Source organism: Undibacterium sp. Tian12W, assembly GCF_049339405.1.
Lineage (GTDB): Bacteria > Pseudomonadota > Gammaproteobacteria > Burkholderiales > Burkholderiaceae_D > Undibacterium.
This window is the reverse complement of the sequence record NZ_JBMPPK010000014.1, coordinates 115,344-196,917: the sequence shown is the minus strand read 5'-3', so window position 1 is coordinate 196,917 and position 81,574 is coordinate 115,344. Positions and strand designations below refer to the sequence as shown.

The following is an 81,574-nucleotide window of genomic DNA, read 5'->3' as shown; positions in this document are numbered from 1 at the left end:
CGAATATCGCCAGCAAGGTCACCGTCATCCACCGTCGCGACAAGTTCCGTGCAGAGGCAATCTTGATTGACCGTCTGATGGCCAAGGTGGCTGAAGGCAAGATCGAAGTCAAATGGAACCATACGCTAGATGAAGTCATCGGTGATGACTCTGGCGTGACAGGCATCAATGTCAAAGCTGCGGATGGCACAGTTACCCCCATCACCCTGCATGGCGTGTTCATCGCGATTGGCCACAAACCGAATACCAGTATCTTTGATGGCCAGCTTGATATGAAGAATGGCTACATCAAGACGCGTACCGGTACTGAAGGCATGGCAACAGCCACTAACGTACCGGGTGTGTTTGCAGCTGGTGACGTGCAAGACCATATCTATCGCCAGGCGATTACCAGTGCTGGTACAGGCTGCATGGCAGCCCTGGATGCGCAACGCTTCCTGGAAGAATAAGTCAAACGCCAAGGATGTAAAGCATGTCGTCTTTTAAAAACCTTGCTGACCTGAAGTCACTCAGTCAGCAATTAAAGCAACAAGAAGAAAGCCGACAACGTGCCGAAGCAGAACGTCTGGAACGGGAAAAGAAAGCCAGAGAAGAGGCGAATATTTTTCGTTCCAGCGTAGGCAAGGTAGAGGTTTTAAAAACCGCGGTGAAGCATAACCCTGCCCCAGCTCGCCTTGAGCCTCTGCCATTTCAACACATTGCGGATGAACAGGCAGCCCTACAAGAATCTTTGTCGGATGAATTCGATGCTGATTCCCTACTGGAAACTGATGAAAACCTCAGCTATACCAGATCAGGCGTAGGCCAGGATGTCGTCAGGAAGCTGCGTAAGGGCCACTGGGTCATACAGGCGCAACTTGACCTGCATGGCTTGCGTCGCGATGAAGCCAGGGACAGTCTGGGAGAATTTTTGCGTAAATGCATGCGCAATGGCACACGTTGTGTGCGCATCATCCATGGCAAAGGCCTGGGCTCTGTCAACAAGGAACCTGTACTGAAGCAAAAAGTCAGGAACTGGCTGATACAGAAAGATGAAGTATTGGCATTCAGCCAGGCGACTGCGGCTGATGGTGGCTCTGGTGCCTTAATCGTGCTATTGAAATCTTGAATATGGCTGATGGCTATGCAGCCCGAGCCCCCGACGAACCGGGGCTCAGGCATAGCAAACTTAATTGCGGAACTTCTTCTCCTTCGAAATAACGGTCATATCAACATATTTTGAACCGTTATGATTCGAAGGCGAAAAACTCACATCAAAACCACCCGCGTCATAACTGCTGCGGTTGATACTTTCCAGTGCAGACACCAGTTTTTCTCTGGTGAGGCCTGAGCCAGCGCGCTTCAAGCCTTCCACAAATACTTTGGCAGCCAGATAACCTTCGAAGCTGGAAAAGTTCAGATTTTTATTTCCGGCTTTCTCCATACTTTTCGTGTATTCGGCAACCACAGGTATTGACGGTGACCATGGAAATGGAACCACCTGTGAAATCACAACACCAACGCCATCTTTATCCAGCGCATCTGCCAGAGCCTGGCTACCAACAAAAGAAACATTGTAGAACATGCCAGTATAGGCAGCCTTGTGCATTTCTTTGACCAGCGCACTACTGGCTGCATAGGTGCTGATCTGTATGATGGCATCAGGCCGTTTTGGCAAGAGTTTGGCAACGGCAGCTGAGACATCAGTGCTGTTCCTTTCCACTGTTGCCATCTCGGCTATACGCAAATTCCTTTTTTTCATCGCCAGTTCCACACCCGCCAGACCCGCCTTGCCATAGGCATCGTTCTGGTAAAAAATGGCGATATTTTTTGTCCCCAGATTGGCCAGACGATCGACCAGATATTCAGTCTCGTCGTTATAACTTGCCCGGATATTGAAAATCTGACGGTTGAGAGGTTCTCTCAGGGATTGCGCACCGGTATAAGGTGCGAAAAAAGGGACTTTTGCTTGTGTGAAAATGGGTAAGGCTGCATTACTGGTGGCTGTACCTACATAGCCAAATAAAGCAAATACGCCATCATTTTCAATCAGGGCCTTGGTATTGGTAGCCGCCAGATCTGCCTCATACTTATCATCTTTTTGTATGATTTCAATCTTGCGGCCATATACACCACCAGCAGCATTGACCTGATCAAAATAAGTCTTGGCACCTGAATTGAGCTGCAAGCCAAGTTGTGCTGCCGGGCCGGAAAATGCAGCTGACTGGCCCAATAAAATTTTTCTATCTGTGACACCGGTTTCGGCTTGGACATTTGCCATCGCCATCAACACCAGTGCCACCCCTATTTTTGTTTTTGCTCTTGCTTTTGAAACACCAACAAATTCATTTACTGCAAACTTCTTAAACATCGTCATATTTAAACCGCATCAGGACCCGTCTCGCCAGTGCGAATACGTATTACCTGCTCCACATTTTGTACAAAAATCTTCCCATCACCAATCTTGCCGGTATGGGCTGCCTTAATAATTGCATCGACTACATTGTCGGCAATCTTGTCATCTACTACGACTTCCACCTTGATCTTGGGCAAGAAATCGACCACGTACTCAGCGCCACGATACAGCTCCGTGTGCCCTTTTTGACGGCCAAAACCTTTTACCTCGACCACAGTCAATCCTGTCACACCAACGTCAGCCAGTGCCTCACGCACTTCGTCGAGTTTGAATGGTTTGATGATAGCGGTAATCTGTTTCATTTCCCTCTCCTTAAATTGTTACGGTTAATACGATTAATATAATTAATACGGATCAAACTAGTCTCTGAACTTCGAAGTAATAGGATAACGCCAGTCACGCCCGAAAGCGCGATGGGTAATCCTGATACCTATGGGCGCTTGACGCCGCTTGTACTCATTAATTTTGATCAGGCGCGTGATACGTTCAACATCCTCTGCCGCATAGCCTGCCGCGACTATCTCGGCACGCGCCTTGTTTTCTTCCATATACATGGCCATGATGCCGTCCAGAATGTCATAGGACGGCAAAGAATCCTGGTCTTTTTGATCAGGTCGCAATTCAGCCGATGGCGCCCTCGTCAGTATCCGCTCGGGTATTACGGCTGACAGGGTATTGCGATAGGCACACAGGCGATATACCAGGGTTTTGGCAATATCCTTGATGACGGCAAAGCCACCCGCCATGTCACCGTACAAAGTACAGTAACCAACTGCCATTTCACTCTTGTTACCCGTCGTCAAAACGATGGAACCATATTTGTTCGACAAGGCCATCAACAGTGTGCCACGTATCCTGGCCTGTATATTTTCTTCGGTGGTATCTTCCTTCAAGCCAGCAAATTCCTGGCTCAGGGTAGAACGGAATGCGCTGAAGCAATCGCTGATGGCGATTTCATCGTAGCGCACACCTATGCGTGCCACCATATCACGCGAATCCAGCCATGAAATATCGGCAGTATAAGGCGAAGGCATCATGATCGCCCTGACCTTGTCTGCACCCAGCGCATCGACTGCAATTGCCAGCACCAGGGCAGAATCAACTCCGCCAGACAAACCCAGCAATACACTGGGGAAGCCGTTTTTGCCTACATAATCACGCACGCCCATGACCAGTGCCTGATAAACCTCGGCTTCCAGCGATAAGGCCGCTTCCACGCGAGCAGTCAGAGGCTGTTCACCATCAAATTCGACTACTTGCAAATCAGCTTCGCAATGCTTCATTTGAGCGCAAATCTGACCCTGGACATCCATGACAAATGAATTGCCATCAAAAATCAATTCATCCTGGCCACCGACCAGATTGGCATACACCAGGGACAAACCCTGAGAGATCACATTGGCGCGCATGACGTCGTAGCGCTGATGCTGCTTACCCATGTGATAGGGTGAACCGTTTGACACCAGCAGCACTTCTGCGCCGGCCTGCCTGGCTTGTGCTGGCGCATCTGGCAGCCAGGTATCTTCGCAGATATTGATGCCGAAATTCACGCCCTTGATAGCAAATACACAAGCCTGATTACCTGATGAAAAATAGCGTTTTTCATCAAACACCATATCATTTGGCAAATCACGCTTAAAATAACTTGCTAATACCACACCATCTTGCAGCACAGAAACAGCATTATACCGTTTACCATCGACCTCACCCGGATGACCAACCAAAACCGCAAGGCCGGGAAATAGCGTAAGCTGTTTCTTTAAGGTATCGAGTGCGGCAGCAGTATCATGATAAAACGCCTGGCGCAGCAATAAATCTTCTGGTGGATAGCCTACCAGGGACAATTCCGGTGTGACGAGTATGTCTGCTCCCTGCTCTGCGGCACGGCGGGCATATTCTGCGATCTGGGCAGCATTGCCGGCAAGATCACCGACAACGCTATTCATCTGGGCAATGGCAACTTTTACGGTCATATTTGCAAATCTGTATTAAATCGAAAATGAAATCTGAATCTCCAGCCCCACATTATCGCATGCGTATCGTCACTTCACTGAGCGAGATAGCGCAATCATCATGGGACAGCCTGATTGCAGATCAGACGCTTGCCAATCCATTTCTATCGTATGCATTTTTAAGCGCCATGGAAGAGTCAGGTTCTGCCACTGAAAAAACTGGCTGGCAAAGCTGCTTTATTACCATCTGGGATGGAGAACAACTTGAAGCTGCGATGCCGCTGTATGAAAAAAGCCATTCCTATGGCGAGTATGTGTTTGACTGGGCCTGGGCCAGAGCGTTTGAGCGGCATGGCCACGATTATTATCCCAAGCTGTTGTCCGCCATCCCTTTCTCTCCCATCACGGGAAGCCGCCTGCTGGCACGCAATACTGCCGCACAAGGGGCATTGATCGCTGCTCTGCAGGAGCTACAAGAGGCCGGTGAATATTCTTCCAGCCATTTGCTGTTCTTGCCAGAAGATCAGGCGCGCATGCTCAGTGAAGAAGGCTATCTTTTGCGCAAAGGCGTGCAATTTCACTGGGAAAACAAGGGCTACCAATGTTTTGATGATTTTCTGGATACGCTGGACAAGAAAAAACGCAAGAATATTCGTGCCGAGCGCAGGAAAGTGCAGGATGCCGGCATACAGTTCCAGCAGGTGCGCGGCAAAGACATGCAAGAAGACGATTGGCGCTTTTTCAAAAGCTGTTATGACCAGACTTATGAAGAGCATCATTCAACGCCATACCTGAATCTGGATTTTTTCTTGCGCATAGGTCGTGCCATGCCAGAAAACATCCATCTTATTATTGCATTGCGAGACGGCAACAAGATCGCAGCATCCCTGCTCATTCATGATCAGCAGCGCGTGTATGGGCGTTATTGGGGTTGCCTGGAAACACATCCCTGCCTGCATTTTGAAACCGCTTACTACCAATCCATCGATTTCTGCATACAGGAAAAAATTGCGATTTTCGAAGGCGGAGCACAAGGCGAGCACAAAATGGCACGCGGCTTTCTGCCAACCACAACCTGGTCGGCACATTACTTGAGTCATCCAGAATTTTTTGACGCAGTATCAAATTTCCTTGTACGTGAAACACAAGATATTGAGCTATATTTAGATGAATTACATCAACACACACCATATAAAGCGCTGAAACACAATGAAGTAAGCGCTACTTGAAATTTTGCTTCGTTCAAGGCATCCTGTCGCCATGCAAAATAACTTTCTCTCGACACCGAATGCACCACCTGCTGCATTGCCAAGCAAACGCGTCGGACGCTTTTACCTCAGCGAGCGTCTGGGCATGGGATCAAATGGTGCCGTGTATCTGGGCCACGATCCTGTCATAGACCGCGATGTCGCCATTAAAATATTTAGTGCGGGCAATAATGCTGCCGACAAGAAGCAACGCGAACAGCAATTTATCAATGAGGCACGCGCAGCTGGCAGGTTATCCCACCCCAATATCGTGACCATATTTGATGCGTCCAGTGAAGGTGGCACGACATTTATCGCGATGGAATTTCTGCAGGGCAAGGATTTGCGACATATCCTGGCAGACGGCAAGCAATTCGACATCATAGAGACCGCGAATATCATACAAAAGATTGCCGAGGCACTTGCTTACGCCCATGCCAATGGCGTGATACATCGCGACATCAAGCCTGCGAATATCTTTGTCTTACCCAACCAGCAACCCAAGGTGGTGGATTTTGGTATCGCCCGTGCACCAAATCGTGTGCTCGATGAAACCAGGGAACAGGCCCACACCCTGTTCAATAATAATATTCTGGGCACACCCAACTACATGTCGCCAGAGCAGGCTAATGGCAAACCTGTCAATGCCTTGACGGATGTGTATTCGCTGGGCACAGTCATGTATGAAATGCTGACTGGCCAAAAGCCATTTCAGTCGCAAGATGTTGACAAATTATTGCAACAGATTGTAAATAAAGTAGCGAAATATCCCTCTGAAATTCGCACTAGCATACCGGATTCACTATCCAAAATTGTCATGAAGGCGATGCAGAAAGACCCTGCAGCACGATATGAAAGTGCCGCTGAAATGTCTTTGGCATTAGAGAAATTCCTTGAGCGCGACAGAAAACTGAAGCGCAAGCGTCAGAAACAAGGTAGTGATACCAGCGACTATGCCAATGACGATAGTCCGCACGTTGGTTCCTGGCTGAGTTGGGCCGCGTTGATCGCTGCCGTCGTCGGTGTGGCAGCTTATCTGATACACAGAATATGAGTCTGCTAGCGATGCACGTTGAATGAGTCAGCAAAAAAACAAAAAAGGTGCGATCAAATCGCACCTTTTTTTAATTCTAAAGCTCTTAGTTACTAACTTTTAATTGCTAGCTCTTAAGTCTTAAGCTTCGGCTTCAGCTTTTTGGAAACTTTCTACGCCTGCCAAAATTTCTGCTTTGGCATCGTCAGGACCGCCCCAACCTTCAACTTTAACCCATTTGCCTTTTTCCAGATCTTTGTAGTGTTCAAAGAAATGCTGGATCTGGCGCAGACGCAATTCGTTCAGGTCTTCAGGTTTTTGCCAGTGTGTGTAGATAGGCAGGATTTTATCTACTGGTACAGCCAATACTTTGGCATCGTTACCGGCTTCATCTGTCATTTTCAGGATGCCGATAGGACGGCAACGCACTACCACACCAGGGATCAGCGGGAAAGGCGTGATGACCAATACGTCAACCGGGTCGCCGTCGCCAGCCAGAGTTTGTGGCACATAGCCATAGTTGCAAGGATAATGCATGGCAGTACCCATGAAACGATCGACAAAAAGGGCGCCAGTGTCTTTATCGACTTCATACTTGATTGGATCGCCATTCATAGGGATTTCGATAATAACGTTGAAGTCATTTGGCAGATCACGACCTGCTGGTACTTTATTCAAGCTCATCTTGCACTTTCTGTATAAGTATCAATAGAAGAAATGGTTTGAACGGGATTATATAGTTTTTCAAGGCAGAATTGTGCGCCGCAACAGGGCGGTATGACAATTTAACTTTCAGCCAGTTAATACAATCCGCATCCTCATAACATGGTTGCCATCGCACATTGGCGATAATGGCTGGCAGCTTCTTCTGCCTGGCCCAGCGCCTCATGCAACTGCGCCAGCTTCAGGTTGCCTTCGCGCACAGTGCGCGGGTCAACTGCATCGGACAATGCCTGCTCCATATGTCTTTGTGCCTTACCCCATAATTTCTGACGAAGACATAGTGTACCAAGCGTCAGTGCCAGTTCCGGGTCAGTTGGGTGTTGCTCTGACCATTTTTCACAATGTTCAATTTGTGATAACAAGGCAGCAGATCCCTCTGATGCAGCGGCATCACGGTAAGCGCGCATGAGGCGTTCATCCCATTCCTCTGTCAGTGCTTTTTCCACTATGCCACGGGCATCATCAAACAAGCCGTGCGAGTTGAATGCGGTCGCGGCTGTGGCAGCGATAAAAGCAGATTTGCGCTCTGCCTGAGGGATTTCATACCAGACCCGGCGCAGGGACTCGGCATCATGCCCCTGATTCTTCAGCAAATCTTCATAAGCCAGCTCACGCAAACGTTGCGACAACGCCGGATGCAGGGCGCGGTGCTTGTCCAGTGTGCGTACCAGCTTCAATACTTCCTGCCACTTCTGTGCCTGCTGATTCGCTTTCAAGGCCCAACGCAAGACCTGAATGTGGCGTGTACCATTGGCATTCAGTTCACGCACTGCTTCCAGCGCCTTGCCAGGCTGATGCTGATCGACCAGCAATTCTGTCATGCTCACCAAGCGGGCAACCTTGTAAGTGCCATCCTGCTCAAGACCGGCAAACCATGAATCACGCCGCTCATACTGGCTCATGTGATGGGCTGCACGCGCGCCGATCAGTGAAGCAACGCCAGCATTGTCTGGCAAATCAGTAGCCCGCATGGCAGCTTTTTCGGCATGGCCAAAGCGGCCTTCAAACAAGGCTTTCAAGGCTTCACGCAAAGCTTTGTTGCTGTCTTTTTCACGTTTGTTCTGGCGATACAGGGCCACTTTGCGTGGCATTTTTCTGGTGGTGACGATGGCACGTATGACCAGATAAATGACGATAAAAGTAAGCAGCAACAGGAACAGGAAGAAGTTCAATGACAAGTCTATCCGATAAGGCGGAAAGAACAGGACCACATTCCCAGGGTTATAACGTGCGCCCACGGCCAGGCCAACAGCGAGCGCAAAAAGAATCAGAAGCCGGATGAAGATACGCATACTCTTATGGCTTCACTTTATAGTTACGTACCGCGTTCAGACTTTCGCCCAGGGTCGGCATTTCTATTGACAGATTGCTGCCCTGCACCTGACGCAACAAGGCTTGCACAGTCTGTGTCTGCTTGGCACGGGTATCAAAATACTTGCCGATGGCATCCTGTGCAGCGATCATGTCGCTCCTGAAGATACTTTCATTTCTGGACAACAGTGCCAGCCTCGCATTCAACAGGCGCAGCTTCAGGTTTTCGCGGGCGAAATAAGATTGAGATGGTGTCAGCAACAATACATCCGGCGTTTCTACATTACGCACCCGTATTAACTGTTTGACTTCATTCCACATTTCGCTGGAAAAACTCTGCCAGCCATCTTGCAGGCGCATGCTCCAGGTAATTTCTTCAACATCATCGACAGTCTTCTTTTCTGCTTTTGCAGTGACTGAAGATTTTGGCAAAACGCGCAATGGCGCTTTTGGCGGTGTTGCTGATACCACTGATTTCTCATCCGACCATAATGGAATATGGTCAATCTGGGCAATCACACTATCCAGGCGCAGTGCGACGCCAGGCAAATCCAGGGCAGGTAAAGACTTCAGTCTCTCAATATCCTTGGCAATCGCGCGGCGTATGGAAATAAATTGCGGCTTATCGGATTTGGCGAGGCGGCCATCGGCATTTTGCAGAGCAATCAACGCACCTTGCACATTACCTGCCAATTGCAATTGCTGGCTAGCCGTCGCCAATACCTGCTCAATCTCGGCCAGTGCCCAGTCATCGCGATTCTTGGACAAATCCTGATACAGCTGTTCAAGGGCCAGTTGCTGGCTTTGCGCTTCAGACTGTTTGCCTTCCAGCAGAATGACCTTGGACTGGATTTCCTTGGCAGTCTCTTGCACATTGCGTGCCAACACTTTGGTTTCACTGCTATTGGTATCGGCAGTTTGCAGTCTCTTGGCGACCTCTTCACGCAAACCACTGATCTGGTTTTGCGATGACCACCAGTTAGCTGCCAGTAAAACTGCGAGCACACCGGATACCAGATAGGCCGGACTGGCCCAGCTTGGTTCCCTGGCAGCTTCTGCAGGTAAAGTTGGGGCGGGCTGTCGTGCCTGGGCATCGACAGGATTTGCCGTCACGACGGCGTCGGGATTTGATTGCTGTTCACTCATAGACGAGATTGTAACGCGACAAGCAGTTGTTCGTCGCCAGAAGCTGTTAAGGTTATGTGCAGAAACCCCAGAGATTGTGCGGTTTCTTCGATACGGCTGTGTGGTACCAGCAAATGTTGTCGTTGCATTTTTGCCACGCCACTATTTAATTTCAACGCCTCTACATAGTCACACAAATTGCGCAAAGCCTCGGAACTGGTGATGACCCAGTCGTTCCCGGTTTCAAGCAATTGTGTTAAATGCTTTTCTTTTTCATCATTCAGTATTGGTTTGACCCTGCGATAGGCAGCTACCTGCACCACTTCCACACCATGCGCACGCAAGGCGTCGGCCAATAATTCCCGGCCTGATTCACCGCGGATGATCAATACTTTCTGGCCACGCAGCGCCTCAAGATCCAACTCTGCTAGCAGAGTTTCAGAATCTGTCTTCAATTGATTACGTGGGCGCAAAATGGTCGCGGTCTGGTCGTTCACGCCATATTCTGCCAGTTTTGCCCGACTGCCTTCACCCATGACCGCAAAAGCCAGCTTCTCTGGCAAGTTAGTCAAATGCCGGAAAAAAGCTTCTATCGCATTCGGGCTGACAAAGGCGATCAGGGCATAGTCTTGCAACTGCCCCAGTTGCGTGATTAAAGCGGTATTGTCTTCCAATGCTGCTATCTCCAGCAAAGGAAAATACTCTACCTCACGCCCCATGGCTTTTACCTGCCGGGCAAAATCCTGAGCCTGTGCAAGTGGGCGCGTCAGTATGACCTTGTGATTCTGCATGCCTTGGCTATATCACTCAGTAATCTCAGCTTTGCACACTGCCAATATGGCTTCTGCATCTTGCGCAGATAGCGCTTGTGCCAGCTTCAAGCCCAGTGCATGCGGCTGATCAGCGGCACCAGCAGCTTCTGCCCTGGCGATGCGGGTACCGTCCGGCGTGGCAACCATGGCTCGAATCTGCATCTGGCCCTGGCTGACTGTCGCAAAAGCTGCCAGCGGTATTTGGCAACTACCGCCAAAAGCCTTTGACACTGTGCGCTCCGCCGTCACTGCCTGTGCAGTCTCGGTATGATTCAATGCAGCCAGCATGGCTTGCAGTTCTGGCCGGTTATCGGGTATTTCTATTGCCATCGCACCCTGCCCTGCTGCTGGTAAGCTTTCTTCAGGGTCCAGGCAGGCGCGTATGCGTTCAGGTACACCCAGGCGTTTGAGACCAGCTGCAGCCAGGATGATGGCAGCGTATTCACCATTATCTAGTTTGCGCAAGCGGGTGTCCAGATTACCGCGCAGCGGGCGTATCACCAGATGCGGGTAACGGGCGGAAATCAGGGCCTGACGGCGCAAGCTGCTGGTACCGACGATGGCACCGACAGGCAAGCTATCCAGACCAGCATAGTCATTCGAAACAAAGGCATCGCGTGGATCGTCACGCTCAAGTATTGCCGCCAGGGTAAAGCCCTCGGGCAAATCCATGGGTACGTCCTTGAGAGAATGCACAGCCAGGTCAGCGCGGCCTTCTGCCATCGCGACTTCCAGCTCCTTGACGAACAGGCCTTTACCGCCCACTTTGGACAGCGCTCTGTCCAGTATCTGGTCACCACGGGTCGTCATGCCCAAAATTTCTATCTGCCAATCAGGGTACAGTGCAGCCAGACGATCACGCACATGTTCGGCCTGCCACATCGCCAAACGGCTTTCGCGTGAGGCAATAATCAATTTTTTAGAACTTGAAGATGTCAAAATAAGGCTACTTTCAACTGTAAAAGCTGGATACAAAAACCAAGCACGATTTTATCATTGCAGGAAATGACTTTATAAGTAATTCAGATGACAAGATGATAGTTTTGCGTGAATTAAATTAAATGCAGCGGCAGAATGGAGATAGAAGCACATCAAATCTGGTCAAACTTGACATAGTCAGCCTGAAAACGGCATCATAGCCTTAGAACACGCTTGATATACTTCATGCCGCTCATGATTCAGCGGCTTTTTTACGTATACTAGCTATTTTTCACCGCATCACCCAACTGGATTTAGCATGCTCCCTGGTACCGAAGATAAAAAACACCTGATACTGACAGGCGACCGCCCTACCGGCCCCCTGCACCTAGGCCATTTTGTAGGCAGCCTGCGCAACCGCGTCAAATTCCAGAACCAGTATGAACAGTACATCATGCTGGCTGATGCCCAGGCATTGACTGACAATATGGAAAACCCGGCCAAAGTCCATGACAATGTCATGGAAGTGGCGCTTGATTACCTGGCCGTTGGTATCGACCCGGCCAAATCAACGATCCTGATCCAGTCGCAAATTCCTGAATTGACGGAATTGACTTTCTACTACCTCAATCTGGTCACGGTAGCGCGGCTGGAACGCAATCCGACGATCAAACAAGAGATCACCCTGCGCAATTTTGAGCGCGATATCCCTGCTGGCTTCCTGACTTACCCTGTCAGCCAGGCAGCAGATATCAGCGCCTTCAAGGCCAGCCTGGTACCGGTCGGTGAAGACCAGATACCGATGATAGAACAGACCAATGAAATCGTCCGTCGCTTCAACCGTCTGGCAAATAAAGAGATACTGGTGGAATGCCAGGCCCTGGTGCCTGAAATTGGCCGCCTGCCTGGTGTCGATGGCAAGGCCAAGATGAGCAAGTCACTGGGCAATGTCATCAATCTTGGCTTCACACCTGCTGAAATCAAGGCAGCTGTGCGTAATGTTTACACTGATCCATTACATCTGCGTGTGGCTGATCCCGGTCATCTGGAAGGCAATGTCGCCTTTATCTACCTTGATGCCTTCGATGAAGACAAAGCTGGTCTGCAAGAAATGAAAGACCATTATGTCCGCGGAGGTCTGGGCGACAGCATCGTCAAGGCCCGTCTGGAAGGTATCTTGCAGGATATGCTGAAACCGATACGTGAACGCCGTGAAGAATTTGCCAAAGACCGTGGTCAGGTTTTGCAAATACTCAAGGAAGGCACACGCAAGGCTCGTGAAATCGCTGCACAAACGACTGATGAAGTCAGGGCAGCAATCGGCTTGAAACACTTCTGATCTGCGGGGGGATTCGAACCCCCGGTTCTCTCTGTTATCTTGGGCGAAAATTTTATGAGCGCAACTGATTTCCATCTGACACTCAGTTCCGCTCGCGCCCTGCATCTGGCCGCACAAGGCTTGTTGAATCCTTCGCCGCGCAAAGCTGGCAAACAGGATGTGCTGGCCTGCATACGCAATATGTCGGCACTGCAGATTGACACCATCAGCGTAGTTGCGCGCAGCCCTTATCTGGTACTGTGGAGCCGTCTGGGCAATTATCCGCATGCATGGCTGCATGAATTGCTGGAAGAAGGTCATCTGTTTGAATACTGGTCGCATGAAGCCTGCTTCTTGCCGATAGAAGACTACGGCCTGTACCGGCATCAGATGGTGTCGCCACAGGGGATGGGCTGGAAATACAATCACAAGTGGCTCAAAGAAAACGCTGCGCAGGTAGAAACCGTGCGCCAGCATATCCATGCAAATGGTGCCAGCCGATCGGCAGACTTTGAACGCACTGATGGCAAAAGTGGTGGCTGGTGGGAATGGAAGCCAGAAAAACGTTCACTGGAAGTCTTGTTCACGACTGGCGAAGTGATGGTTGCAAAACGCCATAACTTCCAGCGTATTTATGACTTGCGCGAACGTGTGCATCCCAAATGGAATGACAAAAAACATCTGCAACCTATCCTGCATTGCGAGCGCACACAGATATTGCAATCGGTCCGTGCGCTTGGTATTTGCAAGGCAAGCTGGATCAGTGATTATTTCCGCATGGGCAAACCAGATGTCAGTAACCAGAAAGCACAACTGGTCAAAGAAGGCTTGCTGATACCCGTCACGGTTGATCAACACGATGCCCTGTTTTATGTGCATCCCGATCGCCGCGATTTACTGGAGCAGGCAAGCGAGAACAAGCTGAAAGCTACTGCAACCCGCATCCTCTCGCCTTTTGACCCGGTGGTATGGGATAGAAAACGTGCGATAGACCTGTTTGATTTTGACTATAAACTTGAGTGCTATACGCCAGCGCCGAAACGGCGTTATGGCTATTTCACCCTGCCTATCTTGCGCAAGGGTGCCCTGATTGGACGCATGGATGCCAAAGCCCATCGCAAGGAAGGCATACTGGAAATCAAGGCCCTGCATCTGGAACCGCGCGTACGCGTTTCTCAAGCCCTGGCGGCTGATTTAGCAAAGACTTTGCGCGAATTCGCCGCATGGCACGAATGCCATGATCTCCAATTGACATGGTGTAGCTCAGCGGAGCTGACACCTCTATTAGAGGCACTGATTTAAATGTCTTCACGATACGCATTATTAATCAGCCTGCTGCTGGCCAGCTCCATGGCAATGGCTGGTGAAGCTCCTGAAAAAGTCAGCTTCCCCAGCCTGGACTTGCAAGATGGCCAGACTGTCCAGCTTGACGCTTTCTGGTTCCCTGCCAGCGGCAATGCAGGCAGTGCACCGACTGTCATAGCCCTGCATGGTTGCGGTGGCTTGTATAGCACCCGCAAGGGACATGAACAGGAACTGAATGCCAGGCATCATAATATGGCCAGGCTATTGCAGGAGAATGGCTATAACGTGCTGATGCCTGACAGTTTTCGCCCGCGTGGCACAAATAGTATTTGCACCAGCACCTACAAAAACCGCGATATCAGCACCAACAACCGCCGTCTGGATGTGCAAGCCGCCTTACAATGGCTAGGCAAGCAAACTACCGTTGATACAAAAAACATTGCCCTTCTCGGTTGGTCGAATGGTGGTTCTACCACGCTGAATTCCCTGAATACTGCCCATAAGGCAGCAGGCAAGGATGATCTTTACCCTAAGGCAGCCGTGGCTTTTTATCCAGGTTGCCAGGGCTACCTGAAAGCACGTCCTGCTTATCGTCTGGCGTCACCCTTGTTGATACTGATAGGCGCAGAAGATGACTGGACACCTGCTGCCCCTTGCGTGAGCTTTGAAAAAATGCTCGCAACGTCGCCTGTCAAGGTCAGCGTATTTGCCGATAGTTATCATGATTTTGATGCACCAGACCTGCCAGTGCGCAAACGCATGGACGTGCCGAATGGCGTGCATCCAGGACAAGGTGTGACGACAGGCAGCAACCCGGCAGCTAAAGAACTTGCCTACAAAGAAATGCTGTTGTTTCTCAAGCAGCACTTGGGTGCGCAATGAGTGCGCAATAAGTATGCAACAGGGAGTGCAAAAGGTGTGCAATGATTGCTGAATAATTCATCAAATAGCTTGTTTGAAATCAAAGCTGGTGCAACAATCAAGAAGCATACTGGTTTCAAGCTCAACGATGAAAGGCACAGGATATGTATTCCAGAATCTTGTTACCCACTGACGGCTCTGAATTGTCACATGCCTGTGTTGCAGCAGGACTGGAATTTGCCCAGCAATTACAGGCAGAAGTGGTTGCTGTTTTTGTTGCGGGCAATTATCAGTATCCGCTGTATGTAGATATACTGCCGCCTAATGGACCGACCGAGGAAGAGTATCAGGCCGCCATGCAGACCTTGGCAGAAAGTTATCTGCAGCCGGTAAGAGATGCCGCTGCTGCCGCTGGTCTGGCTTATCAGGAGATCATACAATTCAACGATTCCACCGCCAAGGAAATCGTCCACACTGCACAAGAATATGCCTGCGACCTGATCTTCATGGGTTCACATGGCCGCAGCGGCCTGGGCCAATTCATACTCGGCAGTGTCACCACCAAAGTCTTGTCATTGTGTCTGATACCTGTACTGGTACACAGAATCAAGCATCACTAAATCGTCAATAAGCCAGTACCGGAACACATACGGCATCAGCGTACAGTACAATAGTGGCTATCTTTGCACTGGCACAAGTGCCGTGCACCACCGAACATGTACTGTTGCTATTGTCCCTATGATCCGTATCCTGATTGCTGACGACCACACCATCATGCGCGAAGGACTGAAACGCATACTTGATGGCATAGAAGACATACAGGTAGTTGCCGAGGCAGTAGATGGTTTCGATACCCTGGAAAAAGTACGCACTAGCGAATTTGATGTCTTGCTGATGGACTTGTCCATGCCTGGCCGTAGCGGCGTTGATCTGATACGGCAGATCAAGGATGAATTCCCCAAACTGCCCATACTGATATTGACCATGCATGAAGAAGAACAGTATGCGGTGCGCGCCATACGCGCTGGTGCACGCGGTTATCTGACCAAGGAAAGCGCAGGTACACAACTGGTCACCGCCTTGCGCAAAGTTGCGTCTGGCCGCCCGTATATCAGCATAGAAGTGGCAGAGCAACTGGCCATGAGCGCCATGCCTGCGGACGACAGCCAGCCACACACCAGCCTGTCTGACCGTGAATTTGAGGTATTCACCCACCTGGTCAAAGGCAAGTCGATTACCGAAATTGGCGAACTCCTGCATCTGAGCGTGAAGACTGTCAGCACGCACAAGACCCGTATCATGCAAAAGATGAACATGAGTAATTTGTCCGACCTCGTGCAGTACGCCGTTGCCCACCATCTCTTGCAGCCACAGGCGTAAGCAGCCTCTCCTCAGCCTTCTACCGCAGTACATCGAACTACCTCTGATACAGCGCAGCCATCCTTAGCGGGATGGCTGCGCTGTATCACGTCATGCAAATTGCCCTCTAGGAATATTCCTACCCCGGCAGCGCCAAATCTGACAGTTCAAATCAGCATCTCCTGATTTAAATCAAAGTCCATGCTAACGATAATAGAGTCTGAGCAAACAAGCACAGCAAGTCATAGCATGAACCTGTACATCCTTGAAGATTCAGTCCTGATTCAGAACCGTTTGATACGGTTCGTGGAAGAAGTACCCGGCATGCATGTACTCGGCGTAGCAAGCGATATGAGCAGCGCCTATCAGGCCCTGCTGGGCAATGATGCCGACGCCTTGATACTCGATATACAACTCGCTGATGGCAATGGTTTGCAGTTTTTAAAGAACATCAAGCAAAGCAAGCCAGGGATCAAAGTGGTGGTACTGACAAATCACGCAACCGAAAACAACCGCCTGCATGCCATGCGGGCTGGTGCAGATGGTTTCCTCGATAAATCGACGGACTTTGGCCTGCTACAAGATTATCTGCTGCGCTGGCAGCAACCGGATTCAAATCATCAAATCAATTAATCAGTATCCTTACCTTACAAGGGAAATATCATGACCACAGCAGTCTTCAACACAAGCGCAAACAGCCTGCCTTCCGCTGCCAGCAAAACTGCCTTTCCAGCCATCTCCAATGAGGCTGGCTGGCGCTGTCATGGCAATCTCTGGTCGAATCTGCGCGAAGTCTGCGAACTCTTGCGCATCCCTACTCCAGCCGCGTCAGCAGATGAAGAAGTATTGTTCCAGCATGTACGCTTCAAGGCTGGTCAGAGAATTCATACCATAGGCCAGGATTTTGACACCCTGTACATCGTCAATTCAGGTTTTCTAAAAACTGTACTGCTTGATGAATACGGCAATGAACAAGTCCTGAGCTTTCCCATGAAAGGCGATTTGCTGGGCATAGATGGCATACATAACCAGCATCATGCATCTGAAGCTGTTGCACTCTCGGATTGCGACATCATCCTGCTGCCTTATAAAACTTTCTCTGCATTGGGCCGCATTTATGCAGAACTCGAGCAAGCCATGTTCAGCGTCATGAGCCGCGAACTGGTACGTGAACAGATCATGATAGGCATGCTCAGCGCTCTGAGTGCAGAAGCCAAGGTTGCCCGCTTCCTGACGACACTCGGTGAACGTTTCAGCCAACTGGGTTATTCTGGCAAAACCTTCAATCTGCGCATGACCCGTCATGAGATAGGCAGCTACCTGGGCCTGACACTGGAAACCGTCAGCCGCACCCTGTCGGCCTTCAATGAAATGGGCCTGATCAGTGTCGATCAGCGCCAGATCGCCCTGAATGATGTAACTGCGCTGAAAACCCTGCGCCGTCTGCCACCTGCCAAGGCACGCATCAAGGTCAGCGAGAAAGTCTCGGCTTTAGTTGGCAAGAATTTATTGCCGCAATGGGGCAAAGAAGTTGCTGTTGCCTTAAACTAGTGTAAGCTTTAACAAGTAGCTTCATCTTTTTGCCATGTTTGCCATGGCAAAAAGATGGCTGAACTTGTATTTGTTTTCTTTCCCGGATTTCACATCAAGGAGTAAAACATGCCATACAAAACCATCTTGGTTCATGTCGATGAATCTGAACGTTCCAACTTCCGTGTCCGTGTTGCAGCAGAAATTGCCAGGGCTGACGAAGCCCATCTGACAGGAACCGCCGTCACCGGTGTCTCCCGCTTTATCTATCAGGATGGCAATATCAGTGCCAATGATCCCAATCTGAGCATACACCTCAGTTATTTGCGCGAACGCGCAGAAAAAGCTGTTGCCAACTTTAGCCAGCAGGCCCAGGCTTTAGGCGTCAATTCTTATGAAAGCGTGATCGCCAATGATGAAGCCGGTGGTGGCGTTGGCCTGCAAGCCAGGTATAGCGACCTGGTGGTCATAGGCCAGACCAACCGTGATGAACCCTCACCTTCGGTTTTGCCCGATTTTCCTGAATACCTGATCATGAATTCAGGGCGCCCTATCCTGATCATCCCCTATGTTGGCGATGTCACGACAGTTGCAAAACGCCCCTTGATTGCATGGGATGCCAGCCGCGAATCCACCCGTGCCATCACCGATGCAATTCCATTGCTGCGCCGCGCAGAGCTGGTGCATGTGGCGATTTTCAATCCCAAAGCCGTACCCGACAGCCATGGTGAACAACCAGGTGCCGATATTGCCCTGTACCTGGCAAGACATGGCATCAAGGTAGAAGTTGGCGTGCATAAAACTTCGACTGACATAGGCAATGCACTGCTGTCACTGTCACACGATCAGGACAACGATTTGCTGGTCATGGGCGGTTATGGTCATTCGCGCTTCCGTGAAATGATCATGGGCGGCGTCACCAGAACCATCTTGCAAAGCATGACGCTGCCAGTGCTGATGTCGCATTAAGCAGCTCATCAGCATCTGAGACCTGGCAAATGACACTCCTTGCAAAAGGAGTGTCATTTTCTTTTTTGTAGCAAGTCGCCCAAGCTTTAACCGGGCATTTACGAATTAGAATACTGGTCTACATTAAATAAAACTAAACCACATGGCACATGATAACCCTGGCATGGTAAAAGCACGATGGACAGCAGGTTTGCTGGCCCTGCTATCAATCGTTTTATGGTTGAACCACGCAACCCTGTCCACCATACAGATGCCAGCACCTCTGCCGGTACATACCGTGCTGGAAACCATCACCATCGTGATTTTCACATCGGTATTCATCGTATGCTGGAATGCCTTTGGCGGCGCCAGGAAAAAGAGCAGTGTCATTCTCGCCGTCGCATTCTTGTGCACTGCCATTCTCGGCTTCATGCATGCGATCAGTTTCCAGGGCATGCCTGGCTTTCCTGATGCGGCAGACATGCATAAATCCCTGCTGTTCTGGCTGCTGTCACGCTCATTCATCGCCACCACGCTGCTGGGCCTGGCATTAGCACCTGAGGATTCAGAAGTCAGCCCGACCCAGGCTTATTTCGTCCTGATTGCAGGATTGATAGCCACAGCCGGGTGGATGATGATGGTGTTCGCACTACCACATCTGCTGCCGCTAACCTATATCCAAGGTGAAGGGCAAACTTCTTTCAAAATAGCGTGTGAAGCAGGTCTGATCGCCATCAATCTGTTCACCGCCTATCAATTGAACAAACCGGGCAAGGCCATTTCAGCAGGGTCTGCTGGACCTGGCAAGCAAGGTGAGCGCCTGCAAATAGAACGTGCGCCCCTGTTTCTTGCGGCCACCCTGCTGGCCATTTCAGAGGGGTATTTTGCTATCTATGCGGACGGCAATGATGTCTTCGTCGCCATCGGCCATGTGTTTCAGTTGCTGGCTGCCATTGCCATTTATCGCGGCATGGTCTCGGTGAACATCCATACCCCGTATGCCAGTCTGGCAGAAACCAGCCAGAACCTGGCCCGCTCTGCAGCCGAGCTCAGCATGGAGCGTGAGCGCCTGAGCCGCATGATAGATACTGCCATAGATGGCATTATCACCATCAACGAGTCACAATCCATCATCCTCGTCAATCCCGCTGCTGCTGCCACTTTCGGTTACGAAGTCGATGATCTGATGGGGGCTTCACTTGATCTTGTGTTACCAGAACGCCATCGCAAAGTACATGGCAAACATGTACAGCAATTCGGCGAAACTGGTGAAACCCGCAGGAAGATGGGAGGTAATTTTGAAGATTTTTATGTCACCGGCGTAAAAGCCAATGGCGATGAGTTTCCTATCGAAGCTTCCATTTCCAGTCAGATAGAAAATGGTAAACGTTTTTATACCGTTATCTTCCGCGACATCACTGAGCGCAAGGTCGCCAAAGAAAAAATGGCGCTTTATCACGATGAATTGACACAGTTATCAGCAGCCCTGCAAAGCATACGTGAAGAAGAACGCAAGCATATCGCCCGTGAGCTGCATGATGACCTGGGTCAGTTGCTGGCCGCGCTGCGCATGGATTTATCACTACTGCAACGAGACATTGTCCTGACAGGCAAGACTCAGCAAACCATCAACAGCATGGATCAGTTATTGCTGACTTCAATTACCACGCTGAGACGCATCGCCACCGACCTAAGGCCCCGCGCACTGGATGAAGGTGGGCTTTATTTTGCGCTGCAGACTTTGCAAAAAGATTTTTCCCAGCGCAATGGCATAGCCTGCGACTTGCAGGCAAACGAAGAGCAACTGGCACTTGACGATGCACGCAGCACTGCGATCTTCCGTATCGTCCAGGAATCACTGACCAATGTAGTCAGGCATGCAGATGCCACAGAGGTGCAAATTTCTTTCGAGCGCACCCCTGACACGTTGAGCTTCAGTATTACCGACAATGGCAAAGGTATAGAAGCAGATGAGATGCGCAAATCACGTTCTTTTGGCTTGGTTGGCATGCGTGAGCGCGTCAAAGCCATGCATGGCGAATTCCTGGTTGATAGCCAGCCCGGGGAAGGAACCGAGCTGAAGATTAATTTACCATTAAGCTAAAGGAATAATTCATATAAATAAGCCATGTAAATAAGCCATGCCAATGAATTATGCAAATAAATTAAGCAAATTGAAGAAGCGTGCAGACTTGGCAAATCCAGTATAAGCTTACGGAAAATCGTATCGCTGCAGGAGCATTTCAATGTCAGTTTCAGCACTCAATAGCGGCCTTTCAGGACTCCAGGCTTACGCTCGTGCGCTCGACAGTTCAGGGCACAATGTAGCGAATGCGAGTACGGCAGGCTTTGTTCCGCAACAAGTCAGCTTTCAAGAGCAGCCTGCTGGTGGTGTGATTGCCAATATCAGCAAAGAAGGCAGCAGCCTTGCTGCACAAGAGCAGAGCGGCACTGACCTGAGCAGTGAAATTGTGCAATCGATACAATTCAAGGCAGGCTTTGACCTGTCTGCGAAAATTATCAAAACGCAAGATGAGATACTCGGCACGCTGATCGACATCAAAGCCTGAGCAGGACCTGCCAGCTAAGCCGCTGGTACCAGACACAGGATGGATGGCATATCCTTCATATCAAAATACCAAAGCCCAAATCCTCCTATTCCCAACAGAATTGCTGCACCCAGGTAGCGCAAGCCACGCATGATAGTTTTATTTTGCGCCTGTTGCATGACTGCCTGGGTCAGCAATAAATGTGGCAAGGCAAACAGGCCAAACACCAGCATCAGCACAGCACCAGACCATGCATCACCGGACAATAAGGCGAATGGTGCAACACCGTACAAAAGACCGCAAGGCAGACATCCCCAACCCATGCCCACCAAAAATGGATGTCGCGCCACCTGGCGCAATGATGGCAGTCTGCCAGTCAATTTCGCATGTAACTCTGCCAGCAGGTTTTGCACAATAGCCAGGCGTGGCAGCAATCCCAATACACGCAAACCAAGTAATATCAACATCAGGTTACCAATGACAAACATGATTTGCTGCACTGGCAGGTAAGGTTTGAACAATATGCCGGCGGCACCAAGGCCGCCGAGTACAGTACCGGCAATCATGTAAGTAAAAATGCGCCCGCCCTGCAGCATGATCTGATACTGCACGCTGGCAGGCAAACCAAATGAAGTCTGCCTGATTTCCGCCTGCTCTGCCAGGCCAATAGGAATAATTTTGCCAGCAGTTCCGTAAGCGCCTTTTCCAGATTTCGTCAGCAGCGCGGAAATACCACCGCACATGCCAGCACAGTGCACCCCGCCTATGGCACCAGCTGTCATTGCAGCAAAGACCAAAGGAAGGGTCAGCATCTCAGATCAGTTTGGAATATCTGGCGCCTGATTGCTGCGACAGATAGCGGTCAAAAACCATCGCCAGTGCGCGCACGAACAAGCGGCCCTTGGGCGGAATACTGATACTACTGTCATTGACCAACACTATGCCTTCTTGTGCATAGTCTTGCAGCCTTTGCAGTTCATCAGCAAAATAGTCAGGGAAAGAAATACCATATTGCATTTCAAGGTATTTGAAATTCAGGGTATTGCTGCACATCAGGCTCATGATGACCTGGCGACGCAAGATATCATCGACGTCAAGGTGATAACCTTTTTCTACAGGTAATCTGCCTTGGTCCAGACTGGCATAGTATTCATCCAGAGTGCGCAGATTCTGACCATAAGATGCCCCGACCTTGCCTATTGCCGACAAACCCAGGGCGATGAGATCGCAATCTGCCCGCGTCGTGTAGCCTTGGAAGTTCCGGTGCAGGCTACCATCCAGAGTCGCCTGTGCCAGACTGTCGTCCGGTTTGGCAAAGTGATCGAGGCCAATATACACATAACCCTCAGCCAGCAAGCGCCGTATCGACATCAGGAAAATTTGCAGGCGCTGCTCCGCAGACGGCAGATCTGCTTCGGCGATCCGGCGCTGAGGTTTAAAGCGTGTCGGCAGGTGTGCATAGTTGTAAAGCGCAATGCGGGCAGGCGACAGTGCGATGACTTGGTCCAGTGTCTCGGAAAAACTTTCCAGATTCTGTTTCGGCAGACCATAGATCAAATCAAAATTGATAGACTGAAAACCGCAGGCCCGGCTATCTGCCACCGTAGCAGCCACCATTTCGTAAGGCTGTATGCGGTGCACTGCCTTTTGTACTTCCTCATTGAAATCCTGTACACCGAGACTGGTCCGGTTAAAGCCCAGTTCTGCCAGTATTTGCAGGGTTTCGGTAGTAACGGTACGTGGATCTATCTCTATAGAGATTTCGGCATCATCAGTGAAGTCAAAATGCTCGTGCAGCAGGCTCATCAACTGGCGCAATTCGGCATGGCTGAGAAAGGTCGGCGTACCACCACCAAGATGCAACTGGCTCAGGATTTCACGCGCATGCAAATGGGCAGTCACCAGCTTCAATTCCTTGGTCAGGTATTCCAGATACTTGGCCGAACGCCCGTGGTCTTTGGTGATGACTTTATTGCAGGCGCAGTAATAACACAGCGAGGCGCAGAACGGGATGTGTATGTATAGCGATAATGGTGGTTTGCTCAGCAAATGGCTGCGTTCTTCCAGATAGCGTATGTAAGACTCTGCCGTGAAAGTTTCTGCAAACCTGTCTGCCGTGGGGTAAGACGTGTATCTGGGCCCCAGGCTGTCGAAACGGCGTATCAGTGCTTCTGGAATTTCTATTGCTGGAAATACAGCCGCTTCGTTCATTATCATGATGGGTCTCAATGTGCTTTTTGCACTAGCAAGGCCGTCAGACCACTAGACAGAATTCCCAGTAACCAGAAGGCGAAAAAGCCTATGGTATAAACACCTGTTTCATGCATTTGCAGGCGCCTGTCCAGCACAATCAATTCCATGGGATCAACCAGGCTAAAGAACAAGCCCGTTGCCGCACAGGCCATCAAAAAAGCTGGCCACAAAACGATCATCAACATAGAACGCAATTGTGGTTTACGTGATGTGATAGTGCTATTTTCCAAATCCTGTCCCCTTCTAGTGATAGTCCAGCCTCAGGTCAACAAATTTCAGGGATTGAACTCATTTTGCCGCATTCAGCTGCACTGGTTTTTGTCCTGGATCAAACCAGTCACCGGTCAGGCGCCAGTCTGTGGTCTCCAGTTTGATATGAAACAGTTTTACAGCTTGTTCTCCGGCATTTGGCATCAGTTTGAGGTCGCCTTCATATTGACCAGCGGCCGTACGCTTCATCGGTAAGCGACGTATGAGCTCACTGACTGAATTGCCGCCAGCTGCGGCATTGGCCAGGCTCAATTGTATGGTCTCGGGTAAATTACCCTTTCCACTGACTTGCAGAACGATCTTGCCTTTGGCAAAGTCGGCATTGATGTAGGCATTCAGTTGCAACTCCCTGGCCTTGGCGTCGCGCTGTATATCCTTGTTGATCATCAGGCCCTGTTTGTAATAATCTTCGGCCACGACCTTGTCGGCACCATGCATGGCAATGTAGCCGGTATACAGACTGGCACAAACCACAAAGGCCGGACCGCCAGCCACCAGCAGTAACCAGGGTTCTTTGTACCAGGTATCGCGCCTGGATTTTGGGGGCATCAGACTGGCTTCCATTTTCTTCTCCTAACGTGGAACAGTGAACACGGCTTTTTCAATCACCGTTACTTCTGGTGTTTCAATATCCTTGACGACAAAACGTATGCGGTTAGAACCGCTTGCCAATACATTGGCTGGCACCCTGACCCTGACCGGAAACGCTTTTGTGCTCGCAGAGCCAACTTCCAGATTCGCAGGGTTGACGATAACCGCACCTGCGGCACCTTCTACTGCCACACTGTAATGTCGCGCCGATTCCTGGGTGTTCATGACTTGCAGACGATAGACATTTTCTATTGCGCCCGCTTCAGTTATTTTAGGCATGCCACGGTCTTTGATGACATCGACTTTCAAGGGGGTATGCATGGCCAGAGAAACTGCCGCCACCAAAATGATACAGCCCAGCAAGCCACCATAAATCAGGGTGCGCATACGGAATACCCGTTTCCACATGGCTTTGTCATCCAGTTTTCTGGTCAGGGCATGTTCAGTGGTATAGCGTATCAAGCCACGCTCATAACCCATCTTGTCCATGACCTGATCACAGCCATCAATACAGGCACCGCAGGCAATACATTCATATTGCAAGCCCTGGCGGATATCAATGCCCGTGGGGCACACCTGCACACAGATGCCGCAATCCACACAATCCCCCATGCCCTGAGATTTGTGATCAATCTTCTTATTCCTTGCGCCACGTGGATCTCCACGTGCGGTATCGTAAGTAACAATCAAAGTATCTTTATCAAACATGGCACTCTGGAAGCGCGCATAAGGACACATGTATTTGCAGACTTGCTCACGCATCCAGCCTGCATTGCCATAGGTGGCAAAACCGTAGAACAGAAACCAGAAAGTCTCCCATGGACCCAGCGTAAAATTACCTACCTCTATCGCCAGCTCACGTATGGGAGTGAAATAACCGACAAAGGTAAAACCTGTCCACAATGCCAGCACTATCCAGATGAAATGCTTGATGAACTTGAGCGAGAATTTACGCGCTGTCATAGGTAAAGCATCGAGCTTCATTCTTGCGTTGCGCTCACCTTCTATCTTGTGTTCTATCCACAGGAAAATTTCGGTATATACGGTTTGTGGGCAGGCATAACCGCAAAATACCCTGCCGGCAATGGCAGTAAACAAGAACAGGCTCAAGGCTGAAATGACCAGCAATACCGCCAGATAAATAAAATCCTGGGGCCACAAAACCAGGCCAAAAATATAAAATTTACGGGCAACCAGGTCAAATAAAACTGCCTGCCTGTCATTCCAGTTCAGCCAGGCTGTGCCATAAAACAAAGCCTGGGTAAATAACACCAGCACCCAGCGCCACGAAGAAAACCAGCCAGTTTGTGAACGCGGATAAATTTTCCGGCGCTCTTCAAAAAGCGCCAGTTCAGCCTCTTCTATAGGCACCGGGATTATGGGTATGTGCTTCATCTTGATTCTGTTTTTCTTAGTAAGACAAAATGACAGTGCCAATCAGTACAGGCGGAGCGTGCTGGATAATCATTTTCTCTCCCTGTTCATAATTGGCACATTCATGGTTTTCAAGCAGTTAATAAGCTAATTATTTAGCTGACTATTTAGCTAATGCGGCTTCAGCAGCACTGGCGGCAATTTGCTTGACGGCGCTGACATCCGCATCGCTTACCTGCGCAGTCGCAGAATTATTGGATAAGCTCCAGACATAGGCTGCCAGCAAATGTATCTTGCCTTCGGTCAAAATTGCCTTGTGAGCTGGCATCTGGTTATTGCGGCCTTTGTTGATGGTTTCCATGACGTTTTCAATACCACCGCCATACAGCCAGACTTTGTCTGTCAGGTTTGGTGCACCCAGGGCCTGGTTGCCCTTGCCATCACCACCATGACAGGCAGCACAGGCGGCAAATTTGGATTTACCCAGGGCTGCCTTGATAGGGTCATGTGCAGAACTGGACAGGCTCAGCACATAGTTGGCGACATTTCTGACATCGTCATCGGTGCCCAGCGCTGCCCCCATGGGAGGCATCTGGCCATGGCGACCTTCACGTATCGTGGTCAGGATAGTTTGTGGATCACCACCATACAGCCAGTCAGTATCAGTCAGGTTGGGATAACCTTTGCCGCCCTGCGCATCAGAACCATGGCATTGCGCGCAAGTGTTCAGGAACAGGCGCTGACCAATTTCATGTGCTTGCGCATCTTTGGCCACCGCCTTGATGTCCATGGCCAGGTATTTATTGAAGATGGGGCCATATTGCGCTTCACCATCTCTCATTTCTTTTTCATACGCACCCTTTTGACTCCAGCCAAATGTGCCCTGCCATTTGCCAAAGCCCGGGTATACCACCAGATAACCCACGCTATACACCACGGTCAGATAAAACAACCACATCCACCATTTTGGCAGCGGATTGTTTTGCTCCATCAAGTCACCATCCCAGACATGGCCAGTGGTTTCTGCGGGCAGAGGCTTACCGTCGCTACCGACCTTAACCTTGACTTTGGATTGCGACCACAACAGTAAAACACAGGCCAGCATGGATAAGGCCGTGACGATGGCGATACCGGTACTCCACCATTCATTAAAAAAGTCTGCCATGGCTATTTCCCATTCTCATTATCAATTGGCAAGCGCGCCATTTTTTCAAATTTTTCTTTATTACCGGCACTGAAAGCCCAGTAAATAATGCCAAGAAATACGATGAGGCTGATGACCGTCACGACGCTGCTCAGTATTGTGAAATTCATTTTTTTCTCCCCAAAAGGCCAGCAGATAAAAAACTGGCTTTTTCTGCTATCAATTCTTGTTTTTGACCGCAGTGCCCAGCACTTGCAAATAAGCGATCACCGCATCAAGCTCAGTTTTGTTAGCCAGCTCGACAGGCCCTGCCTTGATTTGCTCATCGCTGTAGGGCACGCCCAGGGTCTTCATCGCCTTGAGCTTGGGCGTGATATCGTCAGGCACGAGCTGGGTCTTCGCCAGCCATGGATAGGCAGGCATATTCGACTCAACGACAACAGAGCGCGGGTCATTCAGATGATCTCTGTGCCAGGTATCGCTGTAACGCCCACCCACCCTTGCGAGATCAGGGCCGGTGCGCTTGCTACCCCACTGGAAAGGATGGTCATACACAGACTCACCCGCAACAGAATAATGGCCATAACGTTCAGTCTCGGCACGGAAGGGGCGTATCATTTGCGAGTGGCAGCCGTAGCACCCCTCTCTCAGATAAATATCACGGCCAGCCAGTTGCAGCGCCGAATACGGCAGCATGCCTTGCACTGGTTGCGTGGTCGATTTTTGAAAGAACAGAGGAACAATCTCAACCAAACCACCGACACTAATTGTCAGGATCACTAGCACTAGCAACAGACCGACATTGCGCTCAATCAGATCATGAGTAAAATTACGCATCAAATTTCTCCTATGATTCAAGCATGTGCTGCAGCAGCAGGCAAAGCCGGGATTGTGTTATTCACGGGTTTGGCAGCCATGATGGTTTTTGTGACGTTGTAGGCCATAACCAGCATGCCACTGAGATACAGAAGGCCGCCCAGCATGCGTATCACATAGTAGGGATAGGTCGCCTTGACACTCTCGACAAATGAGTAAGTCAGCGTGCCATCTTCATTGACTGCACGCCACATCAGACCTTGCATGACACCGGCTACCCACATCGAAGCGATGTACAACACAACGCCAATTGTCGCTACCCAGAAATGCACTTCTATGAGGCTCTTGCTATGCATTTGTGTCTGGCCAAACAGACGCGGGATCAGATAGTAAAGACTGCCGATCGTAATGAAACCCACCCAGCCCAAAGCACCGGAGTGCACGTGACCGACAGTCCAGTCTGTGTAGTGCGACAAGGCATTCACAGTCTTGATCGCCATCATCGGACCTTCAAAGGTTGACATACCGTAGAACGACAGAGACACGATCAGGAAACGCAAGATAGGATCAGAGCGCAACTTGCTCCAGGCACCAGACAAGGTCATGATGCCGTTGACCATGCCACCCCATGATGGAGCCAGCAGAATCAGTGAGAACACCATGCCTATGGATTGTGCCCAGTCAGGCAAGGCGGTGTAATGCAAATGATGCGGACCCGCCCACATGTAAGTGAAAATCAGAGCCCAGAAGTGGACGATGGACAAACGATAAGAATAAACCGGGCGCTCAATTTGTTTGGGGATGAAGTAATACATCATGCCCAGGAAACCAGCCGTCAGGAAAAAGCCGACCGCATTGTGACCATACCACCACTGCACCATCGCATCCTGCACACCGGCATAAGCAGAATATGACTTCATAAAGGACACGGGAATGGCCGCACTATTCACGATATGCAAAACTGCTACTGCGATGATGAAGGCACCATAAAACCAGTTGGCAACATAAATATGCTCAACCTTGCGTTTCATCAGTGTGCCAAAAAATACGATGGCATATGACACCCACACGACAGCGATGAGCAAGTCTATAGGCCATTCAAGTTCTGCATATTCTTTGCCTTGGGTAAAACCCAATGGCAAACTGATGACTGCTGCGACGATAACCAGTTGCCAGCCCCAGAAAGTGAATTCAGCCAGACCTTCTGCAAACAAGCGCACATTGGATGTGCGCTGGACGACATAGTAGGAAGTTGCAAACAAGGCGCAACCACCAAAGGCAAAGATCACGGCATTGGTATGCAAGGGGCGCAAACGGCCATAGCTGAGCCACGGTATCCCCCCAAGAAATTCTGGCCAGGCAAGCTGGGATGCAATCACCACGCCCACGAGCATGCCGATGACACCCCAAACCACTGCCATGACAGAAAATTGCCGTACAACCCGGTAGTTGTATGTGTTTTCTTTAGTTATTGTCATGATCTCACTCTGTTGTAAAAATACACCGCCAGAATAACAATCACCTTGCCCAGCTACATTGATGCACATCAAATGCAGCCAGTTTCAAATTCAATTGCCTGAGAAAGACAACATGACCAGGAATCAGCAAAACTAATTTTCAAAAAAAAAAAGACATCCCTGAGGATGTCTTTTTGAATTACGCAACTTAGTGCGTACTTAGTGCGTAATTAGCTGGATTACGGCGCGGCTGATACCGGTGCGGTTACTGCTGCTTTATTGACAGTCACTTTCGACTTTTGCTTCAACAATTCAATATAAGAATACAGATTTTGAGCAGACTGCATGCTTGTCAGTTGCTGCGCTTCTGAAGCACGACGCGCTGCATCCGGCGTACCAGCAGTTACCTTGCCTATACGGAAAATAACATAGCCAGCATTGCCCAGATGCGTGCCGACAAAAGCTGGCAACTTCTGGACATCAGCGCGCATCAGATCTACCAGGGCCACAGCAGGGATGTCCTGATTTTTCAAACGCGATACCACTTTGGCTTCGGCAAATCCAGCGGTAGAATCAGCCGTTTTCAGTGCTGCCAGCTTGGCTATACCTTCTTTTTCAGCCAGGGCTGCGGCTTCCGTCGCAGTGACCTGCGCCTGGATGACTGCTTTCACTTCTTCAAACGGACGTTTGGATGCAGGCTTGTATTCAACGATGCGGCCAGCAATCAAGGTATTTGGAGCAACCTCTACCGCCTCAGTGTTGTGTTTTTTCTTGACCACATCATCAGAGAAGATCGCCTTCAGGAATTTAGGATTATTGGTTTCTACTGTTGCAGGTACCCCAGGCTTGCTGTTACGCGTCAAGCCATTCACCGTCTGAATCTTCAACTTCAGCTTTTCTGCTGCAGGCTTGAGACTATCACCCTGCTCATACAAGACATTGCCAAAAGTCTCTGCCGCCTCTTTGTACGCCTTGGCTGCTTTTTGCTTTTTGATGTCTGCTGCAATTTGAGCCTTGACTTCATCCAGGGTTTTTACGCCAGCAGGCCTGATAGCAGTCAACGTGATGATGTGAAAACCATAGTCGGACTGCACCAGGTCACTGATTTCACCTTGCTTAAGCTTGAATACACTTTCATCAAACTGCGGCACCATCATGCCCTTGCCAAAGAAATCCAGGTCACCACCTTTTTCTTTAGAACCCGGATCCTCAGAATTTTCCTTTGCCAGCTTGGCGAAGTCTTCAGGCTTCTTGCGCAATTGTGCCAGTATGTCTGCAGCCTTGGCCTTTGCCTTGGCTTTGTCAGCATCACTACTGTCTTTGCCTGCAGTAATCAGGATATGGCTGGCACGACGCTGTTCTTCAGTCGTATAGGATTTCTCATTGGCCTTATAGTAAGCCTGGACATCCGCATCTGCTACTGTGATCTGCTCTGCCAGTGCGTCACTATTCAACACGACATATTCAGCATTGATTTGCTCGGGGATTTCAAACTGAGCCGCATTTTTTTCATAATAGGCCTTCAGCATTTCATCCGTCACTTTGACGCGCGCCGCAAAGTCTTCTGGCTTGAGCATCAACATCTGCACTTCGCGCTCTTGTTCATTAATGGCTGACAGACGCGCTGCAACTGTTTTTGGCACAAATGCCGCCGAAGCTACAGGCCCAATTACTTGCCGAATTTCCTCGCGCAACTTCAAACGCCTTTCATACTCATCCGTACTCAAACCTTGAGAAGCTGCATACCTGGCATATGCGGCACTATCAAAACGATTATCAGCTGTAACCACACCTGGAATTTGTGCAATCAAGCTTTGCAGGGAGACTTTGGAAACAGTGAGATCCTTTTGCGAAAAATCATAAGCAATAAGCTTGCGCTCAATCAGTTCATCCAGAACGCTTTGCCTTTGCTCAACGGTATTGAGCAATTTTGTATCAAAATCCGGGCCATACATCTGGCGCATGTTATCAAGCCGGTCACGCAATGCCTGATCAAACTCAGCTTGCAAGACTGGAACCTTACCAATTTTTGCAATACCTTCCTCTTTACTGAAGTAGGAGCGCAAAGCGTCAGGATTACCGAACAGAACAAATGACGGCAAGATAAGAACAGCTAGCAAAATTTGCATTAAGCGCTGATGGGTACGAATAAATTCAAACATGTTCAACCAATCACGTGGCTAAGTATCACAATAACAATTTGACGAATACAAAAAAAGGCGAACTTTCGTTCGCCTTCTCGATTTTCTGGCGGAGCGGACGGGGCTCGAACCCGCGACCCCCGGCGTGACAGGCCGGTATTCTAACCAACTGAACTACCACTCCTTTTGTTTCTTTTGTACTTCCTGGCACTACAGCTTGCTTGCTACTGGTGGGCGCTGAGAGGCTCGAACTCCCGACCTAAGCCTTGTAAGGGCTCCGCTCTACCAACTGAGCTAAGCGCCCCACGCATACAAACAAACTCCGCGACCCATATCCTGAGCCACGAAAGTGCGTTAGTTTACCGCATCTTTCAACGCTTTGCCAGGTTTAAATTTAGGAACCTTGGCAGATTTGATCTTGATAGGCTCGCCAGTCTTAGGATTACGACCTGCCCTGGCAGCACGTTTGGCAACGGAGAAGGTACCAAAACCAACCAGCGTTACCGTGCCATTTTTTTTCAATGTGGTTTTTACGGCACCGATCACAGCATCCAGCGCACGCGACGAAGCCGCTTTGGAAATATCCGCTGTTTTCGCAATATGATCGATCAACTCAGTCTTATTCACTTATAGCCCCCTCACAAAAATTTGAATTTCGCGATGATGTATTCGATTATTTTATTGGTCGTGCATCTATCACGGCAAGCAGGAAATCTGCATCCGGTATTAGAGCAAGCCGCAAAGCCTTATGTCAAGCGGTTTGCAAGCTTTAAGGCCAAGTTTGCTGATTTGTGATTTGCTTATTCGTTTTTTCCACCTTTCAAGCTAACAGCTACTGTGCAAAAAATCAGGTAGCTGCGCATTTTTGCTATATGGAAAAGCCACCCTCTTTTGCATCCTGAATTAGAATGTGACAAGCCCACATCAAAAAGCGAGGCATCATAAGATGTCTGCGACAGCCCAACGCACACGGCAAGACCATTCCAGATTCACCATCTGGTATGGCTTTAAGTTATAGCAAGCAGTGCGGGATCAAGCACAAAGATGACAAGCTACCTGAAGCGGAATCAACCGAAAACAAATAAAGACACACACGGAAGACAATGAAGAATTTTGACGTAGCAATCGTAGGTAGTGGACTGGCTGGCTTATCTGTCGCCCTGCATCTGGCGCAAACACGCAAAGTCGCCATCATTTCCAAGCGTGAATTACTTGACGGTGCCAGCAACTGGGCACAAGGCGGCATCGCTGCCGTACTGGATTCCCATGACAGTCATGAACAACATATTTCAGACACCCTGATCGCAGGCGGCGGCCTGTGTGATGAAGGTGCCACCCGCTACATCATAGAACATGGCCGCGAAGCTATAGACTGGCTGATAGAACAAGGCGTTCCCTTCACCCGCGATGAAGATGCAGAGCTGGGTTTTCACCTGACGCGCGAAGGTGGTCATAGCCAGCGCCGCATTATCCATGCGGCAGATGCCACCGGCCATGCAGTGCAAGTCACGCTGGAACAGAAAGTACGTAATCATCCCAACATCACGCTGTTTGAGCATCACTATGCAATCGATGTCATTACCTCCGCCAAGATCGGTGACACCTCACCGACTCCACGCTGCCTGGGGCTGTATGTGCAGGACGTAAAAACTGGCAAGGTAGATACCTTTGCCGCGCAACACACAGTGATGGCAACTGGTGGCGCTGGCAAAGTTTATCTGTACACCACCAATCCCGACACTGCTACTGGTGATGGCATCGCCATGGCCTGGCGTGCTGGTTGCCGCATCGGTAATATGGAATTCATACAGTTCCACCCTACCTGCCTTTACCATCCCTTTGCCAAATCATTTTTGATCACAGAAGCAGTACGTGGCGAAGGCGGTATCCTGAAGTTACCAGCCGAGGCCGGTGCCGCTGCTGGCAAGCGCTTCATGACCAGCCATGATGATCGCATGGAACTGGCTCCACGCGATGTGGTTGCCCGTGCGATTGACTTTGAAATGAAAAAACGTGGCCTGGATTTTGTTGAACTTGATATCAGCCACCAGCCGCCAGAATTTTTGAAAGAACATTTCCCCACTATTTATGCGCGCTGCCTTGAACTCGGTATAGACATCACCAAACAGGCCATACCCGTGGTACCGGCGGTGCATTTCACTTGTGGTGGCATCGTTACCGACACCGATGGTCGCACCGACTTGCCCGGCCTGTATGCCGTAGGTGAAACCGCCTATACCGGCTTGCACGGTGCCAATCGTCTCGCCAGTAATTCACTGCTGGAATGCCTGGTCGTAGGCCGCGCCACCGCCAAACATATAGAAGCCCAGGAACGTGTCAGCGTCATTGCCCTACCAGACTGGGATGAAAGCCGTGTTTCAGATGCAGATGAAGAAGTCGTCATCGCCAACAACTGGGATGAGTTGCGGCGCTTCATGTGGAATTATGTTGGCATAGTGCGCACCACCAAACGCCTGGAGCGCGCCAAACATCGCATACGTCTGTTGAAGGAAGAGATAGACGAATACTACGCCAACTTCCGCATCTCGAATAATTTGCTGGAACTGCGCAACCTCGTGGAAGTCGCCTCACTGATCGTCAACAGTGCATTGTCGCGCCGCGAAAGCCGTGGCCTGCACTTCAGCCGCGATTATCCTGACACTCTGCCAAAAGCCTTGCCTACCGTCTTGTCACCCAAGCGTAAAAAATAAGTACTGCTTGCCAGCATCGTTTGCGATGCTGGCAGCTTGATTAGTTTATTCAAATTGGTCAGGAAGATGAGCAGCAAAAAGAATCGAATTTTTCATCTATTTTTGCATAGCCATTTGACAAATTAAATTATCACAGTGATACTGCCCAGCTTGCTTGCCGGGCAATATCATCAGCAATTTTTTCCGGTGCAGCCTTACTGAACCCAGAAAAAAATTGGCATGATAAAACTCAGTCAGATACGCAAGACCTACAAGCAAGGCGGCAATGAAATCCGGGCGCTTGATGGTATCGATTTACACATTGCCAGTGGTGAGTTCGTCGCCATCATGGGTCCCTCAGGTTCTGGCAAATCTACTCTGTTGAATGTACTCGGCGCGCTTGACCGCCCCGACCATGGCCGCTATCTCCTGAACCAGGAAGAAATCAGCGCCATGAATGACGATACAGCCTCAGATATACGCAATCGCAGCATAGGTTTTGTTTTTCAGTCTTTTCATCTGTTACCGCGCCTTAGCGTGCTGGAAAATGTACTGCTCCCGCAACGCTATAGCAATTCGCCGGATGCACAGGCCGAAACACGCGCCCGCCAGTTGCTCGAGCGTATAGGTCTGGCACAACGTATCGATCACAAGCCAGGTGAATTGTCTGGTGGCCAGTTGCAACGCGCCGCCATCGCCCGCGCTCTGCTGAATCAGCCCGCCTTGTTGCTGGCCGATGAACCTACCGGCAATCTCGATTCCAAAAGCGCTGCCGACGTGCTTGGCTTGCTGGGTGAATTGCATGCAGGTGGACAAACCCTGGTGCTGGTCACGCATGACCCTGCAGTTGCTGCCAGGGCGCAAAGAACCATACACCTGGCTGACGGCAAGGTCGCGGAGATAACAGCGTGAAACACAATTTGCGAAAACACCTGAGCTTATCAAAACTCGGCATCTGCGTACTCTCTGCATGTGCCAGCATACCTGCACTTGCGCCAGCCTCATCGGTAGCACCAGCCAACACAGACAAAACCGTCACACCTGCACAGAGTCGCCCGGTATTATTGACTGGTGAAGTCATTGCAAAAGATTCTCAAGCCATCCTGGTGCCGCCATCCAATTCTTCACCAGTAGTTTTACGCAACTTCGTTGCTGAGGGTAGCCAGGTCAAAAAAGGCGACCTGGTGTTGCGCATAGAAACGCCAAATGCGTCCAACCTGGAGCAACTGGAAATCAGCATGCAACAAACCCGGGCAAAAGCCGATGCCGAACTAGCCAAACTTGAGGTCACTGCGCTGGATGCGGAAAAAAATCTGCTCACAGCCAAAGCTGCATTAGCCAAGTCCCTGGTTGATGCTGCTCTACCCAAAACCCAGATTGCTGCGTTGGAATTTGATAAATATCAGGCAGAAAAAGAAAGATCAGAACGTGATCTACAAGTCAAACAACTGGCATTTGATGACGCTTATACCTCCATCAACAGAAAAAAATCGGATGCTGACCTCGAGTTAAAAAAACAAGAGATCAACATCAATTACCTCAAAACGCAATTGACACGCTCTGAGGTCAGAGCCAGCCAGGATGGCTATGTCGTCCACGGCTATAGCAACTGGCGTAGTGAGCGCCTGGAAGAAGGCTCAAGCGCTTTTCCTGGCAATACTGCGGGACAGGTCATAGGTTCAGGTCAAATGGAAGTCAGGGCATGGGCCCTGGAAGCAGACAGGACTTATTTGAAGGAAGGGCAAACTGTAGGCCTGAAATTTGATGCCCTGCCCGACACTGAAGTAACGGCCAGTATAGCCAGTATTTCCAACGCACCTGAAGAACACAACGTCTGGGGTTATGGCCGATATTTTCGTGTCGATATCAAGTTACCGGCGCAATCAAATCTCAAACTGATACCTGGCATGAGCGTCCTGATAGAACCTGCTCAGGCCAGTAAGAAAATCAGCGAAAAATCTACCTCCCAAAACAAGGAGCTGACACTGGAAGGTGAAATACAGTCACGCAATATCACGTCCATAGGGCCACCGTCGATCCCCTATATCTGGCAATATACCCTGGCACAGATTGCCCCCGAGGGCAGCGCCGTCAAGGCAGGTGATATGCTTGCCATGTTCCAGGCGGCTGAAGTACCCAACCAGCTTGCCAGTCAAAAAAGTCAGCTCAATGAGAAGCTGAGGGCACTGGAAAAACTGAAGCTGGAACAGACAGAAGCAGAAAAAGCTGCGGATCTGGCTGTAGCAGAAGCGCAAAGCAATGCGGAAAAAGCTGCACGCAAAGCCACCATGCCCAAAGAATTAATCCGGCGTGTCGATTATGACAAGCTGGTCATAGAAAAATCACTGAATAGCGACCTGGCTGCGATGTCCCTGCGTATGCGCACTACCCAGGCACGTGCCCGTAAGGCAGAAAAAAAGGGATTGGAAACAGAGATCGCCATGCTGCAAGGGAAAATCGACGTACTGAACAAAGGGCAAAAAGCCCTGACTGTGACAGCAAGCAAACCAGGCATGATGATCTACAAAAGCAATTTCGAAGGCGAAAAATTTGCTGCTGGCAGCCAGGTCTGGATGGGATTATCCATTGCCAGTGTGGCAGACCCAGACAAATTATTTGTCTCTGCCAAAGTGCCCGAAGCCCAATCAACTACGATCAAAGTTGGCCAAAGCGCCCGCATCACCATAGCTGGCGCCAACATGACGGTGCCTGCGCGCGTTACCGGGCTGGGCAACGTATTCCATAGCAAATCAAGCTCACAACCCATCATCGTGCGGGATATAGAGCTGGAATTTGATCAGATGCCCAAAGGGCTCAAGCCCGGTGCGGCAGTGCAGGCAATTTTAGTCTCATCGGGAATAGAGACGGCGACGACAGGAGCAGTAAAAAAATGAAATCAAGGCTACTCCTCATCTGCATAACACTGGCGTTTAGCAGCACAGGCTGCAGCAACAAGACTGAACAAACCCAGCATGCAACTGAAACCTTCTCGCCCAGAAACTGGCAAGAAAATATTGTCGTCGATGGCGAAATCATTGCCGCCAACAAAACTCCGCTGACTGTGCCTGGCCAGGGCTGGGATTCGCGCACCCTGATAAAGATGCTGCCAGAAGGCAGCCTGGTGAAAAAAGACCAGGTCATAGCTCTCTTTGATGCTCCAAAATCACGCATGGAATTATCGCAGGCAGAAATGGAATTATTGCGCAAGGAACTGGCCGCAGAAACCATACAAGCCAGTGATGCCAGCAGCCGCTCTGCCCTGTCTGCAGACAGCGCTAAAGTACAGACAGATTTGCGACTCAGCGAACGCTATGCCAACGCCGATCTGGCGATTTTCTCACGCAATAAAATACTGGATGAATTGCAGGATAGCGGATTTCTGAAGAACAAACGCGGCTACCTGAACTGGAAAACCGGGCAGGTACAGGCACGCAGTGCAGCAGAGCAGGCAGTATTAAGCTCGCAGAAAGAAAGTGTCAGCCTGAATGCCAGCCAGCACAAAAAGAACCTGGATGCACTGGAATTGCTGGCCCCGCATGACGGCGTATTCTTGTTGCAGGCAAACTGGGATGGAGCCAAACCTCTGGTTGGCTCAAGCTTCCGGCCCAGGGAAGAATTTGGCTCACTGCCAGACCTTGATCAACTGGTGGCCAATTTCAATATAGAAGAAGGCCGTACCTTTGGTTTGAAAGTGGGCCTGCCAGTCAAGGTACGTCTGGCTGGTAATGGCCAGGAAATTGAATTGAGCATTACCAAGGTTGGCAATAGCGCTAGCGTCACTTCACGGGAGTCACCAGTCAAATTCATCACCTTCGAAGCCGCTTTCAATAAGGCGCAGGCACAAAGCCTGGCACTCAAACCTGGCCAGGCATTGATAGGCACGGTCAGTCTCATCAACCAGGCCAAAGCCATGACGGTACCGAATATCGCCCTGATACAGGACGGGAGTAATTTCGCTGCATATATCAAGGATGGCGACCAGCTCAAGCGCCAGTCAGTAGTACTGGGGCAGCGTGGCCCGGTGCGCAGTGAAATCAAATCAGGTATCAGCCAGGGCAATCAGGTAGTCCTGTTGCCTGAAGTAAAAGACAAAGAAAAAAGCAAGGATACACATTCATGAACCGCGCCCTGATACTGGAAGCAGTCAATGAACTGCAAAGGCGCAAGCTGCGTACCGGCCTGACCCTGTTAGGCATGATCTTTGGTGTGGCAGCCATCGTTGCCATGCTGGCGGTGGGTGAAGGCAGCCGCCGCGAAGCCTTGCGCCTGGTCGCCGAACTGGGTCTGGACAATGTCATCATAGACAGCAAGAATATTGACGACAAACGTCTCAAAGAAATACGCACACGCTCACTGGGCTTGTCGGCGGCTGACGCAGATGCTGCACTGTCCGTCGTACCTGGCGCCAAGGCAGTGGCACTCAAAAAAGAGATCAAGGTAGATCAACTGGTCAGCGGCAGCAATGTCGTCCCTGCACGCGCCTTTGCCGTATCTGATTCGTATGCCGAACTCGGTGGCCTGCAAATCGGCCAGGGGCGCTGGTTAAGCCAGCAGGATGATGCCACCCTCGCCCCTGTCTGCGTGATAGGCCCGCGCCTTGCTCATCAACTCTTTGGTGACAAAAATCCAGTTGGCGAGCGCATCAAGCTCAATCACGCCTGGCTTGAAGTAGTTGGCGTGCTGGCTGACCGCGCCCTCTCCAAATCCGAATTCGAAGGTGTCAAACTTGGCCTGGATGACGAGCGCCTGTTCGTCCCCTGGCTGACCGGCCGCGCCCGTTTCCGTTTCACTGCGCTGGAAAACGAAGTCGACAGCCTGAGTTTGCGCCTGGATGGCCAGACAGCACCTGATATCGCAGCCCGCGTGCTGCAGAACCTGATAGAGCAAAGGCATGGCGGTACTGATGACACCAACCTCATCGTACCCATGGGTCTGTACAGGCAGAACCAGCAAACCCAGCGCATCTTTACCATCGTCATGAGTTCTATCGCTGCGGTATCCCTGTTGGTGGGCGGCATAGGCATCATGAACATCATGCTGGCCAATGTACTGGAACGCCGTCGTGAAATCGGCCTCAAGCGCGCCCTGGGCGCACGCAGGCGTGACGTCATAGAACAATTCCTGGCAGAAGCCCTGGTGATTGCCTTCAGCGGCGCACTGCTCGGTGTATTGCTGGGCGCGATAGCTGCGTACAGCATTGCCGCGCTGGCGGGCTGGTCTGTTGCCTGGTCACCGCTGAGCCTGTTGATTGCGGTCAGCTCCTGCATAGCAGTTGGCCTGGGTTTTGGTGTATTCCCGGCACGACAGGCCGCAGCACTGGACCCAATTGCGGCTTTACGTACTGATGGTTGATGCGGGATAATCGGGCGCTGGCTGATACCTTAATAGCTTGCCAGCTTAGCTGCGTGGCCTGATTACTTCTATTTTCCAATCACTTTTCATCTACAACATCATGGCAAGAACCATCAACGGCATAGGCACTACTTTTTACGGCAAATGCAAATTTCAGCCAGATCAATCCTTTATCACGACCAAGTGGGTGGTATTGGTCTATATTCCCATTGTTCCATTGGCCAGCTATCGCTTCATTGAAGAAAGCAGTTCCAGTTTTGAAGTAGTCGAAGCAGATATTCCTTTGGAGATCATGCAAGTGCTACGAATCTGGCTGTTTGTCGCACTTCTGGCCTTCGGACTTAGCCTGAGTGACAAGCTGAAATTGGGTGGCGCCGGCCTGTTTATGCTATTCGGCATGATTTGCGCTATTCCCTTTCTGATGCGCTGGTTTGCAAAACGGAATGCCGGATTACTCTAGCAAGCAAAAAATTTATCCGCCATTTTGGACACGCAGAAAATGAGATTTGAGCCCTTATCAGATACACAGTTTGAGTATTTGTGCGAAGTCTATGTAGCGGATAAATTTGCAAATCAGGAAGAATTAATCCAGGACTGGAAAGAATTAAGCAGCAAATTTCCTGACTCACATTTGCTGCTGACACTGGATGACCTCGGTCAGGCACAATATACATCCATGCATAGCTCAGGTTCTCACGATCTCGACGAGACAGAAGGCTATGACTTGAGTACGCTTGATGCGGCATGCTTTGAAGATGGCGAGCATGTCGGCTACCTGAGCACGGCATCTGAGTTTTTTATTCGGTACGCAAATTTTTTAAAACTTTGCAGAGAAACCTCACTGGAACAGATTTTTCAAGAAAAAAACCTGCTACTGAATGATGAATCTCTGGCAGAACTGCTGCTGGCTCAAGAAAACTGGCTGTCCATCATTGACGATAGCATTTATGCGTTCAGGGCCATCGTCAATCAACCCGAAGATAGTCTGGCTGCCTTTCCTAACGGCTATTTTGATTCAGACCTGAATCCCTTTGAGAATCGTGCTTTATGCAAGCATCTCAGAGAAAATTACAACTACAGTCTGATGGGTATAGGCGCATCTTATCTGGCACTCATCCGGGAAGCAGCCTTGAATGCAGTTCAGATGAGCAGCCTGGCAGAATTACTGTTTAAACTATATGGTGAAAAAGCGGGTAGCTGGGTAGAAATGCTCAGTGAGCAGAGCAATCAATCTCTGCATATCCTGGTTTTGAGATATGCGGAATAAACAGGTAATCAGACTTTATTAATATTTCCCAATCTGTCTCTATATTCGTTGATCAGCTCATTGGATTTCAATTCAGCTTTTTGCATGGACATCGATTCATGCAACCGCTTGATCGCATCATTACATGCGCTATTAAGCCCCAGCGCAAAACATACCTTTTCGCTGAACACTGCCTTTGTTGAATGCATCAATTCAGAAACCAGATGCGGTTCTTGTCTGGCAAATATTTTAATCATACGCTGCGCCAACTCACGAAGATTCTGGGCTAGCATACCGCAATTCTCTGGCAAGGCATCCGCCAGCGTGCGAACAGCTTGTACCAGACCTCGCTCAGCCTCTGTCATCATTTCAAAATTACGCTTCTTTACATTACGGAGGTAAATGAAGAATGCGCCCCAGCAAGCGATGAACAGCGAAGCAAGTATGACATTCACCACGGTCGCAGGCGCAATAGTGATATGTATCCAGGCCAGGGCAGAACTAATTAGCGACGACAAGCCCTTGATTTGCCAGAAAACAATGGCCAGTACGACAAGTGGCCCCAGGAGAAATATACTGGTGTAGGCAGAAATATGCCGAATGTCGCGGCTAGCCGACTCCACCAGAAGGCTCCCGCTAACACCCGGCATCTGATCAAATTCATACATAGTCCCGTTAAGAATTTGGCTAATTTCAACGTTAACATCAGAAAAAGATTGCTTCATGTTGTAATAGAGTGAGAATTCCAGCAAACAAATAACAGGTATAGCTTCAAACTATCCGCAAAGAATAATCCGTCGCCTTGATATCCTTGGTCAGGCTACCTATGGATATCCTGTCCACACCTGTCTCGGCTATGGCTCGCACTGATGAATGATCTATGCCGCCAGAGGCTTCCAGCAAGGCACGGCCTGCAGTGATAGCCACGGCTTCACGCATCATGCCGGTATTAAAATTATCGAGCAGGATGGAAGTGGCGCCGGCATCCAGTGCTATCTTTAATTGTTCCAGGGTTTCGACTTCTATTTGTATGCTCACACCAGCATTCAGGTTCAGCGCATTTTGCATGGCTTCAGCCACGCCACCTGCGGCTGCGATATGATTTTCCTTGATAAGGATACCGTCATACAGGGCCAGGCGCTGGTTCTCGCCACCGCCTACGCGCACCGCATATTTTTGCGCCAGACGCAGGCCAGGCAAAGTTTTGCGGGTGTCGAGTATGGCTGCTTTTGTGCCAGCGATGATGGCGACATATTTGCTGGTGGCGGTTGCGACAGCAGACAGCAATTGCAGGAAGTTCAGCGCAGCACGTTCGGCTGTCAGCAAGGCCCGGGCTGGGGCCTTGATTTTGCAGACGATGGTGTTTGCCTTCATCTGTTCGCCTTCAGCATATTGCCAATCCACGATGATAGTTGCATCCAGTGCCGTCATAACGGCGTCGAACCATGGCGCGCCACACAGAACAGCATCTTCACGCACGATGACTTGTGCATTCACGATTTCATCAGCAGGCACCAGCAGACCTGTCAGATCAGCAGCGCCGACATCTTCAGCCAGTGCATCGCTGATATTGCGTTCAAAAGCTTTTTGTAAATCTGCATCAAAAGGGAAATGTGTATTCTTTAAATTACCAGACATGTCCAGATAACCTCAGTGTAATTGGATGGGGCTTGCGCTTAAGATCGTAACAAGTTCTCAGGCCGGTCCTATGCCGGAGAACAGTTTGGCTTCTTTCGCCAGATCACTGGATGGACGCACATTGGTTTTTTTGGCCGCAGCAAAATCCAGCATGCGGTCTATGCAAACCTTGGCTTTTTGCCCAACTGCAGGATCGACCTGGATTTCATTATTGCCGTTTTCCAGTACCTGCAGCAGATTGCGCAAGCCATTCATTGCCATCCATGGGCAATGTGCGCAGCTCTTGCATGTCGCGCTATTGCCAGCGGTTGGGGCAACGATGAAGCGCTTGGTCGGCGCTGCCATCTGCATTTTGTGCAGGATGCCATTGTCAGTGGCGACGATGAATTCATCTGCATCCAGGGTCTTTGCAGCATGGATCATTTGCGAAGTCGAGCCGACCACGTCAGCCAGTGCTACTACAGCCGCCGGTGATTCAGGATGAACCAGGACCTTGGCATTGGGATGCTCAGCCTTGAGTACATCCAGCTCTATGCCCTTGAATTCATCATGTACCAGGCAGGAGCCCTGCCATAGCAACATGTCTGCACCTGTCTGCTTCTGGATGTAGCCACCCAGATGTTTATCGGGTGCCCAGAGTATTTTTTTGCCTTGTGCATGCAAGTGAGCAACGATGTCCAAACCTATGCTGGATGTCACCATCCAGTCAGCTCTTGCTTTGACTGCGGCGCTGGTATTGGCATACACGACGACGGTACGGTCAGGATGGGCATCGCAAAACGCTGCAAACTCATCTGCCGGGCAACCCAGGTCCAGCGAGCAAGTCGCATCCAGGTCAGGCATTAAAATGGTTTTTTCTGGGCTGAGTATTTTGGCGGTTTCGCCCATGAACTTGACACCGGCGACAACCAGGGTTTTGGCGGGGTGGTCACGGCCAAAGCGCGCCATTTCCAGCGAGTCAGAAACACAGCCACCGGTTTCTTCTGCCAGGTCTTGCAGTTCTGCATCGACATAATAATGCGCGACCAGTACGGCCTGCTTTTCTTTCAAGAGCTGGCGTATTCTGGCTTTGAGTTCCAGTTTTTCTATTGCTGAAGGCGCATCGGGGATGCGCGCCCAGGCATTGGCGGTACAGCTACTGCCCACATCCATCTGTGGGAGTTCAAATTCGACAACTTTGGTTTCCATATAGCCCTACATATCTGGAGTGCATAGAGCACATGCGGGCATGCACTCTGATGACAAGAAATATTGGCAGGCTTGGGATTGCCAGATTGATATCCAGCGCCCCTTTAGCCTGCATCCACTACTGCATTTCAGGCCATAGTATACGCTGTTACCAGATATTTACCCGCGTCGCTGTCGGGCGCAGGGGCGAACGATCTCCCTTGCACTGAAAAGCATCAGAAAATTCCGACATATTTGCCAACGGCGCAATGACACGATATTTGTCTGGTGAGTGAGGATCAGTTGCCAGTTTCATACGCAACATTTCATCACGGATAAGGCTGCGGAAGCTTTGCGCATTGGCGACAAAGAAGCGTTGATCAACCGTCAAGCCATCAATTTCCCTGGCCTGGGGCTTGCGCTCCAGCGATTTGTGCAAAGCCTGCAGGGCAATCTTCATACCGCCAAGATCGGCAATATTTTCACCGGCAGTCAACTTGCCATTAATGTGCAATTTGTCGATAGGATTAAACTCATCAAATTGCTTTTCAATGGCTTTGACACGAACCAGGAATTTTTTCTCATCGTCCTTGGTCCACCAGCTTTTCAGGTTACCCTGAGCATCATATTGGCGTCCTTCATCATCAAAGGCATGCGTCAGTTCATGGCCTATCGTTGCACCGGTATTGCCATAGTTGGCGGCAGGGTCAGCATTCACATGGTACAGCGGTGGTTGCAATATGCCTGCGGGGAAGACCATTTCATTCATGGTGGGGTTGTAATAGGCATTCACGGTTTGTGGCGTCATACCCCATTCATTCCTGTCTATCGGCTTACCCAGCTTGGCGAGATTGCGTTTGAATTCAAATTCAGCGGCGCGTGCCATGTTTGCTGCGTACGGACCAGTATCGATTTGCAAGCTGCTGTAATCACGCCACACATCGGGGTAACCTATTTTCACCAGGATCGTGTCGAGCTTTTTATAAGCTTGTTGCTTGGTCGTGTCCGACATCCATTCCAGCTTGCCGATACTTTCACGCATGGCCGCCTTGATGTTATCGACCATTTCCAGTACGCCCGCCTTGGCTTCAGGACCAAAGAATTTGGCGACATACAGCTCCCCCATGGCTTCACCTGCCATGTTATCGATAGAGCCCAGCACGCGCTTCCAGCGTGGTTGCAATTCCTTGGTGCCTGCCAGCGTCTTGCCATAAAAGTCAAAACTGGCATTGACAAAGGCTGAACTCAAATCCCTGGCACGCGCATTCGCCAATTGCCAGCGTAAATAAGTCTTCCATTGATCAAGACTGATGGAATTAACCATGCGCCCTGCTTCCGCAATGAATTTGGGATGGGCAAGATTGAATTGTCCTGGCTGCGCCAGGCCCAGTTCATTGAAATAGGTGGACCAGGCAGTTTTTTTATCTGTTTTTTGCAAGGCATTCAAGTCAGACAAATGGTAGCTGGCTTGCGGGTCGCGCAATTCGACCTTGGTCAAGGATGCCTTGGCCAAGCGGGTTTCCAGTGTCAGCACAACAGCAGCGTTTTTCTTTGCCTGCTCTGGAGCATCACCGAGCAAGGTAAAAATCTGGGTCACATAGGCGACATACTTGTCACGGATATCCTTGGTCTTGGCATCAGTCTTCAGGTAATAATCGCGGTCAGGCAAACCCAGGCCACCCTGCATGATTTGCGGGATATAACGCGTAGTATTTTTAGCGTCCTGATCGACTGCAAAACCAAACAAGGGAGAAACACCTTGTTTATGCAATCCGGCAATCACAGCCAATAATTGCTGGCTATCCTTGATGTTATTGATTTGTGCAAACTGTGGTTCTAGCGGTTTGATACCTTCTTTTTCTATCTGAGTTTCGTTCATGCCACTGGCATAAAAAGCGCCGACAAGTTGCGCTGCCTTGCTCTTGCCCTCGCCTTTTGCGGCTGTTTCTGCAATGAGCTTCAGTGCTGTCAGATTTCGCTCTGTCACTTCATCATAGGCGCTGTAACGCGCACGGTCGGAAGGAATGGGGTTAGCCTTCAGCCATTCGCCATTTGAATATTGGAAGAAATCTGTGCAGGGATCAGCCTTTTTATCCATGGTCATGGATTCCAAGACCAATTGGTTTGAAGTCGCTGTCTGAGCAAATACTGCATTACCCATGCAAGCCACGCCAACCAGGCTAGCCAGCAAACTGCGTTTGAAGATATTTTTTGTTTTCATTTTTTTGTCCCTGTCTCTTGATTTTTACGGCATTACTTGCACGGCTATACCTGAATATTGTCCGGGTGAACGATATACTCTTTGTGTCGCTTTCTGGAAATCTTCTGGATTGGCCTTGGGAATATCCATGAATTTTTGCGGATTCAAATCTACCAGTGGGAACCAGCTACTCTGCACCTGCACCATGATGCGGTGACCACGGCGGAAGGTGTGCTGGATATCCGGCATGTTATAGCTGATGGCCGCCACTTTGCCAGGTACAAAAGGCTCAGGTTTTTCAAAGCTGTTGCGGAACTTGCCGCGCAAAGGCTCTCCCCTGACCAGTTGCTGATAACCGGCCATGGCGACGGATGGTGGCGGCACGTCATTCGCACGTTCGCGCACTACCTGCTTATCCGGATAAGCCGATGGATAGACATCAATCAGTTTGACGACCCAATCTACATCCGTGCCAGAGGTTGAGATAAACAATTTGGGATTGACTGGCCCGACGACGGTCACGTCTTCTTCCAGAGGTTCAGTCTGATAGACCAGCACATCTGGCCGTGTGGAAGCAAAGCGCTGGTCAGAGACCACATATTCACGCGGCGCACCAGTGGCGACGTAAGAGATAAACGGCACGGGCTTATTGGGGTCGCTGACATATTCGTCAAAGGTATTGAATTCTGTCTGCGGCTCCTTCCAGCTCAGGCTACCATCCTTGCCAAAATACAGGGTACGTTTTTGCGCCTGTTGCGGTGGCCAACTGGGGTATTCGCGCCAGACATTGGTGCCGGTTTCAAACACGGTCACTTCCGGCAAAGCCTTGCCAGTGGCGCCCTTCAAATGCTGTTCAAAGAAAGGGAAAACGATATTCTTGCGGTAATAGTCGCCCGTTTTGACATCGAAACTCACATTTCCCAATGACTTACCCTCGGCACCGGCCCAGCCGCCATGCGACCATGGCCCCATGACCAGGCCATTGTAATAACCCTTGTTATTATTTTTGATGCTGTGATATGTCGTGAATGGACCTTGCGGATCTTCTGCGTCATACCAGCCACCAACAGTCAGCACGGCTGCCTTGATGTTTTTCAGGTGAGCAGCGATATTGCGGCTTTTCCAGAAATCATCATAGGTAGTGTGTTCTATTGTCGGCATCAGTAATTCACGCTGCTTGTCTGACAGTTGGGCAGTAATGTTTTTCAGGGTTTTATACTTGAGAAAATATTGATAGCCATCCGGGGTACCAAAATCAAACTCTTCCCAGCGTTTGGGCAAGGTCGTGGGATTTTTTTCTACCGTAAAATTGGAAAAGAACCCAAAGTTAGCCGCCAGCATGAAGGCACCGCCATGATAGGAATCGTCCCCCATGAACAAATCAGTGACTGGCGCCTGTGGTGAAGCGGCCTTGATCGCCGGATGTGAGTCTATGATACTGGCCGAGGCATAAAAACCAGGATAGGAAATACCCCAGATACCGACCTTGCCGTTATTGCCCTTGACGTTTTTCAACAGCCACTCAACGGTGTCATGCATGTCCTGGCTCTCGACACCCTCGCCGGCCCGCCTGCCAGCCTTGATATGCGGCGTCATTTCTTGCCAGACGCCTTCAGACATATAACGGCCACGCACGTCTTGCTTGACGAAGATATAGCCACTTTGGTCAAATTCTTTGGAGGGTCCCAGGGACTGCGGGTAGAAATCCACGCCATAGTGCGATTGCCCGCCTTCATAGACACCGCTACCGTAGGGTGAACGTGTCATCAGGAAAGGATAAGACTTGCTGCTATCCTTGGGAACATACACCACGGTAAAAAGCCGTGTACCGTCACGCATGGGAACCTGGTATTCATATTTGGTGTATTGTTCGCGTATGCCCGGTTTAGCAGCCTCAGGTGCATCGGCCATAACGGCTTCGGCAGCATATACTGGCAGATTGGCCATCAAGGCAAGAGCGCACAAGGCTGCACATTTTTTAATCACGAATTTCATAATTCCCCTTAAGATAACACGCTATTGTTTTATTTATTCTGGTCAACATGCTTGCAAACCAGTTCTGGCGTAGTGAATCGGCGCGAATCATAAAGAGTAAATTTTTCTCAATAAGTTTCCAGATTTCGACCTAAACTGACAAATAGGCATCAAACAGGCATCAAACAAATATTTTATTGCGGAAATACCATGAAATCACTCAGAATATTTGCTGTCACCCTGGCTCTGCTGGCACTCTCAGGCTCAGTATGGGCTCGCCCTGGCGGCCATCATTTTCATCCCAGGGTAAGCATAGGCGTTTCCATTCCGCCGCTATATTTCAATTATGGCAACCGGCATAGTTATGTGTCTGCCTATTATCCTTACGATTATTCCTGGCGTTATTACCCCAGCGTGGTCGTTGCCCCTGCTGTCACCTATGTGACACCTGTCGTCAGCACCGGCAATGTGGTTTATACGGACAATTACCCTACATACACGACCTATACTCAAAGTTATGTTGATGACAGCAATATCATCAGCCAGCCCAATCCTGCCCCGCAATCTACGGCAGGCAAGGATTGGCTGTATTGCCATCAGCCTGACGGTTTTTACCCGGCGATCAAGTCTTGTCCCGGTGGCTGGGAACGTGTCCCGGCACAAGCCAGATAAGCGCGGCCAGGCCAGACACAAAAAGGGTGCAATTAATGAAATAATTGCACCCTTTTTTGCAAGCTTCAGTTTTCAGTTTCTACGGCAGTCTTTTATTTTGCCAATACAGACCGTATTGTAGCCGCCAGTTCTTCAGCCACGAATTTCGCAACATAGGCGTCGGCACCTACTGTCTTGATATGATCTTCATTGGTTGCGCCTGACAAGGATGAATGGATCACCACCGGCAAGAACTTGAAACGGTCATCGTTCTTGATTTTACGTGTCAGTGTGAAGCCATCCATTTCCGGCATTTCCAGGTCCGTCAGCACCATGGATACCTTGTCGCGCACGCCCTTGCCTTCGGCCTGGGCTGCGGTGGCAAGGGATTGTAATTTCTCCCAGGCTTCCTTGCCAGTCTTGGTCATGATGAACTGGGCACCCATGGCTGTCAGTGCCTGCTCGATCAAACCGCGGGCAACGGCTGAATCATCGGCTGCCAGAATGGCAGAGCCAGGTATCATCTGTAGCTTGGCGCCTATGGTATCTGGGTCTACATCCTTGGTATCAGATGGCGTAATCTGGCGCAAGATTTGCTCCACGTCCAGCACCTGGGCCAGGCGGGTGTCCTCTGTGTCACCATCGAGGCGGGCAATACTGGTGACCATGCCACCTGCCGCACTGTTTTCAGCCGACAAAACCTGATTCCAGTCCAGCCGTACGATCTCTTCGACCGATTCAACCGCAAAACCCTGAGTGGTGCGCGCATACTCAGTGACCAGCATGATGTTCAGGCCAGTTTTAGGCTTGAGCCCGACCACCGAAGGCAGGTCGATGACAGGAATAATCTGACCACGCAAATTGACCACACCCAGCATGTGGGGCATCGCGCCCGCCATACCAGTAATCGTCGGCATGGCGACTATCTCTCGTACCTTGAAAACATTAATGCCAAACAATTCTGACCTGTCACTATTGCCATCTGTCCCCAGACGGAACAGCAGCAATTCAAACTTGTTGGACGCTGTCAGATTGGTACGTTCATCGACTTCTTGCTGTACGGAACTCATGTCTGTTTTCCTCATCGTGATGGAACAGGGGATGCACCATTATCCTACTGTTTTACTGCAACGCAATTACTTTATAACACGGTAGCAAGGGGTATAAGCCTTACCAGGCAATTTCATGCGGTTTTGTGCAACAAAAGATGCCAGCAAGGTATCCATTGATGCCATTATTTCACTATCGCCGCGAATTTCAAAATGCCCATGTTTTTCTATCGCACGGATGCCCTGGTTTTTGACGTTGCCAGCCACCACACCTGAAAAAGCACGACGCAGATTTGCCGCGAGCAGATGCGTATCCTGATTCTTGTGCAAAGCCAAGTTGCGCATGTTTTCATGCGTGGGTTCAAACGGCTTCTGGAACTCTGCATCTATCTTCAGCAACCAGTTGAAATAATAGGCGTCGCCCTTGGCCTTGCGGAACTCACGCACTTCCTTGATACCAGCCTGCACTTCCTGTGCTACGCGCACAGGGTCATTGACGATGATCTTGTAGTTCTGCTGAGCCTCAGGGCCCAGCGTTGCAGCAATGAACTGATCTATCTGACGGAAATAATCTGCTGCACTTTCGGGCCCGGTAAAAATCAGGGGGAAAGGCAACTCGGCATTATCAGGATGCAGCAAGATACCCAGCAAGTACAAAATTTCTTCTGCCGTACCTGCACCACCAGGGAACACGATGACGGCATGGCCCATGCGCACAAAAGCCTCAAGGCGTTTTTCTATATCTGGCAAGATTACCAGGTCGTTGACGATAGGATTCGGCGCTTCGGCAGCGATAATACCCGGTTCGGTAATGCCTAAATAGCGGCCTGTGGTAATCCTTTGTTTGGCATGACCTATAGTGGCCCCCTTCATCGGGCCCTTCATGGCACCTGGACCACAGCCTGTACAGATATCCATGCCACGCAAACCCAGCTGATACCCTACATGCTTGGTGTAGTCGTATTCTTCGCTGGAAATCGAATGCCCGCCCCAGCACACCACCATATTAGGATTGACCTGAGGCTTGAGCAAATTGGCATTGCGCATGACGTGAAAAACCGCATCACTGATACCCTCAGTGGTCGCCAGATCAAACTTGCGGTCATCTTCGATCGCGGCCTTGATGAACAGAATGTCGCGCAAGACGGCAAACAAGTGTTCTTGTATACCTTTGATCATGACGCCATCCACAAAGGCACTGGCTGGTGCGCCCTTGACATCTAGCTTGATGCCGCGTTCGCGCTGGATGATGCTGATGTCAAAGCTCTTGTAACGCTCCAGCAATTCCTTGCCATCGTCGAGACCACTGCCGCAATTCAAGACCGCCAGTGCGCAACTGCGAAACACCTGGTACAAACCGCCATGACTATTGTCGAGCAATTGCACGACCTCGGCCTTGGACAAAACTTCCATACGGCCGCCTGGCGAAATTTGCGTGTCGATAACTTCGAATTCCATAACTGCTTTTTCACTCCTGAAAATAATTTGCGGCTGATGCCGGCAAGGCCAGCATCAGCGTGCTTCTCTATGCTTCCATTATGCATGCAATTTATTGCGCGGGTTCTATCAGCAGCACTATTTGCCACATTTGTATTGTGAAGAATGGCAAATTGCACTGTCGCCGGGCCGTCAATTTAAGACCGATATAAAAATATTTCTATAAATGATTGTATATAGCGCCTTCGCCATGTACAATTCGCCTCCTTCAGACGCGGGGTGGAGCAGTCTGGCAGCTCGTCGGGCTCATAACCCGAAGGTCGTAGGTTCAAATCCTGCCCCCGCAACCAAGTTTCTTTGTTCTGGTGCATTCGCACAAATTTACCGGGCACTATATTTCTTCTGGCAAGCAATTGCCAGGGGCGGTTTATTTTGCTTTTTCGCTTAAGCTTTACCAGGCATCGCCACACATCAACATTGATCAAGCTCAACTGATGAAAGACAATAAAGATCACGCTACCCTGGAATTACCCGGCTTTGGCGAACCAGCATTTTTATTGCCAGAAACCAGAAAACCAGTACCTGCCCCTCGTCAACGCGGCAAAAAACAAGAACAGCTTGAACTTTTGGAAGTGCTGGGCCCAACTGACCGCACCGGTCTGCCAGCCTGGGTGCATGATGACAACACAGACCTGACTGGCTTACCGGTCTGGCGCTGAGCGCAAATGAACGCAACTGGGCGCAACTGAGCACACAAAAACACAAATCAAACCCGCACCAGAGCTTTAATAACCGGCCACTGCCTGCGTGAAATTGGCAAACGTTCAGCGCATCCACTGACAATGATTTGCCAGGATTCAGATACTTTTTCCTGATTATTGTCAGCATCCACCACTTGCACTGCACGCTCTACGCCATTAATGGCGCTACGTGCGACCAGCGCATTCCTGTGCACCCTGACCAGCAAGTCCCCCAACTCCACCTCTATCGAAGTCAGCGACTCTTCCAGCAGATATTCACGTTGCGCTGTATGCAGGGTCACGTATTTTTGTTCTGCCTTCAAGAATAGCACCTCGGCTACCGGCACCAATAATATCCGCCCTCTTTCCAATACTGAAAAATGCTTGCGCCTGGGGCCGCTGGTATCCGTTGCCATGGTTTCAGGCAGGCGGCGTGCACCCTTCATTTTTTCACTGGCACGCACCAGCGCATCCACCAAACGACTGGCCCGCACCGGCTTCATCAGGTAATCAAGTGCATGCACCTCAAAAGCCTTGACGGCAAACTCATCATAGGCAGTCACAAAAATAATCGCTGGCGAACGCAGACTGGCCTGATGTTGTGCCAGATGCTGTGCGAGTTCTATGCCATTCATGCCCGGCATCTGGACGTCCAGCAAAACAATATCAGGTTGCAGATTGCTGATTTTTTCCAGCGCCAACATGGCATTCTCAGCTTCTCCAACCACCGTCACCGGGCATTCTGTCTCTATGTCTGACAATAGCGTCAACAGCCTTTGTCTTGCGGGTGCCTCATCATCAACAATCAGTATTCTTGGTGTCATCATCTCTTAGCCGGGAATTGCAACTTAACTTCAAAGTACGCATCTACTACGCCATATTGAATTTGCGCTTCGATATCATAAAGCAAACTTAGTCGCTGCCGTATGTTTTCCAGTGCCATCTGATTACCGGAAACCATATTTGCCTCTGCGTGATAGGGATTGCGAATGCGAATTTCCACCTTGTCCAACAGACGTCTTATCTCTACCGTGACAGTCGCTTGCTGCACCGATGGCTCAACGCCGTAATGAACTGCATTTTCAAGCAGGGGCTGCAATAGCAATGAAGGAATTTCTATCTCGGCCAACTCCTGGGGGGAAATTTTTTCTTTATCCCAGGTCACCTGCATACGTTCACCCAGGCGTATTTTTTCTATCGCCAGATATTGCTCGCACAAGCGTATTTCATCCTGCAAACTGGTGACATCGCGGGTATCGCGCATTAATACCCGGAACAGGTCTGAGAGATCTTCCAGCACCATTTCTGCGCGACGCGGCTCGGTGCGTATCAGCGACAAGGCGGTATTCAAGCTGTTGAACAAGAAATGTGGACGTATCCTCGCTTGCAATGCCTGCAGTTTGGCCTCACCCAACGCAGGTGAAAAAGCCCGGGTACGCAATTCAAAATACTGCTGATATGCCAGTGCCAGCAAACCAGTTGCGACCACAACAAACAGGGGATTTAGCTTGGGAAAGCTGGCCATTATCCAGTCTTGCATACGCAAATAAATCATCAGCAAGGCAGCGATTGCCGTTGGCAACATGCAACACAATACGCGCTGGAACCAGCCAGACATGTAATAACGCACAGAAAATCTGCGTAAATTACACAGGATCAGCAAGGAAAGCAGGCATATTGTCTCAATCAATGCCGCGCTTTCCAGAAAATTTTGCAACACGACACGCCACTCATCCCCTCTCGACCATAAAGCCAATAAGGTGATCAGATTCACACTGATCAGGATGCGCGAAAACACACCCAAATTACAACAATCCGGAATGAGCTGCTCACTTGCGCTGTTTTTCTTATCATTGGTCATTTTTAATTATCTTTAAACTCTTGGGGCAATTTCACTCCCGGTTTACAAGTAGTCATCAGCATTTTTGCCAGTAAATTAAGTGCTTAATTAGTCCAGTCCGGCTAGTCCTTTGGTATTTCCAAGGGTAATCAGGCGCAAAATCTGGGATAATCAAGGGAAATTCTCTCGCAAATGCAGCCAATATGGCAATAATTCACTATGACATCACAATTCAATAAAAAAAGCGAGGCATGGTCTGCCCGTTTCTCTGAACCTGTTTCCGATCTGGTCAAACGCTACACTGCCTCCGTCTTCTTTGACAACCGCATGGCTGCCTTTGATATTGAAGGTTCGCTGGCACATGCTGAAATGCTGCAAGCTCAAAATATCATCACAGCCCAGGACTATGCGGATATTCAACGCGGCATGGCACAGATCAAGTCCGAAATCGATAGCGGCAAGTTTGAATGGCTGCTGGACCTGGAAGATGTGCACCTGAATATAGAAAAACGCCTGACTGAACTGGTAGGCGATGCTGGCAAACGCCTGCACACTGGCCGTTCACGCAATGACCAGGTTGCCACCGATATCCGTCTGTACATGCGCAGCGCCATAGACAATATCCTCGGACTCTTGCAAGATTTCCGTCTGGCTCTGCTCGATCTGGCAGAAAAGAATGCGGATACGATACTGCCAGGCTTTACCCACATGCAAGTGGCCCAGCCCATCACTTTTGGTCATCACATACTTGCTTATGTAGAAATGTTTGGCCGCGATGCAGAACGTATGCAGGATTGCCGCAGGCGTGTGAATCGCCTACCGCTGGGTGCTGCTGCCCTGGCTGGCACAACCTTCCCTATCGACCGTGAACGCGTTGCCAAAACCCTGGGCTTTGATGAAGTTTGCTATAACTCGCTGGATGCCGTGTCTGACCGCGATTTCGCCATCGAATTCTGTGCTGCTGCTGCGCTGGTGATGACACATATCTCGCGTATGTCAGAAGAACTGGTAATCTGGATGAGCCCGCGCATAGGCTTCATCGATATCGCTGACCGTTTTTGCACAGGTTCTTCCATCATGCCGCAAAAGAAAAACCCTGACGTACCAGAACTGGCACGTGGCAAGACTGGCCGTGTGAATGGTCACCTGATCGCCCTGCTGACCCTGATGAAAGGCCAGCCACTGGCTTACAACAAGGATAATCAGGAAGATAAAGAACCCTTGTTTGATACGGTAGATACCGTTATCGATACCCTGCGTATTTTTGCCGACATGGCCGGTGGCATCACCGTCAAGCCAGAAGCCATGCGCGCCGCCGCCTTGCAGGGTTATGCGACAGCAACCGATCTGGCTGATTACCTGGTCAAGAAAGGCCTGCCTTTCCGTGATGCCCACGAAGCAGTGGCGCTGGCGGTACGCACTTGTGTAGAAAAAGGCTGCGACCTCAGCGATATGTCACTGGAAGAATTGCGCGCTTTTTCCAGCCTCATCAATGAAGACGTATTCCATGTGCTGACACTGGAAGGCTCAGTTGCCGCCCGCGACCACATAGGCGGCACCGCACCAAACCAGGTTAAAGCAGCGATTGCCCGTTTGCGCCTGAAACTGCAATAACAACAGTCTTTAACTGCATCTTCACAACTTGCCAGCCCACCTGCAAATGCAGGTGCTGGCATGTTTTCCATTGGTCAGCACTATATTTCCAGACCTGAAAATCACAGACTTCAGTAGTACTACTTAAGTAATCAATATTGCATCGCAGCATGGCGTTTTATTGCTGCTGAGGTTGTGAGCCCATACAATCCTCCGTGACAATCAATATCTAATAAATTTTGTTGGCCGCTTTGATAGCAATGCGCATGGATCAGATATATTTAATTCATGTTGCGGACCACAAAAACCAAAATGTACTTTTCAGGAGAACACAATGTCATACCGTCTTAAATTGTTAGCTGCTGCCACCTTCCTGGCCTATTCCACACTGAGCCAGGCTGCCGATATAAAAATCGGTGTTGCCGAAGCACTGACCGGCCCAGCCGCAAAATATGGCGTAGCGATCAAAAACGGCTTCACGCTGGCTGCCGATCAGATCAATGCCAAGGGTGGTGTGAACGGCAACAAAATACAATTGGTTGCTGAAGATGAGCAAGGTAAAAAAGAAGAAGCCATCAATGTCTTCAAGAAATTGTTGTTCCAGGAAAAAGTATTGATGATTTTTGGCCCTACCCTGTCGAACTCCGCCTTTGCCGCTGATCCGATTGCCAATGCCACCAAGACGGTCGTATTTGGCACCAGCAATACCGCTGATGGCATCACCAATATGGGGCCATTCACCTTCCGCAATTCCGTCATGGAAGCCGACGTATTGCCTGTGACTACGCGCGCAGCGGTTAAGCAATTCAATATCAAGAAAGTCGCCATCCTGTACGGCAACGATGATGCGTTTACCAAGAGCGGCTACGATGTTTTCAAAAGCGCACTGGCTGAACAAAAAATCCCCGTCACCGATACAGAAACCTACGCCAAAGGCGACGTGGATTTCAAGGCACAGCTGACCAAGATCAAGGCATCCAATCCTGATGCTATCGTTTGCTCCTGCCTGGCTGAAGAAGCGGCAAATATCATCCTGCAAACCCGCTCACTTGGTATGAAGCAGCCATTCGTCGGCGGTAATGGTTTCAATTCACCAAAACTGTTTGAAATCGCCAAAGACGCTGCTGACAATACCCTCATGGGCAGCCCATGGTCTGCTGAAAACCCTTCTGCTGCCAACAAGAGCTTCATGGCTGACTACAAGGCAAAATTTGGTTCCGATCCTGACCAGTTTGCAGCACAGGCATTTGACGCCATGCACATCGTTGCAGAAGCTTTGAAAAAAGTCAGCCTGAGCGGAAACCTTGAAAAAGACCGCCTGGCATTGCGCGATGCACTGCCAGCCGTAAAAATTGAGGGTGCCACTGGCAAATTCGCATTCCGCCGCGCAGCTGCCAAGGATGGCAAGGAAGCTGGCTATGATGCTCAGCAAGATGCCATCGTCAATATAGCCAAAGGCGGCAAATTTGTATTGCTGAAATAAATGTATAGCTGCCTCACGCCCCCGCTAAACTGGGGGCTGGGGCACTTGTTTTACGACTTCTCTTGCTGGGATAATTTTCATCCCATCTACATATGCTGATGGCCGGCCTGCATCTGCAAATGAAACGAAGCAATCCTCATCATCTGGATACCCATGCTGGCACAACAACTCATTAACGCCCTGACCCTGGGCAGCGTGTATGCGCTTTTCGCCCTGGGGTTCACGCTGGTGTTCGGCGTCCTTGGCGTCATCAATTTATCGCACGGCGCCATCTTCATGCTGGGCAGTTACATGGCCTTGCTGCTGGTCAGCTCATTCCAGATGTCTTTATGGATGGCGATGTTGCTGTCCATGCTGGCTTGCGGATTGCTGGGCGTGGTCGTCGATTTCCTGGTCTTGCGCCCTTTGCGTCAGCGCAATGCACCGCATCTGGCACCGATGATCGCCACCATAGGCGTAGCCATCATGATCACCAATATATCCCAGGGGATTTTTGGGGCAGAAAACAAACGCTTCCCGTTTGGCACCATCCCGGAAGAAAGCTTCAGCCTAGGCAATTTGCATCTGACGGCGGTGCAACTGGCGATTGTCGTGATTGCCTTTGTCCTCATGCTGGTGCTGCTGCAAGTCATGCGCCGCACGCAAATTGGCCGTGCCTTGCGGGCGATTGCAGAATCTCCTAAAGCCGCATACCTGCTCGGCATCAATGTCGAGGGTCTGTTCTTCCTGACTTCGTTTGCCGCAGCAGCACTGGGCGGCGCTGCTGGTGTGCTGGTCGGCCTGTCATTCAATGCGATCTCCCCTTTCATGGGACAACCCATGCTGCATAAGGGCATAGCTGTGATTATCCTGGGTGGCATGGGCGATATACGCGGTGCCATGATAGGTGGCTTGTTCCTGGGTTTTGCTGAAGTGATGAGTGTCGCTTATATATCCAGCGACTTCCGCGATGCGGTGGCTTTTGGCTTGCTGTTTATTATCTTGCTGGTACGCCCTTCCGGCATGTTCGGCAGAGTACTGGAAAGAAAGGCGTAAGAATATGCTTGAATGGTGGGATGGTTTTTGGGCTATTTATAGCACAGTCATATTTGGCATAGGTATCAATGCCATGCTGGCTCTTTCGATTTACCTGACCTTGTCTTGCGGCTTGCTGTCACTGGCCAATGCGGCATTCATGGGCATCGGTGCCTATACCGCTTCCATGATCAGCATGCAAACGGCATTACCCTTCCCGCTGGCATTGCTGGCAGGGGCGATCATGCCAGCAATTGTTGCGCTGATCATAGGCATACCTACGCTGCGTCTGTCTGGTGTTTACCTGGCCATGGCAACACTGGGCTTTGGTGAAGTGGTGCGTGTCATCGTCCTGAACATGGAAATTACCGGCGGCCCCATGGGCCTGAATGGCATCCCGCAAAAAACCGAATGGTGGCATATCGTGCTCTTGCTGGCAGCAATACTGTTCATCCTTGCCAGGATGCGACGCTCCAAGACAGGCCGTGCCTTTGAAGCGATCAAGGAAGATGAGATCGCCGCCCGGCTCATGGGTGTCAATGTCGGTGGCTACAAGCTGCTGGCCTTTGTCATGGGTGCATCCATCGCAGGCATTGCCGGTGGTTTGAATGCGCACTATACCTTCACGATAGGGCCAGGTAACTATGCATTTGAAAATGCAGTGGATATATTGACGATGGCAGTCTTTGGTGGCACCAGCAATCTGATAGGCCCGTTGATAGGCAGCAGCAGCCTGAGCCTGTTACCAGAATTCATGCACTCCCTCAAAGACTTCCGTCTGGCAGCCAATGGCCTGATCTTGATACTGGTCATCCTGTATTTACCCAAAGGTATCTGGGACCCGGCAAGAATCAGAAACTTTCGCAAAAAGTTAACATCGTCACGCTCCGGAAAGGTTAGCTAAATGCTGGAATTACGTTCTGTCAGTAAAAATTTTGGCGGCCTGCGGGTATTGCAGGATGTCAGCTTCACTATGCCACAAGGCAGTATCTACGGTTTGATTGGCCCCAATGGTGCCGGCAAAACCACCATCGTCAATCTGATTACCGGCCTGTTGCGCCCCAGCAGTGGCGAGTTGCGCTTCAATAACCATGACCTGACTACGGTCGCCAGCCACAAAATCACGCAACTGGGCGTTGCCCGCACATTTCAGAACATCCGTATTTTCAAGGAAATGAGCCTGCTGGAAAACGTTGTGGTAGGCATGCATGATCATCTCGACTATGGCGTAGCGAGCATGCTGTTCAATCTGAGTGCTTACAAAGACGCAGAAAGAAAAGCCAAAGAACGCGCGCATGAATTACTGTCATGGGTGAGACTGGACCATAAAGCACATATGCTGGCAGACAACCTGTCGTATGGTGAACAACGCAAACTGGAATTTGCCCGCGCCCTTGCCACCCAGCCAAAATTGCTGTTACTGGATGAACCGGTAGCTGGCATGAATCCGGCAGAAAAAACTGAACTGATGGCAGAAATCGTCAATATACGTAACCGCGGTTTTTCGATTTTCATGATAGAACACGACATGCGCTTTGTGATGGAGTTATGTGACCGCATAGCCGTACTCAATTTTGGCAAGATCATTGCAGAAGGCACACCCGAAGAAGTGCGCAACAACCCGGATGTCATTGAAGCTTACCTCGGCAAGGAGGACGCAGAATGACTCAAATCTTGCGCGTCCAGGACCTGCATGTCATGTATGGTCATATCGCAGCCGTCAAGGGTATCAGCCTGGCCATCAATACTGGGGAAATCACTGCCCTTGTTGGCGCCAACGGTGCGGGGAAAAGCACAACCCTGCTGGCGATTTCTGGCTTGCTGAAATCAGCATCTGGCAAAATTTTTCTGGAAGATGAAGAAATCAGCCAGACATCGCCCCACCATATCGTGCAAAAAGGTGTGGTACAGGTCGCAGAAGGTCGCGCCATACTGACCACGCTCACCGTCAGGGAAAATCTGGAGCTCGGTGCCTATACCCGCAAGGACAAGACACAGATAGGACAGGACATGGAATGGGTATACACCCTCTTCCCTGTATTAAAAAACCGTGCAACTGGCCTGGCGGGTAATTTGTCAGGTGGTGAACAGCAAATGCTGGCCATAGGCCGTGCTTTGATGGCAAAGCCCAAAGTGCTGCTGCTGGATGAACCTTCCATGGGGCTTGCCCCACTGGTAGTGCAAGAGATTTTCCGCATCCTCAAAGAAATCAATGCAACCGGCCTCAGTATCCTGCTGGTAGAACAAAACGTCAGGCAGGCGTTGAAAATCGCCAAGCATGGCTACGTGCTGGAAAATGGCAATATCGTTCTCAGCGACACAGGGGCCAACCTGCTCAGCAATCCCAAGGTCATAGAAGCTTACCTGGGCGCATAAGAAAAAAGACCATCGTACTGATGGTCTTTTTCTATACTGTTCATTACTAGCGCAACAATCTCAGTACCGATTAGCTACCGGCAATCGTCATGCTTTCTATGAGGATGGAACCCGTTTCTTTGGTACCGCGTACGAGGCTGTCATTACCAATAGCCACAATTTGCTGGAACATTTCACGCATATTGCCAGCAATGGTGATTTCTTCCACAGCATACTGAATGACGCCATTCTCTACCCAGTAGCCAGATGCACCGCGTGAATAATCACCTGTCACATAATTGACGCCCTGCCCCATCAACTCAGTCACCAGCAAGCCAGTGCCCATTTTTTTAAGCATGCCCACAAAATTGTCTGCGCGCTTGGTCGAACTGGATGTCAATGACAGATTGTGCGAACCACCGGCATTACCTGTCGTCTTCATGCCCAGTTTGCGGGCAGAATAAGTGGAGAGGAAATAGCCTTGCAAAACGCCGTCAGTGACGACATTGCGCTTTTGGGTCTTTACACCCTCATCATCAAATGGTGAAGAACCGACAGCGCCGATGACATGGGGGTCTTCTACCACCTGTATATGGGATGGGAAAATCTGCGTGCCCAACGAATCAAGCAAGAAAGTCGATTTACGGTACAAGGCACCACCAGAGGTAGCCTGCACCAGCGCACCCAGCAAACCGGCAGCTAGCGGTGCTTCAAACAAGACTGGGCATTTACGTGTGTCCAGCTGGCGCGCATTCAACTTGGCCAAGGCACGCTCGGCGGCGTAACGGCCTATCGCCTCTGGATTTGCCAGTTTTTTGGCACTACGCTGGGAAGAATACCAGTCATCCCTTTGCATTTTCGATCCGCGGCCCGCAATCGGTGCAACAGAAATGGTATGGCGGGAAATTGGGTAACCACCGATGAAACCACGCGAATTGGCAGCCACGAAATGCGATTGCTGGGCATGCACACTGGCACCCTCGCTATTGGTAATGCGCTTATCTACCGCAAAAGCAGCCGCCTCAGTGCGTTTTGCCAGCTCTATGGCTTCTTCAGCAGTGACCAGCCATGGATAGCACAGCTTAAGATCACGTGGTGCCATTTCCAGCAAATCTGCCTCTGGCAAGCCGGCGCAGTCATCTTCTGCTGTAAAACGGGCAATATTGTAGGCCGCATCGACGGAATCACGCAGGGCTTGCTCGGAAAAATCTGAAGTACTGGCATTGCCACGGCGTTGACCGATATACACCGTAATGCCTATGCCCTTGTCACGGTTTTGCTCTATGGTCTCAACTTTGCCCTTGCGCACGCTGATCGACAGGCCGCCACCTTCACTGATCTCCACTGCAGCATCCGATGCCCCTTTTTCACGGGCGAAACGCAACATATCCTGCGCGATTTGCTTTAACTGGTCTTGGGTATGGGTAAAAACTGGTTTGCTCATGGATGGGATTCTATGTTTGTCAATGCTAAATGACCAAATGGCCAAAGGGAAATATCCTAATTATTTACCTTGATTCACACCACATATGGGTCACTTATGGGTCAATCGCAGCTTGATTTTAGGTAATTCCAAGCTAAAAAGGGTATCATAGCAGCCGTTTCATTAAGTTAATAGTAAAGGCGCAGAATTATGCCAAATCCAAATCGCGGCTCATGTGGCTATCAGTCCAGTGAGTTCGAACCAGAATACGACCGTCCATCAAAATCCCAGTTGAAGCGCGAAATGACCGCCCTGCAAAAAATGGGACAAGAATTGGTCGAACAGGCGCGCGAACGCGTCAAACGCGTACCCATGCCAGAAGACGTGCGCGAAGCCATCCTGATTTGCCAGCAAATCAAGGATCATGAAGGCCGCCGCCGTCAGATGCAGTATGTAGGCAAAAAAATGCGTACCCTGGATGAGGAAGAAATTGCCCTGATCCAGAAAACCATCGACAGCTGGAAAGGTGCATCCAAGGCCGAGACTGCCGCCATGCACGCGCTGGAGCGTCGCCGCGATAAATTGCTGGCAGACGATAATGCGCTGACAGAGTTGATGGCAGAACACCCTCACCTCGACGTACAGCAATTGCGCACGATGATACGCAATGCCCGTAAAGAGCAGGCTGAAAACAAGCCACCGAAAGCTTACCGTGAAATCTTCCAGATTTTGAAAGATTTGCAAAAATCCAAAGCTGCAGCCAATGCGGACGAAGCGGATGATGCAAACCTCGATGAAGAAGACGATGAGTTTGATGACAAGTGAGTCTGGACAAATGACCGTAGCGGATGGCGAAAAACTCAAAATAGGCCTGGTATCAATCTCAGACCGCGCCTCTGCCGGCATTTATCAGGACCAGGGCTTGCCCGCATTGCAGGAATGGTTTGGCAAGGCACTGAGCAGCCCATGGGAGATGGTGACACGCCTGATCCCGGATGAACGCGCGGCCATCGAACAGGCCTTGATTGCTCTGGTAGATGAAGAGCAATGTCATCTCGTCATTACCACGGGTGGTACTGGCCCCTCCAGGCGCGATGTGACACCAGAAGCGACACTCGTAGTCGCCACCAAGGAAATGCCAGGTTTTGGTGAGCAAATGCGCCAGATCAGTCTGCAATTTGTGCCGACCGCCATCCTGTCACGGCAGGTAGCCGTAATACGCGAAACACCTGACCACGCAGCCTTGATACTGAACCTGCCAGGCCAGCCCAAATCCATCAAGGAAACCCTGGAAGGCTTGAAGGATGCTGAAGGCAAGCAAGTCGTTGCCGGTATTTTTGCGGCAGTACCCTATTGCATAGACTTGATAGGCGGCCCGTACATAGAGACAGATGACAGTATCTGCAAGGCTTTCCGCCCTAAAAACGCGATACACGCCAAGACTCCATCTGCCTCTGCCTGAACAGCAAACATCGACAACGATGGCAACCATACTGACGCATCCTGTTGTGCCGCTGACTTTGGGCCTAATCTTGGGGCAAAAACGCCTGCCCTGGCCTCTTGTGCTAACGGGTATGCTTGCCGCGATCTTGCCTGACCTTGATGTCATTGCCTTCAAACTTGGCATTGCTTACGATTCAGCCTTTGGTCACCGCGGCTTTAGCCACTCCATTGTATTTGCCATGCTGGTCGCCAGCCTGACCAGTATATTTCATACACGCTTGCGTAGTTCTATTCTGGTTTGCTGGCTGTTCATTGCCTTCGCCACCATTTCACATGGCCTGCTGGATGCATTGACTACAGGTGGACAAGGTGTGGAATTTTTCTGGCCGCTGACTGAACAACGTTATTTCTTCCCCGTGCAATTCATTGAGGTATCACCGATAGGCGTAAATCGCTTTCTGACAGCGCGTGGCTGGCGTGTAATACAATCTGAACTACTGACCGTCTGGCTACCCTGCGGCCTGCTTTTACTGTCGGTCAAACTGGCGGCTTATTTTTCATCTTCCCGAAAATCATCATGACACAAGATATTTTAGAAACCGTAGAACTGGAAAGCGCACCCAACCCGACTGTTGCCATCATCTGGATGCATGGTCTGGGTGCGGATGCGAATGATTTTGTCCCCATCGTCAGGGAACTGGATTTACGTGGCAACCCTGGCATACGCTTCGTCTTCCCGAATGCGCCGACCATGCCAGTCACTATCAATGGCGGCTATGTCATGCGTTCCTGGTACGATATTTTGGGCACAGACATCGCCAAGCGTGAAGATGAAGCTGGCTTGCGTCTGTCACAAAAACGCATAGAGCAACTGATCGCCCGCGAAAATGCGCGCGGCATACCGTCTGAGCGCATCATCCTGGCAGGCTTCTCACAAGGTTGCGCCATGACTTTGCAAACTGGCCTGCGTTATCACGAAAAACTGGCTGGCTTGCTATGCCTGTCTGGCTATGTGCCCTTGCGTGATGTGATTACAGAAGAGCGCCATGCGGCGAACCAAAATACCCCCATCTTCCAGGCTCATGGCCGTGGCGATAACGTCATCCAGATACAGCGTGCCGAGCAGTCGCGCGATCTGCTGAAAGAACTGGGCTATCAGGTGGAATGGCATGAATATATGATGCCGCATTCCGTCTGCCCTGAAGAAGTGGATGACATCAGCCTGTGGCTGAAAAAAGTCTTGCAGGCTTAATGCATCACATAGCTCCAGGCATCGCAAAAACCCTGGCCAGCCAGGGTTTTGCCATCTTGCCGGCCTTTCTGGATGAGTCTGAATTGCAGCGATTGCGGCAAGCATGCCAGCCCATTTCTGATCAATATGGTGTGCGTCAGGTACTGCAAAATTATCCGTCCATAGATCGCGCATTAAACTGGGACAAGCTGCATGTGCTGTTAGACGCTGCAGATATCGCAGCTGCCCAGGCAGTGCGCAGCATCTTTTTCAATAAAAATGCTGATCATAATTGGCTAGTGTCCTGGCATCAGGATATGACGATTTGTGTTAACCAAAAAACTGAACTGGCTGGCTACAGCAAATGGACTTACAAGAAAGATGTGCATTACGTTGAACCTCCAGCGGCAGTGCTGGAAGCAATGCTGACATGCCGCATTGCCCTCGATGATGCTGGTACTGAGAACGCTGCACTGAAAGTCATCGCTGGCAGCCATCAATCTGGCAAACTCAGTGAGAGCCAGATTCTGGAAATTAGCCAGACTGCCATGCACGAGATCTGCGCCATGCGCGCGGGCGATATGTTATTGATGAAGCCCTTGTTACTCCATGCATCCGACAAGGCAAGATTCGCTACTCAACGTCGGGTATTGCATCTGGAGTTCAGTGCCAGCAGACTTCCACCACCACTACACTGGGCAGAAGCTGCTTGTCAGTCCGCACATGTATCTCAGTCAGCTGATTGAATTTGTGAGGCTGATTTTCCCGTCTTAAACGGTAAAAAATTACGCAGCCGTGAAACTGCTACTGGCTTAAATGCCATGGCTGGTTTTTCTATCTTGTGCCATGAAATTACCGCCAGCAAGATAGTCACAAAACCTGAAGCCATCACCATGCCCCACACTGCGATACTGGGAAACAAGGCGGCAACTGTCTGCTGCACGGGAAAGGCATAAATATACACGCCGTATGAATAATCCCCCACGCTGTTATAACGTCGCAGCCATCCTGCAGGCAGGTAAGCAATGCAGATTACCAAGTAGGCAATGGACAGGTGATACAAACTAAAGAATACCGGCTTGTTGATGAAGGCTGCTGCCAGCACCAATAACAGCAAGGGATAAAAGACGCGCCGGGTCAGCAGCAGTTTTTCTTTCAGCATGAACAGGCTGGCACCAGAGAAAAACATGAATAACAAACGGGTGAACTGGCTATCATCTTGCAAATAAAAATGGCGCGCAAAGACCAGTACGGCAGCCAGTAAAGTAATGGCAATGATCAGATACTTCAATATCTGCGGGCGCTTTTTCTTCAGCAGCACCAGCCCACACCAGAACACCAGCAACAACAGATACATCTTGATTTCATAAGGCATGGTCCAGAGCGAACCATTGACTGCACTTGGATAGGGATTCTGTGCAAAGACACCAGGCAAGACATAACTCACCCCAGACAAGAGACTTGCGCACTTGAACAGGTATTGCCATGTCGCATCAGCAGATAGATACACAGTCAGTGGCAAGCTGGTGAAGTAAGGCCCAAGTACAAATACCGTCAGTAGCAACATGCATATCAGCGCTGGAAAAATGCGCAATGCCCGTGCACACCCATAGTCAATCACACTTTGCTTGTTTATCAGACTGCCTGTCACCAGCATGCCACTAACGATGAAAAATACATCTACCGCGATAGAGCCTGGCGTCATGCCCGCCAGTGCTCCCCAGGGTTCTGGCTGTGCCAGCAAGGCAAAACTATGCCCTGCCAGCACGGCCAGTGCGGCAACTATGCGCAACAAGTTCAGGTTATTGTCGCGGCTGACTATGCATTCAGACAAACGCATTCAGGCAAACTCTTTAAGAACTTCCAGGTCAATTTGTACCGAGGCATCTCCGGCTGACATCCAGATTTGACCATCCTGTATCGTGCATTGCAATTGCATATTGCGTTGCGCGAGTTTTTCCAGTGCCTGGCTTTGCGCTGAAGGCACATTCATGACGCGCAAGTTTTTGGCGCGGTCAAGACGGCTATTCATTGCCTTCCACCAGATGTCACTGGCGCTGGCAAAACTATAGACGATGACTTGCTCTGAACGGCCGCAAGCCTTTAACAAACGTCGGTCATCTGGCTGGCCGACTTCTATCCATAGCTGTATGGCGTCGGTGTAATCCTTGAGCCAGATATCGGGTTCTTCTGTGTCGGATATGCCTTTACCAAATTCCAGACGCTCGGCCGCATGAATAGCAAAAGCCAGTACGCGTATCATCATGCGTTCATCGGTTTCAGATGGATGACGGGCAATCGTCAGGCTATGGTCGGCGTAATAGCCACGGTCCATGTCCGAGATATTCAGGTCGGCTTTATAAATGATGGATTTGAGTGCCATTATTTGAACACCACCGTTTTATGACCATTCAACAAAATGCGATGTTCAACAAAGCATTTGACGGCACGCGCCAGCACCACGCATTCCACATCGCGGCCTATGGCTGTCAGAGTTTCAGGCTCCATGGAATGATCGACACGCTCCACATCCTGCTCAATAATAGGGCCTTCATCCAGATCACCAGTCACAAAGTGAGCCGTCGCACCTATCAGTTTAACGCCACGTTCATGCGCCTGATAATAAGGCTTGGCTCCCTTGAAGCTGGGCAGGAAAGAATGATGGATATTGATCGCCTTGCCTTTCAAGGCATCGCACAATTTCGGCGACAATATCTGCATGTAGCGCGCCAGTACCACCAGTTCAATATCATTGCTGGCAACGATATCCAATATCTTTTGTTCCTGCGCCTGCTTGGCTTCTACCGGCGCTCCAGCTGCCAAAGGCAGATGGTGAAAAGGAATGTTATAACTAGCTGCCAACTGATAAAAGTCGGTGTGATTCGAGACGATGGCCTTGATTTCTACAGGCAGTAGACCGCTCTTGTAGCGGAACAGCAAATCATTCAGGCAATGGCCTATCTTGGATACCATCAGCATCACGCGTGGCTTGTGATGGGCATCATGCAATTGCCAGTTCATTTGCATATTCGTGCCCAAGGCTGCAAATTCTTCACGCAAGGCACTGTCGCTGACACTGGAATCTTCCACCGCAAAATGCACGCGCATAAAGAAAGTCGCTGATTGCGCATCGCCAAACTGGGCAGAATCGATAATATTACAGCCATGGTTGGCTAAAAATCCCGATACGCTATGCACAATGCCGCGTTGATCGGGACAGGATAAGGTCAGGATATATTCTGGTCGTATGCTCATGATGTCGGTGTAAAGGCCAGGATTTGCTGCTCCCCATGGCCATGAACAAATTAAATTCGTTAAATTGATTGCAAAGCTTAAAGATTAACCGTCTATTGTCGCATGATCAGTCGCATAATTCATAGAATCCATCTTCAATTAAATAATCACAACAAAAAGCACGATCGTTCTAATTAGTGTATAGTCGTTCTTCTGGCAGCCCCAGCCCAAAAATTTGGTTCAGACAGCAGCAACCTAAGTACAACATTCTGGAGACAACATGAGCACACTCAGCAATCAGCAATACCGCCTTGCCGCCCGCCCTGTCGGCAATCCCAAGCATAGCGACTGGAACTTCACGACAGAAGAAGTACGCGATATCACAGATGGTGAAATCGTCGTACAAACCATCTATATCTCGCTGGACCCTGCCATGCGCGGCTGGATGAATGAAGGAAAATCCTATATCCGCCCGGTTGCCATCAATGAAGTCATGCGCGCTGGCGGCATAGGCAAGGTGATTGCTTCCAATTCCCCCAAATTTGCGGTGGGTGATTATGTTTCTGGCGGCACGGGTGTGCAGCAATACTGGGTAGGTGCAGCCGATGATAAAACAGCGGGCTTTTACAAGGTCAGCCCAAAGCTCGCCCCACTTCCGAAATTCATGAATGCGCTGGGCATGCCTGGCATGACAGCTTATTTTGGTTTGCTCGATGTTGGCCAGCCCAAAGCAGGTGAAACAGTCGTGGTGTCTGGCGCAGCCGGTGCCGTTGGCCAGACTGTAGGCCAGGTTGCCAAACAAAAAGGTTGCCGCGTTGTTGGTATTGCCGGTGGCAAGGACAAATGCGATTTTGTCGTCAATGAACTGGGCTTTGATGCCTGCATCGATTACAAGTCAGGCTCAGTCAAAGATGGCCTGAAAGAACACTGCCCGAATGGCGTAGATATTTATTTTGACAACGTTGGTGGAGATATTCTTGATGCCGTGCTGACCCGCATCAATCTGAAGGCACGCATCATCATTTGCGGCGCGATCTCCCAGTACAACAACACGACACCAGTCAAAGGTCCGGCCAATTACCTGTCGCTGCTGGTAAACCGCGCCCGCATGGAAGGCATAGTCGTATTTGATTACGCTGCCCGCTATGGCGAAGCTGTCGCTGAAATGGGCAAATGGATGGCCGAAGGTAAATTCCAGACGCGGGAAGACATCGTCAAGGGCCTGGAAACTTTCCCTGATACGCTGATGATGCTGTTTGAAGGCAAAAACTTTGGCAAACTGATTTTGCAGGTCGGCGAAGAATAAGCATCAGGCTTGACCAGACGAACAATAAAAAAGCAGTCATCGCGACTGCTTTTTTTCATGGTGCTATCGATTATTTTAACCAGGGCTTTACCCAGGATAAACCTTCTGAAGTTCCCGCACGTGGCCGGTACTCACAGCCTATCCAGCCTTGATAGCCAAGCTCATCAATCAAATCAAACAGATAAGGGTAATTCACTTCACCGATATCCGGTTCATGCCGGTCTGGTACACCAGCTATCTGTATATGACCTATGCCTGCATGTTTGCGTGACATGTCACGGCGCAGCTTGGTGGCGACATCGCCTTCGACGATCTGGCAATGGTAGATATCAAATTGCACGCGGATATTCTCTACGCCTATCTCCTGGCAAATCTCTTGTGCCTCATCTTGCCGGTTCAGGAAAAACCCTGGTATGTCGCGGGTATTGATGGGTTCAATAAGGATAGTGATACCTTCCCGCGAGGCCAACAAGGCAGCATAAGCAAGATTGCGCAAATAGACAGCGCGATGCCTTTCTCTGTCCTGTTCAGGCTGTATTAAACCAGCCATAACATGCAAATGCCGGTTACCCAGCACACGCGCATAATCCAGCGCAGTATCAAAGGCTTGCTTGAACTCTTCTTCCCGGCCAGGCAGGGATGCTATTCCACGCTCACCCAGCGCCCAGTTGCCTGGCGACGTATTGAACAAGACTTGCTCCAGCCCGTTAGCAGCAAGCAGATCTTTCAGTTCAGTAGCAGCATAATCGTAAGGGAACAGGTATTCGACGCCCTTGAAACCATCTTTTGCCGCAGCGGTGAAACGTTCATTAAAAGGCAACTCTGTATACATCATGCTGAGGTTGGCAGCAAAACGTGGCATGACTGACTCCTTATCTTTTAGCGTAATGTTGCGCCATGAAGGCGCATACCATCAACTGTAGCTGATGAAACAGCATCAGTGGTAATAAGACCATACCAAGGGCATGGCTGGCAAATAAAACTTTGGCAATCGGCACGCCACTGGCCAGACTTTTCTTGGAGCCGCAAAACACAATAGTGATTTCATCTTCCTTATTGAACCCCAGGCGGCGGCTGATGACGGTAGTCAAAGTCATGATAATCGCCAGCATCAATGCGCTGATACCCAGCAGGCTCGCCAGCATCAACGGCGGTAATTGCTGCCACAAACCTTGTACAACCGCTTCACTGAAGGCCACATATACCACCAGCAAAATCGAGCTTTGATCCACCATGGTCAGCGTACTCGCATATTTTTCCATCCAGGACTGCAACCAGGGTCGCGCCAGCTGTCCGGCTACGAAGGGCAATAAGAGCTGGCAAACTATCTTCAGCATCGCGTCGAGTGAAGAATGGCTTTCACCATGGGCGACCACAACCAGGCTGACCAGCAAGGGCGTCAGGAATATGCCCAGCATATTACTCAGCGACGCGCTGCAAATGGCAGCAGGGACATTGCCACGCGCAACAGAGGTAAACGCAATCGAAGACTGCACAGTCGAGGGCAATACACAGAGAAACAGTATGCCTATATATAACTCTGGTGTAATCAGGGTGAGCAGCAAAGGCTTCAATGCCAGCCCTATCAAGGGGAAAATTGCGAAAGTACATGCCATCACCAGCAAATGCAGCCGCCAATGAGTCAGGCCGGCTATCACGGCCTGGCGCGACAATTTGGCACCATGCATGAAAAACAGCAAGGCAATCATGCCAACAGACAAATGATCAAAGCCTGACGCGACTACGCCACGTGCAGGAAACAGACTGGCCAGAGTGACCACGCCCAATAGCAGCAAGGTCATGTTATCGGGTAAAAAACGCGGGCGTTTCATGTGCAGGAAGCAAGAAATATAGATAATTGATTGTACTTGAATAATGCGCCCAACCTGGCAGCGATCTGGCAGCATATAGATGCTGCCAGGCAAAGCGTAGTTTGAGTCCAACAACTACCTGCACGGTATTTGCATATCTATTAGATTGCAGTTGATGTCGATGGAACCACGGCCGGTAAATAGATATCGCAAAACTCTGCCGGCATGCGGCGCGCGCGGCCGCTGCTGAGTTCTATACAGACCAGATCCCAGCGGCCCCTGAGCACGGTGGCACCATCACTATCGCGTATCAATTGAAAACGCCTGTCCATGGTGAGTTTACCGTCGCTGGCAAACAGCCATGTCGCCAGTGTCAGCGATTCACCCAGCAAGGTTGGCAAGACATAATCATATTCGCCACGCCTGATTGCCATCGCGCGATCCAGGCGATGATAGTCTGCCAGATTCAAACCCAACGCTTCAGAATGCCCCCATGCGACTTCTTCACACCAGCGTACATACACTGCATTATTGGTGTGATTCAAACCATCGATATCACTTTCTTGCGGTTTCACTGCCCGCGTGAACGGTTGCGGATAATCCCAAACCATGGAAGCACCAGAAGTCCCTAAATCAACTGAAACACTCATATATATATATATATACGCAAAAATTTAATCGCTAAAACACCGGAGTTACAAGCCACTTAACAACCACTCACAAGCCCAGTTCTTGCCAGATCTGATCTACTTTGGCTTTTACTTCTGGCGTCATCTCTATCGTCGTGCCCCACTCACGGCTGGTCTCGCCCGGCCATTTATTGGTCGCATCTATACCCATCTTGCTACCGAGGCCGCTGACGGGTGAAGCAAAGTCCAGGTAATCAATCGGCGTATTATCGACCAGCGTGGTATCACGCAAGGGATCAACACGGGTAGTGATCGCCCAGATCACTTCTTTCCAGTCGCGGATATTGACATCTTCGTCAACAACGATGATGAACTTGGTATACATGAACTGGCGCAAAAAACTCCAGACGCCAAACATGACGCGTTTGGCATGACCGGCATAAGCCTTTTTCATTTGCACCACGGCCATGCGGTAACTACAACCTTCTGGCGGCAAATAAAAGTCCGTGATTTCACTGAACTGCTTTTGCAATAGAGGTATGAAAACTTCGTTCAGCGCCACCCCAAGTACCGCAGGTTCATCTGGCGGCTTACCTGTATACGTAGAGTGATAAATAGGATCACGGCGCATGGTGATGCGGTCTATGGTGAAGACGGGGAACCAGTCTTTCTCATTGTAATAACCGGTGTGGTCACCATACGGCCCTTCGAGCGCATGCTCATAGCCGCTGGGGTGATTTTCGTCAGGATAGATATGCCCTTCCAGCACGATTTCTGCTGACGCGGGCACGCGCAATTCACTGCCTATGGCCTTCACCAGTTCAGTACGGCTGCCACGCAAAAGCCCGGCGAACTGGTATTCAGACAAACTGTCTGGCACGGGTGTCACTGCACCTAATATAGTGGCCGGGTCGGCACCCAAAGCAACGGCGATGGGGTAAGGCTTGCCCTTATTGACGATGCCATGCTCACGAAAATCCAGCGCACCGCCGCGATGTGCCAGCCAGCGCATGATGACTTTATTGCGGCCCAACACCTGCTGTCTATATATACCCAGATTCTGGCGTTTTTTATTGGGGCCTTTGGTAATCACCAAACCCCAAGTGATCAATGGTGCAACGTCGCCAGGCCAGCAATGCTGTATAGGCAGACGGGCGAGATCAACGTCATTGCCTTCCCAGACTATCTCCTGACATTTGGCACCACGCAGTTCTTTTGGTGACATATCCCATACCGCTTTTACCAATGCTCCCATACCCAGAATTTCTTTAAAACCCTTGGGTGGTTCTGGTTCTTTGAGCGCTGATAAAACATGGCCGATCTGGCGCAATTCGCTCAGGTTTTCTGCGCCCATGCCGAGTGCTACACGGCGTGTCGTGCCAAATAAATTACCCAGCACTGGTATGGTATGACCAACAGGTTTGGTGAATAAAAGAGCCGGACCTTCGGCACGTAAAGTGCGGTCGCAAATCTCGGTCATTTCCAAATGTGGTGAAACAGGCAAGTCCACCTGTTTTAGTTCACCTTTTTCTTGCAGTTGAGAAATAAAATCTCTTAAATCAGAATATTTCATCATTTTTCGCTTTTTCGTATCTCTGCACTAGTCGCACTAGCAACTTCTGCCAAGTGCTTGATTTTATTGAACTTTGCTGCATTGCAGCACAATTCATTATACATAAAAGTAATCAACTTCTCGTTTGATAGTGTTGACTTGATATAAAACCGCCCCTACAATTCGCCCAACTTGATGAAGAGGTTAATGACTTCCGCCACTTTCGACACAAAGAGAGTTTCGCCACACGGTAACATCATTCACGGGGATCGGGCCCCAACATAACATTGTAAGGATTGTTTTCAAAAGGCGTCTGCCTTATCCCGAAAAAAGTTGTTTGTCACTGGACACACCATGAACAGGTTCGACGGACCTGATTTGACAAACGGCTCCGGCGTCTCGCGATCACACTTGTGATGGGGGACGATGTTTCTGATTCGCGGAAGTATGCACAGTGTTTAACTTTTTAATAAGTTGAATGACGCATCGCGAAGATTCAGGAGGTAACATGATTCAACGTTTTATTTTGGCTGTACAACAAAGTAGTTTTTCTTCAACTGATAAGCGTAAAGCGCTTTTCATGGTAGCGCGTGATACAACCAGTGGTTTTTTCACCACCGTGCGCAACCTGCTGACACTCACTGGCATTATTGCCATGGTCGTTTTGGTCATGATGTATGTCAAACCAGAACTGACAGACAAATTCAAGGGATTATCACCCTATGCTGAAGTTGGCGAAGAGCCTGCAGAAGCCGTAGCTGCCGTTCCAGCACCAAATCTTGCGCATCTGATGCAAGCGCCAGGCCAGGCGAATTCTGATGCGGGCTTGCAAAAAGTAAACGCATCTGAAGAAGAAGCAAAAATGCTCGGCAATCAACGTCAGCAACAATGGGTAACCAACTGGCTGGCCAAGCGCTACCGCGTTGCCAATGATGCGACCAATATGCTGGTATCTGCCGCTTATCTGACCGCCAAAGAAATCAAGATAGACCCTCTGCTGATACTGTCAGTCATGGCGATAGAATCCGGCCTGAACCCATTTGCTGAAAGCCCGGTAGGTGCACAAGGCTTGATGCAAGTCATGTCCAAGGTACATCATGACAAGTTCCAGGATCTTGGTGGTGTTAAAGCTGCCCTGAACCCGGTTGCCAATATCCGTGTTGGTGCATTGATACTGAAAGACTACGTCACCCGTGGTGGTTCTGTTGAAGCTGGCCTGAAGATGTATGTAGGCGCAGCCGATTCCGACAATGATTCTGGCTATGGTGCACGTGTATTGAATGAATACAAGCGTCTGAAAGATGTCTCGGCAGGTAAAAATGTGCCGACTTTCTTTAGCACCCCTGCCCCAGCTCCAGCACCTGTGCAAGCACGTCCGATTGAGGCCGCTCCTGTACACAAGCCTGAGGCAACAGAAGCCAAGGCAACGATAGAAGCCAAAAAAGACCAGGTTGCAGCACTGTAAGCCTGACCTTTGATAAAAAAGCCGTCTGATTTTATGATCAGACGGCTTTTTTACTTGTTGGCCTTAGCAAGTGATCTTGGCGACCTTCCTTAATTATCTGCCAGCCAAAAACTTCTTTAGCCTGGCAACAGCTTCCTGCAGATTCCCCAATGAATTGGCATACGACAGACGCACATACGATGTTGCCGTCGCTGGACCAAAATCCAGGCCGGGCACGATCACCACACCGGCTTCATTCAATACCTGTTTAGCAAAGGCATCTGCATCGTCGGTAAATTTAGAGCAATCGGCATACACATAAAACGCACCATCTGGCATGACTGGAATGCCAAAACCCAGTTCACGCAATGCAGGTACGATATAGTCGCGGCGGCGCTTGAATTCTGCCTTGCGCTCTTCATAAATGGCGATAGTCGCTGGCGCAAAGCAAGCCAGCGCCGCATACTGGGCTATCGAAGACGGGCAGATGAACAGGTTTTGCGCCAATTTTTCAAATGCAGGCACGATGCGCTCAGGCACCACCAGCCAACCAAGGCGCCAGCCTGTCATATTGAAATATTTGCTGAAGCTATTGATGACAACCACATCTTCATCCAGCGACAGGGCAGAAAATGGTGCGCCATCATAAGTCAGGCCCTGATAAATCTCATCGACGATGCTAAAACCACCCAGCTCTTTTACTGCAGCGACGATCTTTCCCAACTCTTCATGTTCTATCGAAGTACCGGTAGGATTCGATGGCGATGCCAGCAAAACGCCACTACTGCGTTCATCCCATTGCTGTCTGACGATTTCTTCAGTCAATTGAAAACGGTGATCTGGCCCGCTGGCGATAAGTTTTGCCCTGCCCTCGAATGCTGCTACAAAATGGCGGTTGCAGGGATAGCAAGGATCAGGCATCAGCACCTCCCTGCCCGGTTCCACCAAAGCTGCACATGCCAGCAGCAAGGCAGCCGATGCACCGGCAGTCACAATAATGCGGGAAGCGGGCACATCAAGATCAAACACGTCACGGTAATGCAGCGATATCGCCGTGCGCAAGGCTGGCAAACCCAGGGCTGAGGTATATTGCAAACGCCCGGCTGCCATGGCTTTGGTGGCAGCATCAATCACTGCTTGCGGCGCAGTAAAGTCTGGCTCGCCTATACCCATATGTATCAGATGACGGCCCTGTTTTTCCAGTTCTGCCGCCATCTTCATGAGTTCCATCACATGGAAAGGGGCGATATTGTCCAGTCTTGTTGCGAGATTTTGATGCATGGCACGTCCTAAAAACTCAGGCTGAAAAAAACCGCCTTATTTATCTTTCAAAATAAGGCGGTAGATACTTTTACAAATATGCTCAGTAACTTGGTCACTAACTTGGTCAGTAACTTACTTACCCGCTGCAACCTCAGTCGCGCGTAGCTTTGCTGCCAGTTTGTCGAGTACACCATTGACATACTTGTGACCATCCAGACCACCAAAGGACTTGGTCAACTCTACCGCTTCATTGATGACGACGCGGTAAGGGATTTCTATGTGATTCTTCAATTCATAGGCACCAATCAGCAGTGCTGCGTGCTCGATAGGCGACAATTCAGCAATAGTGCGATCAATCAAGGGAGCAATTTGTTCACGCAACTCTATGGATTGTTTGATAGCACCGTGTAACAGGGAGTCAAAATGTTCTCTGTCAGCCTTTTCAAAACCGTGGGCTTCACGGATATGGGCTTCAATCGCGCCGGAATCTTCATTGTTCAGCAACCATTGGTACATGCCCTGCAAGGCAAATTCGCGCGCACGGTGGCGTGGCGAACGGTTCTTGCTGGGATTGGCGTGTAGTGTTTTATTATTCATATCTTCTCTTACGTATCTTGCTTAACTTACTTATCTTACCTAATTTAAAGCTGGATGCTCGCAGTTCAGGCTTGAACTTAAATCTAAACTCAAGCCTGAGCGAAACGATCAGGCATCATAGTGCACGTCTTCTGTGGCTTCTGCCAATTCTTCAAGGGCCAAGGTCAGGTTGGCCATTTCTACTGCAACGCGGGCAGCATCACGGCCTTTTTCCTGCATGCGTACTTCAGCTTGTTCATCATTTTCCGTGGTCAGGATGGCATTGGCGATAGGGATGCCAGCATCCAGGCCAACGCGGGTGATACCTGCGCCGGATTCATTCGATACCAGCTCAAAATGGTAGGTTTCACCACGGATAACTGCACCCAGGGCGATCAGGGCATCGAATTGATTGGTTTCTGCCAGTTTTTGCAATGCCAGCGGCACTTCCAGTGCGCCTGGCACAGTTACGTGCAGTATGTCTTCATTGAGTACACCCAGCAATGACAATTCTGCCAGGCAGGCATCCAGCAAGCCCTTGCCTATATTGTCGTTAAAGCGTGCCTGTACGATACCTACACGTACGCCTGCACCATCCAGATTTGCTTCGTAATGTCCAACTGTCATAATATTCTTTCTTGCGCTTTTCGCGCCTGATGTGATGTGAGTGATGAAAGTGCACTAAAAAGACCGCTGGCGACACTGCTGCGGCCCGGCACACTCATCCTTATTTGTCTGCGCACGGCTTATCGAGATACCCAACAACTTCGAGATTAAATCCTGTCATGGACGGCATCTTACGTGGATTGGCCAGCAATTTCATCTTGCCCACGCCCACATCCTTCAAAATCTGCGCACCTATACCGTAATTGCGCAAGTCCATGCGTGCGGCACGGCCTGCTGGCTTGGTTTCTGGCGTATCAAGTGCTTTGAACTGGTCAAACATCTGCTCGGCAGTTTCTTCGCAATTGAGCAGGACGATAACGCCAGAATCTGCTTTCTTGATGGCCGCCATGGCCGCAGCGACATTCCACGAATGCGTGGTAGCCTGGCTTTCCAGCAAATCGATGATGGATACTGGCTGATGCACACGCACCAGTGCTTCTTTTTCGCGGGTGATATCGCCATGTACCAGTGCCAGATGGGCAGAGCCACTGGGCTTGTCGCGATATACCAGGGCCTTGAAGCTGCCATGCACGGTATGCATTTCACGCTCAGCCACACGATCTACTATGCTCTCGGTCTGGCTGCGATAATGAATCAGGTCAGCAATCGTCCCTATCTTCATATCGTGTTCTTTGGCGAATTCGAACAAATCAGGCAGACGGGCCATGGTGCCGTCATCTTTCATGATTTCGCAAATCACCGATGCCGGTGTCAGGCCAGCCAGCTCAGCCAGGTCGCAACCGGCCTCAGTATGGCCAGCACGCATGAGGACACCGCCTCTTTGCGCCTTCAGCGGGAAAATATGGCCGGGCTGGACGATGTCAGCCGCAGTAGATTTCTTGTCAACAGCAACCTGTACCGTGCGGGCACGGTCAGCAGCAGAGATACCAGTGGTCACGCCTTCAGCCGCTTCTATCGACACCGTGAAGTTGGTACCAAAGGATGTGCCGTTGCGGCTGGTCATCATGGCCAGGTTCAATTGATCACAACGCTCTTCTGTCAAAGTCAGGCAAATCAGGCCACGGCCAAACTTGGCCATGAAATTGATGGCTTCTGGTGTGACAAACTCGGCGGCCATGATCAGGTCGCCTTCGTTTTCTCGATCTTCTTCATCAACCAGTATCACCATGCGGCCAGCGCGCAATTCGGCAACGATTTCCTGGGTAGTAGACATGCTCATAAGGGAATATCCTGAACCGCGCCACAGACACATGTTCGTCGGGCCGCTGGTTTTTCAGTGCAAATGAATGAAGTCGCTATTTTAAAGGATTTACGCCTGGTCTTCCCGTGCTTTATGTCTATTTATATGCTGCCCAGCCCGATTTAAGCCCGATTCAGAAGAATTTGCCTAGATTTGCAGCTGGCCTTGTGCAATTTCTATCACCTTGCCACCTACCCGTATGCTTTTGTCTGTCGCCACATCCAGATAAAGCTGGCATGGCCGCCTGACTTGTGCCCCCTGGGCTATGCGAATACTGACTGGCAAATCACGCCCCTGATGCTGCCACCAGCCACCCAGGTTGGCACAGGCAGAACCTGTACCCGGGTCTTCTGCAAAGCCGCCGCCTTGCTTGGCAAAGAAATAACGTGACGTTACGGACAGACGTTCGTCACCCGTTTCTTGCTCATCAAAGGCAAATACATAGACAGACTTACGTCCCAAACTATTGGCAGGCCAGACAGGCAACTTGCTGACGTCTGGCGTGGCACGTAAAACCGCATCGCGTGAATTCAGGGGTAACAGCATTTGTTCGCTACCAGTGTTGATCCACAGCGGCGCAGAATGAACATCGCTTTCATCCAGGCCCAGCAGGGAAGCCGCTTCGGCGACAGATAGACCACCGGCATTGACCACAGGTTCGCCTTTATGTGGCGTGGTCAGCGTCCAAATTCCATTCTCAAGACGCAAATCGACCAGGCCTGCTTTGCACTCAAGCGTAATCTGGCTGGAATTGCTGAGGTTGCCAACCACCTGCGCCGTACCCAGGCTGGGATGCCCGGCAAAGGGCATTTCTGTTTCTGGCGTGAAGATACGCATCCTGGCGGTAGCGACATCTGAGGGTAATACAAACACTGTCTCAGACAAATTGAATTGCAGGGCCAGTGCCTGCATTTGTTCATCTGACATGTCCGTGGCATTTTCAAAAACACATAGCGGGTTACCACCGAGAGTTTCTTCGGCAAACACATTCAAGAGACGAAAAGCGTAGTTAGTCATTATTCTTTTTCAAAAAAAATCAGGCCAGCGTCGATTTGGCATGGGCAACATTGACTTCGGCAGGCAGCAGGATGCGATTTTTTACCGCCGTCAATTCAGCCAGTATGGAAATCGCAATCTCGGCTGGCGTCTTGCTGCCTATATACAAGCCTATGGGGCCGTGGAGTTTTGCCAGTTGTTCGTCATTGACGTCAAACTCTTTTAATCTCTCACGTCGTTTGGCATTGTTAATACGCGAACCGATAGCACCAACATAAAAAGCATCAGACTTCAAGGCCTCCATGAGGGCCAGATCGTCAAGCTTGGGGTCATGCGTCAGTGCGACGACGGCACTACGGCTATCCAGTTGCATTTCCAGTACCAGGTCGTCTGGCATCGCATGTATCAATTGCACACCTTCGACTTGCCAGCCACTGCGGTATTCTTCACGCGGGTCGCAGACCGTGACCTGATAATCCATACCGACCGCAATACTTGCCAAAAAGCGTGACAACTGCCCCGCCCCTATGATGAGCAAGCGCCAGCGTGGGCCATGTACGGTTGTCAAGGCATCTCCAGTAAACTGCAATTGCTGGCCCGGGTCTGCCCTGGCAAGTGTCACGTCACCGCTACGCAAATCCAGTCGTCGCGCCAGTAATTCATGTCTTTGCAAACCCTGCAGCAAGGCATCGAGCTGGCTGCGTGCTGATAAGGGTTCTATTGCCAGTTCTATCGTGCCGCCACAGGGCAGACCAAAGCGGTGCGCTTCATCAGCGGTAATGCCATAGGTGACGATCTCTGGTAAATGACGCTGCATGCCTTCGCGCTGCACTCTTTCTATCAAGTCATCTTCTATACACCCACCGGAGACAGAACCTACCACCTGTCCATTGCCGGCAATAGCCAGCGTTGCGCCTTCGGGCCTTGGGCTGGAACCCCAGGTCTTGATGACAGTGACCAGTTCGCAGGCTTGTCCTGCCTTGATCCAGGCGTCGCAGGTTTTGAGTACTTCGAGATCTATGCTGTCCATTGCTTCCTATGATCTTGTTGATTCAGATTTGAGCTGACTTGACTATCATTCATTTTCGCATGTTTTTGACTTTGACCTTTCCCATAGAAATTATCTATACAAATTGTCTTATTTCCAGTATTTCTTTGCTTTACAATGCCTGCCAGACCACCACTCTGGAGACCACCTTGTCCACAATCAAACAAAGACTGGCTGCCGTACCTGAAGGCGCAGGCGCATTGTTTTTCATACAGATTTTTGCCACCCTGGGCTTTGCCGTACTGTATTCCACCCTGGTGCTGTATGCGACCAAAAAACTGGGTTTTACGGCCAAGGATGCCACGGCCATCATGGGAGTGTTTGGTGCATTTAATTATGGCCTGCATTTGTTTGGTGGTTATCTGGCAGGTCGTTTTATCAGTAACCGCAATCTGTTTGTTGGCGGCATGATCCTGCAAGTCATAGGCTGTGCGACTATTTCTGTAGGTACTTCAGCCACCATGTACTGGGGACTGGCCTTCTTCCTGACGGGTAGTGGCCTGAACGTCACCTGTCTGAACCTGATGCTGACGCAGCGCTTCAAGCCTGAAGATAATCGTCGTGAAAGTGCCTTCCTGTGGAATTATGCGGGCATGAACCTGGGGTTTTTCATCGGTTTCACCGCTGCCGGTTATTATCAGCTGCAAGAAGACTATGCCAGCCTGTTTATCTTCGCCACCATAGGCAATTTCATGGCGATCGTGCTGGCAGCAGTCAACTGGCGCAGACTGTGTGACTTGAACACGACCCTGCTCGATGCCACCGCAAACCAGTTCCGCTGGCGCTTTCTGGTCGGCCTGGCGGTCATGGCTGGTCTGGTACCACTGGTTGAATTCATGCTGCACCGCGCTGAGATGACTGGCAATCTGGTCATGATCATCAGCATTGCGATTGCTGTCATTTTCATTATTCTGACTGCCATTCACAAAGAACCACGCGAACGCAATAATATGACGGCCTATGTCTTGCTGACCATAGGCTCACTGGTATTCTGGACACTGTATCAAATGGCCCCGATGGGCTTGCAACTGTTTGCCGTCAGTAATGTAGATCGCATGGTCTGGGGTTATGAAGTGGCGCCGCAATGGATACAAAACATCAACAGCTTCGTCATCATGTTCGGTGGCCCGCTGATGGCGATGTTGTTCGACAAATTGCGTGCCAAGGGCTGGAATATTGATATCCCGCGCCAGTTTTCTGCTGCGCTGATACTCATCGGCCTGGGTTTCCTTGTCCTGCCCATAGGGATAGCAACTGCTGCCAGCAATGGCCTGGTGGCTTTCAAATGGATATTTATCAGCTACATCCTGCAAAGCATTGCTGAGCTACTTATTTCGCCTATCGGTTATGCCATGATAGGCAAACTGGCACCGCGCCAATATCAGGGCGTCATGATGGGCACGTGGATGCTGGTAACAGGTACAGCATCTATTCTGGCCAGCAAATTCTCAGGCTTGATCCCTGAGGCGACTGAAGGTCTGGCCTCATCCACCAATCCAACCTATAACTACATTTTCTCCTTGCTGGGCTGGAGTAGCGTTGGCGTGGGCATCGTCCTCATCATCCTGATCCCTGTCTTGCGCAAACTGATTACCGATGGACCTGCCAAGGAGGCATCGGCAGCAGCAAGCCCAGTTGCACAAGCAGAACCGGCATAACAAGAAAAGCAACAGGCAAGGCGGGCACGATCAAATGTGCCCGCCTTTTTTTATTCCTTGATGGGAGTAAAACGCATGACTTCTGCGCCATTGATCTGCAGCATTTCAAAAAAGACGGCCCTGGGTCTGGTCCAGATGGAACCATCATGCGAGCGATAGACTATGACGGGGCTTAAATCAGATTCTTGCGTCGCCTCACACACCAGCTCATAAATCCCGCCTTTGTAATGCC

Annotated in this window: 80 protein-coding genes and 3 tRNA genes (1 of these 83 running past the window's edge); 38 read left to right on the top strand and 45 right to left on the bottom strand. The window is 50.2% G+C overall.

Going from position 1 to position 81,574, the window contains the following annotated elements; all coding sequences use genetic code 11:
* Positions 1-449: FAD-dependent oxidoreductase (locus ACO0LI_RS19060; protein ID WP_423034505.1), on the top strand; the 449-nt coding region annotated here is incomplete at its 5' end.
* Between the two features lie 23 nt (positions 450-472).
* Positions 473-1,108, top strand: a complete 636-nt coding sequence (locus ACO0LI_RS19055; protein ID WP_423034503.1) for a Smr/MutS family protein — start codon at positions 473-475, stop codon at positions 1,106-1,108.
* Positions 1,109-1,168: 60 nt separating this feature from the next.
* On the opposite strand, the gene ACO0LI_RS19050 is transcribed toward ACO0LI_RS19055, so the two are convergent.
* The 3 genes from ACO0LI_RS19050 to ACO0LI_RS19040 all read right to left on the bottom strand — a co-directional run bounded on the left by ACO0LI_RS19050 (position 1,169) and on the right by ACO0LI_RS19040 (position 4,368).
* Positions 1,169-2,266: an ABC transporter substrate-binding protein gene (locus ACO0LI_RS19050; RefSeq protein ID WP_423034513.1), complete on the bottom strand. Its 1,098-nt coding sequence runs from the start codon at positions 2,264-2,266 to the stop codon at positions 1,169-1,171.
* A 92-nt stretch (positions 2,267-2,358) separates the two neighbouring features.
* Positions 2,359-2,697 carry a P-II family nitrogen regulator gene (locus tag ACO0LI_RS19045; RefSeq protein ID WP_110253085.1) on the bottom strand — a complete coding sequence of 113 codons (339 nt, stop codon included), beginning with the start codon at positions 2,695-2,697 and terminating at the stop codon, positions 2,359-2,361.
* 57 nt (positions 2,698-2,754) lie between these two features.
* Positions 2,755-4,368 (bottom strand): NAD+ synthase, encoded by a 1,614-nt coding sequence (locus tag ACO0LI_RS19040; protein ID WP_423034501.1) that lies wholly within the window; start codon positions 4,366-4,368, stop codon positions 2,755-2,757.
* Positions 4,369-4,394: 26 nt separating this feature from the next.
* Between ACO0LI_RS19040 and ACO0LI_RS19035 the strand changes: the two genes are divergently transcribed.
* Positions 4,395-5,576 (top strand): GNAT family N-acetyltransferase, encoded by a 1,182-nt coding sequence (locus ACO0LI_RS19035; protein ID WP_423034499.1) that lies wholly within the window; start codon positions 4,395-4,397, stop codon positions 5,574-5,576.
* Positions 5,577-5,607: 31 nt separating this feature from the next.
* The gene (locus tag ACO0LI_RS19030; protein ID WP_423034497.1) at positions 5,608-6,648 is read left to right on the top strand and encodes a serine/threonine protein kinase; all 1,041 of its coding nucleotides are present in this window, start codon (positions 5,608-5,610) and stop codon (positions 6,646-6,648) included.
* 120 nt (positions 6,649-6,768) lie between these two features.
* On the opposite strand, the gene ppa is transcribed toward ACO0LI_RS19030, so the two are convergent.
* The 5 genes from ppa to hemC form a co-directional block, all read right to left on the bottom strand.
* Positions 6,769-7,311 carry an inorganic diphosphatase gene (gene ppa / locus ACO0LI_RS19025; protein WP_423034495.1) on the bottom strand — a complete coding sequence of 181 codons (543 nt, stop codon included), beginning with the start codon at positions 7,309-7,311 and terminating at the stop codon, positions 6,769-6,771.
* A 134-nt stretch (positions 7,312-7,445) separates the two neighbouring features.
* Positions 7,446-8,642: a heme biosynthesis protein HemY gene (locus tag ACO0LI_RS19020; RefSeq protein ID WP_423034493.1), complete on the bottom strand. Its 1,197-nt coding sequence runs from the start codon at positions 8,640-8,642 to the stop codon at positions 7,446-7,448.
* Positions 8,643-8,646: 4 nt separating this feature from the next.
* Positions 8,647-9,807, bottom strand: coding sequence for a uroporphyrinogen-III C-methyltransferase (locus tag ACO0LI_RS19015; RefSeq protein ID WP_423034491.1), 1,161 nt, complete (start codon positions 9,805-9,807; stop codon positions 8,647-8,649).
* Positions 9,804-10,577 (bottom strand): uroporphyrinogen-III synthase, encoded by a 774-nt coding sequence (locus ACO0LI_RS19010; RefSeq protein WP_423034489.1) that lies wholly within the window; start codon positions 10,575-10,577, stop codon positions 9,804-9,806. The genes ACO0LI_RS19015 and ACO0LI_RS19010 overlap by 4 nt, the downstream gene beginning before the upstream one ends.
* A 12-nt stretch (positions 10,578-10,589) precedes the next feature.
* The gene (gene hemC, locus ACO0LI_RS19005; protein WP_423034487.1) at positions 10,590-11,513 is read right to left on the bottom strand and encodes a hydroxymethylbilane synthase; all 924 of its coding nucleotides are present in this window, start codon (positions 11,511-11,513) and stop codon (positions 10,590-10,592) included.
* Positions 11,514-11,835: 322 nt separating this feature from the next.
* On the opposite strand from hemC, the gene trpS reads away from it, so the two are divergent.
* The 10 genes from trpS (at position 11,836) to ACO0LI_RS18955 (ending at position 21,407) form a co-directional block, all read left to right on the top strand.
* Positions 11,836-12,855: a tryptophan--tRNA ligase gene (trpS, locus tag ACO0LI_RS19000; RefSeq protein WP_423034485.1), complete on the top strand. Its 1,020-nt coding sequence runs from the start codon at positions 11,836-11,838 to the stop codon at positions 12,853-12,855.
* A 54-nt stretch (positions 12,856-12,909) separates the two neighbouring features.
* Positions 12,910-14,136 carry a winged helix-turn-helix domain-containing protein gene (locus tag ACO0LI_RS18995; protein WP_423034483.1) on the top strand — a complete coding sequence of 409 codons (1,227 nt, stop codon included), beginning with the start codon at positions 12,910-12,912 and terminating at the stop codon, positions 14,134-14,136.
* A complete protein-coding gene (locus ACO0LI_RS18990) occupies positions 14,137-15,021 on the top strand; it encodes a dienelactone hydrolase family protein (RefSeq protein ID WP_423034481.1) in 885 nt (294 codons plus the stop codon).
* A gap of 143 nt (positions 15,022-15,164) precedes the next feature.
* Complete coding sequence (locus tag ACO0LI_RS18985) at positions 15,165-15,620, top strand: universal stress protein (protein WP_423034479.1); 456 nt, start codon at positions 15,165-15,167, stop codon at positions 15,618-15,620.
* 118 nt (positions 15,621-15,738) lie between these two features.
* A complete protein-coding gene (locus ACO0LI_RS18980) occupies positions 15,739-16,380 on the top strand; it encodes a response regulator (protein ID WP_423034477.1) in 642 nt (213 codons plus the stop codon).
* A gap of 228 nt (positions 16,381-16,608) precedes the next feature.
* A complete protein-coding gene (locus ACO0LI_RS18975; RefSeq protein ID WP_423034475.1) occupies positions 16,609-16,992 on the top strand; it encodes a response regulator in 384 nt (127 codons plus the stop codon).
* A gap of 30 nt (positions 16,993-17,022) precedes the next feature.
* On the top strand, positions 17,023-17,910 hold the full coding sequence (locus ACO0LI_RS18970) for a helix-turn-helix domain-containing protein (protein ID WP_423034473.1): 888 nt from the start codon (positions 17,023-17,025) through the stop codon (positions 17,908-17,910).
* A gap of 108 nt (positions 17,911-18,018) precedes the next feature.
* Positions 18,019-18,858: a universal stress protein gene (locus ACO0LI_RS18965; RefSeq protein ID WP_422953101.1), complete on the top strand. Its 840-nt coding sequence runs from the start codon at positions 18,019-18,021 to the stop codon at positions 18,856-18,858.
* Positions 18,859-19,000: 142 nt separating this feature from the next.
* Positions 19,001-20,941 carry an MASE3 domain-containing protein gene (locus ACO0LI_RS18960; protein WP_423034471.1) on the top strand — a complete coding sequence of 647 codons (1,941 nt, stop codon included), beginning with the start codon at positions 19,001-19,003 and terminating at the stop codon, positions 20,939-20,941.
* 142 nt (positions 20,942-21,083) lie between these two features.
* Positions 21,084-21,407, top strand: a complete 324-nt coding sequence (locus tag ACO0LI_RS18955; protein ID WP_422953099.1) for a flagellar basal body rod C-terminal domain-containing protein — start codon at positions 21,084-21,086, stop codon at positions 21,405-21,407.
* 14 nt (positions 21,408-21,421) lie between these two features.
* On the opposite strand, the gene ACO0LI_RS18950 is transcribed toward ACO0LI_RS18955, so the two are convergent.
* The 13 genes from ACO0LI_RS18950 to ACO0LI_RS18890 all read right to left on the bottom strand — a co-directional run bounded on the left by ACO0LI_RS18950 (position 21,422) and on the right by ACO0LI_RS18890 (position 32,059).
* A complete protein-coding gene (locus ACO0LI_RS18950; protein ID WP_422953098.1) occupies positions 21,422-22,198 on the bottom strand; it encodes a sulfite exporter TauE/SafE family protein in 777 nt (258 codons plus the stop codon).
* Between the two features lies 1 nt (position 22,199).
* A complete protein-coding gene (gene hemN / locus ACO0LI_RS18945) occupies positions 22,200-23,603 on the bottom strand; it encodes an oxygen-independent coproporphyrinogen III oxidase (RefSeq protein WP_422953097.1) in 1,404 nt (467 codons plus the stop codon).
* An 8-nt stretch (positions 23,604-23,611) separates the two neighbouring features.
* Positions 23,612-23,869 carry a hypothetical protein gene (locus tag ACO0LI_RS18940; RefSeq protein WP_422953096.1) on the bottom strand — a complete coding sequence of 86 codons (258 nt, stop codon included), beginning with the start codon at positions 23,867-23,869 and terminating at the stop codon, positions 23,612-23,614.
* 58 nt (positions 23,870-23,927) lie between these two features.
* Positions 23,928-24,473, bottom strand: a complete 546-nt coding sequence (locus ACO0LI_RS18935) for a FixH family protein (RefSeq protein ID WP_422953095.1) — start codon at positions 24,471-24,473, stop codon at positions 23,928-23,930.
* A 9-nt stretch (positions 24,474-24,482) separates the two neighbouring features.
* Positions 24,483-25,895, bottom strand: a complete 1,413-nt coding sequence (ccoG, locus tag ACO0LI_RS18930; protein ID WP_423034469.1) for a cytochrome c oxidase accessory protein CcoG — start codon at positions 25,893-25,895, stop codon at positions 24,483-24,485.
* Positions 25,896-26,037: 142 nt separating this feature from the next.
* On the bottom strand, positions 26,038-27,039 hold the full coding sequence (gene ccoP / locus ACO0LI_RS18925; protein ID WP_422953093.1) for a cytochrome-c oxidase, cbb3-type subunit III: 1,002 nt from the start codon (positions 27,037-27,039) through the stop codon (positions 26,038-26,040).
* Positions 27,040-27,041: 2 nt separating this feature from the next.
* The gene (locus ACO0LI_RS18920; protein WP_422953092.1) at positions 27,042-27,188 is read right to left on the bottom strand and encodes a cbb3-type cytochrome oxidase subunit 3; all 147 of its coding nucleotides are present in this window, start codon (positions 27,186-27,188) and stop codon (positions 27,042-27,044) included.
* A 49-nt stretch (positions 27,189-27,237) separates the two neighbouring features.
* The gene (ccoO, locus tag ACO0LI_RS18915) at positions 27,238-27,855 is read right to left on the bottom strand and encodes a cytochrome-c oxidase, cbb3-type subunit II (RefSeq protein WP_422953091.1); all 618 of its coding nucleotides are present in this window, start codon (positions 27,853-27,855) and stop codon (positions 27,238-27,240) included.
* Between the two features lie 17 nt (positions 27,856-27,872).
* Positions 27,873-29,312, bottom strand: a complete 1,440-nt coding sequence (gene ccoN / locus ACO0LI_RS18910) for a cytochrome-c oxidase, cbb3-type subunit I (protein ID WP_423034467.1) — start codon at positions 29,310-29,312, stop codon at positions 27,873-27,875.
* Positions 29,313-29,530: 218 nt separating this feature from the next.
* Positions 29,531-31,453 (bottom strand): peptidylprolyl isomerase, encoded by a 1,923-nt coding sequence (locus ACO0LI_RS18905; RefSeq protein WP_423034465.1) that lies wholly within the window; start codon positions 31,451-31,453, stop codon positions 29,531-29,533.
* 86 nt (positions 31,454-31,539) lie between these two features.
* Positions 31,540-31,616 (bottom strand) — tRNA-Asp (locus tag ACO0LI_RS18900).
* Between the two features lie 44 nt (positions 31,617-31,660).
* A tRNA-Val gene (locus ACO0LI_RS18895) sits at positions 31,661-31,736 on the bottom strand.
* Between the two features lie 50 nt (positions 31,737-31,786).
* On the bottom strand, positions 31,787-32,059 hold the full coding sequence (locus ACO0LI_RS18890; protein ID WP_162040973.1) for an HU family DNA-binding protein: 273 nt from the start codon (positions 32,057-32,059) through the stop codon (positions 31,787-31,789).
* Positions 32,060-32,535: 476 nt separating this feature from the next.
* Between ACO0LI_RS18890 and nadB the strand changes: the two genes are divergently transcribed.
* The 7 genes from nadB to ACO0LI_RS18855 all read left to right on the top strand — a co-directional run bounded on the left by nadB (position 32,536) and on the right by ACO0LI_RS18855 (position 40,741).
* Positions 32,536-34,143, top strand: coding sequence for an L-aspartate oxidase (gene nadB / locus ACO0LI_RS18885; RefSeq protein WP_423034463.1), 1,608 nt, complete (start codon positions 32,536-32,538; stop codon positions 34,141-34,143).
* 219 nt (positions 34,144-34,362) lie between these two features.
* The gene (locus tag ACO0LI_RS18880) at positions 34,363-35,034 is read left to right on the top strand and encodes an ABC transporter ATP-binding protein (protein ID WP_423034461.1); all 672 of its coding nucleotides are present in this window, start codon (positions 34,363-34,365) and stop codon (positions 35,032-35,034) included.
* Positions 35,031-37,016 (top strand): HlyD family secretion protein, encoded by a 1,986-nt coding sequence (locus ACO0LI_RS18875; RefSeq protein ID WP_423034459.1) that lies wholly within the window; start codon positions 35,031-35,033, stop codon positions 37,014-37,016. Before ACO0LI_RS18880 ends, ACO0LI_RS18875 begins: the two co-directional genes overlap by 4 nt.
* A complete protein-coding gene (locus tag ACO0LI_RS18870; protein ID WP_423034457.1) occupies positions 37,013-38,242 on the top strand; it encodes an efflux RND transporter periplasmic adaptor subunit in 1,230 nt (409 codons plus the stop codon). Before ACO0LI_RS18875 ends, ACO0LI_RS18870 begins: the two co-directional genes overlap by 4 nt.
* Positions 38,239-39,474: an ABC transporter permease gene (locus ACO0LI_RS18865; protein WP_423034455.1), complete on the top strand. Its 1,236-nt coding sequence runs from the start codon at positions 38,239-38,241 to the stop codon at positions 39,472-39,474. The genes ACO0LI_RS18870 and ACO0LI_RS18865 overlap by 4 nt, the downstream gene beginning before the upstream one ends.
* Before the next feature lie 100 nt (positions 39,475-39,574).
* Positions 39,575-39,934, top strand: a complete 360-nt coding sequence (locus ACO0LI_RS18860; protein WP_423034453.1) for a hypothetical protein — start codon at positions 39,575-39,577, stop codon at positions 39,932-39,934.
* Between the two features lie 39 nt (positions 39,935-39,973).
* Complete coding sequence (locus ACO0LI_RS18855; RefSeq protein ID WP_423034450.1) at positions 39,974-40,741, top strand: hypothetical protein; 768 nt, start codon at positions 39,974-39,976, stop codon at positions 40,739-40,741.
* Positions 40,742-40,749: 8 nt separating this feature from the next.
* Here ACO0LI_RS18855 and ACO0LI_RS18850 read toward each other — a convergent pair whose 3' ends face one another.
* The 5 genes from ACO0LI_RS18850 to ACO0LI_RS18830 form a co-directional block, all read right to left on the bottom strand.
* Positions 40,750-41,445 (bottom strand): hypothetical protein, encoded by a 696-nt coding sequence (locus ACO0LI_RS18850; RefSeq protein ID WP_422952052.1) that lies wholly within the window; start codon positions 41,443-41,445, stop codon positions 40,750-40,752.
* Positions 41,446-41,491: 46 nt separating this feature from the next.
* The gene (gene nadC / locus ACO0LI_RS18845) at positions 41,492-42,358 is read right to left on the bottom strand and encodes a carboxylating nicotinate-nucleotide diphosphorylase (RefSeq protein ID WP_423034448.1); all 867 of its coding nucleotides are present in this window, start codon (positions 42,356-42,358) and stop codon (positions 41,492-41,494) included.
* A 57-nt stretch (positions 42,359-42,415) separates the two neighbouring features.
* Positions 42,416-43,546 carry a quinolinate synthase NadA gene (gene nadA, locus ACO0LI_RS18840; RefSeq protein WP_423034446.1) on the bottom strand — a complete coding sequence of 377 codons (1,131 nt, stop codon included), beginning with the start codon at positions 43,544-43,546 and terminating at the stop codon, positions 42,416-42,418.
* 148 nt (positions 43,547-43,694) lie between these two features.
* On the bottom strand, positions 43,695-45,746 hold the full coding sequence (locus ACO0LI_RS18835) for a M13 family metallopeptidase (RefSeq protein WP_423034444.1): 2,052 nt from the start codon (positions 45,744-45,746) through the stop codon (positions 43,695-43,697).
* Between the two features lie 24 nt (positions 45,747-45,770).
* Complete coding sequence (locus ACO0LI_RS18830) at positions 45,771-47,720, bottom strand: CocE/NonD family hydrolase (RefSeq protein ID WP_423034442.1); 1,950 nt, start codon at positions 47,718-47,720, stop codon at positions 45,771-45,773.
* Positions 47,721-47,909: 189 nt separating this feature from the next.
* On the opposite strand from ACO0LI_RS18830, the gene ACO0LI_RS18825 reads away from it, so the two are divergent.
* Positions 47,910-48,371 carry a hypothetical protein gene (locus ACO0LI_RS18825; protein ID WP_423034440.1) on the top strand — a complete coding sequence of 154 codons (462 nt, stop codon included), beginning with the start codon at positions 47,910-47,912 and terminating at the stop codon, positions 48,369-48,371.
* Between the two features lie 92 nt (positions 48,372-48,463).
* Here the strand turns inward: ACO0LI_RS18825 and ACO0LI_RS18820 are convergent, their stop codons facing one another.
* A complete protein-coding gene (locus ACO0LI_RS18820) occupies positions 48,464-49,420 on the bottom strand; it encodes a chemotaxis protein (RefSeq protein WP_422952058.1) in 957 nt (318 codons plus the stop codon).
* A gap of 66 nt (positions 49,421-49,486) precedes the next feature.
* Positions 49,487-50,857, bottom strand: coding sequence for a nucleotide 5'-monophosphate nucleosidase PpnN (ppnN, locus tag ACO0LI_RS18815; RefSeq protein ID WP_423034438.1), 1,371 nt, complete (start codon positions 50,855-50,857; stop codon positions 49,487-49,489).
* Between the two features lie 252 nt (positions 50,858-51,109).
* On the opposite strand from ppnN, the gene ACO0LI_RS18810 reads away from it, so the two are divergent.
* Positions 51,110-51,186, top strand: a tRNA-Met gene (locus tag ACO0LI_RS18810).
* 144 nt (positions 51,187-51,330) lie between these two features.
* The gene (locus tag ACO0LI_RS18805; protein ID WP_422952060.1) at positions 51,331-51,555 is read left to right on the top strand and encodes a hypothetical protein; all 225 of its coding nucleotides are present in this window, start codon (positions 51,331-51,333) and stop codon (positions 51,553-51,555) included.
* 47 nt (positions 51,556-51,602) lie between these two features.
* Here the strand turns inward: ACO0LI_RS18805 and ACO0LI_RS18800 are convergent, their stop codons facing one another.
* Together ACO0LI_RS18800 and ACO0LI_RS18795 are read right to left on the bottom strand one after the other, a co-directional pair.
* Complete coding sequence (locus ACO0LI_RS18800; protein WP_423034436.1) at positions 51,603-52,400, bottom strand: LytR/AlgR family response regulator transcription factor; 798 nt, start codon at positions 52,398-52,400, stop codon at positions 51,603-51,605.
* The gene (locus tag ACO0LI_RS18795) at positions 52,400-53,437 is read right to left on the bottom strand and encodes a sensor histidine kinase (RefSeq protein ID WP_423034434.1); all 1,038 of its coding nucleotides are present in this window, start codon (positions 53,435-53,437) and stop codon (positions 52,400-52,402) included. The genes ACO0LI_RS18800 and ACO0LI_RS18795 overlap by 1 nt, the downstream gene beginning before the upstream one ends.
* A 198-nt stretch (positions 53,438-53,635) precedes the next feature.
* Here ACO0LI_RS18795 and argH point away from each other — a divergent pair, with 198 nt between their 5' ends.
* The 6 genes from argH (at position 53,636) to ACO0LI_RS18765 (ending at position 59,882) form a co-directional block, all read left to right on the top strand.
* On the top strand, positions 53,636-55,030 hold the full coding sequence (gene argH, locus ACO0LI_RS18790) for an argininosuccinate lyase (RefSeq protein WP_422952063.1): 1,395 nt from the start codon (positions 53,636-53,638) through the stop codon (positions 55,028-55,030).
* A gap of 313 nt (positions 55,031-55,343) precedes the next feature.
* Positions 55,344-56,492 (top strand): ABC transporter substrate-binding protein, encoded by a 1,149-nt coding sequence (locus ACO0LI_RS18785; RefSeq protein ID WP_423034432.1) that lies wholly within the window; start codon positions 55,344-55,346, stop codon positions 56,490-56,492.
* Positions 56,493-56,645: 153 nt separating this feature from the next.
* On the top strand, positions 56,646-57,527 hold the full coding sequence (locus ACO0LI_RS18780) for a branched-chain amino acid ABC transporter permease (RefSeq protein ID WP_162040954.1): 882 nt from the start codon (positions 56,646-56,648) through the stop codon (positions 57,525-57,527).
* 4 nt (positions 57,528-57,531) lie between these two features.
* On the top strand, positions 57,532-58,410 hold the full coding sequence (locus ACO0LI_RS18775; RefSeq protein ID WP_423034429.1) for a branched-chain amino acid ABC transporter permease: 879 nt from the start codon (positions 57,532-57,534) through the stop codon (positions 58,408-58,410).
* Positions 58,411-59,172 (top strand): ABC transporter ATP-binding protein, encoded by a 762-nt coding sequence (locus ACO0LI_RS18770; RefSeq protein ID WP_423034427.1) that lies wholly within the window; start codon positions 58,411-58,413, stop codon positions 59,170-59,172.
* Positions 59,169-59,882 (top strand): ABC transporter ATP-binding protein, encoded by a 714-nt coding sequence (locus tag ACO0LI_RS18765; RefSeq protein WP_423034425.1) that lies wholly within the window; start codon positions 59,169-59,171, stop codon positions 59,880-59,882. Before ACO0LI_RS18770 ends, ACO0LI_RS18765 begins: the two co-directional genes overlap by 4 nt.
* A 70-nt stretch (positions 59,883-59,952) precedes the next feature.
* Here the strand turns inward: ACO0LI_RS18765 and pmbA are convergent, their stop codons facing one another.
* Positions 59,953-61,305 (bottom strand): metalloprotease PmbA, encoded by a 1,353-nt coding sequence (gene pmbA / locus ACO0LI_RS18760; protein ID WP_423034423.1) that lies wholly within the window; start codon positions 61,303-61,305, stop codon positions 59,953-59,955.
* 189 nt (positions 61,306-61,494) lie between these two features.
* Between pmbA and yjgA the strand changes: the two genes are divergently transcribed.
* The 5 genes from yjgA to ACO0LI_RS18735 are packed head-to-tail and all read left to right on the top strand — an operon-like array spanning position 61,495 to position 64,704.
* Complete coding sequence (yjgA, locus tag ACO0LI_RS18755) at positions 61,495-62,109, top strand: ribosome biogenesis factor YjgA (protein WP_423034421.1); 615 nt, start codon at positions 61,495-61,497, stop codon at positions 62,107-62,109.
* Positions 62,090-62,746 carry a molybdopterin adenylyltransferase gene (gene mog / locus ACO0LI_RS18750; protein ID WP_423034420.1) on the top strand — a complete coding sequence of 219 codons (657 nt, stop codon included), beginning with the start codon at positions 62,090-62,092 and terminating at the stop codon, positions 62,744-62,746. Before yjgA ends, mog begins: the two co-directional genes overlap by 20 nt.
* A gap of 19 nt (positions 62,747-62,765) precedes the next feature.
* Entirely contained in the window at positions 62,766-63,308 is a 543-nt protein-coding gene (locus tag ACO0LI_RS18745; protein WP_423034418.1) for a metal-dependent hydrolase, read from the top strand.
* Positions 63,305-63,979 carry an alpha/beta hydrolase gene (locus ACO0LI_RS18740; RefSeq protein WP_422952073.1) on the top strand — a complete coding sequence of 225 codons (675 nt, stop codon included), beginning with the start codon at positions 63,305-63,307 and terminating at the stop codon, positions 63,977-63,979. The genes ACO0LI_RS18745 and ACO0LI_RS18740 overlap by 4 nt, the downstream gene beginning before the upstream one ends.
* Complete coding sequence (locus ACO0LI_RS18735; RefSeq protein WP_423034416.1) at positions 63,979-64,704, top strand: phytanoyl-CoA dioxygenase family protein; 726 nt, start codon at positions 63,979-63,981, stop codon at positions 64,702-64,704. The genes ACO0LI_RS18740 and ACO0LI_RS18735 overlap by 1 nt, the downstream gene beginning before the upstream one ends.
* Here ACO0LI_RS18735 and ACO0LI_RS18730 read toward each other — a convergent pair.
* The 3 genes from ACO0LI_RS18730 to purU are packed head-to-tail and all read right to left on the bottom strand — an operon-like array spanning position 64,689 to position 67,213.
* Complete coding sequence (locus ACO0LI_RS18730) at positions 64,689-65,798, bottom strand: acyltransferase family protein (RefSeq protein ID WP_423034414.1); 1,110 nt, start codon at positions 65,796-65,798, stop codon at positions 64,689-64,691. The genes ACO0LI_RS18735 and ACO0LI_RS18730 overlap by 16 nt on opposite strands.
* Entirely contained in the window at positions 65,799-66,341 is a 543-nt protein-coding gene (locus tag ACO0LI_RS18725) for a YaeQ family protein (RefSeq protein WP_162040944.1), read from the bottom strand.
* Positions 66,341-67,213: a formyltetrahydrofolate deformylase gene (gene purU, locus ACO0LI_RS18720; RefSeq protein ID WP_423034411.1), complete on the bottom strand. Its 873-nt coding sequence runs from the start codon at positions 67,211-67,213 to the stop codon at positions 66,341-66,343. Before purU ends, ACO0LI_RS18725 begins: the two co-directional genes overlap by 1 nt.
* A 259-nt stretch (positions 67,214-67,472) precedes the next feature.
* Between purU and ACO0LI_RS18715 the strand changes: the two genes are divergently transcribed.
* Complete coding sequence (locus ACO0LI_RS18715; RefSeq protein ID WP_423034409.1) at positions 67,473-68,498, top strand: NADP-dependent oxidoreductase; 1,026 nt, start codon at positions 67,473-67,475, stop codon at positions 68,496-68,498.
* 70 nt (positions 68,499-68,568) lie between these two features.
* On the opposite strand, the gene otnI is transcribed toward ACO0LI_RS18715, so the two are convergent.
* The 4 genes from otnI to ubiD all read right to left on the bottom strand — a co-directional run bounded on the left by otnI (position 68,569) and on the right by ubiD (position 72,511).
* Positions 68,569-69,360, bottom strand: coding sequence for a 2-oxo-tetronate isomerase (otnI, locus tag ACO0LI_RS18710; protein WP_423034407.1), 792 nt, complete (start codon positions 69,358-69,360; stop codon positions 68,569-68,571).
* 10 nt (positions 69,361-69,370) lie between these two features.
* On the bottom strand, positions 69,371-70,330 hold the full coding sequence (locus tag ACO0LI_RS18705) for a bile acid:sodium symporter family protein (protein WP_423034405.1): 960 nt from the start codon (positions 70,328-70,330) through the stop codon (positions 69,371-69,373).
* 140 nt (positions 70,331-70,470) lie between these two features.
* Entirely contained in the window at positions 70,471-70,959 is a 489-nt protein-coding gene (locus ACO0LI_RS18700) for an acyl-CoA thioesterase (protein WP_423034403.1), read from the bottom strand.
* Positions 70,960-71,026: 67 nt separating this feature from the next.
* The gene (ubiD, locus tag ACO0LI_RS18695) at positions 71,027-72,511 is read right to left on the bottom strand and encodes a 4-hydroxy-3-polyprenylbenzoate decarboxylase (RefSeq protein ID WP_423034511.1); all 1,485 of its coding nucleotides are present in this window, start codon (positions 72,509-72,511) and stop codon (positions 71,027-71,029) included.
* Positions 72,512-72,998: 487 nt separating this feature from the next.
* Between ubiD and ACO0LI_RS18690 the strand changes: the two genes are divergently transcribed.
* Entirely contained in the window at positions 72,999-73,955 is a 957-nt protein-coding gene (locus tag ACO0LI_RS18690; RefSeq protein ID WP_423034401.1) for a transglycosylase SLT domain-containing protein, read from the top strand.
* A gap of 93 nt (positions 73,956-74,048) precedes the next feature.
* Here ACO0LI_RS18690 and ACO0LI_RS18685 read toward each other — a convergent pair whose 3' ends face one another.
* The 6 genes from ACO0LI_RS18685 to ACO0LI_RS18660 form a co-directional block, all read right to left on the bottom strand.
* Entirely contained in the window at positions 74,049-75,215 is a 1,167-nt protein-coding gene (locus ACO0LI_RS18685) for a pyridoxal phosphate-dependent aminotransferase (RefSeq protein WP_423034399.1), read from the bottom strand.
* Between the two features lie 114 nt (positions 75,216-75,329).
* Entirely contained in the window at positions 75,330-75,794 is a 465-nt protein-coding gene (gene nusB / locus ACO0LI_RS18680; RefSeq protein ID WP_422952084.1) for a transcription antitermination factor NusB, read from the bottom strand.
* Between the two features lie 108 nt (positions 75,795-75,902).
* Positions 75,903-76,400 carry a 6,7-dimethyl-8-ribityllumazine synthase gene (gene ribH, locus ACO0LI_RS18675; RefSeq protein WP_110253023.1) on the bottom strand — a complete coding sequence of 166 codons (498 nt, stop codon included), beginning with the start codon at positions 76,398-76,400 and terminating at the stop codon, positions 75,903-75,905.
* Positions 76,401-76,500: 100 nt separating this feature from the next.
* Positions 76,501-77,619, bottom strand: coding sequence for a bifunctional 3,4-dihydroxy-2-butanone-4-phosphate synthase/GTP cyclohydrolase II (gene ribBA / locus ACO0LI_RS18670; protein WP_110253022.1), 1,119 nt, complete (start codon positions 77,617-77,619; stop codon positions 76,501-76,503).
* Between the two features lie 168 nt (positions 77,620-77,787).
* Positions 77,788-78,657 (bottom strand): PhzF family phenazine biosynthesis protein, encoded by an 870-nt coding sequence (locus ACO0LI_RS18665; protein WP_423034397.1) that lies wholly within the window; start codon positions 78,655-78,657, stop codon positions 77,788-77,790.
* 19 nt (positions 78,658-78,676) lie between these two features.
* Positions 78,677-79,666, bottom strand: coding sequence for an XdhC family protein (locus ACO0LI_RS18660; RefSeq protein WP_423034395.1), 990 nt, complete (start codon positions 79,664-79,666; stop codon positions 78,677-78,679).
* A gap of 167 nt (positions 79,667-79,833) precedes the next feature.
* On the opposite strand from ACO0LI_RS18660, the gene ACO0LI_RS18655 reads away from it, so the two are divergent.
* Complete coding sequence (locus ACO0LI_RS18655; RefSeq protein ID WP_423034393.1) at positions 79,834-81,342, top strand: peptide MFS transporter; 1,509 nt, start codon at positions 79,834-79,836, stop codon at positions 81,340-81,342.
* Between the two features lie 50 nt (positions 81,343-81,392).
* Here ACO0LI_RS18655 and ACO0LI_RS18650 read toward each other — a convergent pair whose 3' ends face one another.
* Positions 81,393-81,574, bottom strand: the 3' end of a protein-coding gene (locus tag ACO0LI_RS18650; protein ID WP_423034391.1) for a DUF1653 domain-containing protein. Its footprint extends 679 nt past the window's final position; only the last 182 of its 861 coding nucleotides appear in the window; its start codon lies off the right edge, out of view; it ends in the stop codon at positions 81,393-81,395.

What these genes read in the sequence shown, in the direction of transcription:
- ACO0LI_RS18765 (WP_423034425.1), top strand. Translation starts at nt 59,169, where the DNA reads ATGACTCAAATCTTGCGCGTCCAGGACCTGCATGTCATGTATGGTCAT.
- ACO0LI_RS18745 (WP_423034418.1), top strand. Translation starts at nt 62,766, where the DNA reads ATGGCAACCATACTGACGCATCCTGTTGTGCCGCTGACTTTGGGCCTA.
- ccoG (WP_423034469.1), bottom strand. Translation starts at nt 25,895, where the DNA reads ATGAAGCACATACCCATAATCCCGGTGCCTATAGAAGAGGCTGAACTG.
- ppa (WP_423034495.1), bottom strand. Translation starts at nt 7,311, where the DNA reads ATGAGCTTGAATAAAGTACCAGCAGGTCGTGATCTGCCAAATGACTTC.
- ACO0LI_RS18980 (WP_423034477.1), top strand. Translation starts at nt 15,739, where the DNA reads ATGATCCGTATCCTGATTGCTGACGACCACACCATCATGCGCGAAGGA.
- pmbA (WP_423034423.1), bottom strand. Translation starts at nt 61,305, where the DNA reads ATGAGCAAACCAGTTTTTACCCATACCCAAGACCAGTTAAAGCAAATC.
- ccoN (WP_423034467.1), bottom strand. Translation starts at nt 29,312, where the DNA reads ATGACAATAACTAAAGAAAACACATACAACTACCGGGTTGTACGGCAA.
- mog (WP_423034420.1), top strand. Translation starts at nt 62,090, where the DNA reads ATGAGTTTGATGACAAGTGAGTCTGGACAAATGACCGTAGCGGATGGC.
- nadB (WP_423034463.1), top strand. Translation starts at nt 32,536, where the DNA reads ATGAAGAATTTTGACGTAGCAATCGTAGGTAGTGGACTGGCTGGCTTA.
- ribBA (WP_110253022.1), bottom strand. Translation starts at nt 77,619, where the DNA reads ATGAGCATGTCTACTACCCAGGAAATCGTTGCCGAATTGCGCGCTGGC.
- ACO0LI_RS18805 (WP_422952060.1), top strand. Translation starts at nt 51,331, where the DNA reads ATGAAAGACAATAAAGATCACGCTACCCTGGAATTACCCGGCTTTGGC.
- ACO0LI_RS18975 (WP_423034475.1), top strand. Translation starts at nt 16,609, where the DNA reads ATGAACCTGTACATCCTTGAAGATTCAGTCCTGATTCAGAACCGTTTG.
- ACO0LI_RS19055 (WP_423034503.1), top strand. Translation starts at nt 473, where the DNA reads ATGTCGTCTTTTAAAAACCTTGCTGACCTGAAGTCACTCAGTCAGCAA.
- ACO0LI_RS18850 (WP_422952052.1), bottom strand. Translation starts at nt 41,445, where the DNA reads ATGAAGCAATCTTTTTCTGATGTTAACGTTGAAATTAGCCAAATTCTT.
- ACO0LI_RS18990 (WP_423034481.1), top strand. Translation starts at nt 14,137, where the DNA reads ATGTCTTCACGATACGCATTATTAATCAGCCTGCTGCTGGCCAGCTCC.
- ACO0LI_RS18920 (WP_422953092.1), bottom strand. Translation starts at nt 27,188, where the DNA reads ATGAATTTCACAATACTGAGCAGCGTCGTGACGGTCATCAGCCTCATC.
- ACO0LI_RS19010 (WP_423034489.1), bottom strand. Translation starts at nt 10,577, where the DNA reads ATGCAGAATCACAAGGTCATACTGACGCGCCCACTTGCACAGGCTCAG.
- ACO0LI_RS18785 (WP_423034432.1), top strand. Translation starts at nt 55,344, where the DNA reads ATGTCATACCGTCTTAAATTGTTAGCTGCTGCCACCTTCCTGGCCTAT.
- ACO0LI_RS18685 (WP_423034399.1), bottom strand. Translation starts at nt 75,215, where the DNA reads ATGCATCAAAATCTCGCAACAAGACTGGACAATATCGCCCCTTTCCAT.
- ACO0LI_RS18775 (WP_423034429.1), top strand. Translation starts at nt 57,532, where the DNA reads ATGCTTGAATGGTGGGATGGTTTTTGGGCTATTTATAGCACAGTCATA.
- ACO0LI_RS18995 (WP_423034483.1), top strand. Translation starts at nt 12,910, where the DNA reads ATGAGCGCAACTGATTTCCATCTGACACTCAGTTCCGCTCGCGCCCTG.
- ACO0LI_RS18860 (WP_423034453.1), top strand. Translation starts at nt 39,575, where the DNA reads ATGGCAAGAACCATCAACGGCATAGGCACTACTTTTTACGGCAAATGC.
- ACO0LI_RS18780 (WP_162040954.1), top strand. Translation starts at nt 56,646, where the DNA reads ATGCTGGCACAACAACTCATTAACGCCCTGACCCTGGGCAGCGTGTAT.
- ccoO (WP_422953091.1), bottom strand. Translation starts at nt 27,855, where the DNA reads ATGCGTAATTTTACTCATGATCTGATTGAGCGCAATGTCGGTCTGTTG.
- ACO0LI_RS18665 (WP_423034397.1), bottom strand. Translation starts at nt 78,657, where the DNA reads ATGACTAACTACGCTTTTCGTCTCTTGAATGTGTTTGCCGAAGAAACT.
- ACO0LI_RS18740 (WP_422952073.1), top strand. Translation starts at nt 63,305, where the DNA reads ATGACACAAGATATTTTAGAAACCGTAGAACTGGAAAGCGCACCCAAC.
- ACO0LI_RS18985 (WP_423034479.1), top strand. Translation starts at nt 15,165, where the DNA reads ATGTATTCCAGAATCTTGTTACCCACTGACGGCTCTGAATTGTCACAT.
- ACO0LI_RS19035 (WP_423034499.1), top strand. Translation starts at nt 4,395, where the DNA reads ATGAAATCTGAATCTCCAGCCCCACATTATCGCATGCGTATCGTCACT.
- ppnN (WP_423034438.1), bottom strand. Translation starts at nt 50,857, where the DNA reads ATGGAATTCGAAGTTATCGACACGCAAATTTCGCCAGGCGGCCGTATG.
- ACO0LI_RS18735 (WP_423034416.1), top strand. Translation starts at nt 63,979, where the DNA reads ATGCATCACATAGCTCCAGGCATCGCAAAAACCCTGGCCAGCCAGGGT.
- ACO0LI_RS18700 (WP_423034403.1), bottom strand. Translation starts at nt 70,959, where the DNA reads ATGAGTGTTTCAGTTGATTTAGGGACTTCTGGTGCTTCCATGGTTTGG.
- ACO0LI_RS18935 (WP_422953095.1), bottom strand. Translation starts at nt 24,473, where the DNA reads ATGGAAGCCAGTCTGATGCCCCCAAAATCCAGGCGCGATACCTGGTAC.
- ACO0LI_RS18955 (WP_422953099.1), top strand. Translation starts at nt 21,084, where the DNA reads ATGTCAGTTTCAGCACTCAATAGCGGCCTTTCAGGACTCCAGGCTTAC.
- nadA (WP_423034446.1), bottom strand. Translation starts at nt 43,546, where the DNA reads ATGGAAACCAAAGTTGTCGAATTTGAACTCCCACAGATGGATGTGGGC.
- ACO0LI_RS19045 (WP_110253085.1), bottom strand. Translation starts at nt 2,697, where the DNA reads ATGAAACAGATTACCGCTATCATCAAACCATTCAAACTCGACGAAGTG.
- ribH (WP_110253023.1), bottom strand. Translation starts at nt 76,400, where the DNA reads ATGACAGTTGGACATTACGAAGCAAATCTGGATGGTGCAGGCGTACGT.
- ubiD (WP_423034511.1), bottom strand. Translation starts at nt 72,511, where the DNA reads ATGAAATATTCTGATTTAAGAGATTTTATTTCTCAACTGCAAGAAAAA.
- trpS (WP_423034485.1), top strand. Translation starts at nt 11,836, where the DNA reads ATGCTCCCTGGTACCGAAGATAAAAAACACCTGATACTGACAGGCGAC.
- ACO0LI_RS18905 (WP_423034465.1), bottom strand. Translation starts at nt 31,453, where the DNA reads ATGTTTGAATTTATTCGTACCCATCAGCGCTTAATGCAAATTTTGCTA.
- ACO0LI_RS18820 (WP_422952058.1), bottom strand. Translation starts at nt 49,420, where the DNA reads ATGAGTTCCGTACAGCAAGAAGTCGATGAACGTACCAATCTGACAGCG.
- ACO0LI_RS18715 (WP_423034409.1), top strand. Translation starts at nt 67,473, where the DNA reads ATGAGCACACTCAGCAATCAGCAATACCGCCTTGCCGCCCGCCCTGTC.
- ACO0LI_RS18880 (WP_423034461.1), top strand. Translation starts at nt 34,363, where the DNA reads ATGATAAAACTCAGTCAGATACGCAAGACCTACAAGCAAGGCGGCAAT.
- otnI (WP_423034407.1), bottom strand. Translation starts at nt 69,360, where the DNA reads ATGCCACGTTTTGCTGCCAACCTCAGCATGATGTATACAGAGTTGCCT.
- ACO0LI_RS19020 (WP_423034493.1), bottom strand. Translation starts at nt 8,642, where the DNA reads ATGCGTATCTTCATCCGGCTTCTGATTCTTTTTGCGCTCGCTGTTGGC.
- ACO0LI_RS18830 (WP_423034442.1), bottom strand. Translation starts at nt 47,720, where the DNA reads ATGAAATTCGTGATTAAAAAATGTGCAGCCTTGTGCGCTCTTGCCTTG.
- ACO0LI_RS18725 (WP_162040944.1), bottom strand. Translation starts at nt 66,341, where the DNA reads ATGGCACTCAAATCCATCATTTATAAAGCCGACCTGAATATCTCGGAC.
- ACO0LI_RS18870 (WP_423034457.1), top strand. Translation starts at nt 37,013, where the DNA reads ATGAAATCAAGGCTACTCCTCATCTGCATAACACTGGCGTTTAGCAGC.
- ACO0LI_RS18800 (WP_423034436.1), bottom strand. Translation starts at nt 52,400, where the DNA reads ATGACACCAAGAATACTGATTGTTGATGATGAGGCACCCGCAAGACAA.
- hemN (WP_422953097.1), bottom strand. Translation starts at nt 23,603, where the DNA reads ATGATAATGAACGAAGCGGCTGTATTTCCAGCAATAGAAATTCCAGAA.
- ACO0LI_RS18960 (WP_423034471.1), top strand. Translation starts at nt 19,001, where the DNA reads ATGGCACATGATAACCCTGGCATGGTAAAAGCACGATGGACAGCAGGT.
- ACO0LI_RS18965 (WP_422953101.1), top strand. Translation starts at nt 18,019, where the DNA reads ATGCCATACAAAACCATCTTGGTTCATGTCGATGAATCTGAACGTTCC.
- ACO0LI_RS18730 (WP_423034414.1), bottom strand. Translation starts at nt 65,798, where the DNA reads ATGCGTTTGTCTGAATGCATAGTCAGCCGCGACAATAACCTGAACTTG.
- ACO0LI_RS18795 (WP_423034434.1), bottom strand. Translation starts at nt 53,437, where the DNA reads ATGACCAATGATAAGAAAAACAGCGCAAGTGAGCAGCTCATTCCGGAT.
- ACO0LI_RS18855 (WP_423034450.1), top strand. Translation starts at nt 39,974, where the DNA reads ATGAGATTTGAGCCCTTATCAGATACACAGTTTGAGTATTTGTGCGAA.
- ACO0LI_RS18950 (WP_422953098.1), bottom strand. Translation starts at nt 22,198, where the DNA reads ATGCTGACCCTTCCTTTGGTCTTTGCTGCAATGACAGCTGGTGCCATA.
- ccoP (WP_422953093.1), bottom strand. Translation starts at nt 27,039, where the DNA reads ATGGCAGACTTTTTTAATGAATGGTGGAGTACCGGTATCGCCATCGTC.
- ACO0LI_RS19015 (WP_423034491.1), bottom strand. Translation starts at nt 9,807, where the DNA reads ATGAGTGAACAGCAATCAAATCCCGACGCCGTCGTGACGGCAAATCCT.
- nadC (WP_423034448.1), bottom strand. Translation starts at nt 42,358, where the DNA reads ATGTCTGGTAATTTAAAGAATACACATTTCCCTTTTGATGCAGATTTA.
- ACO0LI_RS18825 (WP_423034440.1), top strand. Translation starts at nt 47,910, where the DNA reads ATGAAATCACTCAGAATATTTGCTGTCACCCTGGCTCTGCTGGCACTC.
- ACO0LI_RS18865 (WP_423034455.1), top strand. Translation starts at nt 38,239, where the DNA reads ATGAACCGCGCCCTGATACTGGAAGCAGTCAATGAACTGCAAAGGCGC.
- purU (WP_423034411.1), bottom strand. Translation starts at nt 67,213, where the DNA reads ATGAGCATACGACCAGAATATATCCTGACCTTATCCTGTCCCGATCAA.
- ACO0LI_RS18660 (WP_423034395.1), bottom strand. Translation starts at nt 79,666, where the DNA reads ATGGACAGCATAGATCTCGAAGTACTCAAAACCTGCGACGCCTGGATC.
- ACO0LI_RS18835 (WP_423034444.1), bottom strand. Translation starts at nt 45,746, where the DNA reads ATGAAAACAAAAAATATCTTCAAACGCAGTTTGCTGGCTAGCCTGGTT.
- argH (WP_422952063.1), top strand. Translation starts at nt 53,636, where the DNA reads ATGACATCACAATTCAATAAAAAAAGCGAGGCATGGTCTGCCCGTTTC.
- nusB (WP_422952084.1), bottom strand. Translation starts at nt 75,794, where the DNA reads ATGAATAATAAAACACTACACGCCAATCCCAGCAAGAACCGTTCGCCA.
- ACO0LI_RS18705 (WP_423034405.1), bottom strand. Translation starts at nt 70,330, where the DNA reads ATGAAACGCCCGCGTTTTTTACCCGATAACATGACCTTGCTGCTATTG.
- ACO0LI_RS19050 (WP_423034513.1), bottom strand. Translation starts at nt 2,266, where the DNA reads ATGGCGATGGCAAATGTCCAAGCCGAAACCGGTGTCACAGATAGAAAA.
- ACO0LI_RS18690 (WP_423034401.1), top strand. Translation starts at nt 72,999, where the DNA reads ATGATTCAACGTTTTATTTTGGCTGTACAACAAAGTAGTTTTTCTTCA.
- yjgA (WP_423034421.1), top strand. Translation starts at nt 61,495, where the DNA reads ATGCCAAATCCAAATCGCGGCTCATGTGGCTATCAGTCCAGTGAGTTC.
- ACO0LI_RS19040 (WP_423034501.1), bottom strand. Translation starts at nt 4,368, where the DNA reads ATGACCGTAAAAGTTGCCATTGCCCAGATGAATAGCGTTGTCGGTGAT.
- ACO0LI_RS18770 (WP_423034427.1), top strand. Translation starts at nt 58,411, where the DNA reads ATGCTGGAATTACGTTCTGTCAGTAAAAATTTTGGCGGCCTGCGGGTA.
- ACO0LI_RS18970 (WP_423034473.1), top strand. Translation starts at nt 17,023, where the DNA reads ATGACCACAGCAGTCTTCAACACAAGCGCAAACAGCCTGCCTTCCGCT.
- ACO0LI_RS19030 (WP_423034497.1), top strand. Translation starts at nt 5,608, where the DNA reads ATGCAAAATAACTTTCTCTCGACACCGAATGCACCACCTGCTGCATTG.